Consider the following 111886-nt stretch of genomic DNA (forward strand, 5'->3'; position numbering starts at 1 on the left):
TACACTCTCGGGGGGGGGTTGGTCCCCCGCCCCACCCCCCCCTTTCGCGGCCCCCCACGGCGGGGTTACTGGGGACGCCAGGGTCCGGTGATCGCGAACATCGTCCCGGGGGTCTGCACGTTGGCGAACAGCACCTTCTTGTCGTGCGAGTACACCGGCGCGGTGAACTCGCTGCCGTCGACCTCGTTGCGGGCCAGCGGGTAGGCCTCCCCGTCGCCCGAGACCCCGATGAGGTGCTGCACGCCCTCGCCGTCCTCGGCGAGGATCAGCCCGCCCCACGGCGAGACGGTGATGTTGTCGGGCCCGTCGAACGCGCCGTCGGCGTCCGGATCTGGGTTCAGCCCGAACCGCACCTTCAGCGTCAGCGTCGCGGCCCTCGGGTCGTAGAACCACACCTGCCCGTCGTGCGGCACCGGGCTGTCCTCGGCGCGCGCGAAGCTGGTCACGACGTAGGCGCCCCCGTCGCCCCACCACATGCCCTCGAGCTTGCGCCCGCGGGTGACCTGGTCGTCGCCGAACTGCTCGCGGGTCGGCACCGTCGCGGCGTCGCGGTCGGGCACCGGCACCCACTCCACCCGGAAGGTGGTGCCGATCTCGGTGCCGCGGGAGAGGTCGTCGACGTGCGCGCCGTCCTCGGTGCGGCACCTCATCGCGGCGAGCTCGCCGTCGGTGGCGCCGAGGTCGCGCAGCACGCCCTTGCCGCCGCGGAACCCGTCGGGCGCCGCCCACCGGTAGAACAGGCCGTTCGGGCCGGCGGCGTCCTCGGTGAGGTAGAGGTCGAAGGTGTGGGGGTCGACGGCGGCGGCCTCGTGGTCGTAGCGGCCGAACGCCTTCACCGGGGTCGGGTCGGCGTTCGCCTTCCGGTCGAACGGGTCGACCTCGAAGACGTAGCCGTGGTCGCGGGTGGCACCGTCCTCACCGGCCCGGGTGCTGTCCTCCTCGCAGGTCAGCCAGGTCTTCCAGGGCGTGATACCGCCGGCGCAGTTGGTGGAGGTGCCGGCGATGCCCACGTACTCGTTGAGCCGGGCGCCGTCGTGGTCGGTCTCGACGACGGTGCAGCCGCCGCCCATGGCCGGGTCGTAGGTCAGGCCGGGCAGCGCCGGCACGGGCACCTCGCCCTGCGCCTCGGCCAGCGCGCCGATCTCGTGGTTGTTGACCAGCACGGTGCCGCGCCCGTGCGGGAAGGCCCCGGTGCCGTCGTGGGTGCCCGGGGTCGGCTCGCCGGACTCCAGGGTCGTCTTCCCGGCCTCGGTGACGATCCGGTACGTGAAGCCCTTCGGGAGGGCGAGGCGCCCGGCCGGGTCGGGGAGCAGCGGGCCGTACCCGGGGCCGGCCGGGGCGGCGGCGGCGTTCGGGGCGGTCAGCAGCACCTGCGGGGCGCCGAGCAGCACGACGCCCGCCACGGTGCCCTGCAGGAATCCGCGGCGCGAGAGTCCCTCGGAGGTGGAGCGGGTCACGTCATCTCTCCGTCCTGTGGTGGTGCGGTGACGCTGACCGACCAACGCGACCACGGAGTGAACGGATGCGGGCACCGCGCCGTCAGGGAGGCGACCACTCCCCGGTGCCCAGGAAGCGCTCGATCGTGGCGGTGTAGGGCGCCGGGTCGAGCCCCTTCTCCGCCAGCCACCCGTCGTCGTAGTAGCTGTGGCGGTAGCGGTCGCCGCTGTCGCAGATGAGCGTGACGACGCTGCCCCGCACGCCCTCCGCGCGCATCCGCGCCACCAGTTGCCAGACGCCCCACAGGTTGGTGCCGGTCGAGCCGCCCGCCCACCGGCCGGTGGTGGCGTGCAGGTGCCGGGCCGCGGCGACGCTGGCCGCGTCCGGCACGGCGAACATCAGGTCGACCACGCCCGGGACGAAGCTGGGCTCCATCCGGGGGCGGCCGATGCCCTCGATCCGGGAGGGCATCCCGGTGGCGTAGTCGGCGGCGCCGGTGGCCCAGCCGGGCAGGAACGCCGAGTTCTCCGGGTCGACGACGGCCAGCCGGGTGCGGTGGCGCCGGTAGCGCACGTAGCGGCCGATGGTGGCCGACGTGCCGCCGGTCCCGGCGCCGACCACGATCCACTCGGGCACCGGGTGCGGTTCCATCGCCAGCTGCTCGAAGATCGACTCAGCGATGTTGTTGTTGCCCCGCCAGTCGGTGGCGCGCTCGGCGTAGGTGAACTGGTCGAGGTAGTGCCCGCCGCACTCGGCGGCCAGCCGGGCGGCCTCGGCGTACATCTGCACCCCGTGCTCGACGAAGTGGCAGCGCCCGCCGTACCGGCGCACCAGGGCGATCTTCTCCGGGCTGGTGGAGCGGGGCATGACGGTGACGAACGGGACCCCGATCAGCCGGGCGAAGTAGGCCTCCGAGACCGCCGTCGACCCGGAGCTGGCCTCGACGACGGTGGTCCCCTCGGTGATCCACCCGCTGGCCAGGGCGTAGAGGAACAGCGAGCGGGCCAGCCGGTGCTTGAGGCTGCCGGTGGGGTGCACCGACTCGTCCTTGAGGTAGACGTGCACGCCCCAGTCCGCGGGGAGCGGGAAGGCGTGCAGGTGGGTGTCGGCGGAGCGGGTGGCGTCGGCCTCGACCCGCCGCATCGCCTCGATCACCCAGTCGCGCGTCTCCCCGCCATCCCCGCCGCCGTTCACGCCTTCACGCTAGCCGCGCGTCAGACCGGCGCGTCGAGGCGGGCGAGCAGCTCCGGGGCCAGCTCCAACCGCACGCCCTCCAGCGCGCTGTCGAGCTGGTCGAGCTTGCTGCCGCCGAGGATCGGGCGGACGCCGTGGGCGAGCAGCCAGGCCAGCACGACCCGGCCGCGCGGCACCCCCAGCTCGGCGGCCGCCTTGTCCAGCTCGGCCAGCCTGCGGGTGCTGGCGGGGTGGTCGTAGACCTCGGGGACCTCCTTGTCGGGGTTGTCGTAGGCCCCGCTCAGCAGCGGTGTGTAGGCCCAGACCTCGATGCCGTGCTCGGTGGCGTAGTCGCGCTGCTCGTCGCCCAGCACGCCGAACGGTTGCACGTTGCCGGGCGGCTGCGTCCCCGGCCGGGGCCGCAGGTAGGTGGCGCTGAGCTGGAAGGCGTCGATCGGGACCGTGCCGGTGTCCAGGGCGTGCCTGCGGGCCCGCTCGACGCGCCACGCGGGGTGGTTGGAGGCGCCGACGCGGCGCACCGACCCGTCGGCCACGAGCTCGGCCAGTGCGTCGACGGTGCGCTCGATCGGCACCGTGCGGTCCTCCTGGTGCAGCCACAGCAGGTCGACGCGGTCGACGCCGAGGCGGCGCAGGCTGCCGGCGAACGCCTCGCGCACGGCCCGCGGCGAGAGCCCCGCGCGCTGCGCGGGCCAGCTGCCCGGCCAGCGCGGCTCGGCGCCGAGCTTGGTGGCGATGCGCACCCGGTCGCGGACGCCCGGACGGGCGGCGAGCCAGCGGCCGAGCAGGGCCTCGCTATCGCCTCCGTGGCCGGACCCGCTGGCCCAGAAGGAGTAGCAGTCGGCGGTGTCGATCCACACCCCACCGGCCTCGACGAACCGGTCGAGCAGGGCGAAGGAGGTCTTCTCGTCGATCGTGGTCCCGAACATCATGGCGCCGAGCACCAGGGGCGAAGCGGTCATGCCACCAACTCTGCGATCTGGAGCGCGCTCCAGGTCAAGCGCGGCAGAATCCGTGCGGTGACGACCTACACGCCGGCCGAGGCCGCTCGGCTGTCCGGGTTCAGCATCGACACGCTGCGCTACTACGAGCGGGAGGGCATCCTCTCGCCGGTCGCCCGCACGGCAGGCGGACGGCGCCGCTACAGCGAGGAGGACATCGGCCGGCTGGGGTTCCTGCGCTGCCTGCGCGACACCGGCATGCCGATCGCGCAGCTGCGCCGATACGGCGAGCTGTCGCTCGACGGGTCGACCGTGCCGGAGCGGGTGGCGCTGCTGGAGGAGCACGAGGCCGTGGTCGCGGCGGCGATCGAGGAGCTGCACGCCCAGCGGGCCCGGCTGCGCGAGAAGCTCGCCTGGTACCGCGCCGAGATGGCCGCCGACGAGCGGCCGGCCGTGCCGTCCCGGTAGCCGGCCGGGCGTGCCGCTCCGTCCGATGAACGGCAGTCGGGCGAGGGCCACCCGGGTGGGTGAGCCGGCGGACGCGCCGCCGGGCGCCCCCGTGCGCACCTCTCGGCGACGGCGCCCGCCTGGAGTGGCAGTGCCGGAGACCAGGCCCTACCGTGTGCGTCGATGTCCGAGACCCGTGAGACCCCGCAGCCCGAGCCGTCGTCGATCCGGCGCGGGAGCGACGTCGACGACCAGATCACGCTCTCGACCACCACCCCGTCGCCGGGGAAGGTCGTGCTCGAGGTCGGCGGTGAAGTCGACATGCTCACGTCCCCGCAGCTGCGGGCCGCCGTGCTGGAGCAGTTCGAGACCGAGGGCGTCGGCACCGTCGTCCTGGTCCTGGACGGCGTCACGTTCCTGGGCACCAGCGGCCTCGCCGTGCTCATCGAGGTCCGCGAGGCCGCCCAGACGGCCGGCAGCGACCTCCGGCTCGTGTGCACGGCCCGGCGCGTGCTGCGCCCGCTGACGATCGCCGGTCTGGTGCCGCTGTTCAACGTGCACGACACGCTCGAGCAGGCGCTCGCCGCGGAGTGAGCATGTGACGTGCGTCACATATCGGCCCCGGATCGTCTTCGGTCCGGCGCCCGATGAGTGGCTGCGCCCACCCGCTCCACCGCTCTGACCAGTAACGACGCCCTCACCGCCGCAGTAGTCGACCGGCGGTGGGGGCGTCGTGCCGTCCGCCCACCCCGACCCGGAGCGCGGAGCGATGTGGATCCGGGCGACGTCCGAGTTTGACCCCCGTGACCCCCGGGAACCAGCACCTCGACCGCCCGCTCGGCCGGGCACGAAAGACTAGGGGTGACGATGAGCGACGTTTCGCGGCTTCCCGGGCCGATGGATCACGCGTGGCAGTGGCAACGTCTCGGCTCGTGCCGCGGCATGGACAGCGCGGTGTTCTTCCACCCCGACGGGGAGCGCAACCCGTCGCGCGCCCGGCGCACGGCGCAGGCCAAGGAGGTCTGCCGGCGGTGCCCGGTGATGGACATGTGCCGCGAGTTCGCCCTGCAGACCCGTGAGCCGTTCGGCGTCTGGGGCGGGCTGGCCGAGGCCGAGCGCCGGATCATCCTGGAGCAGCGCGGCATCCCGATGGCCAGCTGAGCCGACGACGCGACGACGTCCCACGCGGAGGCCGTCCGGGCCGTGGTGGATCACCACCGCCCGGACGGCCTCCGCGTGCGTCTGCCGGTCCGACCGGTCAGCGGGTGATCAGCTGGTGATCAGCTGGTGACGACGGCCCCGCACAGGTCGCGCGAGCCGAAGCGCAGCAGCGGCAGCCCGTAGACCCGCGCCACCCGCTGCGCCGCCCGGCCGGCCACCGCCGCACCGCCGCCGGCCGCGGGCGCCAGGCAGACCACACCGGGCTCCGGATCGAACCCGATCAGCTCGCTCAGCGCGGCCACCAGGTCGTCCTCCGCGTGGCCCGGCAGCGGGAGGTCCAGCGCGAGCCGGTGCACGCGCAGGCCCGGCACGTCCAGGTCGTCGATCACCACCGACGTGGGCAGCTCCAGCTCCTGCTCGGCGGCGGCGTGCTGGTCGAGCTCGACCGGCGGCAGGTCGTCGACGTGCACGGGCGGTGGCAGCGGGATGCGCACGGGCGTCAGCCGCGGCTCGTCCGTCGCCACCAGCAGGTCGGCGCTCGGGAACCCGCGCAGGATCCGGGTCAGGTCGGACCCGGGCCGCAGCAGCTCCTCGGCGCTGAGCGCCACGGCCACGATCCGGCGCTCGTCGGTGGCGGCGACCGGTGGCGCCGATGGCGGGACCGGCACCGTGGCCGGTACCGGCACGGGCATCCGGACCCGGCCGCTCGCCGGATCGCCGGGCGGATCCCGGCCATCCGGGATGTCGGCCGTGAACTCGGTCGGTACTGCGGACATCGTCAACGTCCCCCACAACGCGAAAGCCCGGCCCCCTGGCCGCTTTGGCTCCATGTAACAGTGAACCGGGTCGAGCCGATGCTGATCCTCATCCGGGCCCCCCGAACGCCGAGCGGGCGAAGACCATCCGTGAGCGGCGATCAGCCCAGGGTGGCCGCCGTTCGGTCGTACAGTCCGTCCATCGTGGAGTGCCGCTCACGGCATCAGCACTGGTCACGGAGGCGCAACGGCGTCCGGACGCTGCCGTACGACCGAACGGTTCCGGCCGGCCGGGCGTGGCCGGATGTTCATCACCCGTTCAGGTGGACGGCCGATCGGCGCCGGGCGTTCAGTGCCGGTCGTCGAGGCGCACGGCCAGCAGCGCCACGTCGTCGCGCAGCTCGGTGGGAGTGCACACCCGCAGCACCTGCTCCACGACGTCCTCGGCGTCGGCGCCCACGGGCATCCCGGCCACGGTGCGCTCCATCAGCTCGGTGCGCTCGTCGGCGTCCTCGCCCGCGGCGTCGGTCAGGCCGTCGGTGTAGAGGACGAGCGTCGAGCCCGGGGGCATCCGCACCGCCGCGTCCTCGCGCCCGTCCCCGGCGCGCCTGCCCAGCCGCGGCACGGCGCCGATCATCGGCGAGCGGTGCTCGTCGAGGCGCACGAGCTTGCCGTCGGGCTGCAGCAGCAGCGGCGTGGGGTGGCCGGCGTTCGCGTAGCGCAGCAACCGCACGCCGTCCTCGTCGGCGGGCTCGATGCGCGCGTACACGGCGGTGGCCATGGCCGCCATCTCCAGGCCCTGCACCAGCTGGTCGCAGCGGTCCAGGACCAGCCCGGGCGGGGCGCCGTCCCAGGCGTAGGAACGCAGCACGGCGCGCAGCTGGCCCATCGCCGCGGCGGCCCGCAGGTCGTGGCCCACGACGTCGCCGACCGCGATGCCGACCGCCCCGTCGGGCAGGTTGAGCGCGTCGTACCAGTCGCCGCCGACCTGGTTGCCGTCGACGCCGACGAGGTAGCGGGCGGCGAGCCGGATGCCCTCGATCCGCGGCACCGCGGGCAGCAGGCTGCGCTGCAACGTGGCCGCCGCGGCGTGCTCCACCTCGTAGAGGCGGGCGTTGTCCACGGTCAGCCCGGCCCGTCCGGCGAGGTCGGTGGCCAGGTGCAGGTCGGCGGAGGTGTAGCGGCGGCCGTAGGGCTGCTGGGTGGCCAGGGTCAGTGCGCCGAGCACCCGGCCGCGGGCCCGCATCGGCACCACCATCACCGACTTGAGCCGCAGCCGGTCGTAGACCGCGGCCGCGCCCGGGTCGTCCGGGTAGCGGTCGGCACCGCGCTCGGGCAGCTCCGGCATCAGCACCGGGTCGGCGCCGCCCAGCACCGCGCCGGTGTCCGACCCGCGCCCGACCCGGTAGTCGCGCAGCTCGCCCAGCTCGCGCAGCGCCTCCTCGTCGGCCCCCTCCCGACCGGCCACCGCCAGCCGCTGGGTGGCGCCCGCGCCGGGCCGGTCGAGCAGGTCGACGGCGCACAGGTCGGCCAGCTGGGGCACCAGCGCGCCGGCCAGGCGGGCGCAGGCGTCGGCGACGTCGAGGGCCCCGGTCATCTGGGTGGTGGCCTCGGCCAGCAGGCGCAGCTCGCTGCGCGCCTGCTCGGCCTCGGCCAGCGCGGCGCGCCGCTCCTGCTCGACCATCACCCGCTCGGTGACGTCGTTCTGCACGCCGACGAAGTTGACCAGCTCCCCGGCGCCGTCGAAGACCGGCGTGATCGCGACCTGGTTCCAGAAGGCGGTGCCGTCCTTGCGGTAGTTCAGCAGCACCTCGGTGATCGGCTCGCGGCGGCGCAGCGCGGCGGTGATCCGGGCGACCGTCCCCCGATCGGTGTTCGGGCCCTGCAGCAGCCGGCAGTTCCGCCCGTTGACGTCGTCCATGGAGTACCCGGTGAGCTTGGTGAACGACGGGTTCACCCAGACCAGCGGGTCGTCGGCCTGGCGGGGGTCGGTGATGGTGAACGACATGTCGGTCGCCACCACGGCCCGGTCGCGCAGCACCTCCAGGCGCCTGCGGTCGGCGTGCTCGGTGCCCGCGAGCTGCAGGAACACCAGCAGCGCTCGCCGCTCCAGCGCGGCCGCGGCCGCGGCGGCCGGGGTGTCGTCGGCCACCCCGGCCAGCCCGAACCCGGTGGCCCACAGCAACCTGCCCTCGCTGGCCTCGCGCTGCTCGGTGGTGGCCGTGGAGCCGCGGCGGGCGGCGTCGCGCACGGCCACCGGCTCGCCGGCCACCGGGACGCCGCGGGCCACCAGCGACAGCGGCGAGCGCGACTCGCTCATCCGCTGGCCGCCCAGGTCGGTCAGGCCCGCCGCGTCGCCCCAGTCGTCGATGTCGACCGGCAGCCGGACGCGGTCGCCGGTGAGCTCCATCGCCGCCGCGTTGGCGTAGACCACGCTGCGGGTGTCCAGGTCGATCACCAGCACCGCGGCCGGCGCCCCGTGCAGGACCCTCGGCAGGTCGGTCCCGACCGCGCGGGCCGCGCCGTCCAACGCCATCTCCGCCAGGCCGGGCCCGTCCTCGGGGACCGCAGCGACAGGTGCACCATCCGCCACCCGAGCAGCCTAGAGCCCACGCCCCACCGTCGCGCCCCCGTGACCCGCGGAACCGAACTCGTCGGTAAGCTCGCACGCCGACACGGTTCAGAAGCAGCCGTACCAGTCCGGGCCCACCGGATCACCCCGGCCGGACCGTGCCCAGGTGCGTTCCCGCGGCCGAGCCCGCCCTGACCGTGCCGGAGGCAAGATCGATGGCCGAGCCCGCCACCCAGGACCCCAACGCGCGCCCGCCGCGATCGGCCGAGGCACTGGGCCTCGACGTCGACCACCCGCGCCCGGACGCCGCCGTGCTGGCGGTGAGCGGCGAGCTGGACACGCTGACCGCCCCCGAGCTGGACGCGGCGCTGCGCGAGCTGGTGGCCGCGCCCCACGCCCTGCTCGTCGTCGACCTGTCCGGGGTGACGTTCCTGGCCTCCAGCGGGCTGGCGGTGCTGATCCAGGCCGCGCACCGCGCCGAGGACAGCGACCGCCCACTGCACCTCGTGGTCACCGCGAGGGCCGTGCGGCGCCCGCTCGAGATCACCGGTTCGGACCAGCTGTTCACCCTGCACGCCGACCTCGCGACCGCACTGGGTCATTGATCGAATCCGGTCCGCGCAGATGCAGACCCGCCCCGGCACGAACCGGGCGCCCCCACTAGGCTGACAAGCCCCAGCCGAAGGAGAACGCCAGCGTGTCCGACCTGGACTCCCCCTCCGTGCCCGACCTGGACGGGGCGTCCAGCGTCGAGGTCAGGACATCGGCCAGCCCCGCCCTGATCCCGACCATCCGCGCCGTCGCCTCCGACCTCGCGGCCAGGGCCGACTTCGACCTCGACGCCATCTCCGACCTGCGCATGGCCGTCGACGAGGCGTGCGCCACCCTGGTCGACATCGCCGCCGCCCGGTCCAGCCTGCTGTGCACCTTCCTGGTCCGCCCGGACCGGATCGAGGTGCACGCGGTCGTGGAGACCGGGAACGCCGATGTGAAGGTCTCGACCGACACCTTCGGGTGGCGGGTCCTGCAGACCCTCGCCGACGACGTCGCCGTCGACCACGCCGCCAGCGCGGACGACTCCGGCTCCACGGTCGGCATCAAGCTGACCAAGCACGCCGGCGACCTACCCCGGTGACCAGGGCGGATCCCGAGTACGGCCACCTCGTCCCGCTGCTGGAGCGCTACGCGGAGCTCCCGGCGGACGACCCGGCGCGCGAACCGCTGCGCGAGCAGCTGGTGCGCGGCTACCTCCCGGTGGCCCAGCACATCGCCCGGCGCTTCTCCAACCGCGGCGAACCGCTCGACGACCTCGTCCAGGTCGCGACGGTCGGACTGATCAACGCCATCGACCGGTTCTCCCCCGACCGCGGCCACGAGTTCTTCTCCTTCGCCGTGCCCACGATCAGCGGTGAGGTGCGCCGGCACTTCCGCGACCTGGGCTGGTCGATGCGGGTGCCGCGGCGGCTGAAGGACCTGCACGTCTCGATCAACAGCACGGTCTCGGAGCTGTCGCAGAACCTGGGCCGGGCGCCGCGCCCGACCGAGATCGCCGACAAGCTCGGCATCCCGGTGGCCGACGTGCTCGAGGGCCTGGAGGCCTCCGAGGCCTACCGCAGCTCCTCGCTGGACGAGATGCTGTCCTCCGAGCAGGGCAGCGCCACCGTCGGCGAGCTGGTCGGCGAGGCCGACGCCGAGCTCGACCGCGTCGACTTCCGCCAGGCCCTGCGCCCGGTGCTGGCCGAGCTGCCCGAGCGCGAGCGCACGATCGTGCTGCTGCGCTTCTTCGGCAACATGACCCAGACCCAGATCGCCGACGAGGTCGGCATCTCGCAGATGCACGTCTCCCGGCTGCTCGCCCAGACGCTCGACCGCATGCGCAACCGCCTGGACCCCGAGACCAGGGCAGGCTGAGCGCTCGCGGAGCGCTCCACGTTCAGGATTGTCCCGTGACGGAGTCGGGGTGCAGATGAGCACGCAACCGGAGCACGTGCTGGTGATCGGGGCCGGACTGGGCGGGCTGCGCACCGCCGAGCAGCTGCGGGCCGCCGGCTTCCAGGGGCGCATCAGCCTGGTGGGCGCGGAGGCGCACCCGCCGTACGACCGCCCCCCGCTGTCCAAGCAGGTGCTCAGCGGGGCGTGGGAGCCCGAGCGCGTCGTGCTCAGCACCGTCGACGCGCTGACCGAGCTGGGCGTGCGCACCCACCTGGGCCTGAGCGCCGTGGGCCTGGGCCCGGGGGTCGTCGAGCTGTCCGACGGCTCGGCCCTGCACGGCGACGCGGTGGTGATCGCCACCGGCCTCGCCGCCCGCACCCTGCCCGGCCAGCCCGACCGGGTGCACACCCTGCGCACCCTCGACGACGCACTGGCCCTGCGCGCCACCCTCGACCGCATCGGCTCGCTACTGGTGGTCGGGGCCGGGTTCATCGGCGCCGAGGTCGCCAGCACGGCGCGCGAGCGCGGCATCGACGTCACAGTCCTGGAGGCGCTGCCGGTCCCCTCCGTCCGCGCGCTGGGCCCCCGACTGGGCGCCCTGGCCGGTCGCCTGCTCACCGAGGGCGGCGTCGACCTGCGCACCGAGGTCAAGATCACCGGCATGGCCCCCGGCCCCGCCGAGCCCACCGGCGTGACCGTGCAGCTCGCCGACGGCACCGAGGTCGTCGCCGACGCGGCGGTCGTCGGCATCGGTGGCGAACCCCGCCTGGACTGGGTCGCCGGCTCCGGCGCGACCGTCGCCGGCGGCCTGACCTGCGGCCCCACCGGCCGCGTCATCGGCCTGGACGCCACCTGGGCCGTCGGCGACGTCGCCCTCTGGGCCGACCCGACCCACGGCGGCCACCACCGCCACGAGCACTGGACCAGCGCGGGCGATCAGGCCACCGTCGTGGCCCGCGACATCCTCGGCGCCGAGGCCCCACCCCCCGCCGTGCCGTACTTCTGGTCCGACCAGTTCGGCCTGAAGATCCAGCTCCTCGGCCGCCCCGACAGCGCCGACGAGGTCGTCCCGCTGCACGGCGACGGCCTCGACGGCGGCCCGATCCGCGGCACGGTGGCCGGCTACCTCGCGAACGACCGGCTGGTCGCCGTGGCCGGCTTCGGTGCCGCCCGCCGCATCGTCCGCTACCGCCAGCTCCTGGCCGCCGGCGCCACCCGAGCCCAGACCCTCGCCCACGCCGCCTCCCTCTGACCTCGCTGACCCCGGCGACGGGGCGGGATCCCGTTCCGGGGACGACGTTGCCACCATGTGCCACCGGGCGGACACGGAGGGCACAGGGAAAACGGGGGCGGCAACGGTGATGCGCGCCCAGCTCCGACACGTGATCGCCGCGGCGGCTCTCCCGTCGGTGACCGTCCAGGTCCTGCCGTCGGCGGCCGGAGCGCACGCCGGGATGGCGGGCGGGGTGGTGCTCCTGGGCTACGAGCACCTCGGCGAGCCGGACATCGCGCACGTCGAGCACGCGGTGGGCGCCCTGCGGACGCAGAAGGCATCCGACGTCGACCGGGCTGGATTGGTGTTCGGCCGCGTACGCTCCGCGGCCCTCGACCCGACCGAGTCCCTGACCCGGATCGAGGAGGCGGCGGCGCGGCTCCGACGAGCGGAGGCGACCGTGGATCTCACCCAGGCGCAGTGGCGCACGAGCAGCTACAGCGGCACCAACGGGGCCAGCTGCGTCGAGGTGGCGTTCCTCCCCGGCGAGGTCGCCGTCCGCGACACGAAGGACCGCACCCGTCCCCCGCAGTCCCACTCCCCCGCCGCCTGGCGCGCCTTCGTCGCCGCCGTCCGCGCGGGTCGGTTCGGGTCGTGAGCGGAAGCCGGGCTCCGGCCCGGCTTCCCACCCACGACCTCCGGGTCAGCGGAAGAGGCTGCGGATGACGAGCAGCCCGACCAGCGCGCCCACGCCGATGAGCGCGTAGCGGATCCTGGGGTCGTTCAGCTTCTCCTGGACGCTCTCCCGACCCTGCTCGACCAGGTGCTTGGGGTTGGCCCGGTCGCTGAGCGCGTCCAGGCTGTCGGCCAGTGCGGTCCTGGCGCTCTCGATCTCGCGCTGGATGGTGTCCGGGTCGCGCGCCACGACGCCTCCTGACAATCGATGTTGGGGTTCCACACGGTAGATGACGGGTCCGCCCGACGTCGGTCGGGCCGCCGCACCCGACCGGGTCTGCCAGGATCGGGGCCATGAGCTCCCGACTCGCCCCCGGCGACCCCGCGCCGGACTTCACGCTCCACGACGCGGACGACAAGCCGGTGTCGCTGTCGGACTACCGCGGCCGGCGCGTCATCGTCTACTTCTACCCTGCGGCCGGCACGCCCGGCTGCACCAAGCAGGCCTGCGACTTCCGCGACAGCCTCGCCGACCTCAACGACGCGGGTCTGGCCGTGCTGGGCGTCTCCCCGGACAAGCCGGCCAAGCTGGCGAAGTTCCGCGACGCCGAGGGGCTGACGTTCCCGCTGCTGTCCGACCCCGACCGCGAGGTGCTGACGGCGTGGGGCGCGTTCGGGGAGAAGAAGATGTACGGCAAGACCGTCACCGGGGTGATCCGGTCGACGTTCGTGGTGGGCCCGGAGGGCGCCATCGAGGAGGCGCAGTACAACGTGCGCGCCACCGGTCACGTGGCCAAGCTCCGCAAGGACCTGAAGGTCTGACCCGTATCCTGGCTGCACTCCGCACCGTCCGGTCCCGCACGGGGCCGGACGGTCGGCCGGCGTACTCCAACAGGCAGAGAGACGGCGCTTAGAACGCCGCCAGTGCGGGTTCGAATCCCGCCGCCGGCACCCACCCCCGTCGCACACCAGCGACAGCGCACATCCGGGCGAACCAATTCCGGTCCCGCCACGAAAGTGGTGATGTCGGTGTAGCTCGGATCCGCGCAGCTCGGACCAGCGCATCGGCGAACGCTCCACCGTTCGATTCCCGACAACTACTCCGTCCGGCGCATTCGCGTTCCGGGCTTGGTTCCGCACGCCCGCCACCGGAAACGATCTCCCGTTCCCCGGTCGGTCCGGGCTGCGCTTCGGAAGGAATCCGATGTCCCGCTCACGCCGATCCCGGCGTCGGGTGGCCGGTGCGCTCGCGACCGCGGGCACCATCGCGCTCACCACGGCGTTGGCCTCGATCTCCGCCGGCCCGGCCGGTGCCTCCAGCCACCGGGAGGCGCCGTTGATCGCCGCCGACCCCGCCGTGGACAACACCGACGTCTACGCCTTCGTCAGCCCGGACCGGTCCGGCACGGTGACCTTCGTGGCCAACTGGTTCGGCCTGCAGGAGCCCAACGGCGGCCCCACCTTCTACCCCTGGGCCACCGAGGCCAACTACGACATCCACATCGACAACGACGGCAACGCCAAGTCCGACGTCAGCTACCGGCTCACCTTCCGCACCGACGACCGTCGCGGCAACGACACGTTCCTCTACAACAACGGCCCGGTCGAGAGCCTGGACGACGAGAACCTGCTGTTCCGGCAGTACTACACGATCTCGGTGAGCAAGGGCGGCGGCTGGGAGAAGATCGGCGAGGGCCAGGTGGCGCCGTCGAACGTCGGCGCGGCCTCCATCCCGGACTACGCCCCGCTGCGCGACCAGGCCATCACCCCGCTGCGCGGTGGCGGCCAGACCTACGTCGGCGCGGCCGAGGACCCGTTCTTCGCCGACCTGCGGGTCTTCGACCTGCTCTACGGCGGCGACCTGTCCGGGACCGGGCAGGACACGCTGGCCGCGACCGACGTCAACACCTGGGCGCTGCAGCTGCCGCTGCCCGAGGTCACCGCGAACGGCGACCCGGACCGCAACCCGGTGATCGGCGTCTGGAGCGCCACCGAGCGCAGGACCCTGCAGCTCTCGCCGGGCAAGGCCACCGCGACCGGGCCCGACGTGCAGGTCTCCCGGCTGGGCAACCCGCTGGTCAACGAGGTCGTGCTGCCCGCCGGGCTGAAGGACGCGTTCAACGGCCTGCAGCCGGTGCAGGACGCGACCATCCCCGAGGTCGTCGACCGGGTGACCGACCCGGAGGTCGCGCGGCTGCTGGAGGGCATCTACGGGCTGCCCGCGCCGGCCACCCCGCGCAACGACCTCGTCGAGATCTACCTGACCGGCATCGCCGAGAACGCCCCGACGCTCGACGGCACCGCGCCGCCGATCCAGGCCGACCTCAACAGCCAGGTGCTCAACGCCGACGCCGACCCGGCGCGGTTCCAGCCGTCGGAGATGCTGCGGCTCAACACCTCGATCGAGCCGACCGAGGACCCCGACCGGTTGGGCGTGCTGGCCGGCGACCTGCAGGGCTTCCCGAACGGTCGGCGCCTGGGCGACGACGTCATCGACATCTCGCTGCAGGCCGTGGCCGGGGCCGCGCAGACCGGCACGCTGGTCGACGCGCTGGCCGATGGCGACGAGGTGGACGCCAACGACGTCGCGTTCCTCGACGAGTTCCCGTACGTCGCGTTGCCCGGCAACCGGACGGCGGCCGACAGCGCCTCCGCTGGCTCCGCCTGCGGGTCGGGCTCGGACTCCGGAGGTTCGGGCGCGACCCCGTCCTCGGACGACGGGACCGTGGACACCGCCGTCGTCCCCGCCGCGAACAGCACCGACTGGAACCCGATGGCCGTGGTGGCCGTGGGGAGCCTGGGCGGTGCGCTGCTGGCCGGTTCCGTGGCCGCGCTGGTGCTGCGGCGGCGCCCCGACCGCGCTCGACCCGCCGGCCCGCGGGGTCCGGGCGCTCCGCCGACGACCGGCTGAGCGACGTCCCCACCGACCGCCACCGCACCAGCCCGCAGGACAGGACCCCGCCATGGCCGCCGCCGCACCGCCCACCGAGACCCGCCCGGACCCGCTCGACGACGACGTCCGCGCCGCTGGCGACACCGTTCCCCGCCGCTCCCGCCTGCGGCTGGTCGTGCCGGCCGTCGCCGTCGCGGGGCTGCTGGCCACCGTGCTGGCCGCCGGGCTGCAGGCGACCGCGGGCTCGGATCCCGCCCGGGCACCGACCGCGGTCAGCGACCGGCTCTCGGACACCATCGCGCAGTCCCAGGCCCGGCTGCGGCGGGTGCCGGGCGACGCGGCCACCTGGGCCGGGCTCGGCGGGGCCTACGTCGAGCAGGCCCGGGTGACGGCCGACCCCGTCTACTACGCGCAGGCGCAGGGCGCGCTCGACCGCTCCCTGCAGCTGCAGCCCGACGGCAACGCGCCCGCGCTGATCGGGCTGGGCGCACTGGCCAACGCCCGGCACGACTTCGCCGCGGCCCGCGGCCACGCCGAGCAGGCCCTCGCGCTCAACCCGGCCGGCGCGGAGGCGCACGGCGTGCTCGCCGACGCGGCCACCCAGCTCGGCGACACCGCCACCGCGACGGCCGCCGTGCAGCGGATGCTGGACCTGCGCCCCGGGGTGGCCGCGTTCACCCGGGCGTCCTACGAGCTGGAGCTGCGCGGCGACGTCGAGGGCGCCCGGACGGCGCTGGAGCGGGCCCTGGGTGCCGCCACCAGCACCGACGAGACCGCGTTCTGCGAGTACCACCTCGGCGAGCTGGCCTGGAGCGGAGGGCGGGTCGACGAGGCGAGCCGGCACTACGAGCGCGGCCTGCTGGCCGACCCGGACCACGCGGCGCTGCGACAGGGCCGGGCCAAGGTGCTGGCCGCCACCGGACGGCTCGACGCCGCGATCGAGGCCTACCGGGTGCTGGCGCTGCGCGTGCCGCTGCCGCGGTACCTGCTGGAGTACGGCGAGCTGCTGGAGTCGGCCGGGCGTGCGGACGAGGCGCGGGCCCAGTACCGGCTGCTCGACGCGCAGCGGGAGCTGGCCGAGGCGGCCGGGTCCCGCGACGGCCTGGCCGCGGCCCAGCTCGCCGCCGACCACGGCGACCCGACCGAGGCGGTCGCGCTCGCCGAGGCCGAGTACGCCGCGGCGCCCAGCGCGTTCGCCGCCGACGCGCTCGGCTGGGCGCTGCACCGCGCCGGCCGCGACGCCGAAGCCCTGCCCCACACCGAGCGGGCCACCGCGCTGGGCCGCCGCGACGCGACCACCGACTTCCACCACGGCATGGTCCTGGCCGGGCTGGGGCGCACCGGCGAGGCGATCGCGGTGCTCGACGGCGCGCTGGCCACCAACCCGCACTTCTCCCCGCTGCACGCGCCGACCGCCCGCCGCACCCTCGACGCCCTGCGGGGGCAGCGGTGATCGCCCGCCGGCTCGCGCGCACCGGCGTGGTCGCCGCGCTGTGCGCGGGTACCGCCACCCTCCTCCCGGCCGGTGACGCCGAGGCGCACCCGCTGGGTGACCTGACGGTCAACCACCACGACGGGCTGGTGCTCTTCCCCGACCGGATCGAGCTGCTCGCGGTCGTCGACCACGCCGAGATCCCGGCCCTGCAGCTCATCCCCGAGATCGACCGCGACGGCAGCGGCACCGTCGACCCCGCCGAGGCCCGCACGCGCGCCGAGGCCGACTGCGCCGCGATCGCCACCGACGTCCGCGTCGCCGTGGAGGGGGCCCCGCTGACCTGGACCGTCACCGGGGCCGCGCTCGCGCTGCCACCCGGCGACGCCGGGCTGCCCACCATCCGCGTCGAGTGCGCGCTGACGACGCCCGCGGCGCTCGACCGGCCGGCGACCGTGGAGCTCACCGACTCCCACCTGGCCGACCGGATCGGCTGGCGGGAGATCACCGCGACCGGGTCCGGGGTGGCGCTCGTCGACCCGGCGGTGCCGGCGACCAGCGTCAGCGACCGGCTCCGCGCCTACCCCGCCGACCTGCTGAGCAGTCCCCTCGACCAGCGCTCGGTCGCGCTGAGCACGCGGCCCGGCGCCGGCGCCGCCGTCACGGCCGGCGGCGCCCGCGGGTCCTCGCTCGAGGGGACGCTGAACGAGCTGGAGGCGTTCTTCACCGACCTCGTCGGCCGCCCCGAGCCCGCCGGCTGGGTGGGGCCGCTGGCCGTGCTGCTGGCCCTGGTGCTGGGGGCCTCGCACGCCCTGCTGCCCGGGCACGGCAAGACGGTCATGGCCGCCTACCTGGCCGGGCGGCGCGGCACCCGGCGCGACGCGCTGGTCGTCGGGGCCACGGTGACGTTCACCCACACGGCCGGGGTGCTCGTGCTCGGGCTGGTGCTCAGCGCCTCGGCCGCCGTCGCCCCGGACGGCCTGCTGCGCGGGCTGGGGGTGGCCGGCGGGCTGCTGGTGGCCGCGGTCGGGGTCGGGCTGCTGCGCTCGGCCTGGCGCGCCCACCGGCGGTCCACGGGCGCCGTCCCGGAGTCGGAGCGGACGCTCGCGCTGGTCGGCGCGGCCACGCCCGCCGCGCCGACCCACGGCCACGGCCACGGGCACGGGCACGGGCACGGGGAGCGGTTCGGCCGCGGCGCGCTGGTCGGGCTCGGCGTGGCCGGCGGGCTGGTCCCCAGCCCGACCGCCCTGCTGGTGCTGCTCGGGGCGGTCGGCCTGGGCCGCACCTGGTTCGGCGTCGGCCTGGTGCTCGCCTACGGCGTCGGCATGGCGGCCACGCTGACCACGACCGGCCTGCTGCTGGTCGTGCTGCGCGACCGACTGGCGGGCTCCGCCCTCGCAGGGCGTCTGCGGGGGCGCTCGGCCCGCCTGTCGACCCTCACGCCGGTGCTGACCGCCGCCCTCGTGCTCGTCGTCGGGGTGGGGCTGGTGGCGCGGGGTGCCTGACCCTCAGGCGGCGCTGCGCAGGCCGTCGCCGGGATCGGTGGCCGCGGTGTCGACGATCTCGGCCGGCGGCTCCGGCTCGGCGGGCAGCGGCCGGCGGGCGACGAAGTAGGCCCCGGTCAGGCCGATCAGCCCGGACACCGCGGAGACCACGAACATCGCCGGGTGCGGGTCGCCGCTGACCGCGGCGTCGCCGAGGACGACGATCGAGATCGTGCCCGGCAGCACCCCGATCACCGTGGCCAGGAGGTAGGGGACGATGCCCGCGCCGGACAGCGCCGAGGCGTAGTTCATCACCGAGAACGGCATCGGCGGGATGAGCCGCAGCGAGATCATCGTCAGCAGCCCGCGGTGCTGGACCCGCCGGAGCACCCAGGCCACCGGGGGGCGGTGCGCGTGCCGCTCGACCAGGCGCGCGCCGATCGCCTTGGCCAGCACGAACGCCAGCCCGGCGGCGAGCGCGGTGCCCGCCAGCGCGGCCAGCACGCCGGTCACGGAGCCGAACAGGATCCCCGAGACGACGGTGAACACCGAGCGCGGGACGGGCCCGGCGCAGATCACGCCGTGCAGCAGGACGAACAGCAGCGGGGCCCAGAACCCGGCCGCCGCGACGGTCTGCCGGACGTTGGGGACGCCGTCGCGCAGGAGGTAGGCGGCCAGCGCCGCCACCGCCAGCAGCGCCAGGCCGGCGCCGACCCGTCGCCAGATCATTGGTCCGACGGTACCGGCGCCGACGGGGCGCCCCGGCCCCAGGGGGTGGCCCCATGGCGTGAACAGGCCGCTCCACCAGCGATTTCGGTCACGTTCACGACCTCGCCACATAGGCTGCCCGGATGAGCTCGCCGGCCCGGATCGCGGCGGAGCGCCCGGCCGTGCGCGTCAACCAGGTCGGCTTCCCTGGCGACGGCCCCAAGCGCGCGACTCGTGTCCGACGAGCCAGGGCCGGTGGAGTTCGCCGTCGTCGACGCGGGCGGCGCCACGGCGCTGCGCGGACGGTCGCGGCCGTGGCCGCGGCGGCCCGACCCGGCGTCCGGGCTGGTGGTGCACGTCCTGGAGTTCTCCGCGCTGACCCGCCCCGGCGAGTACCGGATCCGGGCGGGAGCGGCCGACAGCCACCCGTTCCGGGTCGATGAGCGCGTGCACGACGCCCTCGCCGCCGACGCGCTGGCGTTCTTCCGGTCGATGCGCTGCCGGCACGCGGGCGACGTCGCGGTCGCCGCCTGGACCGGCCCCGACCAGGAGCGGCTGTACCCGGGCTGGCGCATGCCGGGCGCGGTCGACGTCTCCGGGGGCTGGTACGACGCGGGCGACTACGGCAAGTACGTCGTCAGCGGGGCCATCGCGGCGTGGCAGCTGCTGGCCGTCGCCGACCCGGCGCCGCCCGCCCCGGTGCTGGCCGAGTGCCGCTGGCAGCTCGACTGGCTGCTGCGGATGCAGGTCCCCGCGGGCGACCCGCTCGCCGGCACCGCGTTCCACCGCGTGCACGGCACCACCTGGTCGCCGCGGCCCGGACGACCTGAGGACGACCCGACCGAACGCGTGCTGCACCGCCCGTCGACCACCGCCACCCTGCACCTGGCCGCGGTCGCGGCCCGCGGGGCGCGGGCCTTCGCCTGGCGGACCCGGACTACGCGGCCCGGCTGCTGGCCGCGGCCCGCACCGCGCACGCCGCCGCGCACCGCCACCCCCACCTGCTCGCCCCGGACGACGGCGGCGCGTTCGGCGGCGGCCCCTACCCCGACGACGACCCCACAGACGACTTCTACTGGGCCGCGGCCGAGCTGTACCTGGCCACCGGGGAGGCCGGGTTCGAGGCGGAGGTCGGCGCGTCGCCGTGGCACACCGCCGACGCCTTCGACCCCACCGGGTTCGACTACGACCGGGTCGCCGCCCCGGCCCGACTCGACCTGGCGCTCGCCCCGAGCGGGCTGCCCGATCGCGACCGCGTGCGCGGCACGGTCGTCGCGGCGGCCGAGCGGCTCGTCCGGATCCAGGCCGGGCAGCCGTGGGAGCAGCCCTACGACCCGCCGGAGGGCTACGACTGGGGCTCCACCGGGCGCATCCTGAACAACCTCGTCGTGCTGGCCACCGCGCACCGGCTGACCGGCGAACGTCGCTTCCGCGACGCGGTGCTGTCCGGGCTGGACTACGTCCTGGGCAGCAACGGCCTCGGTCAGAGCTACGTCGTCGGCCACGGCACCGACCACCCCCGCCGCACGCACGCCCGGATGTTCGGCCACGCGCTCGACCCGGCGCTCCCGCCCGCCCCGTCCGGATCGGTGGCGGGCGGGGCGAACTCCCGCCGCTACGACGGCTTCCCAGCCGACCCCGAGCTGGCCGGTCTCCCGCCGCAGCTCCGCTACCTCGACGAGCCCACCTCGGAGACCACCAACGACATCTTGCGTGCGGTGGAACGCGCCGCTCGTGGCCGTCGCGACCCACCTCGATCCCGACTGGTGCGAGCGGGCCGCCCAACTAGCGTGACCCCCATGACCGACCCCGCCCGCCCCCTCGACCTCGACCCCGACGGCCTGGCCGTCCGCCGCGAGGTGCTCGGCCCCGCGCACGTCGACGCGGCGCTCGGCCGCGCCGACGACGTCACCGCCGAGTTCCAGGAGATGATCACCCGGTACGCCTGGGGCGGCATCTGGACCCGCCCCGGCCTCGACCGGCGCATGCGCAGCGCGGTGACCCTCACCGCGCTGATCGCCCACGGCCACTTCGCCGAGCTGGAGCTGCACCTGCGCGGAGCCCTGCGCAACGGCCTGACCAGGGCCGAGATCGTCGAGGTTCTGCTGCAGTCGGCGATCTACTGCGGGGTGCCCGCGGCCAACTCGGCGTTCCGGGTCGCCCAGCGGGTACTGGCCGAGGAACCCGCGGGGTGAGCGTGAGCTCCCCCGAGGTTCAGGAAAGCCACGATGCCGCCCCCTGCGGGCGGCATCGTGGCTTTCCTGAACCGGACGGGCCGGGGGACGTGGCCGGGACGTGGCCTAGGCTCCGACTCCTGTGACCCTGCTTGCCGTCCTCGGGCCCGACCTCGTCCCCACCGTCGTCCCCGCCGACACCCCGATCCTGCGCGCCGACGACCTGGGCGCCGTGCGCGGCGACGGCGTCTTCGAGACCGCCAACGTGCGCGGCGGGCGGCCGTGGCTGCTCGACGCGCACCTCGACCGGATGGCCCGCTCGGCCGCCGCCCTCGACCTTGCCCTGCCGGCGCGCGAAGCGCTGGTCGCCCTGGCCGACACCGCCTGCCGCGCCTGGCCAGCCGCCGACGAGGGCGCGCTGCGCATCGTGTGCACCCGCGGCCCGGAGTCGGGCGGCCCCCCGACCGTCTACGCGACGCTGAACCCGATCACCGACCACCAGCGGGCCAAGCGGCGCTCGGGCGTCGCGGTGCGCACGCTCCCGCTCGGGATCCCGGTGGCCGTGCGCACCGCCGAACCCGCCCTGCTGGCCGGGGCCAAGACGCTGTCCTACGCGGTCAACATGGCCTGCCAGCGCTGGGCCACCGCCCACGGCGCCGACGACGTGCTGTGGGTCTCCGCCGACGGCTACGCCCTGGAGGCCCCCACCTCGTCGCTGGTCTGGCTGCGGGACGGCGTGCTCTGCACGGTGCCGCCCGCCGAGACCGGCATCCTCGCCGGCACCACGGCGGCGCACCTGCTGTCCCGGGCCGGCGAGCTCGGCTGGACCGCCCGGGAGCAGCTCGTGCGCCCCGCCGAGCTGGCCGACGCCCAGGGCGTCTGGCTGACGTCGTCGGCGCGCGGGCCGGTCGAGGTGCGCTCCCTCGACGACACCCCCCTCGGCCCGTCCCCCGAGACCACCCGCATCACCAAGCTCCTCGGCTTCCCCACCTGACCCTCCCCCTCCCCCCGCTCCCCCGCTCCCTCCCGTCCCCCAAAGTTCGTGGCGCGCTGGGAACGGGCACAGGTCAGAGGGTGGGGGCCAGGCAGCGCTGGGTCAGAGGGCGCGGAGGTGGGGCAGGAGGGCGCGCAGGGCGCGGCCGCGGTGGGAGTCGGCGTCCTTCTCCTGGGCCGACAGCTCCGCGGAGGTCCGCTCCTCGCCGTCCGGGACGAAGATCGGGTCGTACCCGAAGCCGTTGGTGCCGCGCGGCTCGCGGATGATCCGCCCGCGCCACTCCCCGTGCACCACCACGTCGGGCCGGCCGGGGACGACGAGCGCCGCCGCGCAGACGAACGCCGCGCCGCGCCGCTCGTCGGGGACGTCGCCGAGCTGGCCCAGCACGAGGCGCAGGTTGGCCTCGTCGTCGCCGTGCCCGCCCGACCAGCGCGCCGAGAGCACGCCGGGCATGCCGTTGAGCGCGTCGATCGCCAGCCCGGAGTCGTCGGCGACGGCGGCCAGGCCGGTGGCGGCGACCGCGTCGCGCGCCTTGGCCAGTGCGTTCTCCGCGAACGTCGCCCCGGTCTCGGGGGCCTCCGGGTACTCCGGGACGTCGCGCAGGCCCAGGACCTGCAGGTTGGCCAGCTCGGCCGCGGCGACGATGCGGTCCAGCTCGGCGATCTTGCCCGCGTTGCGCGAGGCCAGCAGCAGCTTCACGGCAGCTCCCCGGGGTAGGGCTCGGCGAGGGCGGCGACCTGCAGCTCGGCCAGCCGCCGGATGCCGCCGAGCGCGGAGTCGAGCATGGCGTCGAGGGTGCGGCGGGTGAAGGTGGCGCCCTCGCCGGTGCCCTGCACCTCGATGAGGGTGCCGCTCTCGGTGGCGACGACGTTGGTGTCGACCTCGGCGCGCGAGTCCTCCTCGTAGGGCAGGTCGAGCCGGACCCGGCCGTCGACCACGCCGACGCTGACCGCGGCGACCTGGCACGACAGCGGCTTGGGGTCGGCCAGCCTGCCGTGCGCGCCGAGGTAGGTGACGGCGTCGGCGAGCGCGACGTAGGCGCCGGTGATGGCGGCGGTGCGGGTGCCGCCGTCGGCCTGCAGGACGTCGCAGTCCAGGGCGATGGTGTTCTCGCCGAGCGCGGCCAGGTCGATGCAGGCGCGCAGCGAGCGGCCGATCAGCCGGCTGATCTCGTGGGTGCGCCCGCCGACGCGGCCCTTGACCGACTCGCGGTCGTTGCGGGTGTTGGTGGCCGAGGGCAGCATCGCGTACTCGGCGGTCAGCCAGCCCAGCCCGGTGCCCTTGCGCCAGCGCGGCACGCCCTCGGCGGCGCTGGCCGCGCAGAGGACCTTGGTGTCGCCGAACTCGACGAGCACGGAGCCCGCCGGGTGCTTCTGGAAGCCTCGGGTGATCCGCACCGGGCGCAGCTCGTCGTCTTTCCTGCCGTCTTTCCTGCCGTCTGCCCTGGGTGCCTGGTCGGTGCTCACCGGGCGAGTCTAGGCACGCCCTCCAGCGGGTTCCGATCGGATGATCCGCGGCGACGACGGCTGGGTACTCGGCGGTCATGACCGTGCAACCCGGGGACGAGCTCCCCGACACCGCCATGGCCACCGGCAACGACTACGAGCCGGGCATCCCGCCCGGACCGCTGGACCCCGAGGAGCGGGCCGTCCTCGACGAGCTCCGGCACGCCGACGGACCCGACGTCGTCGCCGTCGCCGACGAGGACCTCCCGGAGTACGCCGACGCCGTGTCCGACGAGACCATCGCGAGCCCTCCGCACGACGACCGGTCGGCGCGTTGAGAGACGGCGCGACGAGCCCTCAGACGGGGTAGGCGCGGTCCGCCTCGACCAGCTCGACCGGGCCGTCGAACGCGGCCCGCGCCTCGGCCAGGATCGCCTCCCGGTCGAACCACGACGCCACGTGCGTGATCAGCAGCCGGCCGACGCCGGCCTTCGTCGCGTGCTCGCCGGCCTGCCGGCCCGACAGGTGCACCCCGGGCGGGGGCTCGTCCCAGGGGCCGGTGTGCGGCCAGGTCGCCTCGGCCAGCAGCACGTCGGCGTCGCGGGCCAGCTCGACGAGCGCGTCGCACGGGCCGGTGTCACCGCTGTAGACGAGGCTGCGCCCGGCGTGCTCCAGGCGCAGCGCGTAGGCCTCGCAGAGGTGGTCGACGGCGCGGGCCTCGATCCGGACGTCGCCCGCGGTCGCGCTCGCGCCGTCGGAGAGCGGGGCGAAGGCGAACACGTCGGTCAGGTCGGTCTCGGCGCGCTCCTGCGCCGAGGGCGCGTAGGCCATGGCGAACCGCTCCGGCGCCTCGGCCGGGGCGTGCACGGGCAGCGCCCGCGCGGCGGGGTCGTAGGGCTTGCGCGGGTGGTAGCGCCGGTGCACGGCCAGCGCGGTGAAGTCGGCGCAGTGGTCGGGGTGCAGGTGCGAGAACGCCACGGCGTCGAGGTCGAACGGGTCGAGGTGGCGCTGCATGGGGCCGAAGGTGCCGTTGCCCATGTCGAGCGCGACGGCCGTGCCCCCGGCCAGCAGGAGGTAGCCGGAGGCCGGTGAGGTCGGCCCCGGGCCGCTGCCCGAACAACCCAGGACGATCAGCTCCATGCCGGCACGCTAACGCCCGCGCGTCCTCCGCAACCACCACAAGCCGATCATCGGCAGGATCAGGGGGATAAACCCGTAGCCCCGGCCGTAGACCGACCACACCGTGTCGTCCGGCCCGAACTCCCCGGGCACGAACGCGGTGATCGTGCCGACGACCAGCACGCCGACCATCTCGAAGCCGACCGCGGCCCAGGCCAGCCTGCGCGCGCCCGGGCCCTGCCCGGCCAGGGCGAACGTGGCCAGGATGTAGACCAGCCCGGCCAGCGCCGAGAGCAGGTAGGCGACCGGGGCCTCGGAGAAGCGCCCCGCGATCTGCACACCGGCGCGGGCCGTCGCGGACAGCGCGAAGATCCCGTAGACGGCGATCAGCACCCGGCCCGGGCCGGTGGCCGTGGCCCTCGGGGGCGCGTGCTCGGCCGCGCCGCGGCCCTCCTCGGGCTCAGGCACCGGTCACCGCCCACATCCCCTGCAGCCGCAGCACCGCCACCGCCACGCCGACGGCCCCGGCGGCGACGATCGCCCCGCCCCACCGGTTGGGGTCGGCGTTGGCCCACTGCAGCGCGATCGGCAGCACGCACACCGAGACCAGCAGGTAGATCAGGAAGGTGGTGGGCTCCGGCACCTGGACACCGCCGAAGACCCGCACCGCGGCGATCGCGGCCTGCACGACGAGCAGCCCGACCGCCACGTACACGGCGTAGGCCAGCGGCTTGCCCGGCGGGCGGCCGCGGGCGGTCTCGACCAGCCCGAAGACGGCGAGCGCGCCGGAAGCCACCAGCGTCACGATCACCAGCGCGTCGAACACCCCACGACGCTACCGAAACCCCCTCAGCCGGCGCGGACCGCGGCACCCAGCGGGGACACGCGGCGGATCTCCGGGCCGAGGAAGCGCCGGCCGAGCCGGGCGAACGGCTCGGGGTCGCCGGTGGCCAGGAACTCGTGCGGCCCCGGCGCCGGGCCCTCCGGGTCGCGCAGGAGGTCCGCGGCCATCAGCACGCGGACCAGGTCCTTCGCGGTCTCGTCGGCGCTGGAGACCAGCGTGACCTCGGGCCCGAGCACGATCTGCAGGACGCCGGTGAGCAGCGGGTAGTGCGTGCAGCCCAGGACCACGGTGTCGACGCCGGCGCGCTGCAGCGGCTCCAGGTAGCTCTGCGCGAGCCCGAGCACCTGGCGCCCGCTGGTCATCCCCCGCTCGACGAAGTCGACGAACCGGGGGCAGGCGACCGCGGTGATCTCGGCGTCGCGGGCGGCGGCGAAGGAGTCCTGGTAGGCGCCGGAGGTGATGGTGGCCACCGTGCCGATCACACCGATCCGCCCGTTGCGGGTGGCCGCCACGGCCCGGCGCACCGCAGGGCGCACGACCTCGACCACCGGCACCGGGTAGCGCTCGCGGATGTCGGGCAGGCACGACGCCGATGCGCTGTTGCAGGCCACGACCAGCGCCTTGACCCCGCGCTCCATCAGCTCGTCGCCGATGGCCAGGGTGTGGCGGCGGATCTCGGCGATGGGCAGCGGCCCGTACGGGCTGTGCGCCGTGTCGCCGACGTAGACGACCCGCTCCGCGGGGAGCTGGTCGATGACCGCACGGGCCACCGTGAGGCCGCCGACCCCGGAGTCGAACATGCCGATCGGGGAGTCCAGGCTCACGCCCGCCACTCTAAGCGCGCCGTCCGCCGGTGACGCCGGGGGGAACCGCGGCTCAGCGCAGGGTCACCGCGTCGCCGACCCGGACCGTGCCGCCCGCCAGCACCTCGGCGTAGAGCCCCGCGCACGGCAGCACCCCGAACCCGGGCACGTCGACCCGGTTCTGGGCCATCGGGACGCGCACGGCGTGCGGCGACCGGGGCAGGTCGCCGTGCTCCAGGGTCGGGACCGAGCAGCGCGGGGTGGGCAGGGTGCCGCGCAGCCGGACGTCGCCGACGGTGATCTCGCGCCCCACCCAGTCGTTCTCCGCGAACGGCCGCCCGCCCGGCGCGTCGACCACCAGGTTCGGCCGGTACCGCAGCGCCTCGGCGCCGATGTGGTCGAGGGTGGCGGTGGTGATGAGGTGCACGGGCGCGTAGTCGACGAAGTTGCCGCCCGGGGTGCCCTGGGCGATCTCCAGCGTCGCGAACGCCACCTCGGCCTCGACGCCGTGCTCGAGCACGTCGGCCGGGTCGGGCCGCTCCACCTCGGCGCCGTCCGGGCGGGCGGAGACCAGCCGCACCTCCCGGCCCAGCACGGCGGACAGGGTGGCGTCGGTGTCGGGGCCGTCGACGGCGAGGGCGCGCCCGTCGGGCAGCGTGATCCGCACGCCGGTGCCGTTGCGGGCGGCCGAGAACCGCAGCAGCGCCCGCCACAGCCGGGGGTGCTTCGCCGTGGCGACCCGGCCGGTCTCCCGGTCGATCAGCGCGAGGGCGCGGTCGCCGTCGAGCCCGGCGGCGCCGAGCTCCGCCTCGTCCAGGTCCTCGCCCAGCATCGACTTGACCGGGTAGCGGCGCAGCGCCACCGCCGTCCCGACCCCGTCGGGACCACGCTCACCCACTCAGGACGCGCCGGGCAGCGACCGCGGCGCGCGCCGGGCCGGTCGGGCGACCACGCGGGCGGCCAGGATGCCGGCCAGCGCGCCGAACAGGTGCGCCTGCCAGGAGATGTCGGCCTGGCCCGGCAGCACGCCCCACAGCAGCCCGCCCCAGAGGAACAGCAGCACCGCGGCCAGCGCGATCTGCCTGCCGCTGCGGGCGAAGAACCCCCGCGCGAGCAGGAACGCCAGCCACCCGAAGATCACCCCGGAGGCACCGATGTGGCTGTTGATCGAGCTGCCGCCGGTCAACCACACGCCGGCCCCGCCGATGATCCAGATCATCGCGGTGACCAGCAGCCACTGCCGGATCCCCCCGGCCATGGCCAGGAACCCGAAGACCAGGAACGGCAGGGTGTTGGTGAACAGGTGCCCCCACCCGCCGTGCAGCAGCGGCGACCAGAGGATGCCGTCGAGCCCGTCGAGCGACCAGGGGCGGATGCCGTCGTCGTCGAGGTCGAGCGGGGTGAACTGGTCGATCGCCTCGCTGAGGTAGAGCACCGCGGTGAACAGCAGCATGGTGGCCGCGGCGGCGACCGGCTGCGGCGGGATCACGCGGGCCACGGGCCGGTCGGACAGCGGTGCAACCATGTAAACCACCGTACGCACCAGCCCAGACTCCGTCGAGAACGAACTTGTCGTCGGATTGGACCGGTCCAAACGACAACAGGTTCGTTCTCGACGGGTTCGGGGCGGGGCGTGGGGGCGGGCGTCAGGCCCAGAGGTGGCCCTCGATGCCCTCGGCCGCCTCGTCCAGCTCGCCGGAGTAGGCCCCGGTCGAGAGGTACTTCCAGCCGCCGTCGCAGACGACGAGCACGATCTCGGCGCTCTCCCCCGCCCCGGCCGCCTTCTCCGCCACCGCCAGCGCGGCGTGCAGGATGCCGCCGGTGGAGATCCCGGCGAAGATCCCCTCCTGGTCGACGAGCTGGCGGGTGCGGCGCAGCGCGTCGCGCGAGCCCACCGAGTAGCGCGCGGTGAGCACCTCGGGGTCGTACAGCTCCGGGACGAAGCCCTCGTCGAGGTTGCGCAGGCCGTAGACCAGCTCGCCGTAGCGCGGCTCGGCCGCCACGACCTGCACGTCGGGCTTGTGCTCGCGCAGGAAGCGCCCGGTGCCGACGAGCGTGCCGGTGGTGCCCAGCCCGGCCACGAAGTGGGTGATCCCGGGCAGGTCGCGCAGGATCTCCGGGCCGGTGGTGCGGTAGTGCGCGTCGGCGTTGGCCGGGTTGCCGTACTGGTAGAGCATGACCCAGTCGGCGTTCTCCGCGGCCAGCTTCTTGGCCATGGCCACGGCCTGGTTCGACCCGCCCGCCGCGGGCGAGGAGATGATCTCCGCGCCGTACATCCGCAGCAGCTGGCGCCGCTCCACCGAGGTGTTCTCCGGCATCACGCAGATCAGCCGGTAGCCCTTGAGCTTGCAGGCCATGGCCAGCGAGATGCCGGTGTTGCCCGACGTCGGCTCCAGCACCGTGCAGCCGGGCGTCAGCAGCCCGTCGGCCTCCGCCTTCTCGATCATGGCGAGGGCCGGGCGGTCCTTGATGGAGCCCGTGGGGTTGCGGTCCTCCAGCTTCGCCCACAGCCGCACGTTCTCGGCGGGCGACAGCGACGGCAGGCCGACCAGCGGGGTGTCGCCGACCGCCTGCAGCAGCGAGTCGTACCGGGCCATGGGGCCTCTTCTGGCTCAGCCGCCCGCGACGGCGGGCAGGATGGTGACGTTCGAGTTCTCCCCGACCGGGGCCTGCAGGCCGCCGGCGAAGCGGATGTCCTCGTCGTCGACGTAGATGTTGACGAACCGGTGCAGCGAGCCGTTGGTCAGCAGCCGACCGGCGATGCCGCTGTGCCGCGACTCCAGGTCGTCGATGACCTCGCCGACGGTGCCGCCCTTGGCCTCGACGGTCTTCTCACCGCCGGTGTGGGTGCGCAGGATGGTGGGGATGGACACGGTCACGGCCATGCGGGTGCTCCAGTGAGGTCGATCGGGCGGGGCGCGGGGACGTCAGTCGCGCTCGGGGACGTCGTCCGCACCGGTGTGGGCGAACATGTAACTCTCGACGACGTCCACGTCTTCCTCGGTGACCACGCCGTCCACGATGCGGAACGACCGGAACTCGTGCGAGTCGGCCTCGCGGGTCGACACGAGCACGTAGTGCGCCTCGGGCTCGGAGGCGTAGGAGATGTCGGTGCGCGACGGGTAGGCCTCGGTGGCGGTGTGCGAGTGGTAGATGACCACCGGCACCTCGTCGCGGGAGTCCATGTCGCGGTAGAGGCGCAGCAGGTCGCCGGAGTCGAACTCGTAGAACGTCGGCGAGCGCGCGGAGTTGACCATCGGGATGAACCGCTCGGGGCGGTCGGAGCCCTCCGGACCGGCGATGACCCCGCACGCCTCGTCGGGGTGGTCCCGACGGGCATGGGCGACGATCTCGTCGACGAGATCAGCTCGGATCACCAGCACCCATCCAGCCTACGGGCCGGACACCGCTCCCCGCACGCCTGCGCCGGGGCTCACACCCGGTGCGGGCACGCTCGACGGCCGCACCATCGCCGTCGCGTCCGGGTCGGTGAAGCCGTAGCGCCGGTACAGCCCGTGCGCGTCGGCGGTGAACAGCACCCAGCGGATCCGCGGGTCCTGCTCCACGACCGCGGCCACCAGCGCCTTGCCCAGCCCGGCGCCGCGCGCGGAGTCGAGCACGAACACGTCGGCCAGGTAGCCGAAGGACAGCCCGTCGCCGGTGCCGCGGGCGAACCCGACCATCTCCCCCGACCCCCGGTGGTAGGCCCCGAGCAGCAGGAACGCCTCGTCGAGCTGGGCCTCGACCATGCGGCGGTCGCGCCAGCGGCCCCAGTAGGCCTCGGTCGACAGGTACCGCCAGACGACCTCGCGGTCGACGCGGGTCGGGTCGTCGTCGATCTCGTACTCGCCGACGGTGGTGCGCCGGGAGCCGGGACCGGCACGACGCAGCGCGTCGAGCGCGGCCATGGCGTCGGCGGCGCGGTCGTGCGGCACGAACAGGTGGTCGTGGTGGAACCCGGCGACCGGGTTGACGCTGATGCCGCGCCGGGCCAGCGCCGCGCTCACCCGGGCCAGCATGCCGACCGCGGCCAGCGACGAGTGCACCCGCAGGGTGATCCAGGCGCAGCGGTACTCGGCGGCCAGGCCCAACCGCTGGGCGTCGGCCTCGGCGAGCACCACCGTGGTGCCCTCGTCCTCGGCCATCGTGGCCACCGGCGCGACGTCCAGGACGGTGCCCGCCGGGACCGAGGCGAAGACGTAGGCGCCGTCGCGCAGGTGCGGGTCCAGACCGCGCAGCAGGCTCGGCAGGTCGGTGCCGCGCTGCGTCGAGGGTCCGCTCACCGCACCTGCATGCGGGCCTGCACCAGCGCGTCCTGGACGAAGGTCAGCCAGTGGTAGACGCCCAGGTGGGCGGTGCGCGGGTCGTCGGGCGGGAGCTCGTCGGGCATCTCCTCGCTGACGTCCAGCGCGGTGCCCAGGGCGAGCCGCACGTCGTTCAGCGAGGCCAGCCAGGCGTCGGCCTGCTCGGGGCTGAGCTCGATGCGGCCCCCGGACTCGGGCAGCGTCTGCTCGACGACCTGGGCGGCCTCGTCCTTGGCGTCGATCAGCGCGGGCTCGTGCAGCGAGCGCATGCCGGCCGAGAGGTCCTCGTCGTCGGTGCTGAAGTCGGGCAGCAGCCGGGCCAGGACGTGGTCGTCGGGCTTGCTGGACGGGCCCGTGCGCATGCCGGTGAGCACCGCGAGCTCGTCGGCCGGGTTCTCCTCGCTGCGCCCGGCCAGCATGCGGCGGATCTCGCCGACCAGCCCGCGCAGGACGGCCGCCTCCTGCGCCTCCAGGGTGGTCACCAGTCGGACCCGCGACCCGCGGCCCGCGCGCTTCCAGCCGTTCACGTCTTCCCGCCCACTCAAACCTTCTGCATGGTGGCCCACAGACCCGCGGCGTGCAGTTTCGCCACATCGCCCTCGATCTTGTCCTTGTCGCCTGCGGACACCGCGGCCCGCCCCTTGTGGTGCACGTCGAGCATCAGCTGCGTGGCCTTGGGCTCCGGATAGCCGAACACCTTCTGCAGCACGTAGGTGACGTAGGACATGAGGTTGACGGGATCGTTCCAAACGATCGCCTGCCACGGCACGTCGGCGGAGCCGGCCTCATCCACGTCCGGCTCCACCACGGTGGTGGGTGTCGACTGCGGCACGGTCATGCCCTCCATGGTGACACCCGGTGCGTCGTCCCTGCACGGTGCATGCCACCTCAGGTCGTGTCTCCCGGATCAGGGACACGACCTAGGCTTCGGCGTCATGACCGGAAGTCCGTCCTCGGCAGGGGTCAGCACCGCCCTGTTCACCGACCGCTACGAGCTGACGATGCTCGCCGCGGCCCTCGCGGACGGTACCGCGACCCGGCACTGCGTCTTCGAGGTGTTCGCCCGCCGCCTGCCCGACGGGCGCCGCTACGGCGTCGTCGCGGGCACCGCGCGGCTGCTGGAGTCGATCGAGCGGTTCCGGTTCGGCTCCGAGGAGCTGGCCGCGCTGGCCGACGTCGTCGACCCGAGCACGCTGGAGTGGCTGGGCGACTACCGCTTCTCCGGCGACGTCGACGGCTACCCCGAGGGGGAGCTGTACTTCCCCGGCTCGCCGATCCTCACCGTCACCGGCACGTTCGTCGATGCGGTCGTGCTGGAGACCCTGTCCCTGTCGATCCTCAACCACGACAGCGCGATCGCCTCCGCCGCGGCCCGGATGGTGACCGCGGCCGATGGCCGCCCGCTGATCGAGATGGGCTCGCGGCGCACCCACGAGGCGGCCGCCGTGGCCTCGGCGCGGGCGGCGTACCTGGCCGGGTTCTCGGCCACGTCGAACCTGGAGGCCGAGCGCCGCCACGGCATCCCCACCGCGGGCACCGCGGCGCACGCCTTCACCCTGCTGCACGACGACGAGCTGAGCGCCTTCCGCAGCCAGGTCTCGGCACTGGGCCCGCAGACCACGCTGCTCGTCGACACCTACGACATCCGGCGCGGCATCGAGCTGGCCGTGCAGGCCGCCGGGCCCGGGCTGGGCGCCGTGCGGATCGACTCCGGCGACCTCGGGGTGCTGGCCCGCCAGGCCCGCGAGCAGCTCGACGGCCTGGGCGCCACCGCGACCCGGATCGTGCTGTCGGGCGACCTCGACGAGTACGCCATCGCCTCGCTGCGCGCCGAGCCCGTCGACTCCTACGGCGTCGGCACGTCCGTCGTCACCGGCTCCGGGGCGCCGACCGCGGGGATGGTCTACAAGCTGGTCGAGGTGGACGGGCGGCCGGTGGCCAAGCGCAGCGCGTCGAAGGAGTCCCGCGGCGGGCGCAAGTCCGCGGTGCGCCGCTTCAAGCCGACGGGCACCGCGATCGAGGAGGTCGTGCACCCCGCCGGCGCCCCGATCGAGGTGGGACCGCACGACCGCGTGATGCCGGTGCCGCTGGTCCGCGACGGCAAGACCGTGCCCGGCGTGGAGACCCTGGAGCAGTCGCGGGAGCGGCTGCGCGCCGCGCTGGTGTCCGTGCCGTGGGAGGGGCTCAAGCTCTCCCGCGGCGAACCCGCCCTGCCCACGGTGTTCGAAGGGATGTCATGAGCGAGCTCGCGAGCGAACCATCGGCACGACGTCGCGCGCTGATCGTCGTCGACGTGCAGAACGACTTCTGCGAGGGCGGTTCGCTGGCGGTCGCCGGGGGCGCCGCCGTCGCCGCGGCCGTCTCCGAGCGGCTGCGCGCCGCGGGCGGCGCGTGGGACCACGTGGTCGCCACCCGCGACCACCACATCGACCCGGGCGCCCACTTCTCCGACACCCCCGACTTCGTCGACTCCTGGCCGCCGCACTGCCGGGTCGGGACGCCGGGGGCGTCGTTCCACCCGGAGCTGGACGTGGCCCGCATCGAAGCGGTGTTCAGCAAGGGCGAGTACGACGCGGCCTACTCCGGCTTCGAGGGCGCCGAGCCGGGCGGGACGGCGCTGGTCGACTGGCTGCGCGAGCGCGGCGTCGACACCGTCGACGTCGTCGGCATCGCCACCGACCACTGCGTCCGGGCCACCGCGCTCGACGCCGCCGCGGCCGGCTTCACCACGAACGTCCTGCTCGACCTGTGCGCGGGGGTGGCGCCGGAGACCACCGAGCGCGCACTGGCCGAGCTGCGCGGCGCGGGGGTCACCGTCGGGTCGTGAGCCCTAGAGGGCCGGGGCGAACTCGAACTCTCCCTCGCGGACCCCGAGGGCGAACGACGCCCACTCGGCGTCGGTGTAGTGCAGGGTCAGCCCGGCCATGCTGACGTGCCAGAACGTGACGACCTGGGCCCCGGCGTGCAGGGTGCGGCGCACGCCCTGGGTGATCCGCAGCCCGCCCACCGCGCCGGTGCGCCGGGACGCCGCGGCGGCCAGCAGCTCCCGCCACGCCGCGTGGTCGAGCTGCAGGATCGGTCCGAGGCCGCCGTCCTTGCTGTCGCGCACGAGCACCCCGCGCGGCCCCGGGGCCACCTCCACGCAGGCGCCGCCCGCGCTGTGGCTGGAGGTCCGCCACGCGGGACGGTCGGCGGGCACGGCGGCAGCGGGCATGCGGCACTCCTCGGGACGATCCGAACGGGACCACCGGCGACGCGGGGAGCGGCCGGGGTGTGCGGATGGTAGACGCGCGGGCACCCCGAGTCGTTGTCCCCGCACCGCACCCGATCGGTGCGTCCGGCCCCGGACCGGGTCAGAGCCCCCGCATCCGGAACGGCTCGAAGCCGCGCGCCAGCTCGACAGGGTCGCCGTCCTCGCCGGGGGCGTGGTGGGCGCCGAGCGCCTCGGCCAGTCCGATGCAGCGGGGGCCGTCGAACAGCCCGCACGCGTAGCGCACCGACGTCTCGTCCAGCTCCAGCACGCCGACCCGCAGCTGGTGGATCCCCGGGTAGTGCACCTGGGCGAGGTAGTCGACGCGCAGCGAGCTGGGCGACAGGCCGTCGAGCGGGCCGCCGGTCGGGTAGCCCAGCACGTCCAGGTGCAGCTCGGCGAGCCCGTCGAGGTACCAGCCGGCGAGCGCCACGTTGTTGACGTGGCGGTTGGTGTCGAGGTCGCCGAAGCGGGTGCGGACGTCGAGGCGGAACGGGTAGTTCTCGCGGACCAGCAGGGCCGGGGCGCGCTCGGGGCGCACCGGCTCCGGCCCGGTCATCCGCAGCGCCGCCAGCGCGGCGCGCACCTCGTCGGGCAGCGGGGCGGACGCGCCGCGCACGACGTGCACGGACGTCGACTCCCCGGTGGCCACGCACTCGTCGCCGGCGAACACGCCGTAGGCGTAGCTGAACGACGAGGTGCCGATCCGGGTCACGCCCACGGCGATCCGGTAGCGCCCGGTCACCCGCAGCGGCGCCAGCACGTCCACCCGCACCGAGGCCAGCAGCAGCCGGACCTCGCTGCGCATGCGGGTCACCAGGTCGGCGCCGAAGGCGTCGCGCTCGACGGCCACCCGGGCGTCCTCGAACCAGCGCACGAGCGCGTCGCGGCCGATGCGGCGGCTGGGGTCGAGGTCGCTGTAGCGGGCCTCGTGCTCGATCTGCACGGGGTACGCGGCGGCCGGAGCGGAACGGAGCTGCGTCGATGTCACCGCGTCATGATGGCGACCCCCGAACGGGTGTCGACAAGGGCCCCCGGTGCGGATCACACCCCCGAACCTGCTACTCCTGGAACGGAAAGCGCAGGTCACACGCCCGTCACCCGTTGTCCATCCGGGTGACACCGCGACGCCGCGCGCGGCGATGGCGGCGTTCCGGCCCGGGCCCATCTGGCCGACGGGTAACCTCGCCCGGTGCCCACGACGACCCAGCTCCCCGGCGTCGCCGAGCTCCTGGAAGCGGCGGTCACGGCGGTCGGCGGGAAGCGGCGCGAGGGCCAGGACGCGATGGCCCAGGCCGTCCGCTCCGCCATCGCCACCGGCGAGCACGTCGCCGTGCAGGCCGGCACCGGGACCGGCAAGTCGCTCGCCTACTTGGTGCCCGCCATCCACCACGCGGTGGCCAAGGGCAAGACGGTCGTGATCTCCACCGCGACCATCGCCCTGCAGCGCCAGCTGGTCGACCGCGACCTGCCCCGCCTGGCCAAGGCGCTCAAGCCGCTGCTCGGGCGCGCCCCGACGTTCGCCATCCTCAAGGGCAGGCGCAACTACCTCTGCCTGAACAAGCTGCACGGCCCCGACGACGTCGACCCCTCCGACGAGCTGTTCGACCCGTTCGCGATCTCGGCGATGGGCCGGGCGATCAAGCGCCTGCACGAGTGGGCCGACACCACCGAGACCGGCGACCGCGACGAGCTCGTCCCCGGCGTGTCGGACTCCACCTGGCGGCAGGTGAGCGTCACCGCGCGGGAGTGCCTGGGCGCGGCGCGGTGCCCGGTCGGCGAGGAGTGCTTCGCCGAGAAGGCCCGCGGCGAGGCCGGCAAGTCCGACATCGTCGTCACCAACCACGCACTGCTGGCCATCGACGCCATGGACGGGCGCCCGGTGCTGCCCGAGCACGACGTCGTGGTGGTCGACGAGGCCCACGAGCTGGTCGACCGGGTCACCGGGGTGGCCACCGCGGAACTGACGGCGGGCATCGTGGTCACGGCCGGTCGCCGGGTCGGCAAGGTCGTCGACCAGGCGGTGGCCGACCGCTTGATCGAGGCGGGTGAGGGCCTGGGCATGGTGCTCGACGACCTGCAGCCCGGGCGCTGGGAGTCGCTGCCGCAGGCGGCGGTGGGTGCGCTCTCGGCCGTGCGCGACGCCGCTGCCTCCTGCAAGACGTCGCTGGGTGGCGAGCGGCGCGAGGACGTGGAGGCCGCGGGCGGGCGCAAGCAGGCCCAGGCCGCGCTGGAGGAGGTCGCCGACACGGCCGTGCGGCTGCTGGGCGCCTTCGACGAGCCCGACCCGGCCAAGCGCCGCGACGTCGTCTGGCTGGCCGAGCAGGGCCCGGACGGCTCCCGGCACAAGGTCCTGCGGGCGGCGCCGCTGTGGGTGGGCGGGCTGCTGCGCGAGCGGCTGTTCGGGCGTTCGACCATCGTGCTGACCTCGGCGACACTGGCGCTGGGCGGCAACTTCGACGCGCTGGCCCGGCAGTGGGGGCTGCCGCCGTCGTCGGCGGTGGCCGCGGCGGGCGACGACCCGGTGCCCGACCCGTCCGCGCCCAAGTGGTCGGGCCTGGACGTCGGCTCGCCGTTCGCGCACGCCCGCAGCGGCATCCTCTACGTGGCCAAGCGGCTGCCCCCGCCCGGGCGCGACGGCCTGCCGCCGTCGTACCTGGACGAGATCGCCGGGCTGGTGGAGGCGGCGGGCGGGCGCACCCTGGGGCTGTTCTCCTCGATGCGGGCGGCCAAGCAGGCCACCGAGGCGCTGCGCGGGCGGCTGGAGACCCCGCTGCTGTGCCAGGGCGAGGACTCGACGATGCAGCTGGTCAAGAAGTTCGCCGAGGACGAGGCGACCTCGCTGTTCGGCACCCTGTCGCTGTGGCAGGGCGTCGACGTGCCCGGGCCGTCGCTGTCCTGCGTGATCATCGACCGGATCCCGTTCCCCCGCCCGGACGACCCGCTGGTCGCGGCCCGGCAGCGGGCCACCGACGCCCGCGGCGGCAACGGCTTCCTGTCCGTCTCGGCCACGCACGCCGCGCTGCTGCTGGCCCAGGGCGCCGGGCGGCTGCTGCGCGGGATGGACGACCGCGGCGTCGTCGCGATCCTCGACCCGCGCCTGGCCACCGCCCGCTACGGCGGGTTCCTGCGGGCGAGCCTCCCCCCGTTCTGGCCCACCGACGACCGCGACAAGGTCCACGCCGCCCTCCGCCGCCTCCGCGGCGCCCCCTGACCGCCCCACCCCCGCCCTCCGGGCCCGTCGAGAACGAAGCTGTTGTCGTTTGGACCGGTCCAAAACGACGACAAGCTCGTTCTCGACGGGGTTAGGGGGTGGGGAGGGCGGCTTGGAAGGGGGCCGGGAATCGGGTGGTGAAGCGGACCCCGCCGAGCAGGGCCTCCAGGGCGTGCGCCCGGGCCTCGATCGCGGCTGTCGCTTCCGAACCCACGTCGTCGAGCATCCGCAGGGCGATGGTGCCGTCCTTGCGCTGCGTCCACCCGCCGACGATCCGCCCGTCCACCCAGACGGCGGGGCCGCCGTTGCCGTTGCGGTCGAACAGCACCGGGACGTGGTCGGGGTCGAGGTGGAAGGCGCGGCTCTTCCAACCCATCGTCGACGGGTCGAGGCCGGGCAGCAGGACCGCCGCCGGCTCCGCCGACCCGACCGGATCCACGTCGTCGGGCAGCACGTAGCCGGTGCCCCCGTCGAGCTCCACCTCGACCGCGCCGACGTCGGCCAGCGCCCGCTCGGTGATCGCGACTGTCCAGCGCGCCCACCACTTCAGGTCGGTCGCCAGGCCGGGGCCGAACGCCCGCAGCCAGCGGCGGGCCAGGTCGGCTGCGTGCTCGCGCACCCCGGTGCCCGCGGCGTCGAAGCCATCGGGGAACCAGGCGCTCGTCGCCGCGTAGCGGTACTGGCCGTTGATCCACGTACCGGTGGGCCGGGCCCGCAGCACCCGGCCCTGGAAGCCCATCATCAGCAGCACGCGGGTGTGCGCGGCCTGGGTGGTCGCGAAGGTGCCGGTGCCCACCGGCACCTTCACCGCCAGCTCGGGGAACTCCGCGCCCACCTCGCGGGCGGTCAGCGGTCCGGTCGCCGGGAGCAGCTGCTCGATCCGCGCGGCCGCGTCGGCGTACCAGGCTCCGGCGTTCGCCACGCCGCCCGCCTCCAGCATCGCGAGCAGCTGGCGCAGCTGCACCGCCGCGATCGTCGTGGTGGCGGCGTGGTGGGCGGCGCGGGCGGCGTCGTGGCCCAGGACCCACAGCGTGCGGCGCATGGCGTGGTGGCGCAGCAGGCTCCTGTCGTCGTAGAGGGCGGTGTCCAGCGCCGCGAGGTCCGGGTGGACCATCCGCGCGGTCGCGGACAGGTAGACGCTGACCGGGTCGCTCGAATGCAGGGCGACGAGCCCGTCGGTGATCGCGACGACGTCGTCGGTGCGCGCGGCGGCCGCGTGCCGGTGCCGGACGACCAGCCGGGCGCGGCGCTCGGCGACGTCGATGCGGCGGCGGCTCATCGGGTGGGGTCCCCGCTCACCCGGCGGCGGGCGTGGCGGTGACGACGCAGGTCGTCGAGCCCGGCGCCACCTCGGTGAACCCGGCGTCCCGGACGGCGACGGCCGCCCCGGAGCGGGCGAGCGCGCACAGCGCGTCCCAGCGCTCGCCCCCGGCGTCGCGCACCGCGAACGGCGGCACCTCGGTGAGGTCGCGGGCGGCGGCGTAGAGCATGGCCGCGTGCCCGACCTGGGCGGCCGCCTTGCCCACCGACATCCCCAGCCCCGCGTTCACCCAGATCACCGGGCGATCCGCGGCGACGGGGCCGGGCTCGTCGGGCTCCAGGTCGGTGCCGCCGATCTGCAGCCGCGACACCGTGCGGGGCACCTCCTCGACCGGCCCCGGGACCAGCGCCCTGACCTGGGCGGGGTTGTCGTCGGGCCCGACCGTCCAGGTGATGCCGGGCAGCTCCTGCACCGCGGCCCAGTGCGCCGTGCGGGCCCGCCGGGCGATCTTGCGGATGCGGTTCTCCACCCACATCCGCACCGGCTCGGCCCACTCCCCGCCCGGCTGCGCGCGCGGATCGAGGCAGACGGCCAGCGCGGCGGCGGCCGCGGCCTCCAGCACGGGGGTGCGGGCGGCGGGCGGCCGCTCCAGGCGCAGCACCATCGTCATCGCCCGCACGACGCCGTCGGGCTCGGGTGGGATGGTCGTCGGGCCGGCCAGGTAGCGGGCGGCGACGGGGGCCAGTGCGGTGCTCACGCGATGGGTACCCGGCGACCGACGCCCTCGGCCTCGTCGGCCCGCTCCACCTCGTCGCGGGTGATCCCGAGGACGAAGAGCACGACGTCGAGGTACGGGTGCGACAGGGCGGCGTCGGCCACCTCGCGCAGCGCGGGTTTGGCGTTGAAGGCGATGCCCAGCCCGGCGGTGGTGAGCATGTCGATGTCGTTGGCCCCGTCGCCGACGGCCACGCACTGCTCCAGCGGCACCCCGGACCGGGCGGCGAACCGGCGCAGCGCCTCGGCCTTGCCGGGGCGGTCGACGACCTCGCCGACGACGCGGCCGGTGAGCCTGCCGTCGACGACCTCCAGCTCGTTGGCCGCGCAGAAGTCCATGTGCAGCTCGCGGGCCAGCGGGGTGATCACCCGGGTGAACCCGCCGGAGACGATGCCGCAGCGGAAGCCGAGGCGCTTGAGGGTGCGGATGGTGGTGCGCGCGCCCGGGGTGAGCTCCAACTCGGCGGCGACGTCGTCGAGCACCGACTCGGGCAGGCCGGCCAGCGCGGCGACCCGCCGGTGCAGCGACTCGGTGAAGTCGAGCTCGCCGCTCATGGCCGCCTCGGTGACCGCGCGGACCTCGGCCTCCGCACCGGCCCGGGCGGCCAGCATCTCGATGACCTCGCCCTGCACGAGCGTGGAGTCGACGTCGAAGACGATCAGCCGCTTGCTGCGCCTGCCCAGCCCGTGGCGCTCGACGGCCACGTCGACGCCCGCGGCGCGGGCGACCTCGACCAGCCGGGCGCGCAGGGTGCCCGGCGGGTAGTGGTCCGAGCCGCGGCCAGGGACCGGGGAGACCAGCAGCTCCAGGGCGGTGACCGGGTAGTCGGCCACCCGCCGGATCGCGTCGATGTTGGCGCCCACGTCGGCCAGCGCCTGCGCGACCGACCCGAACGCCCTCGCCGTGATGGGGCGGCCGGTGAGCACGACGACGTGGGTGGACAGCTGCCGGGCCGTCGTGTCGTCGTCCTCGGCGATCGTGGCCTGCACGCTCATCGCGATGCTGGCCATCGCCTGCTCGACGGCCTCCTGCAGGCCCTCGGGGTCGTGGTGGGCCACCACGAGCGCCCCGAGGGTCAGCTGACCGCGGATGACGACCTGCTCGACGTCGAGGAGGTCGACGCCGTGGCGGGTGAGCGCGGCGAACAGCACCGAGCTCACCCCGGGCCGGTCGGGCCCGGTGACGGTGATGAGGACGCTGGTGGCGCCGGTCGCGCTCGCGGTCACCGCGACTTCGGGTCGCCGTCGGGCTGGGTCTCCCCGCCGATCGCCTGCGAGGCCTTCTCACCCGGGTCGGCGTGGCGGCTCAGGTGCGCCTCGTTGCGGAACCGCTCCACCAGGTGCGGGTAGTGCAGCTCGAACGCCGGGCGCTCGGAACGGATCCGGGGCAGCTCGGTGAAGTTGTGCCGCGGCGGCGGGCACGTGGTGGCCCATTCCAGGGAGTTGCCGAAGCCCCACGGGTCATCCGCGGTGGCGACGCGGCCGTAGCGGTAGCTGCGGAACACGTTCCAGATGAACGGCAGTGTGGACGCGCCCAGGACGAACGCCCCGATCGAGGAGATCGCGTGCAGCGTGGTGAAGTCGTCGGTGGGCAGGTAGTCGGCGTAGCGGCGCGGCATGCCCTCGTTGCCCAGCCAGTGCTGCACCAGGAACGTCAGGTGGAACCCGATGAAGGTGAGCCAGAAGTGCGCCTTGCCCCAGGTCTCGTCCAGGAAGCGGCCGGTCATCTTCGGGAACCAGAAGTAGATGCCGGCGTAGGTGGCGAACACGATCGTGCCGAACAGCACGTAGTGGAAGTGCGCCACCACGAAGTAGGTGTCCGAGACGTGGAAGTCCAGCGGCGGCGAGGCCAGCAGCACGCCGGTCAGCCCGCCGAACAGGAAGGTGGCCAGGAAGCCGACGCTGAACAGCATCGGCGTCTCCATGGTGATCTTGCCCTTCCACATGGTCCCGATCCAGTTCACGAACTTGATGCCGGTGGGCACCGCGATCAGGAACGTGGTGAACGAGAAGAAGGCCAGCAGCACCGCGCCGGTGGCGTACATGTGGTGGGCCCAGACGGCCACCGACAGCGCGGCGATCGCGATCGTCGCGTAGATCAGCGTCTTGTAGCCGAACAGCGGCTTGCGGCTGAACACCGGGAAGATCTCCGACACGATGCCGAAGAACGGCAGCGCGACGATGTAGACCTCGGGGTGGCCGAAGAACCAGAACAGGTGCTGCCACAGGATGACCCCGCCGTTGGCCGGGTCGAACACGTGCGCACCCAGGTGGCGGTCGGCCAGCAGGCCCAGCAGCGCGGCGGTCAGCACCGGGAACGCGATCAGGATGAGGATCGCGGTGACGAAGATGTTCCAGGTGAAGATCGGCATCCGGAACATCGTCATGCCGGGGGCGCGCATGCAGACGATCGTGGTGATGAAGTTGACGCCACCGAGGATCGTGCCCAGACCACCCACGGTCAGCCCGACGATCCACAGGTCGGCGCCCGCGCCGGGCGAGCGGATCGCGTCGGACAGCGGGGTGTAGGCGAACCAGCCGAAGTCGGCCGCGCCGCCGGGGGTGAGGAACCCGGCCATCACGGTGAGCCCGCCGAACAAGAACAGCCAGTAGGAGAAGGCGTTCAGCCGCGGGAACGCCACGTCCGGCGCCCCGATCTGCAGCGGCACGATGTAGTTCGCGAACCCGAACAGGATCGGCGTCGCGTAGAGCAGCAGCATGATCGTGCCGTGCATGGTGAACAGCTGGTTGTACTGCTCGTTCGACAGGAACTGCAGCCCCGGCACGGCCAGCTCGCCGCGGATCAGCAGCGCCATGGCCCCACCGGCCATGAAGAAGCCGAACGAGGTGACCAGGTACAGGATCGCGATGTCCTTCGGATCCGTGGTCCGCAGCATCTTCAGGAAGGTGGATCCCTTGACCGTGCGGCGCGCCGGGTACGGGCGCGTCGCGATCGGCTTGGGGGCGACGGCAGTCACAGAGCCTCCTGCACTGGCCTTGCGGGGTGGAGTGGAGCTGCGTGGATCGTAGCTCTACTGGCCGTCGAAGGCGCGTTCCGGGGGCGTCACGCCCGCCCGATGGGCGGGCACCGAGGGTGCGCCCGGGGCGGGGATGCGACTCAGGACGGCCAGCGCCACCGGGTGGCGCGCGCGGCGAAGGCGTCCTCCCGCTCCACGATGCCGAACGCCCGCTCCGGCGCGACCTCCACGACCAGGTTGGCCAGGACGAACCCGGCGGTCAGCTCCGGGGAGACCGGCCGGTACTTCGCCAGGTAGCGGTCGGCCCACGAGCGCCGGCGGGCGTCGTCCTCGACGACCACGGCGCGCCCCTCCATCGACAGGCACTCGACGGTGTCGTCGGTGGCCACCACGACCTGCGGGTTGGCCGCCAGGTTGGCCGCCTTGCGCGAGCGCGGGCCGCAGGAGAACGCGAAGCGCTGCTCGCCGTCGTCCCAGGCCCCCCAGACCGGCAGCGCGTGCGGCCGGCCCGCGGCCGAGGCCGTGACCACCCAGTAGTTGCGCCCGGCGCGCAGCCTCTCCGCGGCCCACGACCAGGGCAGCGGCTCCCACGCGGCCGTCTCGACACCGTAATCGGGCATGTGCGGGCGCTCGGCCACGGGCTCACGGGCGGGGTCGGTCATGGGGTGACCGTAGGAGCCGGCACCGACGTCCCGCGACCCTCCGCCATCCGGGTGGCCCCGAGCCATCGCGTGAACTGTCACCACTCGGTCACCGTGTGATGTACACGCAGATCGTCGTGGGGGGATGATGATCGACCCATCCGGCATACCCGTGATCGACGGGGACATGGACGCGCTGGCCCGGCACGCCGGAGAGCTGACCGCGGTGAGCGGCGACATCGCCGACACCGGCGCACGGGTGCACACCACCTGGCAGCGGCTCGCTCCGGTCTACGACGCGCCCGAGGTCGCCCAGCTGCTGGTCAGCACGGCTCCCGTCCAGCAGGCGACGGCCTCGATGGGCGAGGACATGGCCGCGGTCGGCCGGGCGCTCACCGGCTACGCCTCCGAAGTGCGCGCGATCCAGGCCCGGCTCGACGCGCTGCGCGCCGACGCCACGGCGCTCGTCGCGGGCGTCACCGACGAGCCCACCGCCGAGCAGGCCGAGCGGAGCAACACGATGCTGTCGCGGGTCAACGCGGCCGTGGCCGACTTCGACGACGCCCAGCGCCGGTGCGCCAACGCGATCGGCGCGCTGTACGGCGGCACCACCTACCGGGCCGACAACGGCGACGGCCGGCTCGACCCCGGCGAGTACGGCAGCACCGCGGCCGGCCTGGACGCCGCCGCCCGGGGCGGCGGTGCGCTGCCGTGGGGTGCGCAGGAGGCGCCGCCGGAGGAGGACCGCGGCCTGTTCTCCGCGATCGGGCACACCGTGCTGGACGTGGTCGGGCTGGTTCCGGTCGTCGGCGAGGTCGCCGACGGGGCGAACGCGCTGTGGTACCTGGCCGAGGGCGACGAGCTCAACGCCGCGCTGTCGGCGGCCGCGATGGTGCCGGTCGCCGGCTGGGTGGCGACCGGCGGCAAGTTCGCGGTCAAGGGCTACAAGGCCGTGCACACCCTGGACGGGGCCCGCACGTTCGTCCGCGGCCGACCCCCGATGGTGCCGCGCGGCGCGACGGAGCTGCCCTTCACGCCGAACGCGAAGTTCCCGGTGGGGCAGCGGTTCGAGTGGGTCGACCAGGCGAGCGGCAAGAAGGTCCGCTACCACGCGCACGGCGCCGACCCGGCGATCGCCGCGACGCAGAACGCCGGGGCCGGACCGGTCTACCGGGTGCGGGTCGGCAACCACTTCCTCGACGCCCAAGGCGCCAAGCACACCCAGAACTCGGTCACCCCGAGCTCGGCGGCCTACAACCCGCAGTCCGCGAACGACACGCACATCCCCTACCCGAAGGACCTGCCCTCGCCGGGGGACCGCAACGTCCGGGTGGTCGCACCGAATCCCGCCGCGCTCTTCGGCCCCGACGACGGCGGCTCCGGGTGAGCGGCCCGGCGGCCGGGACCCCCGTCGGAGCGCGCCGCTGCCTCGACGTCCTGCGGGGCGTGTGCGATCCGTCCCCGGAGGAGCGGCGGACCTGGTCGGACGTGGTGAGCCTGTGGTCGGGCTGGGGTGAGCTGGATCGGCCCGAGGACGTCACCCTGAGCTGGGTGCTCGCGTGGGCGGCCGTCGTCGAGACGCACCGGTTCGAGGTGCGGGAGGGGCTGCTGCTGTCCCTGTCCGACCTCGCTGCGGGCGCCCGTGCACCGGCCGGGGTCCTCGACCTGGTGACGTCCGCGATCGCGCCCGACGACCTGCACGTCGCCGAGGTGGAGATGTACGAGGCCCTGGTCGCGGCGCGGGCGCGGCCGGCGGCGCAGATCCCGCCCGCCGAGCGGCCGAACCTCGCCGGGTCCGGTGCGGGCGAGCGGATCGGACCCCTGCCGTGCCTCGACCTGGTGCGCCGCATCTCCAGCCGCGTCCCCGAGGAGCGGCGCTCGGGCGCGGCGCTCGTCGGGGACCGGGCCGGGGCCGGTGAGCTGGACGACGACGAGGCCCCGACGCTGGCGGCCGTGCTGGCGTGGGCGGTCGAGGTCGAGACCACCGCGGCCCGCCCGGCGCTGCTGTCGGCCCTGCGGGCCCTCAGCCGCCGCGACCGGGTCCCGCCGTGGGCCCTGGAGCGGGTGCTCGCCCACCTGGGTGGCACTGCCCTGGACCGGCCCGAGGAGGAACTCCGCAGCGAGCTCTCGGACGCGCTGGCCGCGCACCGGCGGCGGGCCGGGACCTGATCCCCGCGCCGGGATGGTGGCGTGGACGGGGAGGTGCCCGATGACCCGGATCGTCGAGGGCGACACGATCGGCGCGGCGGACTGCCTGGCCCTGGTGCGCGGGCTCACCAGCCGCGACCGGGACGAGCGGCTGGGCGCCGCCGTCGTCGCCGACGACTGGTTCAGCGCGGGCGGGTTCGACTACACCGAGGACGTCGCGGTCGCGTGGGTGCTGGCCTGGGCCGCGGTCCGGGAAGCACCGGGCCGGGTACCGGTTCGCGTGCTCGACCGCGTCGTGGCCCACCTGGCCGGTGCCCGGCTCGACCCGGTCGAGGAGGGCCTCCTCGCCGACCTGCGCCGGTCCGGCGGTTGATCAGCGCATCGGCGTGAACAGCTCGTCGAACAGCTCCGGCGCCGAGGCCGGGTTGACCGGCGGGTCGACGATGTAGAACTCGGTGCCCAACCCCATCGCGAACACCGGGTCGGGCATGGCCAGCAGGAAGTGGTCGGGGGCGATCTGGCTGGCGTGCGCGCGCATCGCCGCGCGCTTGCGGTCGACGAAGTCGACCGCCTCGACGCGGTGGGTGATCTCCGACTCCGGCTTGCCCATCTCCGGGAGGTCCTCGGGCGGGGTGAACTCCCGGCCCTCCTCCTGCGCCATCCCGCGCATGCCGCGGGTGAGCCAGTCGCGGTTGGTGGTGTTCTGGGCGACCACCGGCACCGCCGACAGCTCTCCCGCGCGCTTGCCGACCCGGTGCACCTGGATGTGGTCGGGGTGGCCGTAGCCGCCGTTGTCGTCGTAGATCGTCAGGACGTCGGGCTCCTCCTCGTCGAGGACGACCGACAGCATCCGCGCCGCGTGGTCGACGTCGGCCCGCCAGAAGCAGTGCGGGGCGTCGTTGGCGGCCTCGCCCATCATCCCGGAGTCGGTGTAGCCGAGGAACTCCACGCGCTCGGCCCCGATCACCGCGGCGGCCGCGTGGCACTCCGCGGCGCGGCGGACCGACAGGTTCTCCCCCGGCGCCAGCACCCCCGGGACGGGTTCGCCGAGCTCGCCGCGGGTCGCGAAGACGAGCACGACCCGGTGCCCGGTCGCCGCGGCCCGGGCCAGCGTGCCGGCCACCGTGATCGATTCGTCGTCGGGGTGCGCGTGGAAGGAGACGATGGTGCCCACGGCCGGAGGTTATCCGCCGACCCGGGGGCGACCGACGGGAGCACCGGTCCGCCTGGTCGACTGGGCGCCATGGCGAACGACGAACTGGTGGGTCGGGTCCGGGCACTGCGGTCGCAGGGGCGCTCGCCCAAGGAGATCGCCCGGGCGACCGGGGCCCGCCCGTCCGAGGTCACCCGCATCGTGCGCGAGCTGGGCCGCGACGCGTACGCCGCCGAGGCGGGCACGCTGGTGGGCACCTGGGTCAGCCGCGGCTGGAGCGCCGGGCTGGCCGTCCCGCCCGACCGCCCCGACTGGTCCGACGACGACGCGGACGCCGGGCTGGAGGGGCTGGTCAGCGTGCTGGTCGCCCGCCGCGACCGGCCGCGGCGGCTCTCCGTGTGCGGCTACCTCGTCGACACCTACTGCCTCGGCGTCAAGAACGCGCTCGGCCCGACGGTGCTGGGCGACCGCGAGCTGCCCGACTTCCGCCGCCGGTTCTTCCAGTCGATGCAGTGGGTGGAGGCACCCGACGAGCTGGCGCGCCACCTCGTCTTCGGCGCCGTCGACCACGCCCGCTCGCTGGGCTTCGAGCCGCACCCGGACTTCGCGCCCGCGGCCGCGCACCTCGGCGACCGGCCCGGCAGCAGCGCCCTCACCTTCGGCCGGGACGGGGTGCCGACCTTCATCGCCGGACCCGGCGACGACCCGGCACGGGTGATCCGCACGCTCACCCGCGCGGTCGGCGCGGACGGCTTCCAGGCGGTGACGCACGCCTGATCCCCGCACCACTCCCGTCGGGGGGCTCAGCCCAGGACGCGGGTCAGCGCCGGGCCGATGTCGGCCGGCCTGCGCACCACCGCGCTCGTGCCGCCCAGGCGCGCCACCAGTCCCGCCGCGGCCGCCTCGGCCTCCACGCCGCCCACCGGGACCAGCACGTGCAGCCGGTCGATGCCGGCCAGCGCGGTGGCCGGCTCGTCACCGCTGGTGTGCAGGCAGTCCGAGAGCAGCAGCACCAGCTTCTCCTCGGCCACCGCCCCCGAGAGCTGGACCGAGGCGGCCCGCAGGGCGGCGGCCAGGTCGGTGGTGCCGTGCCCGCGCAGCCCGACCAGCTCGGACACCAGCTCCTGCGGGGGGCGGCGCACGCCGCGCGCCTGCAGCACCCGCACGTCCTGGCCGAAGGCCAGCACCGAGGACTCCAGCTTGCCCCCGGCGACGTCGTCGGCCAGCACGACCCCGGCGGCGGCCACCGAGGCCAGGGCGACCGCCAGGCCCTGCATCGAGCCGGACATGTCCACCAGGAGGCAGACCGCCCGCCGGTGCGCGGTCCAGGTGCGGGTGACCACGTCGTCGACCCCGGGCCTGCGCCGGGCCGCCGGGTCCCAGGCGTCGAGGGTGCGGTCGAGGTCGAGGTCGCCGTCGAGCCTGCGGGAGGCGCCCAGCTTCCGCGTGCCGCGCGAGCGGCTCGGCCCGATCCGGGCCATCCGCAGGTAGACCCGCCCGGCCAGGCGCCGCGCGGCCGCGCGCAGCTGCTCGTCGGTGGCCACGGCCAGGTCGGCGAGCAGCGCGGCGGCGGCGTCCGGGTCCTGCTGGGCCAGCGCCTCGAACGCCTGCTCGTCGAGCTCGCCCAGCTCCGGGGACACCTCCTCGAAGCCCTCGTGGCGGGCGCTGAGCTGCTGGCGGCTGGTCGTCCGCCCGGACCGTTCCCGACCGGGCCGCGAGCGGGGCGAGAAGCCTGCCGGGGGTTCCGGCAGGCCGTCAGCTTTTCCCTGGCCGTCCGCGGAGGTGTCGTCGTCGGTTTCGGGGCCGGGTTCGCCGTCGTCGGGCCAGAACCGGTCGAGCAGCTCGTCGATCACCGACTCCGGGGTGCGGTCGATCCCGTCGGCGATCCGGATGCGCCCCGAGAGCGCGGCGTGCGCGGCGTCGCGGCCGGTCTCCTTGCGCAGCATGCCCTCGCCGCGCAGATCGGACAGGCCGACCAGCATCGTGGCCAGGTCGATCGAGCCGCGCACCGACGAGCCCATCCGCACGTCGCGGTGCTCGCGGGTGGCCCGGGTCAGCGCCACGGCCAGCTCGACCGCGCGCCCGTCGAGGCCGGTGGCCGAGCCGGTGATCGTCCGCTCGGCCGGCTCGTCCTGGTAGCCCAGCACGACCCGGCACATCCGGTCGGCGATGGCCTGGCTGACCCGGGCGGTGCCGACCGCGTCGAACGGGTTCATCGCCGCGATCAGCCGGAAGTCCTTGTCGGCGTGCACGTGGCCCAGCCGCGGCACCACGATCTCGCCCTCGGTGAGCACCGTGATCAGGACGTTGAGGGTCTCCTCCGGGATGCGGTTGAGCTCCTCGAGGTAGAGCAGGCCGCCCTCGCGCATCGCGGTGAGCAGCGGACCGTCGACGAACGCGCCGGCGTGGTAGCCCTCGCTCAGCACCTGCGCCGGGTCGAACTGGCCGACCAGCCGGGCCGGGGTCAGCTCGGCGTTGCCCTCCACGAACACCATCGTCCGGCCGCTCTCGCCGGCGATCGAGCGCAGCAGCGTGGACTTGCCGGTGCCCGGCGGCCCCTCCAGCACCACGTGCCGCCCGGTCGCCAGCGCGACGGTGAGCACCTCCCGCTCCCGCCGCAGACCGACCACAGCTACTGCCACCGAACCTCCTCGTTCCGTCCCTGCGTGCCCCTGCCTTCACCGGCCCAGGTTCAGGAAAGCCACGATGCCGCCCCCTGCGGGCGGCATCGTGGCTTTCCTGAACTACGGGACGCGGGTGTCGGTCAGGAGTCGTACTTGATGACGCCGCGGATGTTCTTGCCGTCGTGCATGTCCTGGTAGCCCTGGCCGATCTCGTCGAGCGAGTAGGTCTTGGTGACCAGCTCGTCGAGCTTGAGCACGCCCTCGCGGTAGAGCTGCAGCTGGCGCAGGATGTCCCAGTTCGGGTTGGAGTGGCCGAACAGCGCGCCCTGCAGCCGCTTCTGCATCAGCGTGAGGTCCGACAGGGCGATCGGGACGCCGACCTCGGTGATGTCGCCCAGGCCCGTGACGACCACGGTGCCCGCCTTGCGGATCGAGGCCATGGCCTGGCCGACGTGCTCGCCCTTCACCACGCCGACGGTCACGATCGCCGAGTCGGCGCCCTGGCCGTTGGTGAACTGCTTGGCCAGCTCGGTGGCCTCCTCCATGGACTCCACGGCGTGCGTGGCGCCCAGCTCCTGGGCCTTCTCGCGCTTGAACGCGACCGGGTCCACGGCGATGATGTTGGACGCGCCGGCGTGGGCCGCGCCCTGCACGGCGTTGATGCCGATGCCGCCGATGCCCATCACGATCGTGGTGTGGCCGGGCCTGACCTCCGCGGAGTTCACCGCGGAGCCCCACCCGGTGCCCACGCCGCAGCCGACGAGGCACGCCTTGTCCAGCGGGATGTCATCGGGGACCTTGACCGCCGAGTCGGCGGAGGCCGTGGTCACCTGCAGGAAGGTGGAGATGCCGCACATCTGGCCGACCGGCGCGCCGCCGTCGGCCAGGTGGATGCGGAAGTCCTCCGGATCGCCCCACCGGGAGCCGGTGAGCAGCGTGGCGCCCAGGTCGCACAGGTTCTGCTGGCCCGACGCGCACCAGCGGCAGTGCCCGCAGGAGGGCAGGAAGGAGAAGACGACGTGGTCGCCCTCCTTGAGGCCCTTGGTGTTGTAGCCGGCCTTGGTGACGATGCCGGCGCCCTCGTGGCCACCGGCGAACGGGTACTTGCCGACCGGGATGTCGCCCGTCGCGACGTGGTCGTCCGAGTGGCACATGCCCGAGGCCACCATCTGGACCTGGATCTCGCCCTCGCGCGGGTCGTCGACCTCGAGATCGACCACCTCGAACTTGCCGGGCGCCTGGCGGATCACTGCCCCACGGGTCTGCATTATCGGATCTCCTTCGATCGCCGTCATCGCCGTTCATAGCAGCGCGTGCATGCGTTGGGAAGGTCTACGAATCCTTGCCCGCGGGAGGTCACGCAGTAGAGTGCGCCGCGCATCCCCACCGTAGGAGGGCCGCAGTGACGGAGCCGTTCAACGCCGCTTCTTACCTCACCGAACGACGGGTCTCCGAGGGTGACGGTAGGCGCATCGCGCTGCGGCACCCGCGCGGCTCGCACACGTACGAACAGCTCACCGCCGAGGTTCAGCGGGTCGCCGGCGGGTTGCGCGCGCTCGGCGTGCGCCCCGAGGAGCGGGTCATGCTCTGCATGACCGACGACGTCGAGCTGGCCACCGGCATCCTGGCCGCGATGTACGTCGGCGCCGTCGCGGTGCCGACGTCGACCATGCTCACCGGCGGTGAACTGGCCAAGCTGGTCGTCGACTCGCGGGCCCGCGTGCTGCTGGGCAGCCGGGAGTTCGCCGCGTCGGTCACCGCGGCCGCCGCCGACGCCCCCGACCTCGGCCACCTGGTGCTCACCGGCGACACCGCGCCGGACGTGCCCGGCGTGCGCACCCTGACCTGGGACCAGCTGCGCGACGCGGCGCCCGTCGAACGGGCGTACGACACCTGGGACGAGTCGCCCGCGCTGTGGCTGTACACGTCGGGTACCACCGGCACGCCCAAGGGCGCGATGCACCGCCACACCGACATCCGGTTCGTCGCCGAGACCTACGGCGCCCGGGTGCTCGGCCTGCGCCCCGACGACGTCTGCCTGTCGGCGGCCAAGCTGTTCTTCGCCTACGGCATCGGCAACTCGCTGTTCTTCCCGCTCGCGGCGGGGGCCAGCGCGGTGCTGGAGCCGTCGCGGCCCAACCCGAAGCTCTACACCGACCGGATCGCCGAGCACGGGGTGACGCTGTTCTTCGGCGGGCCCAGCTTCTGGGGGCCGCTGATGGCCGCCGACTTCCCGCGCGAGGCCTTCGCGACCGTCCGCAACGGGATCTCCGCGGGCGAGGCGCTGCCCGCCCGGATGTACCACGGCGTCCTGGAGCAGTACGGCTTCGAGATCCTCGACGGCATCGGCTCCACCGAGGCCCTGCACATCTTCATCTCCAACGTGGCCGGCAAGGTCGTGCCCGGCAGCTCCGGGTTCCCGGTGCCCGGCTACCGCGTCGAGCTGCGCCGACCCGACGGCTCGGTCATCGACGGCCCGGGCGAGCCGGGGATGCTGTTCGTCGCCGGCGAGTCGATCTGCACCGGCTACTGGTGCCGCACCGCGGTCAACCGGGCGGTCTTCCAGGGCGAGTGGATGCGCACCGGCGACCAGTACGTGCTCGGCGAGGACGGCAGCTACACCTGCCTGGGCCGCGCCGACGACGTGCTGAAGGTGGGCGGGATCTGGGTGAGCCCGGCCGAGGTGGAGACCCGGCTGCTGGAGCACCCGGACGTGGCCGAGGCCGTGGTCGTGGGCGTGCCCGACGACGACGGGCTGGACAAGCCGGTCGCCTACATCGTCCCGCGCCCTGGCCGGCACGTCGACGAGGCCGATGTGATCGCGTTCTGCCGGGCCGGGATGGCGGCGTTCAAGCGCCCCCGGCGGGTGATCGAGATCGACGAGCTGCCCAAGACCGGCACCGGCAAGATCCAGCGCTTCCGGCTGCGGGCCCTGGCCGCCCAGGTGGCCCCGCCCCCGTCGCTGCCCACCGACGTCGCCGAGGCCCAGGGCTGACCCTCGGCCCCTCCGCCCCCGCCCGCCCCGCCCCCGCCCCGTCGAGAACGAACCTGTTGTCGTTTGGACCGGTCCAAACCGACGACAAGTTCGTTCTCGACGGGTGGGGGCGGGGCGCTACGTCGACGAGGTGCGCTCGGGGCCACGCAGCACGACCAGCAGGCAGCCGGCGCCGAGCAGCACGCCGTGCGCGATGCGCAGCCCGGGGCCGGCGAAGAACTGCGGCAGGAACAGCACCATCCCGAGCGCGAACGGCACCCCGGTCCACCCGGGCCGCAGCGCCAGCGCGGTCAGGACCCCCGCGACCGCCAGCAGCACCAGGCCGACCCCGAACACGGCGACCTGCGTCGGTCCCATCCGCACGGCCTCGGCCAGCGCCGGGAGGCCGGGCTGGGCGCTCAGCGCGTTGAGGGCGAAGGTCTCGGCGCCGTAGTAGGTGAGGGTGAGGGCGGCTCCGGTCCACCACAGGACGAGCGCGGCGCGCGCGGTCGCGGTCGCGAGCCGGTCGCGCAGGGCCAGCAGGCCGAGGCCGACCAGCAGGAACCCGGCGGCGGCCGACAGGTGCGAGACGAGCCAGGCCGGCGAGGCGAACGCCTCCGGCATGCCCTCGGGGCTCTGGTCGGCCCACGGGCGCAGCACCGGGTAGGCGACGAAGAGCAGGCCGGCGAGCGCGAACGGCACGGCGCCGGTGGCGGCGCGGGTGGTCGGGGCGGTGGGGGTGGTGAGTGTGGGCACGGCGGATCCCTCCTGAACGAGAGCACTGCTCTCTGCTGCGCCCCATGCTGCCGAGACACCCGCTCACTGTCAAGAGCACTGCTCTCATCAGAGGTCGACTCAATCATTCGACAGCAATAGCGCGAAGCGACAGCGACCTGTAGACTTTCAGCCGTCCGACCCGCCGCGCGCTGGAGGAGCCCGATGACGAGCACCGCCGATCCGGACCGCGACACCGTCCCCACCGTGTCGTTCGACGCCGAGCCCGGTTCGTACCGGCACTGGCGGCTCGACCTGGACGGCGCGGCCGAGACCGGCGTGGCGTACCTCCGGCTCGACATCGACGAGGACGGCGGCCTCGTCCCGGGCTACCAGCTGAAGATGAACAGCTACGACCTCGGCGTCGACATCGAGCTCTACGACGCCACCCAGCGCCTGCGCTTCACCCACCCCGAGGTCCGCGCGGTCGTGCTGACCAGCGCGAAGGACCGCAACTTCTGCGCGGGGGCCAACATCCGGATGCTGGCGGGCTCGCCGCACCCGTGGAAGGTGAACTTCTGCCGGTTCACCAACGAGACCCGCAACGGCATCGAGGACGCCACCGAGCACTCGGGCCAGACCTGGATCGCGGCGGTGAACGGCACCGCGGCCGGTGGCGGCTACGAGATGGCGCTGGCCTGCGAGCGCATCATGCTGATCGACGACAACTCCTCGGCGGTCGCGCTGCCCGAGGTGCCGCTGCTGGGCGTGCTGCCCGGCACCGGCGGGCTCACCCGGGTCACCGACAAGCGCCGGGTCCGCAAGGACCGCGCCGACGTGTTCGCCACCAGGTCCGAGGGCCTGCGGGGCAAGCAGGCCGTGGAGTGGCGGCTGGTCGACGAGGTCGTCCCCAAGCGCCAGTGGGACGAGAAGGTGGCCGAGCGGGCCGCCGAGGCGGCCGCCACGTCGAGCCGACCGGCCGGCGCCACCGGCATCGAGCTGCCGCCGCTGCAGCGCACCGAGACCGCCGACGGCATCAGCTACCGGCACGTGCGGGCCGAGTTCGACCGGGCCGCCGGCCTCGTCGAGATCACCGTCCTGGGGCCGGAGGGCGACGTCCCGGACACCGTCGAGCGCGTCCACGAGCTCGGCGCGGACTTCTGGCCGCTGGCCATGACCCGCGAGCTCGACGACCTGGTCCTGCGGCTGCGGGCCAACGAGCTGGAGCTGGGCACCTGGGTCATCCGGACGAAGGGCGACGTCGAGGACGCGCTGGCCTTCGAGCGGGTGATCGCCGAGCACAGCCGCGACGACTGGCTGGTCAACGAGATCCGGCACTACTTCAAGCGCGTCCTCAAGCGCTTCGACGTCACCCCGCGCAGCCTCATCGCGCTCATCGAGCCCGGCTCGTGCTTCGCCGGGGCGCTGCTGGAGCTGGCGCTGGCCTGCGACCGGCAGTACATGCTCGACGGGTTCCTCGAGGAGGACAGCCAGGAGGGCGAGCCGGCCCAGATCGTGCTCACCGACTCGAACTTCGGCGTCTTCCCGATGGGCAACGGCCTGTCCCGGCTGGCCTCGCGGTTCTACGGCGACGACAGCCACGTCGCGAAGCTGCGCCAGGAGACCGGGCGCCGCATCGAGGCCGTCGAGGCGATGGAGATGGGCCTGGTCACCGAGGCCCTGGACGACATCGACTGGGACGACGAGATCCGGATCATGCTGGAGGAGCGGGCGTCGCTGTCCCCCGACGCGCTCACCGGCATGGAGGCCAACCACCGGTTCGTCGGCCCGGAGACGATGGAGACGCGGATCTTCGCCCGGCTCACCGCCTGGCAGAACTGGATCTTCGTCAGACCGAACGCATCAGGACCCGAGGGCGCCCTGCGCCGCTACGGAACGGGACGACGGGCCGAATTCGACCGCAGGCGGGTGTGAGACATGAGCATCGATTACTCCGAGAAGATCCCGAACAACGTCGACCTCGCCGGCGACCGCAAGCTGCAGCGGGCGCTGGAGTCCTGGCAGCCCAACTTCCTCAACTGGTGGAAGACGATGGGCCCGGCCGTGCCCACCGAGGACGTCTACCTGCGCACCGCCGTCGCGGTGGGCCGCGAGGGCTGGGCGCACTTCGGGCACGTCGCCATGGACGAGTACCGCTGGGGCGTCTTCCTGGCCGAGCGCAACCACGACCGCCGCATCGCCTTCGGCGAGCAGAAGGGCGAGCCGGTCTGGCAGCAGGTGCCCGGTGAGTACCGCGCCGACCTGCAGCGCCTGATCGTCATCCAGGGCGACACCGAACCGGCCTCGGTCGAGCAGCAGCGCCGCCTCGGGGAGACCGCCCCCTCGCTCTACGACCTGCGCAACCTGTTCCAGGTCAACGTGGAGGAGGGCCGCCACCTCTGGGCGATGGTCTACCTGCTGCACGCCTACTTCGGGCGCAACGGCCGCGACGAGGCCGAGGCGCTGCTGCAGCGCAACTCCGGCGACCTCGACAGCCCGCGCATCCTCGGCGCGTTCAACGAGGAGACCCCGGACTGGCTGTCGTTCTTCATGTTCACCTACTTCACCGACCGCGACGGGAAGTACCAGCTCGGCACGCTGAAGGAGTCGGCCTTCGACCCGCTCTCGCGCACCTGCGAGTTCATGTTGAAGGAGGAGGCCCACCACATGTTCGTGGGCACCACCGGCATCGACCGGGTGGTGGCGCGGTCGGCCGAGCTGATGCGCGAGCACGACACCGAGGAGATCGCCCCGCACGGCGGGATCCCGCTCGACGTCGTCCAGAAGTACATCAACTTCCACTACTCGGTCTCGCTCGACCTGTTCGGCTCGGAGAAGTCCACGAACGCGGCCAACTACTTCACCGCCGGGCTCAAGGGCCGCTGGCAGGAGGAGCGCCGCAAGGACGACCACGTGCTCACCGAGGACGCCGCCCACATCGACGTGGTGCGCGACAACGAGGTGACCACCGAGGAGGTCTCCGCGCTGATCGCCCTCAACCACGATCTGCGCCGCGAGTACATCGCCGACTGCCAGACCGGGCTCAAGCGCTGGAACCGGGTCCTGGAGAAGGCCGGCGTCGACCGCACGCTCTACCTGCCCCACGTCGGGTTCAACCGCGAGGTCGGGCTGTTCCGGGAGCACCGGATCACCCCGAAGGGCGATGTCGTCGGGCAGGACGCCTGGGAGGCCAAGAAGGACCAGTGGCTGCCCACCGAGGCCGACAAGACCCACGTGCGCTCGCTGATGCGCCCGGTGTACGAGCCGGGCAAGATCGCGGGCTGGATCGCGCCGCCGTCGAACGGGATCAACGACAAGCCGATCGACTACGAGTACGTCCACCTGGCCTAGTGGCCCCGGTCGACCACTAGTCAGGATTGACGGACTTCCCGGGCGGCGTAGCGGCGCGCCGTCCGGGAGCGACAGAAGGACGTGTCTGACGACCAGCTCCCCGCCCAGGACCGCCTCGCCCTCTTCGCCCTCATGGCCGCCGCGAGAGAGGTCACGAACGCGGAGTTGAAGCAGTTCGCCGGGGTCGAGCTGACCGGCGCGCCGCGCCGGCGCCTGAACGAGCTGAAGCTGGTGGACACCCGCAAGGACGGCCGCTCCTTCCGGCACGTGCTCACCGACCGCGGCTGGCGACGCTGCCAGGACGAGCTGGCCGCGCCGCGCCCGCCGCGCGCGGGCAGCTACGGTGGGGTGCTGTTCGCGCTGCTGGACGGGCTGCGCCGCTACACGGAGCGGTCCGGTCCGCGGCTGGGCGAGATCTTCCAGCCCGACGTCGAGGCGATGATCCGCGGGGCCTACCGGGCGCTGGCCGACGCCGACGCCGCCCCGGTGCGGCTCAGCGCCCTCCGGGCGCGGCTGACCGACGTCGAGGACAAGGCCGTCGACGCCGAGCTGACCCGGATGGCCGACCTGCCCGGTGTGCACCTGCGCGAGGAGGCCAACCAGCAGCTGCTCACCGACGACGACCGCCGGGCGGCCCTGCGCCTGGGCGGCCTCGACCGGCACAACCTGCAGATCGAGGCGCAGCGGATCGAGGCACCGTGACCGAGGAGGAGCTGCAGGCCCTCACCGCCGTCCAGTTCAACTCCGCCGTCACGCCGGAGGACGTGTGGAGCCCGCTGGGCCACCACGTGCCCGACCTGCACGCGAACGTCGCGGCGACGGTCACCGCCCGGCTGCGCGAGGCCCAGCGCGGGCGCAAGCCCATCGGCGTGGTCCTGGAGGGCGACCGGGGCGTCGGCAAGACCCACATGCTGCGCTGGGCGCGCCAGGAGGTGCAGCGCGACGGCGGGCACTTCTTCCTGGTCAAGTTCCTGGAGGGCGCCGAGTTCTGGCACGGCGTGCTGCACAGCGTCGTCTCCGGCTTCTACGCGGGCCAGGGCGACCAGCTCGGACCGACGCTGCAGGCGATCTGCGGGCGGATCGGGCTCGATCCCGTGCAGCGGGCCCGGATCGGCGGGATGATCCCGGTCGACCGCGAGACGGTCGACGCGTTCGTCGACCAGCTGGCCGAGATCGACCGGCAGGTGTCCTTCGAGTGCGCGGACACCGCCAGGGCGCTGGCCCTGTACCCCGCCCGCGGCGAGCCCGGGGAGGCCGGGCGCAGTTACTTCCACCTCGACGGCGCGCTGGCCGACGAGCAGCGGGCCGCGTGGGGGTTCCGGCGCGGGGCCCGGCCCCCGCAGGAGATCCTGTCCGACCTGGCCCGCCTGCTGGCGCTGACCGGGCCCACCGTCCTCGCGGTCGACCAGCTCGACGCGCTGATGGCCCAGTCGCAGCCCGACGGGCAGGACGCCCCGCTCGGGCTGCTCAACCAGGTGGCCAACGGGCTGATGGAGCTGCGGGAGCTGATGCCGCGCACGCTCACCCTCGTCGCCTGCATCCCGGACACCTGGCGCCGGATCAGGACCCGGGCGATCGCCCCGGCGACCGACCGCTTCACCGCCGTGCAGATGAAGGGCGCGATGCCCGGCGCCGAGGTGGCCGAGCTGCTCGTGGCCGAGCACCTGACCGGCCTCTACGGCGACGCCGGCTACACCCCGCCCTACCCGACGTGGCCGGTCCGCGCCGAGGCCTTCAGCGGCCCCGACGTCCGCCACTACACGCCGCGACGCCTGCTGGTCGAGGTGGGCGAGCACATCCGGGCCTGCCTGGAGTCGGGCGAGCTGGACGAGCTGCGGACGTTCGGCGGGTCCGTGGTCCCGCCACCGCCACCTCCGCCCGACGACACCGCGCTCGCCGGGCTCGACCGCCGGTTCGCCGAGTACCGCGCCGCGGCCGACGTGCACGCGCCGCTGGCTCCCGAGACCGAGGACAAGCTGATGCCCCGGCTGCTCGGGGCCGGGCTGCGGGCGTTCGCCTACGAGTTCGGCGAGCCGGGCCGGTCGGTGCTGGCCCTCGACCCGCAACCGGGCGCCAAGCCCGCGCTGCACGCCCGGCTGCGGCTCACCCTCGACGACCGCACCGAGGACGAGGTGCACTGGGGGTTCCGGGCCATCGCCGCCGAGCACCCCACCGCCGTGCTCAGCCGGCTGCGCTCGGCGCGCACCGAGGCGGGCCTGCGCGCCGGAGGCGAGAAGCGCAACCTCGTGCTGCTGCGCAACAAGCAGCTCTCCGGCGGCCCGAAGACCACCGAGGCCGTCAACGCGTTCGTGGCCGACGGCGGCTCCATCGCCCCGGTGACCGACGACGACATCCGCACCTTCGCCGCGCTGGAGCGGATGCTCGACCGCTACGACCCGGCGCTGCTGCAGTGGCTGGCCACCCGGCGCCCGGCGTCGCGGACCGCGCTGTTCGCCCGGGTGCTGCCGGCCGCGACGATCCAGGCGCTGCTGCCCGGCCGAGTGGTCGACCCGGCACCTGAGCCCGACCCCGAGCCCCCTGCCGCCGACGACGGGGGCGCCCTCGTCGTCGACGACGGGGTCGGCGACGACCCGCAACCCCGACCCCCGCGCACCCACGACCGCCCCCACGGCCGCCCACGCGGGGGCCGCCCCCGGCGCCGACGACGGGGTCGTCGACGACCCGCATCCCGGACCCGCGCTCACCGACGACCGCCCGCACGTCCCGACCGGTCGCAGCGAGCACTCCGGCCGGCCGGTCTCGGTGCCGCTGGAGACCCTGCGCAAGCACACCGTCGTCTTCGCCGGCTCCGGCTCGGGCAAGACCGTGCTGCTGCGCCGCCTGATCGAGGAGTGTGCGCTGCACGGCGTCTCCTCGATCGTCCTCGACCCGAACAACGACCTGGCCCGGCTGGGCGACGCCTGGCCGCAGCCGCCGTCGGGCTGGGGGCCCGGCGACGCCGACCGGGCCAAGGACTACCTGGCAGGCACCGAGGTCGTGGTGTGGACCCCGCGCAAGGAGCGGGGCCGACCGCTGGTGCTGCGCCCGCTGCCGGCGTTCGCCGACGTCCTCGACGACGACGAGGAGCTCGAGCTGGCGGTCGAGGCCGCGGTGGCCGGGCTGCTGCCGCGGGTGAAGCTGACCGCGGCCAAGGCCGCGATCGGGACCGCGGTGCTCAAGCAGGCCCTGGGGTACTTCGCCCAGGGCGGCGGGACCGAGCTGGACGACTTCGTGGCGATGCTGGCGGCCCTGCCCGAGGGCGTCCGGGGGCTGGAGAACATCCCGACCGCGCGGAAGCTGGCCGCCCAGATGTCGGAGAACCTGGCCGCGGCCATGCTCGTCGACCCGCTGTTCGGCGGGGCCGGGGCGCCGCTGGACCCCGGCGTGCTGCTCACCCCGTCCGACGGCCACCGGGCGCGCGTGTCGGTGATCAGCTTCACCGGGCTGCCCGCGGACGCGCAGCGCCAGACCTTCGTCAACCAGCTGCAGATGGCCCTGTTCGCCTGGATCAAGAAGAACCCGGCAGGCGACCGGCCGCTGGGCGGGCTGCTGGTGATGGACGAGGCGCAGGACTTCGCGCCCTCCGGGGCGGCGACGGCGTGCACCGAGAGCACGCTGCAGCTCTCCGCGCAGGCCCGCAAGTACGGGCTCGGGCTGATGTTCGCCACCCAGGCGCCGAAGGGGCTGCACAACCGCATCCCCGGCAACGCCACCACCCAGTTCTTCGGGCTGCTCAACTCCGGCGTGCAGATCGGCGCGGCCACCGAGCTGGCCCGGCGCAAGGGCGGGCGGGTCGACGACATCGCCCGGCTCGGGTCGGGCACGTTCTACGCGGCGAGCGAGGGCGTCGGGTTCGAGAAGGTGCGGATGCCGATGTGCCTGAGCCACCACCCGTCCAGCGCGCTCACCCAGGAGGAGGTGCTGCGCAGGGCGCGCGGCGAGGAGGGCTGAACCCGCACCGCGGGCGGTACCGTGGGGGACTCCGAACCCTCGTCGATGGTCCCGGCGCACCGCGAAGCGCCGCACGGATGATGCCGCTCCCGAAGGGACGACCCTCCCCCGGCCGATGACCGGCCACCCCCACGTCCGCAGCCGGACCGAGCTGCGCCGCCAGCGCCGCCAGCGCACCCACACCTGCTGGGACCACCTGTTCATCGCGCCGCTGTGGCCGATGCACGAGGCCAACCTGGGCACGCTGCTGCGCACCTGCGACGCGGTCGGGGCCTGCCTCGTCGTCCCGCGCGGGCGGCGCTGGGACGAGCCGCTGGCCCGCGGCGACACGCTGCGCATGCGGTCGTGCGTGCACCGGGCGGCCGACCCGCTCAGCTGGCTGGCCCACCAGCGGGGCCTGGGCACCCGCGTCCTCGCCGTCGAGCTGGCCGAGGGGGCCGTGCGGTTGGGCGACCTGCCCGCGGCGCGCGAGCGGACGGTCGTGCTGCTCGGGCACGAGCGCGACGGCGTGCCCGACGAGGCGATGGCCATGGCCGACCTGGCGGTGGAGATCCCGATGGTCGGCACCGGGCTCAGCCTCAACGTGGCCGTCGCCGGGTCGCTGGTCGCCTACCGGCTGGCCGGGATGCTGTGACCACCGCACCCGTGACCGTATCTGCGGCCACTGCCCGCGCCTCTGCTCCGTGTCGGGGTCGAGCGAGCAGGAGGGTGCCACCCGATGATCCCCAACCCGTACCCCGCGGGCCCGCGGCTGCGCGGCGACGCCCGCGAGTCCACCGCGCACGAGCGGTCGCAGGCGCGGGCCGCGGCGCTGCACGCCCGGCGCCTGCACCCCGGCCCGGTCGGCGAGGTGCTGCAGCGCGAGCTGACCGCCTACGCCGACTTCGGCTACCGGTTCGACACCGACCGCCTCGTGCCGCGGCTGGTGGCCGAGATCCTGGCGACCCCGCCGCCGGTGTCGCTGGAGGCCTGCTGAGACCGGTCGGCCTCAGGCAGGCGGCGGCGCCGTGCTCTCCCGGACGACGAGCTCGGTGGGCAGCTCCAGGCGGCGCACCACCGGCTCCTCCCCCGCCCGGTGCCGGGCCACGGCGGCGGCCAGCTCGGCGGCGGCCAGCCTGCCCTTCTCCGCGGCGTCCTGGTGCACCGTGGTCAGCGCCGGGCGCATCCGCCGGGCCAGCGGGGTGTCGTCGAAGCCGACCACCGACAGGTCGGCGGGCACCCGCAGCCCCGCGTCCTCGGCCACCCGCACCACCGCGGCGGCGAGCGCGTCGGAGAAGCACAGGACGGCCGTCGGCCGGTCGGGGCCGTCGAGGAGGTCGCGCAGGGCCTCGGCGCCCGCCTCCGGGCTGTCGTACTCCGAACGCCGCACGACCGGCTCGATCCCGGCCGGTTCGAGCACGTCCAGCCAGCCGCGCATCCGCTGCCGGGCGACCATGTAGTCGCTGGGGGCCTCCCTCGGGTCGGGCGCATCGCGCCCGACGGTGACCAGGGCGACCCGCCGGTGGCCGAGGTCCACGACGTGGCGGGCGGCGGCCGCGGCCGCCGCCCGGTCGTCGACGTTGATCGAGGTGTGGTCGCGTTCGGGCTGCTGGTCCACGAACACCAGCGGCAGCCTGCGCTTGCGCAGCCAGTCGACGCCGTCGACGCCGGGGCGGCAGGAGTAGGCGATGGCGCCGTCCATGGCGACGTCCCTGGCCGGGATGACGCCGCCCGCCCGGCCGCTGGGCAGCAGCGTGAGCGCCAGGCCCGCGCGGGCCAGCTCCCCGGTGATCGCGGCCAGGAAGGCGATCGTGTACTCGTCGTAGAAGGCGTGCTGCGGGGACTCGGTGAGCAGGATGCCCACCGTGCCGGTGGCCCCGCGGGCCAGCGTCCTGGCGGCCGGGTCGGGGCCCACGTAGCCCAGCTCCGCGGCGACGGCGAGGATGCGCTCGCGCAGCGCCGCGGAGAGCTGGTCGGGTCGGGAGAACGCGTTCGACACGGTCATCGCGCTGACCCCGACCCGGTCGGCCACGGTCTTCAGCGTCACCCTCGGCACGGTGCCGAGGGTAGGAGTCAGCGGACCGGGCTGCACTCGGGCCGGGGCTCCACGGCGTGGGCCACGCGCTGCAGCGCGGCGGCGGTGATCGAGCGGGCGCGCCGGACGGGGCGGAACGCCCGCGGTGGGCGGTCCGGCTCCGCGGGCGCGGTCGGGTCGAACTGGCGACGGACGGCGTCGGCGGCGAGGTGGGCGGCGATCGGCAGTTCGTACACGGTGGGTCTCCTTCTTTAGCGCTCCAGTTCTTTAGCGCTACAGTACGACAGCCCTCTATAGCGGTCAAGAGGCTTCTGGCGGAGGATGCTCGCCACACACCGGAACGGGGGACGGCGATGGAACGCGCGAAGGTCACGCTGAGCGGACCGCAGGAGACGATGCTGGCCACGCTCTGCGGGAAGGCCCGCGACGCGCGCGCCACCCGCCCGATCCTGGGCGACCGGTGGGCCGCCCAGGTGCTCGACCAGGTCGACTACGACCTGGCCAAGACCGGGATGAACCCCACCAGCGCCGCGGGGGTCGCGCTGCGCTCGCGCTGGTTCGACCGCTGGACCGCCGAGTTCCTCGCCGCCCACCCGCGGGCCACGGTGCTGCACCTGGCCTGCGGCCTCGACGCGCGGTCGCTGCGGGTCGCGCACGGGCCGTCGGTCCGCTGGGTCGACGTCGACCTGCCCGACGTCGTCGCGCTGCGCGAACGGCTGCTGCCCCGCCCCGACGGCGACTACGCCCTGGTGGCCGCGTCCGTCCTCGACGAGGACTGGCTGGCCGAGGTGCCGGCCGACCGCCCGACGGTCGCCGTGGCCGAGGGCCTGACCATGTACCTGCGCGAGCCCGACGTCCGGCGGCTGGTGGAGCGGATCACCGGCCGGTTCCCCGGCGGCCAGCTGCTCTTCGACGTCTACGGCACCATCGGCATCCGCCTGCAGCGCCGCGTCACGGCCGTGCGGACGTCCGGCTCGCGGCTGCACTGGGGCCTCGACGACCCGCGCGCCCCGCTGGCCTGGCACCCCGGGCTGCGGCTGCTCGACGACGTGCGCTCGGTCGCCATGCCCGGTGTCGAGGAGTTCCCCCGGCTCGGGCGGCTGCAGATGGGTCTGCTGGCGCGCATCCCGAAGCTGCGCGACGTCGGCCGGGTCCTGCGCTACGCGTTCTGAGCGGCGCGCGCCGCCAGCTCGACGGTGTCGCCGTGGTTGACGACCCGCAACCGGCCCCCGAGCCCGCGCCCGCGCATCTCGGTGACGAACGCCGACAGCGGGCTGTGGAACACGCCGTAGTCGTCGAAGTGCACCGGGATGACGGAGCCGGGTCCGATCAGCTCCACCAGGTCGCCGCCCTGGCGGCCGTCCATGGTGACCAGCAGGCCCAGCACCCGCGTCCCGCCCAGGTGGGTGATCATCACGTCGACGTCGGGGAAGCGGTCGCGGATCCCGCGCAGCTCCGGGACGTTCAGCGTGTCGCCGGTGACGTAGGCGCGCAGCACCCGCCGGCCGTCGCGCTCGAGGTCGAGGACGCTGCCCATCACCGGCGGCAGCAGCCTGTGCACCCCGATGGGGCCGTGGCGCCCGGGCACCGAGGTCACCCGCAGCACCTCGGAGCCGCGGCGCAGCTCGTGCTGCTGCCAGGTGTGCAGGCCGACCGGGTGGAAGCCCCACCGGTCGAGCCGGCGCGCGGCGTGCGTGGTGGTCAGCACGGGTGGCTCGCGGGGCAGATCGCGCTTGGCCAGCCGGTCGAAGTGGTCGCCGTGCAGGTGCGAGAGCAGCACCGCGTCCAGGTCCGGCAGCTCCGCGATGGTCATCGCGGGCTCGGTGCGGCGCTTGGAGTTCAGCCCGTAGCCCAGGTGCACCCGCTGCCCCCTGCGCACGAAGTTGGGGTCGGTGAGCAGCGTGAACCCGCCCAGCCGCAGCACGGTCGTGGCGGTGCCGATGAAGGTCAGCGAAGCATCCATGCCCACCGGACTACCCCGCCGGCAGGGGCGCCACCATCCGGCCGCTGGGCCGTCCGGATGACGCGGGGTGGGCGGGGCGGCGGAGTGGCGCCATGGCCGACGAGCCGCGCGAGGTCGACCGGTTCGGCGGCGCCGGGCGGAAACCCTGACCGTTCGTCCATCCAGGTGATGCAGCGTCGGAGTCCACGCGGCCCGAGCGATGGAGGGACGTGGAACGGAAGGTCCGGGCGGACACCGGCGCGGCGCTCATGGCGCTCTACGACGACGCGCTGCCCCAGGTCTACGGCTACCTGCTGGCCCGCTGCGGGCGGCGGGCGCTGGCCGAGGACCTGACCGCCGAGACGTTCCTCGCCGCGGTGGCCGCGTGCCGGCGCACTCCCCCGCCCGTCCCCAGCACGGGATGGCTGGTCGGGATCGCCCGGCACAAGCTCGTCGACCACTGGCGGGCCGCCGAGCGGGAGCGGCGCGGGCTGCGCGCGATCGAGTCCGAACCGGACCCGCCCGACGACCCGTGGGACGAACGGCTCGACGCGCTGCTCGCCCGCCAGGTCCTCGACGACCAGAGCGGCACCCACCGGGCCGCGCTGACCCTGCGCTACCTCGACGGGCTGCCGGTCCCCGAGGTCGCCAGGGCGCTGGGTCGCACCGTGGGCGCGACCGAGGCGCTGCTCGTGCGGGCCAGGGCCGCGTTCCGCCGCAGCTACACCGCACTGGGAGAAGGAGGGGGCCGATGACCGGACCGACCGATCCGCTGCACGCCCTCCGCGCCCCGGTCGCACCGGTGGACCCCGACCCGGGGTTCGCCGCCGCCCTGCGCGCCCGGATCGAGCGGGCGCTCCTCGCACCGGAAGGAACCGCCATGACCGCGAGCACGACCGAACGACCGACCACCCCCGCGGGGGTCCGGCCGCACGCCCTGACCCCCTACCTCGCCGTCACCGACGCCGCGCGGACCATCGAGTTCTACGTCGCGGCCTTCGGTGCCGTGCGGCTCGACGAGCCGATCGTCATGCCCGACGGCCGCATCGGGCACGCCGAGCTCGCCGTCGGCGACTCGGTGCTGATGCTGGCCGACGAGTTCCCCGAGATCGGCCTGGCCGCCCCCACGACCCGCGGCGGGGCGAGCCAGTCGCTGCGGCTGGAGGTGGCCGACCCGGACGCCGTCGTGGCCGCCGCCGTCGCCGCGGGCGCCATCCTGGACCGGCCCGTCACCGACGCGCCCCACGGGCGCGGCGGCGTCGTGCTCGACCCGGCCGGGCACCGCTGGATGATCTCCCGGTCGGCGCCGACCGGGCCGCGGGCCGGCGACCTGGGCTACGCCTCGCTGTGGACCCCCGACGTCGAGGCCGCCGAGCGCTTCTACACCGCAGTGCTCGGTTGGACCGCGACCGGCGTGCGCGGGGGGCGCGGGCGCCGGATCGAGGGCCTCGCGACTCACCTCGGGATGTGGGGCGGCCGGCCGCGGCCCACGCTGATGCCGTGCTGGGCGGTGCCCGACGCCGACGACGCCGCCGCGCTGGTGCGGGCCGCCGGCGGCACGACCGACGAGCCCGTCGACGAGCCCTACGGCCGGGTCGTCGAGTGCGCCGACGACCAGGGCCAGCCGTTCGCCCTGTTCACCCCGCCCGGCGGCCCCGGCGCGGGTCCGCCCGCGCCGCGCGGGCCGGGCGACCTGACCTACTACGAGCTGCGCAGCCCCGACCCGACCCGCAGCCGGGCGTTCTACTCGACGGTGCTGGGCTGGCGGTTCCACCCGGGCACCGACGCCGGGTACTGGCACCCGCTCGTCGACGGCGGGTGGCCCGCGCCGTCCTGCGGGTTGGTGCGGGGCGAGACGACGGTCGTCGTGCCGTGGTTCCGGGTGACCGACGCCGCCGCGGCGGCGGCCGCGGTGCGCGCGGCCGGTGGCACCGCCACCGCGCCCGCACCGGGCCGGGAGGGCCTGGTCGCCGAGTGCGTCGACGACCAGGGCGCCCCGTTCTGCCTGGTCCAGCTGTGAGCCGCTAGCGGACGGCGCTGCTCAGGCGCTCGGCCACGCCGGCGCCGGTGCTCGCCCCGGACGCGTCGGCGCCCTCGGCGCCCGCGGTCGGGTCGGGCTGGGGCAGCGGCTCGCACTGGACGTCGGAGCCGTCGCCCGACACCCGCTCGGGCAACTCGCCGGTCGCCAGGTAGGCGGCGACCTTGTCGTCGGTGCAGGCCACCCCGGACAGCGACGACGAGTGCGTGGCGCCGCCGACGCCCTCGATCAGCGCCGAGTTCGGGAACAGCTCGCGGGCGTGCAGCGCACCGTTGAACGGCGTGGCGCCGTCGAAGGTCTCGCTGATCAGCAGCACGCTCTCGACGTCGGAGCCGTCGACCTCGACGGGCTCGCCCGCCTCGGCCGGCCAGAACGCGCAGGGGGCGTTGAACCAGGCGTTGGCCCAGGTCTCGAACGGCGCTTCGGCGTCGACGCGGGTGTTGTCCTCGCGCCAGACGTCCCAGTCGGTCGGCCACTGCGCGTCGGTGCACTGCACCGCCAGGTAGACGGCGTAGCCGTTGTCGTCGGTCGTCGACGTCGAGCCGTCGTAGGCGTCCTTGAGCGCCGCGGCGTCCTTGTCGTTGACCCACGCGGCGAACGCGTCGGCGACACCCGGCCAGGCCAGCACGTTGTAGCCGGCGCCGAGGAACAGGTCGTTCCACTCCGACGGGCCGATCGGCCCGGCCGGCGTGACGCGCAGCTCGTCCTGGGTGCTGTAGTACAGCGCCTCGACCTCCTCGCCCGTCGTGCCCAGGCCGTAGACCGAGTCGAACTCCGCGACCCAGTCGAAGAACTCGCCGATGTTGCGCTCGAAGGCGACGTCCTGGTTGAGGTTGGCCTCGTACCAGACGTCGCGGACGTCGACGACGCCGTCGAGGACCATCCGCCGGACCTTGTCCGGGAACAGGGTGCCGTAGACCTGGCCGAGGTAGGTGCCGTAGGAGAAGCCGTAGAAGTTGATCTGCTCGGCGCCCAGCGCCTTGCGGATGCTGTCCATGTCGGTGACGGCGTCGACCGTGGTCATGTGGTCGAGCAGCTCGCCGCCGTTGGCCGCGCAGGCCTGCGCGTACGACTCGGCCCGGGCCAGCCACTCGGCCTCCTGGCCGCCCTCGGGCTGGTAGTCGGGCCGGTTGTAGCCGGCGTAGTCGGGGATGCAGCTCAGCGCGGGCACGCTGGAGCCGACGCCGCGCGGGTCGAAGCCGATCCAGTCGTAGGCGTCCCCGGCGCCGTCGGGCACCGCGGAGCCCAGCCGGGCCAGCCCCAGCCCGGAACCGCCCGGACCGCCGGGGTTGACCAGCATGACGCCCTGGTACTCGTCGGCGGGGACAGTGGCCTTGATCCGCGAGACGGCCAGCTTGATCGTGGTGCCGGTCGGGTCGTCGTAGTCGAGGGGGACCTCGACGAAGCCGCACTCGGCGCCGGCCGCGGCCAGTCCCGCGCTCGTGCACGACGCCCACACGACGGGGGCGGGCTGGAAGTCGGGCGGCGTCGGCTCGTCGGCGATGGCGGTGGCCGGGGCGACGAAGGCGCCGGCGAGCACCAGCGCGGCCGTCGACAACACCGTCGGGATTCTGCGCACTGCTCTCCCTCGTTAGGGACCTCCGGCCGCGGGTGGGCCGGGAGGGGCAAGCTACCGGTGGATCGGGATCGATCGGCAAGAGCGTGCCACCCCACCCCGGACGAGGGAACACGGGAGAGGTAAGCGGTCACCCCCCGTAGCCGCACGGACCGTCGCGGTGATCTTCTCGAGGTGGGTGTCCACCACTTGACCAGCGGGTTCGGCCACCAGGAGCATTCCGCCCATGACGACTTCCGGGCCCGCCGCGACCGACCGCCCACCGCTGCCGCCGGGTGTGCGCGAGGGCACCGTCGTGCTCGACCGCATCCAGCTGCACTACCTGGAGACCGGGCCCGAGGACGGCGATCCCGTCGTGCTCGTGCACGGCAACCTCTCGACCTCCCGGTTCTGGGAGCACCTCATGCCCGCCCTGGCCGAGCGGCACCGGGTGATCGCCCCGGACATGCGCGGGTTCGGCGACTCGCAGGCCGTCCCGCTCGACGCCACCGGCGGCCTGCGCGACTGGGCCGAGGACATCCGCACCGTGCTGGAGTGGCTCGACGTCACCCGCCCTCCGCACCTGGTCGGGTGGTCGACCGGTGGCGCGGCCATCGCCCACTACGCGATGGCGCACCCGGTGGCGTCGCTGGCGTTCGTCGACCCGGTCTCGCCCTACGGCTACGGCGGCACCCACCCCGACGGGCGCCCCTGCTTCGACGACTTCGCCGGATCCGGCGGCGGCGGGATCAACCCCGCGGTCGTCGAGGCGATCGAGGCCGGCGACACCTCGGCGGACAACCCGTTCGCGCCACGCAGCATGTTCCGCACCTTCTACGTGGCCCCGTCCTACACCGAGCGCCCCGAGCGCGAGGACCTGCTGGTCGCCGAGATCCTCAAGACCTCGACCGGCCCGGACAACTACCCCGGCGACTCCGCGGCCTCGCCGAACTGGCCCGGCTTCGCCCCCGGCGAGCGTGGCATCCTCAACGCCCTGTCGCCGAAGTACTGCAACTGGACCGGCATCCTCGACCTCGACCCCAAGCCGCCGGTGCTGTGGACGCACGGCGCCGCCGACCTGGTCATCGCCGACGGCTCCCCGCTGGAGGCCGGCGTGCTCGGCGCGGCGGGCCAGATCCCCGGCTGGCCCGGCGCGGCCGTCTACCCGCAGCAGCCGATGGTCAGCCAGATCCGCGAGGTGCTGGGCCGCTACCGGGCCGCGGGCGGGTCGGTGCGCTCGGAGATGTTCCCCGAGTCGGGCCACGCCCCGTTCCTGGACGCGGCCGACAAGTGGCTCGAGGTCTACCAGGACTTCCTGTCCCGGTCGTAAGCGCTCACCACGGGCCGGGGCCCGCGCGGTCGAAGAACCCGCTGGTGGGGTCGCTGACCTACTCGGCCGCGGCGGCCACCGACGCGCCGTCGGTCACGTCCCGGCCCAGCCGGGGATCGGCGGTACCAGGCTGAGCGGCCGCGGGCGGAGCATCCTGGAGGACGTGGATCGCACCGAGCTCGGCGCTTCGCTGCGCAGCTGGCGGGAGCGCCTGCGCCCGTCCGACGTCGGGCTGCCGGCGGGCGCCCGCAGGCGCACGCCCGGCCTGCGCCGCGAGGAGGTCGCGACGCTGGCCGGCATGTCCGTCGACTACCTCACCCGCCTGGAGCAGGGCCGCGGGCCGCGGCCGTCGGAGGCGGTGCTGAACGCGCTGGCCCGCGCCCTGCGGGTGAGCGACGTCGAACGCGACCTCCTCTTCCACCTGGCCGGCGGGCCGCCCCCGCCGCCGGGTCGCATCCGCAGCGCGGTGCGCCCCGCCGTGCTGCGGCTGATGGACCGCTTCACCGACCTGCCCGCCCTGCTGCTCGACGCCAAGACCGACGTGCTGGCCTGGAACCCGATGGCCGCGGCCCTGCTGGGCGACCTGCCGGCGATCCCCCCGGAGCGCCGCAACATCGCCCGGCAGGCCTTCGGCGGCGCGCACGAGCGGGCGGGCACCTACCAGGTCGAGCGGGAGCGCCTCGACCGCGCCCTGGTCTCCGACCTGCGCCGCTCCGCCGCCCGCTACCCCGCCGACCCGGGTCTGCGCCGCCTCGTCGACGACCTGCGCGCATCCAGCCCCACCTTCGCCCGCCTGTGGGCGATGCGCGAGCTCGACGAGCGCCACGGCGACGTCAAGCAGATCCACCACCCCGAGCTGGGGGTGCTGGAGCTGGAGTGCACGACCCTGTCCGTCAGCGGCGACGACCAGTACCTGCTGGTCTACTCCGCCCCACCCGGCACCCCCGCGGCCGACGCGCTGGCGCTGCTGCGGGTGCTCGGGCTGCAGCGGATGGGCAGCGACCCCACCCCGTCGAGCTCCACCCTGGCCTGACCGACCCACACCCTCACCGCGCACCCACCCTCACCGCGCACACCCAGTCGCCACCGCGCACATGTCCTGACGCGTGCGCGGTGGCCAGACGGTGCGCGCGGTGCCCAGAGGCCCCCGCCGGAGGCGCACTTCACCCTCTCTTCGACGCGCTCTTCTCCTGGAGCGGACGCGCGGACGCCCTCTTTGGGCGGGAACGTTCGCGGGGCGACGCGCCCAGGGCCTCGTCAGCTACGCGCGCCCGAAGGATCGACGGCCTCGTCTCCGGCGGCGGACTCGTCGAGCTCCACCCCGGCGGTTCCCACGGGCTCCGGCACCAGCGTCAGCTGGCCCTCCTCCGCCTCGACCGGGGCGCGCACGTGCGCGACGACCAACCGCTGTCGCGGGCGTGTCCGTGCACGAAGGCCATACCACCAGTGCACCACACGGCACCGACGTTCTCCCGGCGTGTCGCCCCCACGGCGCGCCGTGACGACCGACCACCCAGTGCGACATGCCGCTCGGAGGATTGCTCTTTGCGGGCTCCCCTGAAAAGGTGTCCGCTGCACGCTGCGTACCTGTCGCCCGGTGTCGGCTCCCCCCGTCCCGGCCGCTCCCACCGGTCGGACCTCCCGGCGGCACCAGGTGCGCGGGCAGCGCGTGATGATCGAGGAGCGTCCGCCCGATGAGAGCTGAGCACGACGACGTCCCCTTCGCCGTGGTCCGCCGCGGGTACGACCGGACCGAGGTCGAGAACGGGCTGCGGCGGCTGCGGGCCGAGCTGAACTCGACGATGCTCGCCCGCGACGTCGCCCGCGACGACCTGCGCATGGCGGCCTCGCAGCTGGAGCAGGCCCGCGGGGAGGCGCACGAGGCCCGGGCGGCGGCGAGCGAGGCCCGCGCCGAGATCGAGCGCCTCACCGCGGCCGTGGCCGAGCTGTCGACCATCCCGTCCACGGTCGACGGGATGAGCCGGCGGCTGCAGCAGATGGTGCAGATCGCCCAGAACGACGCCGACGAGATGCGCAGGCGGGCCACCGCGGGTGCCACCCAGGTGCTGAGCATGGCGCAGGCCGAGGCCGACGAGCTGCTGGAGCGCTCGCACCAGGAGCGCAGCGCGTTCGAGACCGAGCTGCGGGCGGCCCGCGAGACGCTGCGCGACGAGCTGGAGGAGGGCCGGGCCCGGCTGGAGGGCCTGCGCGCCGACCGCGAGCGCCACATCGAGCAGCTGGCGACCGAGCTGGCCGAGCAGCGGGCGTCGGCCGAGGCCGAGCTGGACGACGTGCTCACCCAGCGGCGCGAGGCCGTGCTCGACGAGCTCAGCGCCAAGGAGACGCTGGCCCGCACCGAGGCCATCCGGATCCGCGACGCCGCCTCCCGGGAGGCCCGCGACCTGCTGGCGCAGGCGAACGCGCAGGCCGAGCTGATCCGCAGCGAGGCCACCGCGAGCGTCGCCGAGGCGCACCGCGAGCTGGAGGAGCTGCGGATGCTGCAGCACCAGGTCTCCGAGCAGCTGACCTCCGTGCGCGCCCTGCTGGACTGGACGCTGCCGCGGATGGCCGGGCCCGGTCCGAGCACCCCCGAGCTGCGGCTCGTCGAGTCCAAGCCGTCCACGCCGGTGGAGCCCACGCCCCTCACCTCGCCCGCCCGCGCGGGCACCTGGTCGACCGGCGCGTTCCCGATCCGGGACGCCGAGCGGCCCGGCGACGGCGACGAGCCCGTCGAACCGTCCTGGCCCGCCACCAGCCGCACGGAGGTCGTCACGAGCCGGCCCGGCCCGAGCGGGCTCGGCTCGCGCCCCGGCGACCTGGCCCGGCCGTTCCACCTCCCCGACGACGGCTCCGAAGAGACCCACCGCCTGGTCGTCCCCCGTCCGGCGGGACCCGCGGGACCGTCCGAGCCGTTCGGGCCGGCGCGATCGGACGCGGCGGAGCTGTTCACGCACCGCCCGCCCGCCCCGGCCGAGGACGCGTCCGGCGCGCCCGAGTCGCTGTCGAGCGGCCCGCGCCCCTCCGACCGCCCGGACACCCCCGCGGACGCCGAGGACGCCGACCCCGACCGCGCCGCGGACACCGCCGACCCGCCGGTCCCGGACCCGCGCCCGCGCCCCGACGACCGGCCGAGTCCGTCGGCCCGCAGCAGCACGGTCACCGCCGGCTCCCGGTCCGACCGCTGATCTTCCCCGTCCCACCGCTCCGCCCCTGACCAGAGGATTTTCCCGTGGCCGCCCCGTCAGCCGTCCCGTCCCCCACTTCCGAGCCGTCCTTCGACACCGTCCTGCGCGGCTACGAGCGCCGCCAGGTCGACGACTTCCTGGCCCAGTGGCGCGCCGAGGTCACCGCTCTGCGCGAGGAGCTGGCCGAGGCGCAGCGCCAGCGCCAGCTGGCCACCGAGCACGCCGAGGCCACCGAGAAGGAGCTGCGGGAGCTGCGGGCGCGCTCACCGCACGGCGAGCCCTCCGCCAAGGAGGACGGCTTCGGCTACCGGGCCGAGAAGCTGCTGCGCCTGGCCGAGCAGGAGGCCGCCGAGGCCCGCAGCCACGCCACCAAGGAGTCGGCCTCGATCATCGAGCGGGCCCGCACCGAGGCCGAGAAGCACCGGCACGAGGTGGAGCAGAGCCTGATCGCGCGGGCCTCGCAGCTGGAGCAGCAGGCCGCCCAGCGCAACACCGAGCTGCAGGAGCGCGAGCAGCAGATCGCCGACCAGCTGGCCGCGGCCCGCGAGCAGGCCGAGCAGCTGCACGCCACCGCCGCCCGCGCCGCCGACCGGCTCCGCGAGGAGTCCGAGGCGAACGCGGCCGAGATCCGGCTGCGCGCCGAGACCACCGCGAAGCGCGCCCAGGACCAGGCCGCCCAGGAGATCGCCCGGCTCAACGGCCTGCAGACCGACATCCGCTCCGAGCTGGGCAGGCTCGCCGACCTGCTGACCAGTGAGCTCGGCAAGGGCGCCGACCCCCGCCGACCCGCCCCCAACGGCGCGGCGCCCCAGCAGCAGCGCCGCCCGGCGCCCGGTGTCCAGTCGGGGCCGCAGTCCGGGCCGCAGTCGGGGCAGCAGTCGGGGCAGCAGTCGGGGCAGCAGTCGGGGCAGCAGTCGGGGCAGCAGTCGGGGCCGCAGCCGGCCGCCCAGGCCGGCTCCGACCGACCCGCGCCCGCCCGCCCGCAGCCCGCGGCCCGCTGACCCCTCTCACGACCGCAGCCGCACAGCCCTCGTGGCTGTGCGGCTGCGGTCGTTCCGGGGAGCTCGCTCAGATCTGGAGGTGCTCCCGGTCCGGCTCCACCACCGGGACCTCCTCGCCCCGCGCGGCGATCCGGCGGTTGCGCACGATGCTCGACACCAGCGCGCCGAGGATGAACACCACGCCGAGCAGGCCGGTGACGACCTCGTTGACGTGGTACCCGATGCCCACCAGCAGGATCACCGACAGCGCGCCGATCGCCCAGTGCGCGCCGTGCTCCAGGTAGACGTAGTCGGCGAGGGTGCCCTTGCGGACCAGGAACACGGTCAGCGACCGGACGAACATGGCGCCGATCAGGCCGAGGCCGAGCGCGATGATGATCGGGTCGGTGGTGATGGCGAACGCGCCGATCACGCCGTCGAAGGAGAACGCGGCGTCGAGCACCTCGAGGTAGAGGAACAGGAAGAAGCCCGCCTTGCCGCTCGCCTTGGCCAGCTCGGAGGGGCCGGAGCGGGCGGGCTGGGCGTCCTGCTCCTCGAGCTTCTCGATCTGCTGGTCGCCCGCCTGCTCGAAGAAGTCGCCCAGGCCGTTGACCGCGAGGTAGGTGACCGCGCCCAGGGCCCCGGCCACCAGCACGACCGCGGGCTCCTCGGCGAGGCCCTGGGCGAGCAGCACGAGCACGACGAGCGCGATGACGATGGAGAGCCGGTTCAGCTGGCCGATCCGGGCCAGCGGCTTCTCCAGCCAGGTCAGCCAGGTGTGCTCGCGCTCCTCGAACACCCAGTCCAGGAACAGCATGAACAGGAACATGCCGCCGAACGCCGCGATCTGCGGGTAGGCCTCGTTGAGCAGGGCGGCGTAGCTGGTCGGATCGTCCTCCGGGCGGCGTTCGAGGGCCAGCGTGAGCGCCTCGACCGGGTTGAGGTCCGCCGTCACCGCCACGATGACCAGCGGGAACACCAGCCGCATGCCGAACACGGCGATGAAGATGCCGATCGTGAGGAAGATCTTCTGCCAGAACGCGTTCATGCGCTCCAGCACGGTCGCGTTGACGACCGCGTTGTCGAACGACAGCGACACCTCGAGCACGCCGAGGATGGCGCACAGGAGCAGCGCCTCCCAGCCGCCGTACAGGAATGCGATCACCAGCGACACCACGGTGACCGCGTACGACCAGCCGAAGATCCTTAAGTTCATGGGGTGCTCGTCCGTTCCGTCGCGCGTCTGATCGAGCACCCCGTCGCCCCTCGTGGTCCCGTGAACCCACCGGGGACGCGATGACGCCCGCTTAGCGTCCATCGTCTGACATGTCCGTTTGGTAGCGGTAAGCGGGGACTCCGCGAGCGGCCCGTGTGGCGCATCCCACGCAGGCGAAAGGAGGGGCCTCACGGGCACCGGACCGGCTGCGCCCGACGGGCCGGCGGCCGCCCGGGCGCAGCGCGGCGCTGCGGAGCCTCCGCACGGCGCAACGGCGCTGGTGGCCGACGGGAAGCCGGGAGAACCTCCTCGCAGGCGACGGGCGTCGGGAGGCCGGATGAGCGGTGTGTTCGGGCAGCGGGTGGTGCTGAGCCAGGGTCGGGGCCCCGACGTCGAGCTGCGGGTGACCGGTACGGCGCTCTACGCGACCTACGAGACGCTCGACGGCTACCCGGCCGTCTACGACCCGTACCGCGAGCTGTTCTGCTTCGCGCGGCTCTCGCCGGAGGGCGCCTTCCTGTCGACGCGGGTGTCGGTGCTGTCGCCGCCACCGCCCGGGCTGCGCCGCCACGTGCACGAGGCCGACCACGTGCGCGCCGCGAAGATCGCCGCACTGACCCGGCGCTGAGCAGCGGGATGCCGACGACGGGTCTTGACCACGAGCGGTGTAGCCGATCCCGGGCCCGGGGGAGCCACAGTGAGATCTGCGCTCTTCGCGCGCCCGCAGCCTGTCACGGAGCGTGGTCGTCGGGGCCGCCGGTCGACCGCCGGCGTCGCTTCCGCAGTCGTCGCGTCGGGCACCGGCGGGCACTCACCGCGAATCCACCGAACTCCACACCTGGCAGTGCGCCGACGGATACGATTTCCTCGGACTCGGCACTGACCCATCTGGAGTGGATGCGATCATGGACGCACGTTTTCGTCGGTGGCTCATCCGCGTCCTGATCGGACTGGGCGGCGTCGTCGGCGTCCTGTTGGTGTCGCCGCTCCTACTGGTGATCGTCGACGCGATACTGACCGTCGACTGGGGCCGCCTCACCGAGATCGGCCAGAGCTACACCGGCGTTTCGGCGATCTTGTCCGCCGTCGCCCTGGTGGGCGTCACGCTCTCGATCCGGCTGCAGGCCAAGCAAACGGCATTGATGCAGCAGCAGACCGTCCGCGAACTCCAGTTCGACATGCTCCGGATGGCAGCTGCGGACCCCGCGCTCGCCCCGGTCACGGGGGCCGCACTACCGGAGGGCGACGAGAGTCACGAAGCTTTCAAGCTGCACGTCTTCCAGTCCCAGTTCTTCAGGTACCTCGAATACGGATACCTGGTCGGAGAGTACTCCGACCAGAACCTCGAGAACCTCCTGGTGCGGGAGCTCTTCCCGGTTCCCAGCAATCGGGCGTGGTGGTCCCGAGTGCGGACGTATTGGATCCCGGCGAACAGCACCGGCAAGAAGCGGAGGTTCATCGACGTCGTGGAGCGGGCTTATGCGGCGACGGAGACGCGACCGTCAGCGGAGTGAGTGTTGCCTCGCGATTCGCCTCAGATACAGCGGTGTCCGCCATCGCCTCCGCGCCGTCCGGTTCGTCGGCGGTGCAGCGACTCAGTTCCCATCGGTATGCCCACCCTCACCCCGGGCGCACAGTCACTCTACGCTCCACCCCTTCACTCCATGGAACGATGTCGTGGTGCCGCTCACTGGTTGTAGCGTTCTCTCCATGAGTCCGGGGCAAGATCGGTGCACTGTTTTCGCCACCCCGAGCCGGCAGCGGCTCGATGGTTCCGCCCCCCGGCCCGTCGAGCCGCCGCCCACCACCGCCAGCACCACCATTCGATGAGCGCCTACCGCCTGCAGGCCAGGCGCGCGATCGGCGGCCCCGGCCGGCGCAAGGAGGAGACCCGCCTCGCCGAGGCGGACGACCTCGACACCGCGACCGGCACCGCCCGGGCCCTCGCCGCCGACGGCTTCACCGTCTGGATCTTCCGCCGTGCCGACCGTCCCCGGCTCAGCGCCGCGCCGCACCCGCTGCGCCTGGTGACGACGATCGACCCGCCGCAGACCGAGGCCGACGACCGGCGCGGCCGCCCCGAGCGCCGGCCGGTCCGCCCGGTCGTGCCGACGGCGCACCCGGTCGCCGGGCCCGTCGCCCTCGACGAGCAGCGCGCGCTGCGCCGGGCCAGGTAGCCGGCCTGCCCTCGGCTCAGGAGGTCGCGGGGTACGGGGCGTCGCGCAGCAGCCGGGCCAGGTGCGCTGCGTTGGCGGCCAGCGTGCGCGTCGTCGCCGCCACCGGCTCCGGGGTGCTGTCGAGGTCCTTGTAGTCCACGCCCGACATCGCTTCGCCGTTCCAGTAGACCGAGCCCTGCGCGGGCACGCTGAAGCCGACGTCGTTCAGGGCCTGGAACATGTCGGCGACGATCTTGTGGGCGCCGTCCTCGTTGCCGACCACGGCCACCGCGGCGACCTTGCCGAACAGGATCGGGCGGCCCTCGTCGTCGGTCTCGGAGAGCTCGGCGTCCAGGCGCTCCAGCACCCGCTGGGCCACGCTGCTGGCGTGCCCGACCCAGGTCGGCGTGGCCAGCAGCACGATGTCGGCGGCGAGCAGCCGGGCGCGCAGCGGGGGCCAGGCGTCGCCGTCGCCCATGTCCTTCTCGACACCGGGACGGACGTCGTGGTCGACGACGCGGATCGTGTCGCCGACGACGTCGTGCTCCTTGAGCGCGGCCAGCACCTGGTCGATCATCAGCTGGGTGCTCGACCCGGCGGGCGACGGGCTCAACGTGCAGTTCAAGGCGAGGGCGGACAGAGTCATGGACTCGGTTACCACCCCTGCGGCGGGGGAAACGCCCGCCCGCACCGATCAGCCGGGGTCGCTGCCGCCTGCCGCCTCCGTCGTCCCGGTCTCCTCCTCGGGGCGCTCCACGACCCGGCGGCCCAGCACCTCGGCGTAGACGGCCGCGGTGGCGGCGGCGATCCGCGACCAGGTGTAGCGGGAGAGCACGCGGTCGCGCCCGGCGATGCCGTAGGCGACCGGCATGGCCCGGTCGGCGAGCAGCCCGCGCAGGACGTCGGCGAGCTTGTCGGGCCGGCGGGGCGCCACCAGCAGCCCGGTCACCCGGTCGACGACGGTGTCCTTCATCCCGCCGACGGCGGTCGCCACGACCGCGCGACCGCAGGCCATCGCCTCCAGCGCGACCATGCCGAACGGCTGGTCGCGCGGCGCGCAGACCACGGCGTCGGCCGAGCGCAGCAGGGCGGGCACGGTGTCGCGGGCGACGGGGCCGAGGAAGCGCACGCGGTCGGCCGCGCCCACGGCCGCGGCCACCCCGAACAGCCGGCGCAGGTCCGGGTCGGCGCCCGGGCCCTCCCCCGCCGCGGACCCCCCGCCGACCAGCAGCTCGGCGTCGGGCACGCGGGCCAGCGCGGTGATCACGTCGTCGACGCCGCCGCGCGGCGCGAGCCGGCCCAGTACGACCAGCCGGGGCCGCTCACCGCGGACCAGGGTGGTGCCGTCCGGGCGGAACGCCTCGACGTCGACGCCGCTGGGGACGATCGAGATCCGCTTGCGCGGAGCGGCCATCCGGACCAGCTCGAACAGCTCGTCCTCGCAGGTGGCCACGACCCGGTCGGCCCGCCGGGAGATCACCTGCTCGGCGGACGGCCGGCCGGCCGGGCCGGTGCGGTGCTCGCCGTGGTAGCGGCGCTCGACGTGGCCCAGCCCGTGGAAGGTCTGCACGAGCGGGACGTCCAGGTCGCGCACCGCGGCCGTCGCGGCCAGCCCGGACATCCAGTGGTGGGCGTGCACCACGTCCGGTCGGTCGGCGCGCCAGAGCCGGACGAGCTCGTCGGCCAGCTTCGGCACGTGCGCCACCAGGCGGTCGGCGGGCAGGTGGGTCGCGGGCCCGGCCGTGACGTGGTGGACGTGCGCACTGCCGCCCGACGGGTCCGCGGCCAGCTCGACGACGTCGGGCAGGTCGGGCGAGTCGCGCCGGGTCAGCACCGTGACCCGGTGCCCGGCGGCGGCCAGGCCCACGGCCAGCCCGCGCACGTGCACGTTCTGCCCGCCCGCGCCGGGGTCTCCGGGAGCGGCCAGCGGGCTCGCGTGCTGCGACACCATCGCGACGTGCATGCTCAGTTCCTCCCGGCGGGGTGGTTCGTCACGGCGTCGACGGGTATGCCCCCGAAACGCAGGACGGCAGGGGCGGGTTGGATGCAGAGCGGAGGCCGGACCAGGAAGGGCTGAACACGACCCGGCACCGCGATGGCGATGCCGCACCCACCTGGCTGCGCGGTCCCGACGGGTCGGGCAGAAGACGCCATGACAGGGATATGGCCGGTCTCGACCGCTCTAAACGCGCGGACCGCAGATACTACTCTGCGTAGCACTGAACGGCCGGTCTCCGAGCCGGACGGGAGGAGATCGATGCCCGGGAACGGTGGGTGCGCCACGGGGGTCGCCGCGGCGGCCTTCGACGCGCTGCCCGAGCCCGTCTGGGAGCTGCGCGGCGACGACCTGCGCGTCGTGACGGCGAACCGGGCGGCCAGGACGATGGCCCCCGAGGGCGTCACCGTCTCCGGCAGCTGCTTCGACTCCCTCGGTGCCGGTCTCGACGACCCGGACCTGCTCACCGCGCTGCGGCACGTGCTGCGCACCGGCGAGCCCGCCCGCGACCTGCACTGGGTCCGCCCGGCGACCGCGCGGGCCGGACCGACCCGCTACCGGGTGGACGCCGACCAGGTCCGCGCCGTGGACGGCACCGTCCGCGGGGTGCTGGCCCGGGCCCGGGAGACCGGCTCGCCGCGCAGCCGGCTGCGGGTGCTCGACGGCGGGCACTCGGCGGGCGCGACAGCACCGGCCGCGCCCCGGCCACCGGCGCACATGCCCGACCGCGTGCCCGTCATGCGCGGGGTCCGGATGGCCGCCCACCACATCGAGGCCCCCGCCGCCGTGCGCAGCGGTGAGTGGTTCGACGTCATCGCGCTGCCGGGCGGCCGGGTCGCCCTCGCGGTCGGCACGGTGGGCCGCCAGGAGCCCGCCGTCGAGGCGACCGCCGCGGGCGCCCTGCGCGCCGTCCTGGCCGACTGCCTGCTGGGCGGTGGCGGCGTCGCCGACGCGATCGACCGGCTCGACGCCGCGGCGACGCGCACACCCGCGCTGCACGGCGCCACCGTCGCGCTGGCCCTGATGGACACCGACGACGGCGCGATCGAGCACGCCCGCTGCGGGCACCTGCCCGTCGTGCTGCGCGGGCCGGGCGCCACCGGCTCGCGGGAAGGGCTGCCCGACGACGGCGCCGGCGGGCCGCTCGGGGTCGGCGCGCCCCGCCCGACCGTCCGCCGCGACGTGCTGCAGCCGGGCGGGCTGCTGCTGCTGCACACCGGGCGCCCCCACGGCGACAGCACCCCGGTCACGGAGTGGCTGGGTTCGTTGGCGCGGGGCGCGGGCGAGCTGTGGCCGCCCGCCGTCCGCCGCGACGCGCGGGAGCTCGGCGATCCCGCCGACTCACCCGCCGCCGTCGACGTGTTCGCGGCCCGGCTGCTCGACCGGGTCGGCGGCGCGAACGCCGCCCCGGGGCTGACCCTGCTCGCGGTCACCCGCCCGGTCCGGGAGTCGGCCGACTTCCGCGTCGAGGTGCCGGCCGTGGCCACCGAGCTGGCTCCGCTGCGGGCGGCCCTCACCGGCTGGCTGGAGGAGCTGGGCACGACCGCGGAGACGGTGACCGCCGTGCCGCTGGTGGTCTCCGAGCTGGCCAGCAACACCATCGAGCACGCGTACCGGCCCGACCGGCCCGGCCGGGTGTCGGTGAGCGCGGCCGTCGACGGCCCGGCGGGTCTGCTGGTGACCGTGGCCGACGACGGCAACTGGGCGGGTGGGCGGTTGCGGCCCGGCTACGGCCTGGCCGTCGCCCGGGAGCTGAGCGACACCATGCGGGTCGACACCGACACCGACTCGGGCACCCGGGTGGAGGTGAGCTTCGCGATCAGCCGCCCGACGGTCGTGCACCCGTCGGGTCCGCGGGCCCGGCTGCGACCGGCCGTCTCCGGGGCGTTCGAGGTGGTCGAGCGACCCGACGAGCCGCCGGTCGTGCGCGTGCACGGCCCCTTGGACCTGTCCGTGGTCGACGAGCTCCGCTCGACGCTGCTGCACGCCTCCGGCGGCGGCGCCCGTGCCGTCGTGCTCGACGTCACCGCCACCACCGGGATCGCCGGGGCCGGCGTGCGGCTGCTCTACGAGCTGGGCCGCTTCGCCGACCCGCCGCTGCGGGTGCTGGCCCCGGCGGGGTCGGCGGCGCACGGCGTGCTCACCGTGGCCGGCCTGGGCCACCTGCTGGTCGAGCGGGGCTGATCCACTAGTCCTGCTTGTCGCGCTCGCGGGACTTCGCGGTCTCGCGGGCGTTCGCCTTGCGGATCTCCTCGACCAGCTCGGCCTTGGTGTGCTTGGCGGCGGACTCCACCCCGACCCGCTCCGCCACCTCCACCAGGTGCGCCTTGCTGGCCCGGGCGTTCACGCCCTCCGCGGTGTCCGCTGTCGAGCGCCGGTTCTGCGGGGCCTCCGTGGCCGCCTGGTCGTCGGAGGGGCCGTACTCGTCCTTGGGCTCCCAGTGGTCGCCGACCTTCTCGTGGGTGTGCTTCAGCGAGGAGAACGCGGCGCGGTGCGCGCGCTCGGGGTCGTCGGGGTAGCTCTGCTCGGCGGACTCCAGGGTCTTCTTGTAGGTCCGCACGGCCTTGTCGTCCGAGCGCGCGATCGTGGACGGCACGTCCTCGCGCATCCGCTCGGTCTCCTTCTTCGTGCCCGCCATCGGCCGGCCTCCCTCGTCTCGGCTGCTCGGGGCGTACCCGGCCGGTCCCGGGGCCACACCGCGGTGGGTTCCGGACCCACCGGGTGTTCGCCGCCAGGCGCATCCTCGTCGACCTGCAGGCGCACGGATGACGCCGGGCACGCCGGGTACGCCCCGGACATGACGACCACCGACGCGACCCGCACCGGACCGACCACCGCCTCGGCCGCCGACACCGCCCGCGTGCTGGGGCTGGTGCTGGCGCCGGTCGTCGCGCAGGGCGTGATCGCGCGCAGGCCGCGGGTCGTCGGGGCGGCCGCCCGGCTCGGCCTCGACGCGCGGGGCGTGCGGGAGCTGCAGCGGCTGCGCGAGCGCTACGGCACCGGGCCGGTCCGGTTGCCGATCCCGGGGCGCCCGATGGCGCTCGTGCTCGACCCGCCCGACGTGCGGCGGGTGCTGGAGGGCACGCCGGTGCCGTTCGCCGCGGACAGCTGGGAGAAGCGCGGCGCGCTGCGGCAGCTGCAACCGCACGGGGTGCTCATCTCGCCGCCGGGGCTGCGCGCCGAGCGCCGCCGGTTCAACGAGGCGGTGCTGGACACCGGCCACCCCATGCACCGCTACGCGGACGCCATCGCCCGGGTCGTGCGGGAGGAGACCGCTCCGCTCGCCGACCGGGACGTCCTGGACTGGGACGGGTTCATCACGGCCTGGTGGCGGATCGTGCGCCGGGTCGTCCTCGGCGACGGCGCCCGCGACGACCACGCCCTCACCGACGACCTGCGCCGGCTGCGGCAGGCGGGCAACTGGTCGTGGCTCGCGCCGCGCCGCAGGCGGCGCTACGCCCGCGTTCGCGACGGGCTGCGCCGCCACGTCGAGCGGGCCGATCCGGGCAGCCTGGCCGAGCTGGTCGCCGCCCTGCCCGCCGGGCCGGACGTCGACCGGCTCGACCAGGTGCCGCAGTGGCTGTTCGCCTACGACCCGGCGGGCATGGCGACCTTCCGGGCGCTGGCCCTGCTGGCCGCCCACCCCGCCGAGCTCGACCGGGCGCGCGCCGAGGTCACCGACCCGGCCGCCCCCCAGGACCTGCCCCGGCTGCGGGCCGCGGTGCTCGAGTCGGTGCGCCTGTGGCCCACCACCCCGCTCATCCTGCGCGACGCCGCGGAGGCCACGGACTGGGACGGCGCGACGCTGCCCGCCGGCACCGGGATGGTCGTGCCTGCCTGGTTCCTGCACCGCGACGACCGCACCCGCGCCGACGCCCACCGCTTCCACCCCGAGCAGTGGCTCGACGGCTCCGCCTTCGACGACCCCGCGCTGGTGCCGTTCAGCGCCGGGCCCGCGGTGTGCCCCGGCCGCGAGCTGGTGCTCTTCACCGCGGCCACGTTCCTGGCCGTCCTGCTGCGCGACCGCACGGCCCGTCCCCCGTTCCCCGCCGACCGGCCCCTCCCGGCCAACCTGAGCCCCTTCACCCTCCGCATCCCCCTGACCCGGTGACCGTCAGGTCGGGACGTCTGCGACGCGGGAGACCACGTGGTCGACCAGGCCGTAGTCGCGGGCCTCGGTGGCGGTGAACCAGCGGTCGCGGTCGAAGTCGGCGACGATCCGCTCCACCGGCTGGCCGGTGTGCCGCGCGGTCAGCTCGGCCATCTCCCGCTTGAGCCGCTTGAGCCGCTCGGACTGGATGACGATGTCGGACTCGCTGCCGCCGACCCCGGACGAGGGCTGGTGCATCAGGATCGAGGCCCGCGGCAGCGTGTAGCGCTTGCCGGGCGTGCCGGCCGAGAGCAGGAACTGCCCCATCGACGCGGCCATGCCCACGGCGTAGGTGGCCACGTCGCACTCGATGAACTCCATGGTGTCGAAGATCGCCATCCCGGCGGTGACCGAGCCGCCCGGCGAGTTGATGTGGAACGAGATGTCGGCCGTCGGGTCCTCGGCCGCCAGCAGCAGCAGCTGCGCGCAGATGCGGTTGGCGATCTCGTCGTCGACCTCCTTGCCGAGCACGACCACCCGCTGGGCGAGCAACCGGTCGTAGATCGAGTCGCCCCACGACATCGCGGGGGACGGGGCCGCGGCCCGGGGAGCGGTTCGGTCGTGGGTGACGCGGACGGACATCGCTGCTTCCTCTCCTACCGGGCGCCACCCCGGCGCCCGGCTGCAGTCTGTCCGCACGCACCGCCCTTGACCTGCCGCTTTCGTCCGCAGCGGAATGTTCGCCCGGGGTGAACCCGATCAGCGGGCCGCGGCGGCGTGGCCCGCGCCGTGGCCGTCCGCGCGGGCCACGACGCGACCGCCGGCGATCCGGACGGCGGCCTCCGTCGCGTCGCTGACCGCGCTCGTGCCGGTGGCCGCGGCCACCGCGCCGCGCGCGTCGAGCACGATCCGCAGCCGCGGCCACGCCCCCTCCGGGACCGCCGGGCGCAGGCAGCGGCGCAGGTCGGCGACCACCAGCCGGGCCAGCGGCAGCAGCTCGGCAGGCTCCCCGCTGACCAGCACGGCCGTCACGTCGGCGGTGGGCGCGGCGCGCACCGCCTCCTCCACCGCGCCGACGCGGTGCAGCCCCAGCACGGTGACGACGCCGTCGCCGGTGAGCCGGACCGGTTCGCCGCTCAGCGAGTCCAGCACGGCCGGCGGGTCCCACGGCTCGTCGACCGGGCGCGCTGCGGGCACGTACGGCAGGTGCGGCGGGTCCCAGCTGTCGCGCAGGTCGACGTCGGCCAGCCGCCCGCAGCCGGCCACGACGTCGAACGGCTCCACGAACCCGGGCGCCGCCGCCGCCAGCACGCTCGCGCCGTGCAGGGTGGTCAGCGCGGACTCGGCCACCCGGACCAGCCGGCCGTCCGGGGCCGGGCGCAGCCGCTCCAGCGCCACCCCGAGCACCACCGCCTGCAGCCTCGTCAGCTGGGCGAACGGGATCCGGACGGCGGCGTCGGTGAGCACCTCCGGCAGCAGGTCGGCCCCCAGCGGGGCGGGGCCGGAACCGCGCTCGGTCGCCAGCGGGAGGTCGGCCAGCCACGCGGTGGCGAACGCGGCCAGCGCCGAGCGCACCGTGCGGCCGGGCTCCAGGTCGGGCAGCTCGGCGGCGCGCTCGGCGTCCTCGGCGAGGACGGTCAGGTAGAGGGCCCGCTTGCCGGGGAAGTTCGAGTAGACCGCGCCCCGGGTCAGCTCGGCCCGCTCGGCGATCACGTCGATCTTGGCGTCGCGGAAGCCGCGCTCGGCGAACTCCGCCCGCGCCGCGGCGACCACCCGCGCCCGGTTGCGCTCCTGGGTCTGGGCCCTGCTGAGCCGGCTCATCGCACTCCCACCGTTGCCTGCCGTCGGCGCCCAAGATACCTTCACCATTCAGATGACATGAACATCTGATGTGACCATCTGGAGGCTCCGTGTCCCTGCCCGAGATCGACTTCACCGACCCCGCCACCCTCACCGACCCGCCCGGCGTGCACGGGCGGGCGCGCGAGCGCTCCACCGTGGCCCGGCTGCTGATCCCCGGCATGCCGATGCACGCCGTGCTGCGCCACGAGCACGCCCGGGCGGTGCTGGCCGACCCCCGCTTCGAGCTGAGCGGGATCCAGTACCAGCGCCCGCGCGTCGACGCCGAGCTCGAGCCCTACCTGCGCAGCCTCCAGGAGATGGACGGCGCCGAGCACGCGCGCCTGCGCGGCCTGGTCGCGCCGGCGTTCGGCCCGCGCGCCGCCGACCGGGCCCGCCCGCGCATCCGGCGCATCGTCGACGGCCTGCTCGACAGCGCGACCGGCCGCGTGACCGCCAGCGACCCGGTCGACCTGGTGACGGCACTGGCCCGGCCGCTGCCGATGGCGGTGATCTGCGAGCTGGTCGGCATTCCGGAGGCCGACCGCCCCCGCTGGCACTCCTACGGCGAGGTGTTCGCGACCGGGCAGGGCGGCCGCCTCGGCGAGATCATCCCGGAGTTCGTGGCGGACGCGAAGGCCGCCGTCGCGCACCGCCGGGCCGACCCCGGCGACGACCTGCTCTCCGACCTCGTGCGCGCCCGCACCGACGACGGCGACCGGCTGACCGACGTCGAGGTCGTCGGGCTGGTCTGGCAGGTCGTGCTGGGCGGGCAGACCCCCACGCACCTGGTGGCCAACGGCGTCGCCCAGCTGCTGCGCCACCCCGACCAGCTCGCCGCCCTGCGCGCGGACCCCGAGCTCATGCCGGGCGCGGTGGAGGAGCTGATGCGCTGGTGCGGCCCGCAGCTGCTGAGCTTCCCGCGCTACGCCCGCGAGGACGCCGAGATCGACGGCGTGCCGATCGCCGCGGGCGAGGCCGTGGTGGCCTCGATCGTCGCGGCCAACCGCGACCCCCGCGCGTTCGACGAGCCGGAGACCCTGGACGTCACCCGCCGCCCGGGCCGCGCCGCCCACCTGGGGTTCGCCCACGGCCCGCACTTCTGCCTGGGCGCCGGGCTGGCCCGGGCGCAGGCCGAGGTGGCGATCGCCGCGCTGCTGGAGCGCTCCCCCGGGCTGGCCCTGGCCGTGCCCGCCGAGGAGATCGGCTACGTGCCCGACCCGGCCACGTGGCGGCTGGCCGCCCTCCCGGTCCGGCTCTGAGCCCCCGCACCCGGCGGGCTCACGACGGCGTCCTGGCCGAGACGGCCAGCCCACCTGCCTCGTCGCGGACGACCACGTCGAGGAACCCGTGGGCGCGCAGCGCCGCCGCGACCGGCCCGGTGATCCGCTCGGCCGACTGCGGCCCGCCCGCCCCGTAGCAGACGTGCAGGGCCCCGCCCGGGCGCAGCGCCGCGGCCAGCATGCCCAGCTCGGTGGCGGCCGGACCGGTCCAGAACAGGTTGACGTCGATCGAGAAGGCCGCGTCCAGCTCCCCCGTCGGCAGGTCGAGCTCGTGCAGCGCCGCCTGCCGCACCTCGAGCCGCCCGGCCGCGACGTGCTCGGCGTTGCGCTGCGCCGTCCGCCGCACCGCCACCGCCGACCGGTCGACGGCGAGCAGGCGCCCATCGCCCAGCCGCTCGCACACCAGGGCCGCCGCCACCCCGGGCCCCGGCCCGATCTCCAGGATCCGCTGCCCGGGCGCCGGATCGAGCAGGTCCACCACCCACCGCACCCGATCCGGAACCCCCTGCCGGCTCGAACCCACTGAAGGCCTCCGTTCCGCGCCGTTCCGCGCGCCGGCCCGTCCGAGGACGGCGACCGGGCACGACCGGTGGCCACGCTAGCCGTCGACCCCGTCAGGAGGGCTTTCCGTGATCCGCCGGCAGGGCGATGTGCCGGTGGGCATCGCTCGGGTTCGGGCGCGGTGGGGCCGGAGCCACGTCGCAGAGGCGTCATGGTCCTCGCAGATGCGGTAGCCCCTGCGAGGACCACCCGGCCTCCGCGAAGACCGGCGCGGCCCGCTGCGCCGCGGGGTCAGGGGCGTCGCCAGTCGTCGGAGGTCAGGTGCGAGCCGGCCATCGGCCCCATCTGCAGCATGCCGCCGTCCACCGCCCATGACGCGCCGGTGACGTAGGACGCGGCGGGCGAGGCCAGGAACGCGATCACGTCGGCCACCTCGCGGGCGTCCCCGGGCCGGCCCAGCGGGACGCCGGGTCGGCGGGTGCCGTGCGGGTCGTCGTCGGTCTGGCCGGTCATCGGCGTGGCGATCTCGCCGGGCGCCACCGCGTTCACCGTGATGGCGTGCTCGGCCAGCTCGATCGCGGCGGTCCGGGTGAGCAGGCCCAGCCCGCCCTTGGCCGCGCAGTACGGCGCCGCGCCCACCCGCGGCTGGTGCTCGTGCACGCTGGTGATGTTCACGATCCGCCCGCCGCGCCCGGCCGCGACCATCCGGCGCGCCGCCCGTTGCAGGCACAGGAAGGCGCCGTCGAGGTCGGTGGCGATGACGGTGCGCCAGTCGTCGAAGGTCAGGTCGAGCAGCGGGGTGGCTGTGCCGGTGCCGGACCCGTTGACCAGCACGTCGAGCCCGCCCAGGGCGTCGGCGAGCTCGTCGATCACGTCGGCGGCGCCGGGCAGCTCGGTCAGGTCGAGGCGGCGCACCTCGGCCGCCCGGCCGTGCTTGCGCACCTCCTCGGCCGTCTCCTGGGCGCCGTTCTCGTCGGAGTGCCAGGTGATGCCGACGTCGCAGCCGGCCGCGGCGAGCGCCACGGCGGTGGCGCGGCCGATGCCCGAGTCGGAGCCGGTGACGATCGCGGTGGCGGGGAACCCGTGCGGAACGCTCATGCCGACCGGGTGCCCCGTCGGGGCGCGATCAGACATGGCCGTTCCGCACGGGCCCCGACCTCCGGGACCCGGGGGCGGTCCCGGAGGTCGGCTCAGAAGTTGCCGCGCCGGGCCTGCTCGCGCTCGATCGCCTCGAACAGGGCCTGGAAGTTGCCCTTGCCGAAGCCCAGCGAGCCGTGCCGCTCGATCAGCTCGAAGAACACCGTCGGCCGGTCGCCCAGCGGCTTGGTGAAGATCTGCAGCAGGTAGCCGTCCTCGTCGCGGTCGACCAGGATGCCGCGCGAGCGCAGCTCCTCGATCGGCACCCGGACCTCGCCGATGCGGGCCCGCAGCTCGGGGTCGGTGTAGTACGAGTCGGGGGTGGCCAGGAACTCCACGCCCTTGGCCCGCAGCTCGTCGACGGTGCGCAGGATGTCGTTGGTGGCCAGGGCCAGGTGCTGGGCGCCGGGGCCGCGGTAGAAGTCGAGGTACTCGTCGATCTGGGAGCGCTTCTTGCCCATCGCCGGCTCGTTGAGCGGGAACTTCACCCGGTGGTTGCCGCTGGCCACCACCTTGCTCATCAGCGCGGAGTACTCGGTGGCGATGTCGTCGCCGACGAACTCGGCCATGTTCGTGAAGCCCATGACCCGGTTGTAGAAGCCCACCCACTCGTCCATGCGACCCAGCTCGACGTTGCCGACGACGTGGTCGAGCGCCTGGAACAGCCGCTTCGGCGAGCCGGCCGGGCGCACGACCGTCGAGCTGCGGGCGACGAACCCCGGCAGGTAGGGGCCGGTGTAGCGGGAGCGGTCGACGAGGGTGTGGCGGGTCTCGCCGTAGGCGGCGATCGCGGCCAGCCGCACGGTGCCGTGCTCGTCGGTGACGTCGTGCGGCTCCTCGACGACCGTGGCCCCCTGGGCGCGGGCGTGGGTGATGCAGCGGTCGACGTCGGGCACCTCCAGCGCGATGTCGACGATGCCGTCGCCGTGGCGGCGGTGGTGGTCGTGCAGGGCGCTGTCGGGGTCGACGCCGCCGCGCAGCACGAAGCGGGTGGCCCCGGAGCGCAGCACGTAGGCGTGGTGGTCGCGGTTGCCCGTCTCCGGGCCGGAGTAGGCGACCAGCTCCATGCCCCAGACCAGCTGGTAGTACAGCGCGGCCTGGGTGGCGTTGCCGACCACCCACACGACGGCGTCCCAACCGGTCACCGGGAACGGGTCGCCCTCGGGGTCGTACTCGACCAGGCCGACCAGCTGGCGCAGCTGGTCGAGATCGAGATCGGCCAGGCGCTCCTGGCTGGTGAGGGTGTGCTCGACGGTCACGGTCCGGCCTCCTCGGTTGCTCGACGAACTCCGACCACCCCAGGACAGCGCAGGCCGTCGTCCTGCGCAACCGAGGTGGTCCGGACTGGTAGAAGTGTCCGGACTGCCGGTCACCGACCGGCCGGAGCTGCACAATCTGCATAGGACCGAGGAGCACCCGTGGACGCGCTCGACGTCGACCTGCTGCGCGCGCTGCGCGCCAACCCCCGGATCGCGGTCCTGGAGCTGGCCCGCACGCTGGGCGTCGCCCGCGGCACCGTGCAGGCCCGGCTCGACCGCCTGGAGCGCACCGGGATCATCACCGGCTACGGCCCCGACGTCGACCTGTCGGCGGCCGGCTTCCCGGTGCAGGCGTTCGTCAGCCTGGAGATCGCCCAGGGCGCCCTCGCCGACGTCGCCGAGGAGCTGGCCGCGCTGCCCGCGGTGGTCGAGGCCCACGCCACCACGGGCTCGTCGGACGTGCTGTGCCGGCTGGCCGCGGCCTCCCACGAGGACCTGCAGCAGACGCTGCTGGAGCTCAACCGCTCCGCCACCGTGGCCCGTTCGACCAGCGTCATCGTGCTCTCGACGGTGGTGGCGCCGCGTACGTTGCCGCTGCTGGAACGCGCGCCGCGCGCGGTTCCCCGTCGCTCTCCCGCCTACCGGGAGGACTGATCGCCCCGTCGAGACCGCACCAGCACGTCGTGCGCCTCCCGGAGCAGGCCGGGCGCCGCGGCGCGGTGCCGGGCCGACGTCGGGCCCCAGATCCGCGCCGCGAGCGCCCGGTCGTAGTGCATGAACGTCGCCAGCGACACCCGCCCGTCGGTCACCCGGACGACGAGGCGCGCGGTGAGGAACCAGGACTTCGCCGCCAGCCGCACGGAGTCGGCCCCGCGCTCGTCGATCCGCCAGCCGGCCACGTGCTCCGGGGAGCGCCGCCGGGCCAGCCGCAGGCCCAGCAGCACCCGGAAGAGGACCTGCCCCTGCCACCCGGCGACGTCGTCGAACATCGCCCGGGCCCACTGCTCGGGCGTCCAGTCCGCGGCGTCGCCCGTGGTGAGCGTGAAGACGTCGAGGTAGTCGGGATCGGTCATGGCCCCGAGGCCGCGGACGGCGTCGGGAACCGGCAGTTCCCGGTGGACGGTCGACATGGGCATCCCCCTTCAGGCGGTCGTGCACTCCTGCCCACTAACATACATACATGTCTGTATGTGGGTCGTCATGACCGCGGGTGGTCGTCGTACGCAGGCCGACCGGCGTGCGCGCAGCCGGGCGGCACTGCTGGAGGCGGCGGCCCGCGGGCTGTCGCGGCACGGGTACGCGAACCTGGCCCTGGAGGAGGTCGCGGGCGCGGCCGGGTACTCGCGCGGCGCGCTCTACCACCAGTTCCGCGGCAAGCAGGAGCTGGCGCTCGCCGTGGTCCGCTGGGTCGACGAGACGTGGCACTCCGAGGTCGGGCGCCTGGGCACCGAGGCGGCCCGACCCGTCGACGCCCTGCTCGCGATGGCGCGGGGGCACGCCGTCTTCTGCCGCCGCGAGGTGGCGCGGGTGATGATGACCCTGCGGGTCGAGTTCGCCGGGCAGGACCACCCCGTCGGGCGCGCCGTCACCGAGGTGCTCGACCGGCTCACCGCGGACTGCACCGCGCTGGTCGAGGCCGGGCGCGCGGACGGCACGATCCCGCCCGGGCCGCCGGCCGCGGCCGTCGCCCTCGCCTACCTCGGCACGCTCGAAGCCGTCGGGATCCAGCTCGCCGGCCTGGCCCCGCACGACGCCGAGCTCGCCGAGCGGGCGACCCGGGGGCTGCTCGGCCTGCCCGGGTCGTGACGGTCAGGGGTTGCGCACGCGGTCGAAGGTGAGCTCGATCTCCGGGCCGAGGTCGACGACCTCGAAGTCCTCCGGGGCGATGTCGGCGAAGGACCGGGCGTCCACGCCCAGCGACTCCCACTCCGCCGTGGAGAGCCGGTCGTCGGCGAAGGTCAGGGCGATCTCACCGCAGTCGGACAGCAGCATCCCGTAGGTCTTGAGCGCCCGCAGGAGGACCCGCTCCGACTCGGTGAACGGGGTCTCGTCGAACGACGCCGCCAACCGGAACCGCACGCCGTAGGGCGGAGCGTCGGGCTCCTCGCTGCTCGGTCCGCCCGCGTGCCCGGCGGGGTGGACGTAGACGCCTGCCTTCATGCGGTCGTTCGGCAGGACGAAGCGCAGCGCGCGTGCACGCTCGTGTCGCAGGTGTAGTCCGCGCCGCCCTCGGCGTTGCCGTCGTCGGGATGGGCACGTCGAGCGGCACCGGCTCGCGTCGGGCCGCCGTAGCAGTAGCCGCCGGCGGGAGCCGTGATCGTCCGGCGCGGGGTCGTCACCAGTGCGAGGACGGCGACGATCGAGCGGCGGCGCCGCGCGGGTTCCACGAGCGGAGCGTAGTGATCGTGCCCGCGCCGTCGGCGCAGCATCGGCGCCCGGTTGTCGTCAGGCGGTGGCGGCGGAGTGGGTGACGGCCAGGTGCCGGTAGGCCTCGGCGTTCACCAGGATCGAGGCCCGCTCCTGCTCGGTCAGCTCGCGCCGCACCTTCCCCGGCACCCCGGCCACGAGCGAACCCGGCGGGACCTCGGCGCCCTCCAGCACCACCGCCCCGGCCGCGATCAGCGAGCCGGCGCCGATGCGCGCGCCGTTGAGCACCACGGCGCCCATCCCGACCAGGACGTCGTCGCCGACGGTGCAGCCGTGCAGCACCGCTCGGTGCCCCACGCTCACCCCGGAGCCGATGGTCAGCGGGAAGCCGGGGTCGGCGTGCAGGACGCTGCCGTCCTGGACGTTGCTGCCGGGCCCGACGGTGATCGAGTCCATGTCGGCGCGCAGCACGCTGGTGTACCAGACGCTGGCCCGCTCGGCGATGCTCACCCGCCCGGCCAGCACGGCCGTCGGCGCGACCCACGCCTCCGCGTGCACCTGCGGCGCGGCGTCGCCGATCGTGATCGCCGTGTAGGGCGCGACGGCGGTCACCGCTGCGGCCCCCGGCCCGACCAGGTCCAGGCGTAGGCCGGGTCCTCCGAGGCGGTGCCGCCCTCGCCCAGCTCCAGCGGGCGGAACGTGTCGACCATGACGGCGAGCTCGTCGAAGGACTCGGCGCCGATCGAGCGCTCGACGGCCGCGGGCTGCGGGCCGTGGCTGTGCCCGCCCGGGTGCAGGCTGATCGAGCCCTGCCCGATCCCCGAGCCCTTGCGGGCCTCGTAGTCGCCGCCGCAGTAGAACATGACCTCGTCGGAGTCGACGTTGGCGTGGTAGTAGGGCACCGGGATCGACAGCGGGTGGTAGTCGACCTTGCGGGGCACGAAGTTGCAGATCACGAAGTTGTTGCCCTCGAAGACCTGGTGCACGGGCGGCGGCTGGTGCACCCGCCCGGTGATCGGCTCGAAGTCCGAGACGTTGAACGTGTACGGGTAGAGGCAGCCGTCCCAGCCGACCACGTCGAACGGGTGCGTCGGGGTGACGTAGCGGGTGCCGGTGACGCCCCGCGAGCCGCGGTGCTTGACCAGCACCTCGACGTCGGTGCCCTCGACGAGCATCGGCTCGGTCGGGCCGTGCAGGTCGCGCTCGCAGTAGGGCGAGTGCTCCAGCAGCTGGCCGTAGCGGGAGAGGTAGCGCTTGGGCGGGGCGATGTGGGAGTTCGCCTCGATCACGTACGCGCGCAGCGGCTCGGTGCCGGTCGGGACCCAGCGGTGGGTGGTCGACCGCGGCAGGAGCACGTAGTCGCCCTGGCGCGCGGTGAGCACCCCGAAGACCGTCTCCACGGTGGCCTCGCCGGACTCGACGTAGACGCACTCGTCGCCCAGGGCGTTGCGGTAGAGCGGGGAGGCCTCGCCCGCGGCGACGTAGGAGATGCGCACGTCTGCGTTGCCCAGCACGAGCCGGCGGCCGGTGACCACGTCGGCGCGCTTGTACTCCTCGCCGGGGAACAGGCTGTGCAGCTTGAGGTGGCGCGGCAGCAGCGGGCGGTTCTCGGTGGTGCGCTGGTCGGGCAGCTCCCACGGCGTGGCGTCGACCAGCGCGGAGGGCACGCCGCGGTGGTAGAGCAGCGACGAGTCCGAGGAGAAGCCCTCCTCGCCCATCAGCTCCTCGTAGAACAGCCCGCCCTCGGGCGTGCGGTGCTGGGTGTGGCGCTTCGGCGGGATGTTGCCCACGCTGCGGTAGTACGCCATGGCTCGCCTCCTCGGGAGCGACGAACTAGTCAATAGCTGAACTATTTCCCGCCAGCGTAGTCGCGACCCGCGCGGGAGGGAACCCTCAGCGGCGGTTGCGGGCCTCGAACTCGCGGTGCCCGGTGATCAGCTTGTCCAGCAGCATGACCAGGATGCGCTGCTCGGCCTCGGTCAGCACCGCGGTCCAGCCGGCCTCGCGCTCGTTGTGCTCGCGGAAGACGTCGACCATCTCGGCCTGCCCGGCCGCGGTCAGCGACAGCCGGACCGAGCGGCCGTCGCGCTCGTCGGGGGTGCGGGCCAGCAGCCCGTCCCCGACCAGGCCCTTGGCCAGGTTGGACACCGCGGCCCGGCTCATTCCGGTGAGCCGGGCGGCGCCGCTGGGCTCCAGCGGACCGGCCAACCACACCACGAACAGCAGCCGGAACGCCGACCACGACCGCCCCCGGGGGCGGTGCACCGCGGCCTCCAGGTCGTAGGTGACCAGGTCGGAGGCGCGGTTGAGGGTGAGCAGGACCTCGGTGGCCAACTGGTGGCCGAACCCGTACTCCTCGGCGAGCCGCCGGTTGGCCAGGGCCACGAACGACCAGAAGTCCAGGTCGGGCCGCTCGCTGCCGCTCACCTCCCCGATGCTAGCCCCAAGTGGTACAGGTGTGAATCATCCGCGGACGGAGCGCAGCAGCTCGGCGGTGCGGTCGCGGCGCACCCACGCCACCACCGCGTCCAGCACCAGCAGCACGGCCGGCAGCACCACGGCGGCGGGGTCCGGTCCGGCGAGGGTGAACAGCACCGCCCCCACCATCAGCGCGGCCAGCGCCGCCGCCGCGACCCCCGCCAGCCGCGCGACCACCAGCCCGACGGCCCCCAGCACCTCCAGCACACCGATCACGGCCATCCCGGTCGGCCCGAACCCGATGGCGGCGAACCCGGCCACCACCGTCGGGTCGCCGAGGAACTTCGGCACCGCGCTCATCAGGTACATCGCGGCCAGGCCGACCTGCAGCACCCAGGTCGCGATGTGCGCCCACCGCGGGGCGGACCGGGTGGTGGGGTGCGGGACTGCGGTCATGGCGGATCCTCCGGAGCTCGTCGCGCGCACCCCGAGCGGGCGCGCCCACCGGGACGTCGGAGCCGGCGCCGCCGACCGGACACGCCCCCGGCTCCCCCGCGCCCGCGGCACGGCCGGCCGGGACGTGCGGCCGGGTCTGAGAGGGTGGGGAGCAGGCGGGACCGGCAGGGTCCCGCACGCGGCGGAGGAGGTCCCGGTGACCGCGGAGGTCGGCCCGGCCGCGCTCGAGGCCACGAGCCGGTGATCCTCAAGCTGCAGCTCTACATGGCCACCAACATGCGCCGCGAGGCCGACCACGAGCCCCCCGAGTCGGGCCCCGCGCGCCACCGCCGCCTCTACGCCGCCGTCGCCGGCGGCGACCTGGCCGCGGTCCTGGCCGAGCTGACGGCAGCGGCCCTAGTGGTGGTCGCGCCCGCCCGCGCCGAAGGCCCCGATCAGCCCGGCCGCGAGCGCCGCCCGCTCCACCATCCCGGCGATGCTCACGTGCTCGTGCCGGGCGTGCGCGCCGGCGCCGATCGCGCCCAGGCCGTCGAGCACCGGCAGGCCCATGGCGGCGGCGAAGTTGCCGTCGCTGGCCCCGCCGACGGCGACCTCGGCGACGTCCACGCCGAGGCGTTCCCCCGCCCGGCGGGCCAGGGCGTAGACCGCGGCGATCGCGGGCGAGCGCTCCATCACCGGGCGGTTCCAGCCGCCCAGGACGGTGAGCCCGGCGCGCGGGTCGTGGGCGGTGAGCCCGGCGAGCACGGTGTCGATGCGGTGCTGGCCGGCCAGCGTGCGCACCCGGACGTCGATCTCGGCCTCGGCGTGGCCCGCGACCACGTTGGAGCGGGTGCCGCCGCGCAGCACCCCGACGTTGACCGTGGTGCCCTCGGCGAGGTCGGTGGCGTCGTGCAGGGTGCGCACGGCGCGGGCGATCTCGTCGATGGCGCTGGCCCCGGCCTCCGGTTCCAGGCCGGCGTGCGCCTCGACGCCCCGGGCGCGCACCTGGAACATGCCCACCCCCTTGCGGGCCGTCTTGACCGCGCCGTCGGCGGCGGCCTCGAAGACCAGCACGGCGTCGGTTCCCGCGCAGGCGGTCTCGATCAGCGGGCGGGAGAACGGGCTGCCGATCTCCTCGTCGCCGTTGAGCACCAGCCGCAGCGCGGGCGTCGGCAGGCCGGCGCTGCGCAGCGCGCGGATCCCCCACACCACCTGCACCAGCCCGGCCTTCATGTCGAACACGCCGGGGCCGGTGAGGCGGTCGCCGTCGACCAGGACGGGCCAGCCGAGCAGCGTGCCCGCGCTCCAGACGGTGTCGTAGTGCGCGAGCAGGGTCACCGCGCCCGGGCCCTCGCCCGGGTAGTCCAGCACCAGCACGTCGCCGTGCTCGGTCGAGGCGTGGTGCGCCCGCGCGGCCGGGGCGCCGAGCCGCGCGCCCAGCCAGCTCTCCAGGTGGGTGAGCCCCGCGGCCAGCAGCGCGAGGTCGTCGCTCGGGGTCTCCAGCGAGGCGTAGGAGACGAGGTCGGCGACGATCGCCTCGCGCCGCCCGTCCAGCCAGCCGCGCAGGCCGGGCAGGTCGATGCCGTCGAGGCTGGACGGCGCGGGCACGGCGCGGGCCACCCTGGTCCACGCCCCGCCCCCGTGGGTCCCGCTGGGCTGCTCGGTCATCGGCGCTCCTCGGTCGGGCCGTCGACGCGCACCCTGGCCTGCTTGAGGGTGCGCGCCTGCAGCGTCAGGTCGGCGGCCCGCACGCCGGGCAGCGCGCCGACCACGTCGGTCATGTAGTGGTAGAGGTCGCCGTAGCCGGGCAGCACCCCGTGCAGGCACAGGTCGAACCGCCCGGTGGTGGCGCTGACGTAGCGCGTGGAGGCGAGTGCCGCCAGCTGGGCGCCCGCGCGTTCCAGCGCGGCGGGCTCGACGGTGAACCACTGCAGGAACTCGACGTCCAGCCCCAGCAGCCGGGTGTCGAAGAGCGCCCGGAAGCGCAGGCAGCCGCGGCGCAGCAACGACTCCACCCGGCGCGCCACCGTCGAGTCGCTGACCCCGACGGCCGCGGCCAGCTGGGAGTAGGACGCGCGGCCGTCGGCCGCGAGCAGCTCGGCGATCGCGAACTCCTGCGCGGTCAGCCGCTCGGGCTCGTGCCACTCGCGGTGGTCGGGCGCGGCGGCGCCGGGGCGCAGCAGCGCGACGGCGGCGGCGTCGAGCAGGCCGGGGTCCCACTCCTCGGACGCGGAGAACTTGCGGACGACCACCATGGTCTCGGTCTCGACGATGTCGTCGGGCCGCGGCAGGCCCTCGACCAGCACCGCGGTCACCTCCCGGTGGTCGGGCACGACGAACTCCGCGCACACGTCGGCGCTGCCGGCGACGACGGTGACGAACCGGGTGGCGGGCAGCGCGGCCAGCGCGGTGGCCACGGCGGTGGCCGCGCCGGGCCGGCTGCGCAGCCGGACCTGCAGCGAGATGCCCAGCCCGCAGCGCAGGTGGTCGAGCAGCCCGGTCACCCGGACGCGGCCGGAGTCGAGCAGCTGCTGGCCGCGGCGGGCGACGGTGGACTCGGTCGCCCCGACGGCCGCGGCCACCTGCTTCCAGCTGGCGCGGCCGTTGAGCTGCAGGGCGGCCACGATCCGCTGATCGAGGTCGACCGTGACGGTGGTCGACACCGGATCAGCATGGGTTGACGATTTCCCTCACGCAAGGCCACCAGGTGCGGATTGTCCGCACCGCACCGGGCGCGGGTCGCCGACTCCGCGGTCGGCACCGAGCTGGACGCGAGCCGCGTCCTCGTGCGCCCCGACGGGTACGTGGCCTGGGTCGGCGCCCCGACACCCGCGGCCTGACCCGGGGCTCAGCGCTGGAACTTGCGCCACAACCAGCCGGTGGCCACGCGCCGGCCCGTCCGCACGTACTCGGCGGCGCCCCCGACCAGCATCGTGGCGTCCAGGCCGCGGCGGGCGGCGGCGGACCCGGCCAGCAGCAGCTCGTCGCCCACCTGTAGGACCAGGTCGTCGTCGGGGACCAGCAGGCACTCACCGTCGCGCAGGACCATCAGCACGAGGGCGGCCAGCCGCTGGTCGCGCTCGTCCGGGTCGCGCAGCACCGCACCCGTGCGGCCCTCCCCCGACCGCAGCCAGCCCTGCAGGGCCGGGGCCTCGGCGCGGTCCAGGCGGACCTTCCACAGCGGGGGCAGGCGGCGCTTGCCGGTCAGCTCGACCAGCCGATCGACCACGCCTGCCGCCCACTCGTCGTCGCGGTGCGGGACCTCCTGCACGAACCGCCACAGCAGCGGCGTGCTCAGCTGGGCGTACACCTCGTGGGCCACCAGCTCCGGGGGCACCAGCAGCGCGTCGGTCTCCATCGCGGCGAACAGCGGGCTGCTGGAGGGGCGGTTCTGCCGGGCGGCCACGAACACGTCCGGGTTCAGCCTGCGGACCGCGGCGATCATCGACAGGTTGCTGGCGTCGTTGTCCACCCCGGCGACGAAGCCCGCGGCGTCGGCGACGCCCGCGCGTTCCAGCACGTCCGGGTCGGCGCCGTCGCCGACCACACCCTCGGGCGCGTCGTCGCCCCCGTCGCGGGCCGCCTCGATCACGGTGACCTCGATGCCCTCGCGGTGCAGGTCGGCGACCAGCTCCCGGCCGAAGCGGCCGTACCCGCAGACCACCCAGCGCCCGTCGGCGGGCGGGTGCCCGCGGTTGGGCAGCGCGGCCCCCGGCCCGCTCTCCAGCCAGGTGATCAGCTGGTAGGACGCCGGGGCGCGGATGCCCAGCCCGAGGTGCTCGCCGAACCGGTCGAACGGGTCGACGACGGTGGGTTCGCCGAAGGCCCGCATGCGCTCGGCGATGGAGGTCGACGTGGTGCGGGCGATCACCTGCAGGTCGGGGCGCAGCAGCGCGGCGGTCATCGTGACGGTCAGGTTGGCCTCGTCGTCGTTGGTGATCGCGAGCACCGCGTGGCAGCCCGGGTTGGCCAGCCCGGCCACGCCGAGGTGGGCGGGGTCGCGGGCGTCGGCGACCAGGCCGGGCACGTCGGCGTGGTAGCTGCCCAGCTCCAGCGACTCGATCCGCTCCGGGTCGATGTCGATCACCACGACGCGCTTGCCGAGCTCGTCGAAGGCCTTGCTGAGCAGCTCCCCGGTGCGCCCGTGCCCGACGATCAGCAGGAACGGCTCGCGCAGGCGCTTGACCTTGCGCGTGAAGTGCTGCAGAGCCAGCGCCTGGCGGAACGCGCGGTCCTGCAGCAGCGCCAGCAGCGAGCCGATGGCGTAGGCCCAGCCGATGACCGTCAGGTAGATCGACACGGTGACCCACAGCCGCTGCGCCGGCGTGAACGGCACGGGCAGCTCGCCGAACCCGATGGTCGAGGCCGTGTAGCTCATGAAGTAGAAGGCGTCGAAGAAGGTCATCCGGATCGTCGCGCCGGTGACCGGGTCCTGCCCCGGCACCAGCGTCAGGCCGAACACGCTCACCGCGAAGATCAGGATCAGCACGATCAGCGGGACGCGCATCCGGCGCAGCACCAGGAAGATCGTCGCCTCGGCCTGGACCTCGGAGGCCCGCGGGATGCGCCGGCGCTGCCGCCTGCTCAGCCGCGAGGGGCGGCGCTCGTCCGGCGCCTCCTGCCCGAGCAGCCGCAGCCAGAAGTCGAGCAGCGGGTTCGCCACGCCGCGCTACCGGCGGTGGTAGGTCACGGTCTCGACCACCAGCAGCACGACCGAGACCGCGTTGGCCAGCAGGGCGCCACCCGACAGCGACACCACGCTCGCCGTGGCCGCGGCGCTCATCCCCTCGGTCGAGATGTGCGCGGCGTAGGTCCAGGCGATCGCGGCCGCGACCAGCTGCAGGTCGGCGACCAGGCTGGTGGCCAGGTGCACCGCACCGATCTGGGTGCGGTCGCCGAACTTCAGCACCGTGGCGATCAGGCTGACCACGAGCGCGGCGAACAGCTCGTAGGGGTTGTGCAGGTCGGGGTCGCCGATGTCGCCGATGAAGAAGCCGAAGTTGAGGGTGGCGGCCAGCAGCACGAAGAAGCCGAAGACCACCTTCTCCAGGTTCATCCGCGCTCCCCGACGACCGGCCGTAGTGGGAAGAGGATCGCACGGGCCAGGACGCCCTGCCCGCGGCGCGCCGATCACCGGGGTCGCCCTTCACTGGGCGTAGCGAACGGACGGAACGGGCACTCGGGCCCGTGAGCCAGCACACCGACGAGACAGCTCCCCCGCGCCGCGCCGGGTCCCCCCGCCCCTCCGCGCCGGCGCCCGCGCAGCACGGTGGGCTCGCGCAGTTCGCGAAGCGGGCCGGCCTCCTGGTCCTGTTCGGCCTCGGCCTGCTCGCCCTCCTGCTCGGCCTGGGCTCCCTGTTCACCGGTACCGCCTTCGGCACCGCCGTCGGCGACGCCGACCGGGGGATGCTGCAGTGGCTGGTCGAGCGGCGCACGCCCGCCGTCGACGCGACCTCCACCGTGCTCAGCGGCCTCGCCTCGACCACGACGGTGCTGGTCGCGGGCCTGGTGGTGGCCGTGGCCGCCGCCCTGCTGCTGCGGCACTGGTGGCCGTTCGCCCTGCTGGCGATCGCGCTGCTGGGCGAGCTGGCGCTGTTCCTCACCTCGGCCACGATCGTGGGCCGCCCCCGCCCCGACGTCGACCACCTCGACGCCGCCCTCCCCCCGACGTCCAGCTTCCCGTCCGGGCACACCGCGGCGGCCATCTGCCTCTACGGCGGGCTGGCCGTGATCGTGCTGCTGGTCGCCAGGGGGTGGTGGCGCTGGCTGGTGGTCGCGCTGGCGGTGCTGGTGGTGCTGGCCGTCGCGTTCGCCCGGGTCTACCGGGGCGCGCACAACCCGTCGGACGTGCTGGGCGGCGTGCTGCTGGCCGTGCCGTGGCTGGTCGCCACCACGCTCACCGTGGCGCCGACCGCGCACGACCACCGGACGGTCGCGCTGCGCCGCTCCGCCCCGCGGCACCGCTGAGCGATCGGCGGGAGCGGGTGCCGGTCATGACGAGGGCGCTGCCGTGGTGCCCGTGCCCAGCGCCGCCTGGACGATGCGCACGGCCTCCTGGGCGTCGATGCCGGTGCTGGAGATGACCGCGGCGTACTCGGCGGCGGCGCGGCGCGCCCGTTCGCGCCCCTCCTCGCCCGCCGCGGACACGAACGAGCCGGCCGCTCCGCGGGTCTCGATCAACCCCGCCTCCTCCAGCTCCCGGTAGGCCCGGCCGACGGTGTTGACGGCCAGGCCGAGGTCGGCGGCCAGCCGGCGGATGGTCGGCAGCCGGGCGCCCACGGCCAGCGTGCGGTCCTGGATCTGGCGGGCCAGCTGACCGCGGAGCTGCTCGAACGGCGGGACGGGTGAGGCGGGGTCGACGACGAGCACGCGGGTCACCGGGTGCTCGTGGCGTGCCGCGCCACCACGGCGCTCGGCGCGGTCCGGGCCATGATCAGGGCGAGCGCGACGACGCTCAGGGCGATGAAGACGAGCCATGCGGTGGTCCACCACCCGGGAGCGGTGGCGAACACCGACACGACCGGCAGCGACCACACCACCGTCGGCACGGTGACGTCGCGGGCGTCCTCGACCCGCATGAGGACGTCGACGGTCAGCGAGACCTCGTCGTCCGCCACGGCCGGGTGAGTCAGGACGTGGCGCAGCTGCAGGAGCATGACGACCGCGACCCCGCACAGCCCGACCAGCAGGAGGACCGCTGCGTACCTCCCGGTGGGGTCGGGCCCGGTCAGGGCGCCGACCGCCATCGCCGTCGCGCCCGCGAACGTGGCGAGCGCGAACGCGGCGCGCGGCACGCCGAGGACGGTGCGCCAGCCGAGCCGGACCGGGTGGGCCGCCCGTCGCGGCAACGTCGCGGCGGCCCGCCGGTCGACCCGCCGGATCCACCGGTCCAGCAGCGACTGGGCCAGCACCAGACCGACCACCACCACCGTCAGCACCAGCAGCGACCAGGGCCGGTCCGACCCGGGCCCGTCGACCTCGGGGTCGGCGGGCAGCTCGCTGACGTAGACGAGGGCGACCGCGCAGAGGAAAGCGGCCAGCAGGAGGGAGACGGCCACGCGGGCGCGCCGCCGGACCGCCAGGCGCGTCGCCAGCAGCGGTGTCGGAGCGACGTCGGCCAGCCCGTGGCCGGCCAACCACGCACCGGCCTGTACGAGGTCGGCGGGGCGCACCGGCGGCGTTCCGTTCGGCATGGCGCCTCCTTTGTCTCAATCCTTGTCTCAACATGGTGCGTCAAGGCTTGCGACAAGTCAATCGGCACCCGCGCCGGACGGCACCGGCCGCCGCACCGCTCGCAGCGCCCCCGGAACGCCTGGGCGCCGGGGTTCCGGTCGATCACCGCAGGCGCCCCGACCGGCCCATAGAGTGATCGTCATTCGCGATCTCCGCGATGGGGCCCCGGTGGATCCGATCCGCTCCCACCGGGCGCACGACACCAGTCAGGACGCGATCGCATGCGCTGGACCAGGTCGACCCCGGCCGCCGCCACCTCCCCCGCCTCCCCCACCCGCCTGGTCTGCGCCGCCTGCCCGCACGACTGGGGCGCCCACGACCCGGTCGCGACGCGCTTCTGCACCGCCACCATGGCCGGTCGGCTGGACCGGGACTGCGTGTGCGCGGAGGTCGTCTCGCTGTTCAGCGACCGGTAGGCGACGGGTGCCCGCCGGGCCCGCGGCGGGCGGCGCCGTTCACCGACCCCGCCGCCCGTGCTCGGACGGTTGCGGGCCCCGGCCGCGGCGAGCGGCCAACAACGCGTCCCCGTCGACCTCGCGGGACACGACCGCGCGCGCCACGTCGGCCAACCGCAGGTTGGCCTGCCGGGCGTAGCGGCGCAGCACGTCGAACGCCTCGTCCATCCCCATGTCGAGGAGCTGGGCCAGCACCCCCTTGGCCTGCTCGATGGCCACCCGGCTGTTCAGGGCCACCTGCAGCTGCTCGGTGAGCACCTCGCCGCGGCGGATGGCCCGCTCCTGCAGGATGCCGATGGTCGCCACGTCGGCCAGCGCCTGGCCCAGCGCCAGGTCGGCGCCCGGCAGCGGCCCGGGCGCGGCGCGGAACAGGTTCAACGCGCCGATGGCCTCCCCGCGCAGCCGCAGCGGCAGCGCGTGCACCGAGCGGAACGCCCCGACGTCCTCGACGGCCGCGCAGAACACCGGCCACCGGGTCGGCGTGTCGGCCAGGTCGGCCACGCTCACCGGAGCCGCGGTGCGGTAGCACTCCAGGCACGGGCCCTCGTCGGCCTGCAGCTGCAGCAGCTCCATCAGCTCGGCGTCCTCGCTGGTGGCCGCCACGACCCGCAGCTCGCGGCGCGAGTCGGCGAGCAGCAGCCCGGCCGCGTCGGCGTCCAGCAGCGTCGCGCAGTGGCCGACGAGCTGGTCGAGCAGCGCGATGACGTCGTAATCGGCGACGAGGGTGTCCGCGAGCGCCACGAAGGCCCGGCTCAGCTGCTGTTCGCGCTCCGATCCGCCCATGGCGGTGCCTCCTCCTTCATCGGCGGTGCCCCGCCGCGTCACGACATGTCCTCGGTGAAGACGAGCCGCCGGGCGACGACGTCGCGGGCGACGTCGACGAGCAGCCGTCGGTGGACGAACGCGTGGGCGCGCATCCGGGCCAGCGCGTCCTCCGCGCTCACGGCGAGCTGCACCAGGACCATCCCGGTGGCCTGGTGGACCTCGGCCCGGTGACCCAGCGCGTGGTCGATGAACCCGCCGAACCGGTTGCCCGGATCGGTGCGGTGGTCGAGCAGCATCAGCGCCGCGGTGTCCGCCGCGGCGAGCGCGTCGAGGTACTGGGCCTCGCTCAGCCCCCCGGGGACGAACCGGTACAGGTCCAGCACCCCGAGGTTGACCGCACCCCACTGCAGGGGCAGCGCGAACAGCGCCGCGACCGCGGTGCGCTCACCGACCGCGACGGCGAAGACGGGCCAGCGCACGGTCTCCGCGTGGTGTCGCAGGTCGGGGACGAGGACGGGGATCCCGGTCCGCGCGGCGTCCATGCAGACGCCCTCGTTCAAGGTGAACTGCAGGTCCTCCAGCACCTCGGCGACCGGGTCGGTGGCCCACAGCGTCTGCCGCGCATCGGTCGCCGTGAGCAGCGACAGCGCCGCCCCGTCGACGTCGAGCCCGGTCACGCAGGCCTGGCAGATCCGCGCCGCGAGGGCCTTGTCGTCCGCCCCGTCGCGGACGAAGCCGAGCAGCTCCCTGGTGACCGGCCCCAGCTCATTCACGAGCGGCCACCCGGACGCTGCGCACCCGGCCGGCCGGGTGCGGGACGGCGGGGGGCGGCGGGTCGGGCGTCGTCATGATCGGGCACAGCCGTCCCATCCACCTACCTCGGCGACGATCGACCGACGCCCGGTGACGCGATCCTACGCACGGCGCGACCCGGCGCCACAGGGCCCGCGGGACGGCCGGAGGCCCGGCGGGACCGGCGCTGATCGGCTACCCTTGCGACTACCCGCGATTCCCGCGATATGGCTCCGCTCGAGACCCCGGTGCGCCATTTGGTGCAACGAGGTGATCTCGATTGGTTCAGACGGCCCCTGAAACGACGTCCGAGAAGGTCGTGGGCGCGAGCACGGACTTCGCCGACCTCTCCCGGACGATCAAGCAGGCCGGGTTGCTCGACCGGCGGGTGGGCCACTACGCGGTGCGGGTGACCCTCACGCTCGCCGCGTTCGCGGCCGCCTGGGCGCTGTTCGGCGTCCTCGGCGACACCTGGTGGCAGGTCGGCACGGCGGCGCTGCTGGCCGTGGCCGGCACGCACGTGGCGTTCATCGGCCACGACGCCGGGCACAAGCAGATCTTCCGCGGCCGCCGGGCGAACGACGCCGTCGGCCTCCTGCACGGGGCCCTGGTCGGGATCGGCTACGGCTGGTGGGTCGGCAAGCACAGCCGCCACCACGCCAACCCCAACCACGAGGACGACGACCCCGACCTCGACCTGCCGATCCTGGCCTTCAGCGAGCGCCAGGGCCGGTCCCGCCGGGGCCTGGCCCGCTGGACGTCGAGCCACCAGGCGTTCCTGTTCCTGCCGCTGCTGCTGCTGGAGGGCTTCAACCTGCACTGGAGCAGCGTCCTGGCCGTGTGGCACGGGCAGACCAAGCGCCGGGGCCTGGAAGCGGCGCTGCTGGTCGCGCACACCGCCGCCTACCTCGGTGCGGTGTTCTTCGTGCTCTCACCGGGCCGGGCCGTCGTGTTCATCGCGGTCCACCAGGGGCTGTGGGGCCTGTACATGGGCCTGTCCTTCGCCCCGAACCACAAGGGGATGCCCACCACCACCGGTGACGACGGCTGGGACTTCCTGCGCAAGCAGGTGCTGACCTCCCGCAACGTCCGCGGCAGCCGGTGGGTGGACTTCGCGCTGGGCGGGCTCAACTACCAGATCGAGCACCACCTGTTCCCCAACATGCCCCGCCCCAGCCTGCGCCGCGCGCAGCCGGTGGTGCAGGCGTTCTGCGCCGATCGCGGCATCGCCTACGCCCAGACCGGGCTGCTGTCCTCCTACCGGGACGTCCTGCGGCACCTGCACGAGGTCGGCGCGCCGCTGCGCGCCGCGCGGGGCTGACCGGGCGCGCCCCTCATCCGATCTCCACCCGCCCGATCAGGAGCAGCATGATGCAAAGGACCCACACGACTCCGGCGACCGCCACCTCGCCCACCACGCCGAGCCGCCTCACCTGCGCCGTCTGCGCGCACGACTGGGGCGCGCACGACCCGATCGGGGTGCGGTTCTGCTCGGCAACGGCCGCCCGCGGGCTGGCCCGCGGGTGCGTCTGCGTCGACGACGTCGCGCTGTTCAGCGCCCAGCCCCGCTGATCGCCCCTCCCGCCCCCTCTCGACGCACCGTTCCTGATCGGACGGCTGCGCCCACCCGCCCGGCAGGCGGGGTGCGCAGCGGCGTCCCGAACTCCCCCAGACCAGGAGCGCGCATGCCCACGACCACGCACCACCCCGCCCGGATCGACGGGACCGCACCGCCCGTGCGCACCCACGGCGGGCCCGGCCCGGCGACGGTCGGGGTGCTCAGCACCTACCCGCCGACGCAGTGCGGTCTGGCCACGTTCAGCGCCGCGCTGGTGGCCGAGCTCAACCGGCGGCGCCGGACCGCGGGCGTCGTCCGGATCGTCGACGGGCCCGAGTCCTACCCCGGCCGTGAGGTCGCCGCGCACCTGGTGAACGGGTCGGGCGACAGCGCGGCGGGGGCCGTGCGCCGGCTCAACGGCTTCGACGTCGTGGTCGTCCAGCACGAGTACGGGATCTACGGCGGACCCGACGGCGCCGACGTGCTCGACATCGTGGCGGGCCTGACCGTGCCCACCGTCGTCGTGCTGCACACGGTGCTGCAGGACCCGACCGTGGGGCAGCGCCGGATCCTGCGCACGCTCGTCGACGCGGCCGACGTCCTGGTCACCATGACCGAGACCGCGCGCAGGCGGGTCGTGGACACCTACGGAGCCCGCGCCGACCGCGTCGTGGTGATCCCGCACGGCGCCATCGACCACGGCCCGGTCGACGCGGGCGCCGGGCGGGCGCAGCGCATGGCCGCCGGTCGCCCCCTCGTGCTCACCTGGGGCCTGCTCGGGCCGGGCAAGGGGATCGAGTGGGCCATCGACGCCCTGCCGGGCCTGCGCGACCTGCGCCCGCGCTACCTGGTCATCGGCAAGACCCACCCCAAGGTGCTGCACCGCGACGGCGAGAGCTACCGCGCCGGTCTCCTGCGGCGGGCCGAGGCACTGGGCGTGGCCGACCTGGTCGAGCTCGACGACAGGTACATCGGGGTCGGCGAGCTCGGGGCCCTCGTGCAGCGGGCCGAGGTCGTGGTCCTGCCCTACGACTCGCGCGAGCAGGTCACCTCCGGCGTGCTCATCGAGGCCGTCGCGGCGGGTCGACCGGTCGTCTCGACCGCGTTCCCGCACGCCGTCGAGCTCCTCGGGGACGGCACCGGGCTGGTGGTGCCGCAGCGGAGCCCGGCCGCGTTGGGCACGGCCCTGCGCCGGGTGCTCGGCGAGCCCGGGCTGGCCGACGAGCTGGCCCGCCGGGCCGCGGGCAAGGCCCCGGACCTGCTGTGGAACGCCGTCGCCGACCGCTACCAGCGGATCGCCGACTCGCTGGTCGACGCGGCGCTGCCGGCCGTGTCGTGATCGGGGCGGCCGGCTCCACCGACCGGGGCCGCAACGGCTTCCCGGCGCCGTCCTTCGCGCACCTGCGACGGCTGACCGACGCCGGTGGGCTCTTCGAGCACGCCCGCCACACGACGCCGCGCCGCGAGCACGGCTACTGCGTCGACGACGTGGCCCGGGGCCTGGTGGTCCTGCACCGCGAGCCCGCCGGCGCCCCCGACCTGCGCGAGCACTACCTCACGTTCGTGCTGGCCGCGCAGGGTGGCGACGGCCGGTTCCGCAACCGCCGGGCCGCCGACCTGCGCTGGCACGGCCCGTTGTCGGTCGACGACTGCTGGGGGCGGGCGCTGTGGGGGCTCGGCGCGGCCGCCGCCGACCCCCGCGCGCTCACCGCCTTCGACCGCGGCGCGCAGTGGCGCTCGCCGTCGCCGCGCGCCATGGCCTTCGCCGCGCTCGGCGCCGCGGAGGTGCTCGCGGTGCGCCCGGAGCACCGCGGCGCCCGGGACCTGCTCGGCGCGACCGCCGCCGCGATCGGACGGCCGAGCCCGCACCCGGTCTGGCCGTGGCCGGAGCCCCGCCTGGCCTACGCCAACGCCGTGCTGCCCGAGGCGCTGCTCGCCGCGGGCGTCGCGCTGGGGGCACCCGCGCTCGTCGCCGACGGGCTGGCGCTGCTGGGCTGGTTGCTCGACCTGCAGACCCGCGACGGGCACCTGTCGGTGGTCCCGGTGGGCGGACGGGGACCGGGCGAGCACGGGCCCGGCTTCGACCAGCAGCCGATCGAGGCGGCCGCGCTCGCCGACGCCTGCGCCAGGGCGCACGCCGTCACCGGCGAGGACCGCTGGCGGCGCGGGGTGGCCCTGGCGGTGGGCTGGTTCCTCGGCGACAACGACACCGGCGTGGCCCTGCACGCCCCGGGTGGCGGCTGCTGCGACGGCCTGCGCCCCGACGGCCGCAACGAGAACCAGGGCGCGGAGTCGACCCTGGCGCTGGTGTCGGCGCTGCAGCGGGCCCGCGCACTGCCGGTGGGCCCGAGCCTGCAGGCCACCGCGCCCTCGGTCTCCGGCACCGGATGACGCCCGACGCGAGGGCGGGGGGCGCGCTGGTGACCCGGCTGCCCACCACCCTGACGGCCGACCCCGGCCGGGTGCTGGCCCGCATGTTCGTCCCCGGCCACGACGTCGTGGCCAACACGCAGTCCCGCGCCACCGGCGTGCTGGCCCGCGTGCTCGCCCTCTCCGAGGACGACGTCCGGCGGACGCTGCGCGCCGTGCTCGTCCGCTACACCGACCGGCACCGCGACCTGGACGGCGTCCTCGCCGGCCACTACGCGCGGATCGCCCACCGGGTGCCGGACGGCCACGGGCTCAGCGAGCAGCGGCGGACCCTGATCGGGGCGTGGTTCACCCACGAGTACTCGATCGAGGCCGCGGCGCTGTTCAACCCCTCTGCCGTGCCGCACCCGGACCAGTCCGGGCTCGGCCCGGGCCGGCTGCGGTTCGTGCTGAGCCTGCGCGCGGTCGGCGAGGGCCACCTGTCGTCGGTGGAGTTCCGGACCGGCGTGCTGGGTCCCGACGCGGCGGGGGGCCTCGAGCTGACCGTCGACGACCCGGGCCCGTTCGTCGAGACCGGCAGGCCCGGTCCCACCGGGCACGACCGGGACCTGTTCGCGGCGCTGCTCGCCGAGGCGGGCGCCGACGAGGAGAGCGCCTCGTTCCTGCTCGCCGGTCTGCCCGCGCGGTTCGACGAGGACGAGCTGGACCGCGCCATCGGGGCGCTGGTCCTGCAGCGGGCCACCCGCCACGGCGGGGTGCGCACCGGGGAGCTGGCGCGGCGCCTCGTGCGGTGCAGCTACGAGGTCGGCTTCGCGCCGGGCTCGACGATCGCCGAGCGGGTGCTGTGGCCGCACGGTCCCTCGGAGTCGGCCGGGATGGAGGACGCCCGCTTCGTCCGGGTCGACACCGACGACGGCCCCGCCTACCGGGCGACGTACACGGCCTTCGACGGCACCGACATCGCGCCCCAGGCGATCGACACCACCGACTTCCGCCGGTTCCGGATCTCCCAGCTCGCCGGGCCGGCCGCGCGGAACAAGGGGATGGCGTTCTTCCCGCGCACGGTCGGCGGGCGCCACCTCGCGCTGTCGCGGTGGGACCGGGAGAACAACTCGCTGGCCAGTTCGGCCGACGGGCGGTGGTGGGGCGACTCGCGCACGCTGCACGTGCCGAGCAGGCCGTGGGAGCTCACCCAGACCGGCAACTGCGGCTCCCCGGTGGAGACCGACGCCGGCTGGGTCGTGCTGACCCACGGCGTCGGGCCGATGCGCGAGTACTCCATGGGTGCGCTGCTGCTCGACCTGGACGACCCGAGCCGGGTGATCGGCGGGCTGCGGGAGCCGTTGATCGGTCCGGCCGAGGACGAGCGCGACGGGTACGTGCCCAACGTCGTCTACTCGTGCGGGGCCCTGCGCCACGGCGACCACCTGCTGGTGCCCTACGGCGCCAGCGACGCGTCGGTGCGGTTCGCCGCGGTCGACCTCCCCCTCCTGCTGGACCGGCTGGTCGCCGACGGGCCACCGGCGGCGACGCGGGAGAACAGCTCGGCGTAGTCGGCCACCATGCGCTCGGCGGTGAAGCGCGCCTCGACGTCGTCGCGGCAGTGCCGCCGGTCCAGCGAGCCGATCCGCCCGACCGCCTCGACGGCGCCCGCGACGTCGTCGACCAGGAAGCCGGTCCGACCGTGCCGGACGATCTCGGGCATCGACCCCAGCGGGCGCGCGATCACCGGGGTGCCGGCGGCCAGGGCCTCGACCACGGACAGCCCGAACGGCTCGGCGAACGAGATGAGGTGCAGCAGCGCGAGCGCGCCGCCCAGCAGTGCGTCCCGCTCGGCCGGTCCGACGGGCCCGGCGTAGCGGACGCCGCGGCGGCCCAGGTGCGGCCGCACGAGGTCGGCGAAGTAGGCCTCGTCCTGCACGATCCCCGCGATGACCAGCGGCCGCCCGGTCCGGTGGGCGACCTCGATCGCGAGGTGGGTGCCCTTGTCCGGGTGGATGCGGCCGAGGAAGAGCAGGTGCTCCCCCGGGTCGGCGCGGTAGGTGAACCCGCCCGGCTCGATGCCGTGGTGGATCGTCGCCTCGTAGCCCAGGTCGGGGTGCCGGTCGGCGTCGCTGATCGCCACGTACCGGGCGATGTCGTCGTAGGCCCGGTAGACGGGCAGGATCGCGTCCGACGAGAAGCCGTGGACGGTGGTCACCACCGGTGTCGCCACCAGCCGGCTGTAGGTCAGCGGCAGGAAGTCGAACTGGTTGGACAGGACGTCGAACTCCGCGGCCCGCTCGAAGGCCGCGGCGATGTGCAGGCCCCCGTGCACCTTCGCGTCGATCCCCGGGTCCTCCTCGTACCCGGTGGGGGCGCCGGGGTGCAGGCGCGCGGTGGTCACCGAGTCGGCCGTGGCGAACAGCGTGACGTCGTGGCCCAGGGCGACGAGCCCTTCGGCCAGCGTGGACGCCACCTGCTCCCACGGCCCGTAGCCGCGGGGCGGTGTCCGGTGGGCGATCGAGGCGATCACCCCTATCCGGAGCCGCCGACCCGCGGCGGTGGTGGGCGTCGGGGGTGTCGCCCCGGTGCTCAGCGCAGCTTCTCCGGGATGTGGTCGAGCGCGTCCAGGGCGTGGCCGGCCAGGGTGAGCGCGGCGTCCTCGGTGAGCTCGGAGTGGCGCAGCAGGGCGTCGGCGACGAGCCGGCGCCGCTGGTCGTGGATCGAGACGTACGCGGCGGTGGGTGCGGTGGGTGCGGTCATGCTCTGTCCTCTGCGTGGGCGGGCCGCGGTCGCGCCCGGACGGCGCGACCGTGGAGGTCGGGGTGCGGCGGCGCGACGGTCCCCGGGTCAGCGGATCGGGGCCGCCGGTGCGGCGAGCAGCGTCGCCACGTCGTCGGCGTTCTCCCGGTGCCCGGCCGCGGTCAGGGCGCGGTGGGCGAGGTCGGGGTCGGTCTCCGCCGGGACGACGAGCAGGGTGACCCGGTGCAGGCGGCCGATCACGTCCAGGGTGCGGGCCGGGCGCTGCAGGTAGCCGGACAGGTGGACCGTCCCCCCGTCGACGACGATCCGGCGGGGGGTCGGGTCCCAGTCCGAGATCCGGTAGCCCACCCGCTCCACCCGGCCCAGCCGGACGCCGAGCACGGCCAGCAGCGCGGGGACCTCCGCGACCAGGTCGCGCGAGCGCGGCCACCAGCCGCCGTCGAAGAACCCGGTGGGGTCGGGGGTGCGCGGCTTGAGCTTGAGCCGCGGCCGGTCGCTGTCGGTGGGGGATGGCGGTGCGGCGAGATCGGTGGTCGACGAATCCGGCGTCATGCCGGTGCTCCGGTCCCCGAGCGGTGTGCGCCCGGCTGCTGCTTTCGCCGAGGGCGACACGGGCTCTGACGCCCGTGTGCAGGGATGCTCGCGACAGGACCGACGGTACACCCGGGCGGGCCGCACCGGGGTCCCGGAACGCGATCGGGTGGTCACTTACCGACCTGTCAGCAGACGTCGGCGGAACCATGACAGAGTGAGCGCATGAGTGACGGTCCGGAGGTCTCGTCCGACACCGCCGACCGGCCGATCCCGCGGCTCAGCGCCAGGGCGCTCAAGCGGCGCGGGGAGATCCTGCGCGCCGCGCACGAGGTGTTCACCAGCAAGGGGTTCCGCAACGGCTCGCTTGGCGACATCGCCGACCGGGTCGGCATCACCCACCAGGGGATCCTGCACTACTTCGGCAGCAAGGAGCAGCTGCTCGTCGAGGTGCTGCGCGACCGCGACACCAGCGGGCGGGTGGAGTTCGAGAGCGCCGAGCGCCCGCAGGGGGTCGACTTCCTGCAGCACGTCCTGCGGACGGTGGAGAAGAACGTCTCGCGCACCGGCATCGTCCAGGCCTACACGGTGCTCTCGGCGGAGTCGGTCACCGAGGAGCACCCGGCGCAGGGCTGGTTCCGCGACCGCTTCGCGGTGCTGCGCGCCGAGCTCGCCGAGGCCCTGCGGGTGGCCTGCGGCCCGGAGGACCCGGTCCCCGACGAGCAGCTCGACCGGGGCGCCTCCGCGCTCATCGCGGTGATGGACGGGCTGCAGGTGCAGTGGCTGCTCGACCCGGACGCGGTCGACATGCCCGCCGTGGTGCGGATGACGCTCGACGCGCTGCTGCGCTCGTGGGGGCGCCCGCCGCTGGCCCCCTGACGGGGGTCCCCGCCCGGTCGTGGCGGCGATACGGTGGCGCGGCCACCCACCGTCACCGACACGTCGCCCGGGAGGTCGTCGCCGTGGTCGCCGGTCCCGCGGTCGCCGTGCGGTTGCTCGGGCCGCCCGAGCTCGTCGTGGACGGCACCCCGGTGGTCCTGCCGCTCGGCCACCGCGCCGCGGTGCTCGCGCTGCTCGCCCTGCACCACCCCACCGGCGTCGGCCACCCGGTGATCGCCGACGGGCTGTGGGGGCCCAGCCCGCCCACGCACGCCGCGAACGCCGTGCAGGGGCACGTGTCGCGGCTGCGCAAGGCCGGGCTGGCCGTCGAGCGCACCGGGCCGCAGTACCGGCTGACCGGCGACGTGCACGTCGACGCGGCGGAGCTCGACGACCTGGTAGCCGCGGGCGACGCGCACCTGCGGGCCGGGCGCCCGGCCGAGGCGGCCGAGCGGCTGCGCGCCGCGCTGGCCCTGTTCCGCGGGCCCGTGCTGGCCGGGCTGGAGGACCTGCCGTTCGCCGCGGTGGAGATCGCCCGGCTGGAGGGCGCGCGGGCCGCGGCCGGGCGCGCCCGCATCGAGGCCGACCTGCGGCTGGGCCGCTACGCCGCGGTGCTGCCGGAGCTGGAAGCGCTGCTGGACGAGCGACCCGACGACGAGGGCCTGCTCGCCATGCTGATGCGCGCGCTGCACGGGGCGGGGCGCCACGGCGACGCGCTGGCCGCCTACGACCGCGGCCGGCGCCGGCTCGTCGCCGAGCACGGCATCGCCCCCTCGCCCGCGCTGCGCGCCCTGCACCAGGCGATGCTGGACCAGACCCACCGCGAGTCACCCGCCCCGCAGCAGGCGCCCGCGGTGCCGCGGCCCCGGCAGACGCCGCACGGCCCGGCCGTCTTCGTCGGCCGCGCGGCCGAGGTCGCCGAGCTGGTGGAGCTGCTCGCGCCCGGCCGGCCGGGCGGGAGCGCGCCGATCGCGGCCGTGGACGGTCCCGGCGGCGTCGGCAAGACCGCGCTGGCCATCCAGGTGGCCGACCTGCTCGCCCCGTCGTTCCCCGACGGCGTCCTGTTCGCCGCGCTCGGCGGCGGCGACCCCGACCGCGCGCCCGGCACCGAGGCCGTGCTCGGTCGCTTCCTGACCGCGCTGGGCGTGGCCACCGCCGACGTGCCCGCCGACGCGGAGTCGGCGGCCGCGCGCTACCGCACCGAGCTGGCCGGGCGCCGCGTCCTGGTGGTCCTCGACGACGCCCCCGACGCCGAGCGCG

At 74.7% G+C, this 111886-nt stretch carries 117 protein-coding genes, 1 tRNA gene and 1 pseudogene (1 of these 119 cut by a window edge); 56 read left to right on the top strand and 63 right to left on the bottom strand.

Annotated features, from left to right (window positions below; translation table 11 throughout):
• Window positions 1-65: 65 nt before the first annotated feature.
• From KDL28_RS02515 to KDL28_RS02525, 3 genes are all read right to left on the bottom strand, one after another.
• Window positions 66-1457 (bottom strand): alkaline phosphatase PhoX, encoded by a 1392-nt coding sequence (locus KDL28_RS02515; protein ID WP_252435535.1) that lies wholly within the window; start codon window positions 1455-1457, stop codon window positions 66-68.
• Between the two features lie 82 nt (window positions 1458-1539).
• Window positions 1540-2631: an L-cysteine desulfhydrase Cds1 gene (gene cds1 / locus KDL28_RS02520; RefSeq protein ID WP_504967667.1), complete on the bottom strand. Its 1092-nt coding sequence runs from the start codon at window positions 2629-2631 to the stop codon at window positions 1540-1542.
• A gap of 20 nt (window positions 2632-2651) precedes the next feature.
• The gene (locus KDL28_RS02525; RefSeq protein ID WP_252435536.1) at window positions 2652-3590 is read right to left on the bottom strand and encodes an aldo/keto reductase; all 939 of its coding nucleotides are present in this window, start codon (window positions 3588-3590) and stop codon (window positions 2652-2654) included.
• Window positions 3591-3647: 57 nt separating this feature from the next.
• On the opposite strand from KDL28_RS02525, the gene KDL28_RS02530 reads away from it, so the two are divergent.
• The 3 genes from KDL28_RS02530 (at window position 3648) to KDL28_RS02540 (ending at window position 5177) form a co-directional block, all read left to right on the top strand.
• Complete coding sequence (locus KDL28_RS02530) at window positions 3648-4037, top strand: MerR family transcriptional regulator (protein WP_252435537.1); 390 nt, start codon at window positions 3648-3650, stop codon at window positions 4035-4037.
• 162 nt (window positions 4038-4199) lie between these two features.
• Entirely contained in the window at window positions 4200-4610 is a 411-nt protein-coding gene (locus KDL28_RS02535) for an STAS domain-containing protein (protein ID WP_252435538.1), read from the top strand.
• A gap of 273 nt (window positions 4611-4883) precedes the next feature.
• Window positions 4884-5177, top strand: coding sequence for a WhiB family transcriptional regulator (locus tag KDL28_RS02540; RefSeq protein WP_252435539.1), 294 nt, complete (start codon window positions 4884-4886; stop codon window positions 5175-5177).
• A 119-nt stretch (window positions 5178-5296) separates the two neighbouring features.
• Here the strand turns inward: KDL28_RS02540 and KDL28_RS02545 are convergent, their stop codons facing one another.
• Both KDL28_RS02545 and KDL28_RS02550 read right to left on the bottom strand, forming a co-directional pair.
• Complete coding sequence (locus KDL28_RS02545) at window positions 5297-5953, bottom strand: hypothetical protein (RefSeq protein WP_252435540.1); 657 nt, start codon at window positions 5951-5953, stop codon at window positions 5297-5299.
• A 328-nt stretch (window positions 5954-6281) separates the two neighbouring features.
• Window positions 6282-8525, bottom strand: a complete 2244-nt coding sequence (locus KDL28_RS02550) for a SpoIIE family protein phosphatase (protein ID WP_252435541.1) — start codon at window positions 8523-8525, stop codon at window positions 6282-6284.
• 194 nt (window positions 8526-8719) lie between these two features.
• On the opposite strand from KDL28_RS02550, the gene KDL28_RS02555 reads away from it, so the two are divergent.
• The 5 genes from KDL28_RS02555 to KDL28_RS41260 all read left to right on the top strand — a co-directional run bounded on the left by KDL28_RS02555 (window position 8720) and on the right by KDL28_RS41260 (window position 12307).
• Entirely contained in the window at window positions 8720-9109 is a 390-nt protein-coding gene (locus KDL28_RS02555) for an STAS domain-containing protein (protein WP_252435542.1), read from the top strand.
• 92 nt (window positions 9110-9201) lie between these two features.
• Window positions 9202-9639, top strand: coding sequence for an ATP-binding protein (locus KDL28_RS02560; RefSeq protein ID WP_252435543.1), 438 nt, complete (start codon window positions 9202-9204; stop codon window positions 9637-9639).
• Window positions 9636-10415, top strand: a complete 780-nt coding sequence (locus KDL28_RS02565; protein WP_252435544.1) for a SigB/SigF/SigG family RNA polymerase sigma factor — start codon at window positions 9636-9638, stop codon at window positions 10413-10415. The genes KDL28_RS02560 and KDL28_RS02565 overlap by 4 nt, the downstream gene beginning before the upstream one ends.
• 55 nt (window positions 10416-10470) lie before the next feature.
• Window positions 10471-11688, top strand: coding sequence for an NAD(P)/FAD-dependent oxidoreductase (locus tag KDL28_RS02570; RefSeq protein WP_252435545.1), 1218 nt, complete (start codon window positions 10471-10473; stop codon window positions 11686-11688).
• Window positions 11689-11743: 55 nt separating this feature from the next.
• A complete protein-coding gene (locus KDL28_RS41260) occupies window positions 11744-12307 on the top strand; it encodes a DUF397 domain-containing protein (protein WP_308215914.1) in 564 nt (187 codons plus the stop codon).
• A 45-nt stretch (window positions 12308-12352) separates the two neighbouring features.
• Here KDL28_RS41260 and KDL28_RS02585 read toward each other — a convergent pair whose 3' ends face one another.
• Window positions 12353-12574 (bottom strand): DUF3618 domain-containing protein, encoded by a 222-nt coding sequence (locus tag KDL28_RS02585; protein ID WP_252435546.1) that lies wholly within the window; start codon window positions 12572-12574, stop codon window positions 12353-12355.
• Window positions 12575-12678: 104 nt separating this feature from the next.
• Between KDL28_RS02585 and bcp the strand changes: the two genes are divergently transcribed.
• The 5 genes from bcp to KDL28_RS02610 all read left to right on the top strand — a co-directional run bounded on the left by bcp (window position 12679) and on the right by KDL28_RS02610 (window position 18154).
• A complete protein-coding gene (bcp, locus tag KDL28_RS02590; RefSeq protein ID WP_252435547.1) occupies window positions 12679-13146 on the top strand; it encodes a thioredoxin-dependent thiol peroxidase in 468 nt (155 codons plus the stop codon).
• 55 nt (window positions 13147-13201) lie between these two features.
• Window positions 13202-13275 (top strand) — tRNA-Leu (locus KDL28_RS02595).
• Window positions 13276-13558: 283 nt separating this feature from the next.
• Window positions 13559-15235, top strand: coding sequence for a DUF4331 domain-containing protein (locus KDL28_RS02600; RefSeq protein WP_252435548.1), 1677 nt, complete (start codon window positions 13559-13561; stop codon window positions 15233-15235).
• 52 nt (window positions 15236-15287) lie between these two features.
• Window positions 15288-16670, top strand: a complete 1383-nt coding sequence (locus KDL28_RS02605; RefSeq protein ID WP_252435549.1) for a tetratricopeptide repeat protein — start codon at window positions 15288-15290, stop codon at window positions 16668-16670.
• Complete coding sequence (locus KDL28_RS02610) at window positions 16667-18154, top strand: High-affinity nickel-transporter (protein ID WP_252435550.1); 1488 nt, start codon at window positions 16667-16669, stop codon at window positions 18152-18154. The genes KDL28_RS02605 and KDL28_RS02610 overlap by 4 nt, the downstream gene beginning before the upstream one ends.
• 3 nt (window positions 18155-18157) lie before the next feature.
• Here KDL28_RS02610 and KDL28_RS02615 read toward each other — a convergent pair whose 3' ends face one another.
• The gene (locus KDL28_RS02615) at window positions 18158-18862 is read right to left on the bottom strand and encodes a TVP38/TMEM64 family protein (protein ID WP_252435551.1); all 705 of its coding nucleotides are present in this window, start codon (window positions 18860-18862) and stop codon (window positions 18158-18160) included.
• A 213-nt stretch (window positions 18863-19075) separates the two neighbouring features.
• Here KDL28_RS02615 and KDL28_RS02620 point away from each other — a divergent pair.
• The 3 genes and pseudogenes from KDL28_RS02620 to KDL28_RS02635 form a co-directional block, all read left to right on the top strand.
• Window positions 19076-19753, top strand: a pseudogene (locus KDL28_RS02620) (glycoside hydrolase family 9 protein); the annotation flags it as partial.
• Window positions 19754-19794: 41 nt separating this feature from the next.
• Entirely contained in the window at window positions 19795-21036 is a 1242-nt protein-coding gene (locus tag KDL28_RS42380; RefSeq protein ID WP_443698367.1) for a glycoside hydrolase family 9 protein, read from the top strand.
• A 121-nt stretch (window positions 21037-21157) separates the two neighbouring features.
• On the top strand, window positions 21158-22009 hold the full coding sequence (locus KDL28_RS02635; protein ID WP_252435552.1) for an aminotransferase class IV: 852 nt from the start codon (window positions 21158-21160) through the stop codon (window positions 22007-22009).
• Between the two features lie 102 nt (window positions 22010-22111).
• On the opposite strand, the gene rdgB is transcribed toward KDL28_RS02635, so the two are convergent.
• Both rdgB and rph read right to left on the bottom strand, forming a co-directional pair.
• On the bottom strand, window positions 22112-22708 hold the full coding sequence (rdgB, locus tag KDL28_RS02640) for an RdgB/HAM1 family non-canonical purine NTP pyrophosphatase (RefSeq protein ID WP_252435553.1): 597 nt from the start codon (window positions 22706-22708) through the stop codon (window positions 22112-22114).
• Complete coding sequence (gene rph / locus KDL28_RS02645) at window positions 22705-23475, bottom strand: ribonuclease PH (RefSeq protein WP_252435554.1); 771 nt, start codon at window positions 23473-23475, stop codon at window positions 22705-22707. The genes rdgB and rph overlap by 4 nt, the downstream gene beginning before the upstream one ends.
• A gap of 77 nt (window positions 23476-23552) precedes the next feature.
• Between rph and KDL28_RS02650 the strand changes: the two genes are divergently transcribed.
• Window positions 23553-23792 (top strand): hypothetical protein, encoded by a 240-nt coding sequence (locus tag KDL28_RS02650; protein ID WP_252435555.1) that lies wholly within the window; start codon window positions 23553-23555, stop codon window positions 23790-23792.
• A 19-nt stretch (window positions 23793-23811) separates the two neighbouring features.
• Here the strand turns inward: KDL28_RS02650 and KDL28_RS02655 are convergent, their stop codons facing one another.
• The 12 genes from KDL28_RS02655 to clpS form a co-directional block, all read right to left on the bottom strand.
• On the bottom strand, window positions 23812-24594 hold the full coding sequence (locus tag KDL28_RS02655) for an MBL fold metallo-hydrolase (protein ID WP_252435556.1): 783 nt from the start codon (window positions 24592-24594) through the stop codon (window positions 23812-23814).
• 9 nt (window positions 24595-24603) lie between these two features.
• Complete coding sequence (locus tag KDL28_RS02660; RefSeq protein WP_252435557.1) at window positions 24604-25041, bottom strand: hypothetical protein; 438 nt, start codon at window positions 25039-25041, stop codon at window positions 24604-24606.
• Window positions 25034-25399: a hypothetical protein gene (locus KDL28_RS02665; protein ID WP_252435558.1), complete on the bottom strand. Its 366-nt coding sequence runs from the start codon at window positions 25397-25399 to the stop codon at window positions 25034-25036. Before KDL28_RS02665 ends, KDL28_RS02660 begins: the two co-directional genes overlap by 8 nt.
• Before the next feature lie 23 nt (window positions 25400-25422).
• Complete coding sequence (gene murI / locus KDL28_RS02670) at window positions 25423-26217, bottom strand: glutamate racemase (RefSeq protein ID WP_252435865.1); 795 nt, start codon at window positions 26215-26217, stop codon at window positions 25423-25425.
• A gap of 76 nt (window positions 26218-26293) precedes the next feature.
• Entirely contained in the window at window positions 26294-27118 is an 825-nt protein-coding gene (locus KDL28_RS02675; RefSeq protein ID WP_252435559.1) for an MOSC domain-containing protein, read from the bottom strand.
• Window positions 27119-27745 carry a rhomboid family intramembrane serine protease gene (locus KDL28_RS02680; RefSeq protein WP_252435560.1) on the bottom strand — a complete coding sequence of 209 codons (627 nt, stop codon included), beginning with the start codon at window positions 27743-27745 and terminating at the stop codon, window positions 27119-27121.
• A 121-nt stretch (window positions 27746-27866) separates the two neighbouring features.
• Window positions 27867-28817, bottom strand: coding sequence for a PLP-dependent cysteine synthase family protein (locus KDL28_RS02685; RefSeq protein ID WP_252435561.1), 951 nt, complete (start codon window positions 28815-28817; stop codon window positions 27867-27869).
• Window positions 28818-28832: 15 nt separating this feature from the next.
• Window positions 28833-29105 carry a MoaD/ThiS family protein gene (locus KDL28_RS02690; RefSeq protein ID WP_252435562.1) on the bottom strand — a complete coding sequence of 91 codons (273 nt, stop codon included), beginning with the start codon at window positions 29103-29105 and terminating at the stop codon, window positions 28833-28835.
• A 42-nt stretch (window positions 29106-29147) separates the two neighbouring features.
• On the bottom strand, window positions 29148-29603 hold the full coding sequence (locus KDL28_RS02695) for a M67 family metallopeptidase (RefSeq protein ID WP_252435563.1): 456 nt from the start codon (window positions 29601-29603) through the stop codon (window positions 29148-29150).
• Window positions 29604-29612: 9 nt separating this feature from the next.
• On the bottom strand, window positions 29613-30503 hold the full coding sequence (locus tag KDL28_RS41265) for a GNAT family N-acetyltransferase (protein ID WP_308215915.1): 891 nt from the start codon (window positions 30501-30503) through the stop codon (window positions 29613-29615).
• Window positions 30500-31051, bottom strand: coding sequence for a DUF2017 domain-containing protein (locus KDL28_RS02710; protein ID WP_372496866.1), 552 nt, complete (start codon window positions 31049-31051; stop codon window positions 30500-30502). Before KDL28_RS02710 ends, KDL28_RS41265 begins: the two co-directional genes overlap by 4 nt.
• 14 nt (window positions 31052-31065) lie before the next feature.
• Window positions 31066-31362 (bottom strand): ATP-dependent Clp protease adapter ClpS, encoded by a 297-nt coding sequence (clpS, locus tag KDL28_RS02715; protein ID WP_252435565.1) that lies wholly within the window; start codon window positions 31360-31362, stop codon window positions 31066-31068.
• A gap of 97 nt (window positions 31363-31459) precedes the next feature.
• On the opposite strand from clpS, the gene KDL28_RS02720 reads away from it, so the two are divergent.
• Both KDL28_RS02720 and KDL28_RS02725 read left to right on the top strand, forming a co-directional pair.
• Window positions 31460-32764 (top strand): nicotinate phosphoribosyltransferase, encoded by a 1305-nt coding sequence (locus KDL28_RS02720; RefSeq protein WP_252435566.1) that lies wholly within the window; start codon window positions 31460-31462, stop codon window positions 32762-32764.
• On the top strand, window positions 32761-33351 hold the full coding sequence (locus tag KDL28_RS02725) for an isochorismatase family protein (RefSeq protein WP_252435567.1): 591 nt from the start codon (window positions 32761-32763) through the stop codon (window positions 33349-33351). Before KDL28_RS02720 ends, KDL28_RS02725 begins: the two co-directional genes overlap by 4 nt.
• Window positions 33352-33354: 3 nt before the next feature.
• Here KDL28_RS02725 and KDL28_RS02730 read toward each other — a convergent pair whose 3' ends face one another.
• Together KDL28_RS02730 and KDL28_RS41270 are read right to left on the bottom strand one after the other, a co-directional pair.
• Window positions 33355-33738: a DUF397 domain-containing protein gene (locus KDL28_RS02730; RefSeq protein ID WP_252435568.1), complete on the bottom strand. Its 384-nt coding sequence runs from the start codon at window positions 33736-33738 to the stop codon at window positions 33355-33357.
• A 139-nt stretch (window positions 33739-33877) separates the two neighbouring features.
• Window positions 33878-34765 carry a thioesterase family protein gene (locus KDL28_RS41270; RefSeq protein ID WP_252435569.1) on the bottom strand — a complete coding sequence of 296 codons (888 nt, stop codon included), beginning with the start codon at window positions 34763-34765 and terminating at the stop codon, window positions 33878-33880.
• Between the two features lie 201 nt (window positions 34766-34966).
• Here KDL28_RS41270 and KDL28_RS02740 point away from each other — a divergent pair, with 201 nt between their 5' ends.
• Window positions 34967-36988, top strand: coding sequence for an ATP-dependent DNA helicase (locus KDL28_RS02740; RefSeq protein ID WP_252435570.1), 2022 nt, complete (start codon window positions 34967-34969; stop codon window positions 36986-36988).
• 91 nt (window positions 36989-37079) lie between these two features.
• Here the strand turns inward: KDL28_RS02740 and KDL28_RS02745 are convergent, their stop codons facing one another.
• The 5 genes from KDL28_RS02745 to KDL28_RS02765 form a co-directional block, all read right to left on the bottom strand.
• Window positions 37080-38267 carry a winged helix DNA-binding domain-containing protein gene (locus KDL28_RS02745; RefSeq protein ID WP_252435571.1) on the bottom strand — a complete coding sequence of 396 codons (1188 nt, stop codon included), beginning with the start codon at window positions 38265-38267 and terminating at the stop codon, window positions 37080-37082.
• Between the two features lie 16 nt (window positions 38268-38283).
• Complete coding sequence (locus tag KDL28_RS02750; RefSeq protein WP_252435572.1) at window positions 38284-39006, bottom strand: aminoacyl-tRNA hydrolase; 723 nt, start codon at window positions 39004-39006, stop codon at window positions 38284-38286.
• On the bottom strand, window positions 39003-40250 hold the full coding sequence (serB, locus tag KDL28_RS02755; RefSeq protein ID WP_252435573.1) for a phosphoserine phosphatase SerB: 1248 nt from the start codon (window positions 40248-40250) through the stop codon (window positions 39003-39005). Before serB ends, KDL28_RS02750 begins: the two co-directional genes overlap by 4 nt.
• Complete coding sequence (gene ctaD / locus KDL28_RS02760; RefSeq protein WP_252435574.1) at window positions 40247-42001, bottom strand: aa3-type cytochrome oxidase subunit I; 1755 nt, start codon at window positions 41999-42001, stop codon at window positions 40247-40249. Before ctaD ends, serB begins: the two co-directional genes overlap by 4 nt.
• Before the next feature lie 140 nt (window positions 42002-42141).
• Entirely contained in the window at window positions 42142-42663 is a 522-nt protein-coding gene (locus tag KDL28_RS02765; protein WP_252435575.1) for a pyridoxamine 5'-phosphate oxidase family protein, read from the bottom strand.
• 151 nt (window positions 42664-42814) lie between these two features.
• Between KDL28_RS02765 and KDL28_RS41275 the strand changes: the two genes are divergently transcribed.
• Genes KDL28_RS41275 through KDL28_RS02780 form a run of 3 tightly spaced genes read left to right on the top strand, consistent with a single transcriptional unit; the run spans window position 42815 to window position 45163 of the window.
• The gene (locus KDL28_RS41275; RefSeq protein WP_252435576.1) at window positions 42815-44029 is read left to right on the top strand and encodes a polymorphic toxin type 30 domain-containing protein; all 1215 of its coding nucleotides are present in this window, start codon (window positions 42815-42817) and stop codon (window positions 44027-44029) included.
• A 59-nt stretch (window positions 44030-44088) separates the two neighbouring features.
• Window positions 44089-44811 (top strand): hypothetical protein, encoded by a 723-nt coding sequence (locus KDL28_RS02775; RefSeq protein ID WP_252435577.1) that lies wholly within the window; start codon window positions 44089-44091, stop codon window positions 44809-44811.
• Window positions 44812-44851: 40 nt separating this feature from the next.
• On the top strand, window positions 44852-45163 hold the full coding sequence (locus KDL28_RS02780; RefSeq protein WP_252435578.1) for a hypothetical protein: 312 nt from the start codon (window positions 44852-44854) through the stop codon (window positions 45161-45163).
• Here KDL28_RS02780 and KDL28_RS02785 read toward each other — a convergent pair whose 3' ends face one another.
• The gene (locus KDL28_RS02785) at window positions 45164-45964 is read right to left on the bottom strand and encodes a PIG-L family deacetylase (RefSeq protein ID WP_252435579.1); all 801 of its coding nucleotides are present in this window, start codon (window positions 45962-45964) and stop codon (window positions 45164-45166) included. It lies immediately after the preceding gene.
• A 69-nt stretch (window positions 45965-46033) separates the two neighbouring features.
• On the opposite strand from KDL28_RS02785, the gene KDL28_RS02790 reads away from it, so the two are divergent.
• Complete coding sequence (locus KDL28_RS02790) at window positions 46034-46720, top strand: helix-turn-helix domain-containing protein (protein ID WP_252435580.1); 687 nt, start codon at window positions 46034-46036, stop codon at window positions 46718-46720.
• A 26-nt stretch (window positions 46721-46746) separates the two neighbouring features.
• On the opposite strand, the gene KDL28_RS02795 is transcribed toward KDL28_RS02790, so the two are convergent.
• Both KDL28_RS02795 and KDL28_RS02800 read right to left on the bottom strand, forming a co-directional pair.
• On the bottom strand, window positions 46747-48585 hold the full coding sequence (locus KDL28_RS02795) for an AAA family ATPase (RefSeq protein ID WP_252435581.1): 1839 nt from the start codon (window positions 48583-48585) through the stop codon (window positions 46747-46749).
• A 122-nt stretch (window positions 48586-48707) separates the two neighbouring features.
• Window positions 48708-49835, bottom strand: a complete 1128-nt coding sequence (locus KDL28_RS02800) for an NDMA-dependent alcohol dehydrogenase (RefSeq protein ID WP_252435582.1) — start codon at window positions 49833-49835, stop codon at window positions 48708-48710.
• Between the two features lie 134 nt (window positions 49836-49969).
• On the opposite strand from KDL28_RS02800, the gene KDL28_RS02805 reads away from it, so the two are divergent.
• Window positions 49970-51562: a benzoate-CoA ligase family protein gene (locus tag KDL28_RS02805; protein WP_252435583.1), complete on the top strand. Its 1593-nt coding sequence runs from the start codon at window positions 49970-49972 to the stop codon at window positions 51560-51562.
• A 117-nt stretch (window positions 51563-51679) separates the two neighbouring features.
• Here the strand turns inward: KDL28_RS02805 and KDL28_RS02810 are convergent, their stop codons facing one another.
• On the bottom strand, window positions 51680-52297 hold the full coding sequence (locus tag KDL28_RS02810) for a hypothetical protein (protein WP_252435584.1): 618 nt from the start codon (window positions 52295-52297) through the stop codon (window positions 51680-51682).
• Between the two features lie 183 nt (window positions 52298-52480).
• Between KDL28_RS02810 and boxC the strand changes: the two genes are divergently transcribed.
• The 6 genes from boxC to KDL28_RS02840 all read left to right on the top strand — a co-directional run bounded on the left by boxC (window position 52481) and on the right by KDL28_RS02840 (window position 60533).
• Window positions 52481-54190, top strand: a complete 1710-nt coding sequence (gene boxC / locus KDL28_RS02815; RefSeq protein WP_252435585.1) for a 2,3-epoxybenzoyl-CoA dihydrolase — start codon at window positions 52481-52483, stop codon at window positions 54188-54190.
• A gap of 3 nt (window positions 54191-54193) precedes the next feature.
• Window positions 54194-55606 (top strand): benzoyl-CoA 2,3-epoxidase subunit BoxB, encoded by a 1413-nt coding sequence (gene boxB, locus KDL28_RS02820; RefSeq protein ID WP_252435586.1) that lies wholly within the window; start codon window positions 54194-54196, stop codon window positions 55604-55606.
• A gap of 81 nt (window positions 55607-55687) precedes the next feature.
• The gene (locus KDL28_RS02825) at window positions 55688-56308 is read left to right on the top strand and encodes a hypothetical protein (RefSeq protein WP_252435587.1); all 621 of its coding nucleotides are present in this window, start codon (window positions 55688-55690) and stop codon (window positions 56306-56308) included.
• Window positions 56309-58369: 2061 nt separating this feature from the next.
• Complete coding sequence (locus KDL28_RS02830; protein ID WP_252435588.1) at window positions 58370-59557, top strand: ATP-binding protein; 1188 nt, start codon at window positions 58370-58372, stop codon at window positions 59555-59557.
• Window positions 59558-59672: 115 nt separating this feature from the next.
• The gene (locus tag KDL28_RS02835; RefSeq protein ID WP_252435589.1) at window positions 59673-60191 is read left to right on the top strand and encodes a TrmH family RNA methyltransferase; all 519 of its coding nucleotides are present in this window, start codon (window positions 59673-59675) and stop codon (window positions 60189-60191) included.
• Window positions 60192-60275: 84 nt separating this feature from the next.
• Window positions 60276-60533 (top strand): hypothetical protein, encoded by a 258-nt coding sequence (locus KDL28_RS02840; protein ID WP_252435590.1) that lies wholly within the window; start codon window positions 60276-60278, stop codon window positions 60531-60533.
• A gap of 12 nt (window positions 60534-60545) precedes the next feature.
• On the opposite strand, the gene KDL28_RS02845 is transcribed toward KDL28_RS02840, so the two are convergent.
• Complete coding sequence (locus tag KDL28_RS02845) at window positions 60546-61583, bottom strand: LacI family DNA-binding transcriptional regulator (RefSeq protein ID WP_252435591.1); 1038 nt, start codon at window positions 61581-61583, stop codon at window positions 60546-60548.
• A gap of 26 nt (window positions 61584-61609) precedes the next feature.
• Entirely contained in the window at window positions 61610-61807 is a 198-nt protein-coding gene (locus KDL28_RS02850; protein WP_252435592.1) for a hypothetical protein, read from the bottom strand.
• A gap of 117 nt (window positions 61808-61924) precedes the next feature.
• Here KDL28_RS02850 and KDL28_RS02855 point away from each other — a divergent pair, with 117 nt between their 5' ends.
• Window positions 61925-62743, top strand: coding sequence for a class I SAM-dependent methyltransferase (locus KDL28_RS02855; protein ID WP_252435593.1), 819 nt, complete (start codon window positions 61925-61927; stop codon window positions 62741-62743).
• On the opposite strand, the gene KDL28_RS02860 is transcribed toward KDL28_RS02855, so the two are convergent.
• Entirely contained in the window at window positions 62731-63534 is an 804-nt protein-coding gene (locus KDL28_RS02860; protein WP_252435594.1) for an MBL fold metallo-hydrolase, read from the bottom strand. The genes KDL28_RS02855 and KDL28_RS02860 overlap by 13 nt on opposite strands.
• A 248-nt stretch (window positions 63535-63782) precedes the next feature.
• On the opposite strand from KDL28_RS02860, the gene KDL28_RS02865 reads away from it, so the two are divergent.
• Together KDL28_RS02865 and KDL28_RS02870 are read left to right on the top strand one after the other, a co-directional pair.
• Window positions 63783-64268, top strand: coding sequence for an RNA polymerase sigma factor (locus tag KDL28_RS02865; protein ID WP_252435867.1), 486 nt, complete (start codon window positions 63783-63785; stop codon window positions 64266-64268).
• On the top strand, window positions 64265-65533 hold the full coding sequence (locus tag KDL28_RS02870; RefSeq protein WP_252435595.1) for a VOC family protein: 1269 nt from the start codon (window positions 64265-64267) through the stop codon (window positions 65531-65533). Before KDL28_RS02865 ends, KDL28_RS02870 begins: the two co-directional genes overlap by 4 nt.
• 4 nt (window positions 65534-65537) lie before the next feature.
• Here KDL28_RS02870 and KDL28_RS02875 read toward each other — a convergent pair whose 3' ends face one another.
• Window positions 65538-67130 carry an alpha/beta fold hydrolase gene (locus KDL28_RS02875; RefSeq protein ID WP_372496872.1) on the bottom strand — a complete coding sequence of 531 codons (1593 nt, stop codon included), beginning with the start codon at window positions 67128-67130 and terminating at the stop codon, window positions 65538-65540.
• 223 nt (window positions 67131-67353) lie between these two features.
• On the opposite strand from KDL28_RS02875, the gene KDL28_RS02880 reads away from it, so the two are divergent.
• The 4 genes from KDL28_RS02880 to KDL28_RS02895 all read left to right on the top strand — a co-directional run bounded on the left by KDL28_RS02880 (window position 67354) and on the right by KDL28_RS02895 (window position 72622).
• Complete coding sequence (locus tag KDL28_RS02880) at window positions 67354-68436, top strand: alpha/beta fold hydrolase (protein WP_252435596.1); 1083 nt, start codon at window positions 67354-67356, stop codon at window positions 68434-68436.
• Window positions 68437-68599: 163 nt separating this feature from the next.
• Window positions 68600-69469: a helix-turn-helix transcriptional regulator gene (locus tag KDL28_RS02885; protein ID WP_252435597.1), complete on the top strand. Its 870-nt coding sequence runs from the start codon at window positions 68600-68602 to the stop codon at window positions 69467-69469.
• A gap of 661 nt (window positions 69470-70130) precedes the next feature.
• On the top strand, window positions 70131-71621 hold the full coding sequence (locus tag KDL28_RS02890) for a hypothetical protein (protein WP_252435598.1): 1491 nt from the start codon (window positions 70131-70133) through the stop codon (window positions 71619-71621).
• A gap of 44 nt (window positions 71622-71665) precedes the next feature.
• Window positions 71666-72622, top strand: a complete 957-nt coding sequence (locus tag KDL28_RS02895) for a coiled-coil domain-containing protein (RefSeq protein ID WP_252435599.1) — start codon at window positions 71666-71668, stop codon at window positions 72620-72622.
• Between the two features lie 67 nt (window positions 72623-72689).
• Here KDL28_RS02895 and KDL28_RS02900 read toward each other — a convergent pair whose 3' ends face one another.
• On the bottom strand, window positions 72690-73856 hold the full coding sequence (locus KDL28_RS02900; RefSeq protein ID WP_252435600.1) for a DUF475 domain-containing protein: 1167 nt from the start codon (window positions 73854-73856) through the stop codon (window positions 72690-72692).
• Between the two features lie 298 nt (window positions 73857-74154).
• Between KDL28_RS02900 and KDL28_RS02905 the strand changes: the two genes are divergently transcribed.
• From KDL28_RS02905 to KDL28_RS02915, 3 genes are all read left to right on the top strand, one after another.
• A complete protein-coding gene (locus KDL28_RS02905) occupies window positions 74155-74445 on the top strand; it encodes a hypothetical protein (RefSeq protein WP_252435601.1) in 291 nt (96 codons plus the stop codon).
• 112 nt (window positions 74446-74557) lie between these two features.
• Window positions 74558-75331, top strand: coding sequence for a DUF6082 family protein (locus KDL28_RS02910; RefSeq protein WP_252435602.1), 774 nt, complete (start codon window positions 74558-74560; stop codon window positions 75329-75331).
• A 312-nt stretch (window positions 75332-75643) separates the two neighbouring features.
• Window positions 75644-75994, top strand: a complete 351-nt coding sequence (locus tag KDL28_RS02915) for a hypothetical protein (protein WP_252435603.1) — start codon at window positions 75644-75646, stop codon at window positions 75992-75994.
• Between the two features lie 16 nt (window positions 75995-76010).
• Here the strand turns inward: KDL28_RS02915 and KDL28_RS02920 are convergent, their stop codons facing one another.
• Together KDL28_RS02920 and KDL28_RS02925 are read right to left on the bottom strand one after the other, a co-directional pair.
• Window positions 76011-76619, bottom strand: coding sequence for a flavodoxin family protein (locus KDL28_RS02920; RefSeq protein ID WP_252435604.1), 609 nt, complete (start codon window positions 76617-76619; stop codon window positions 76011-76013).
• 48 nt (window positions 76620-76667) lie between these two features.
• Window positions 76668-77936: a glycosyltransferase gene (locus KDL28_RS02925; protein ID WP_252435605.1), complete on the bottom strand. Its 1269-nt coding sequence runs from the start codon at window positions 77934-77936 to the stop codon at window positions 76668-76670.
• A 294-nt stretch (window positions 77937-78230) separates the two neighbouring features.
• Here KDL28_RS02925 and KDL28_RS02930 point away from each other — a divergent pair, with 294 nt between their 5' ends.
• On the top strand, window positions 78231-80153 hold the full coding sequence (locus tag KDL28_RS02930) for an ATP-binding protein (protein ID WP_252435606.1): 1923 nt from the start codon (window positions 78231-78233) through the stop codon (window positions 80151-80153).
• Between the two features lie 4 nt (window positions 80154-80157).
• Here the strand turns inward: KDL28_RS02930 and KDL28_RS02935 are convergent, their stop codons facing one another.
• Complete coding sequence (locus tag KDL28_RS02935) at window positions 80158-80607, bottom strand: ChaB family protein (protein WP_252435607.1); 450 nt, start codon at window positions 80605-80607, stop codon at window positions 80158-80160.
• A 159-nt stretch (window positions 80608-80766) separates the two neighbouring features.
• On the opposite strand from KDL28_RS02935, the gene KDL28_RS02940 reads away from it, so the two are divergent.
• Complete coding sequence (locus tag KDL28_RS02940) at window positions 80767-82080, top strand: cytochrome P450 (RefSeq protein ID WP_252435608.1); 1314 nt, start codon at window positions 80767-80769, stop codon at window positions 82078-82080.
• Window positions 82081-82083: 3 nt separating this feature from the next.
• Here the strand turns inward: KDL28_RS02940 and KDL28_RS02945 are convergent, their stop codons facing one another.
• Window positions 82084-82641 (bottom strand): ATP-dependent Clp protease proteolytic subunit, encoded by a 558-nt coding sequence (locus tag KDL28_RS02945; RefSeq protein WP_252435869.1) that lies wholly within the window; start codon window positions 82639-82641, stop codon window positions 82084-82086.
• A gap of 177 nt (window positions 82642-82818) precedes the next feature.
• Window positions 82819-83880 carry a TetR/AcrR family transcriptional regulator gene (locus tag KDL28_RS02950; RefSeq protein ID WP_252435609.1) on the bottom strand — a complete coding sequence of 354 codons (1062 nt, stop codon included), beginning with the start codon at window positions 83878-83880 and terminating at the stop codon, window positions 82819-82821.
• 89 nt (window positions 83881-83969) lie between these two features.
• On the opposite strand from KDL28_RS02950, the gene KDL28_RS02955 reads away from it, so the two are divergent.
• A complete protein-coding gene (locus KDL28_RS02955) occupies window positions 83970-85160 on the top strand; it encodes a cytochrome P450 family protein (RefSeq protein WP_252435610.1) in 1191 nt (396 codons plus the stop codon).
• Between the two features lie 19 nt (window positions 85161-85179).
• Here KDL28_RS02955 and KDL28_RS02960 read toward each other — a convergent pair whose 3' ends face one another.
• From KDL28_RS02960 to hppD, 3 genes are all read right to left on the bottom strand, one after another.
• The gene (locus tag KDL28_RS02960; protein WP_252435611.1) at window positions 85180-85662 is read right to left on the bottom strand and encodes a class I SAM-dependent methyltransferase; all 483 of its coding nucleotides are present in this window, start codon (window positions 85660-85662) and stop codon (window positions 85180-85182) included.
• 311 nt (window positions 85663-85973) lie between these two features.
• Window positions 85974-86780, bottom strand: a complete 807-nt coding sequence (locus KDL28_RS02965; RefSeq protein ID WP_252435612.1) for an SDR family oxidoreductase — start codon at window positions 86778-86780, stop codon at window positions 85974-85976.
• 92 nt (window positions 86781-86872) lie between these two features.
• Complete coding sequence (hppD, locus tag KDL28_RS02970) at window positions 86873-88078, bottom strand: 4-hydroxyphenylpyruvate dioxygenase (protein ID WP_252435613.1); 1206 nt, start codon at window positions 88076-88078, stop codon at window positions 86873-86875.
• Window positions 88079-88237: 159 nt separating this feature from the next.
• Here hppD and KDL28_RS02975 point away from each other — a divergent pair, with 159 nt between their 5' ends.
• Window positions 88238-88732 carry an Lrp/AsnC family transcriptional regulator gene (locus KDL28_RS02975; RefSeq protein ID WP_252435614.1) on the top strand — a complete coding sequence of 165 codons (495 nt, stop codon included), beginning with the start codon at window positions 88238-88240 and terminating at the stop codon, window positions 88730-88732.
• On the opposite strand, the gene KDL28_RS02980 is transcribed toward KDL28_RS02975, so the two are convergent.
• Window positions 88717-89208: a hypothetical protein gene (locus tag KDL28_RS02980; RefSeq protein WP_252435615.1), complete on the bottom strand. Its 492-nt coding sequence runs from the start codon at window positions 89206-89208 to the stop codon at window positions 88717-88719. The two genes, KDL28_RS02975 and KDL28_RS02980, sit on opposite strands and share 16 nt — an antisense overlap.
• Window positions 89209-89278: 70 nt before the next feature.
• Between KDL28_RS02980 and KDL28_RS02985 the strand changes: the two genes are divergently transcribed.
• Window positions 89279-89884, top strand: coding sequence for a TetR/AcrR family transcriptional regulator (locus tag KDL28_RS02985; RefSeq protein ID WP_252435616.1), 606 nt, complete (start codon window positions 89279-89281; stop codon window positions 89882-89884).
• Between the two features lie 3 nt (window positions 89885-89887).
• On the opposite strand, the gene KDL28_RS02990 is transcribed toward KDL28_RS02985, so the two are convergent.
• The 8 genes from KDL28_RS02990 to KDL28_RS41280 all read right to left on the bottom strand — a co-directional run bounded on the left by KDL28_RS02990 (window position 89888) and on the right by KDL28_RS41280 (window position 95961).
• On the bottom strand, window positions 89888-90238 hold the full coding sequence (locus KDL28_RS02990; RefSeq protein WP_252435617.1) for a hypothetical protein: 351 nt from the start codon (window positions 90236-90238) through the stop codon (window positions 89888-89890).
• Window positions 90235-90465, bottom strand: coding sequence for a hypothetical protein (locus KDL28_RS02995; RefSeq protein ID WP_252435618.1), 231 nt, complete (start codon window positions 90463-90465; stop codon window positions 90235-90237). Before KDL28_RS02995 ends, KDL28_RS02990 begins: the two co-directional genes overlap by 4 nt.
• Before the next feature lie 58 nt (window positions 90466-90523).
• On the bottom strand, window positions 90524-91057 hold the full coding sequence (locus tag KDL28_RS03000) for a gamma carbonic anhydrase family protein (RefSeq protein ID WP_252435619.1): 534 nt from the start codon (window positions 91055-91057) through the stop codon (window positions 90524-90526).
• The gene (locus KDL28_RS03005) at window positions 91054-92253 is read right to left on the bottom strand and encodes a homogentisate 1,2-dioxygenase (protein WP_252435620.1); all 1200 of its coding nucleotides are present in this window, start codon (window positions 92251-92253) and stop codon (window positions 91054-91056) included. The genes KDL28_RS03000 and KDL28_RS03005 overlap by 4 nt, the downstream gene beginning before the upstream one ends.
• An 85-nt stretch (window positions 92254-92338) precedes the next feature.
• Window positions 92339-92872, bottom strand: a complete 534-nt coding sequence (locus KDL28_RS03010; RefSeq protein ID WP_252435621.1) for a MarR family winged helix-turn-helix transcriptional regulator — start codon at window positions 92870-92872, stop codon at window positions 92339-92341.
• A 36-nt stretch (window positions 92873-92908) separates the two neighbouring features.
• Entirely contained in the window at window positions 92909-93319 is a 411-nt protein-coding gene (locus KDL28_RS03015) for a DoxX family protein (protein ID WP_252435622.1), read from the bottom strand.
• Between the two features lie 396 nt (window positions 93320-93715).
• On the bottom strand, window positions 93716-94966 hold the full coding sequence (locus KDL28_RS03020; protein WP_252435623.1) for a M20 family metallopeptidase: 1251 nt from the start codon (window positions 94964-94966) through the stop codon (window positions 93716-93718).
• Window positions 94963-95961 carry an Lrp/AsnC family transcriptional regulator gene (locus KDL28_RS41280; RefSeq protein ID WP_252435624.1) on the bottom strand — a complete coding sequence of 333 codons (999 nt, stop codon included), beginning with the start codon at window positions 95959-95961 and terminating at the stop codon, window positions 94963-94965. The genes KDL28_RS03020 and KDL28_RS41280 overlap by 4 nt, the downstream gene beginning before the upstream one ends.
• Window positions 95962-96012: 51 nt before the next feature.
• On the opposite strand from KDL28_RS41280, the gene KDL28_RS40180 reads away from it, so the two are divergent.
• A complete protein-coding gene (locus tag KDL28_RS40180; protein ID WP_256500692.1) occupies window positions 96013-96138 on the top strand; it encodes an aromatic-ring hydroxylase C-terminal domain-containing protein in 126 nt (41 codons plus the stop codon).
• Between the two features lie 8 nt (window positions 96139-96146).
• Here the strand turns inward: KDL28_RS40180 and KDL28_RS03030 are convergent, their stop codons facing one another.
• Together KDL28_RS03030 and KDL28_RS03035 are read right to left on the bottom strand one after the other, a co-directional pair.
• Entirely contained in the window at window positions 96147-97961 is a 1815-nt protein-coding gene (locus KDL28_RS03030) for a potassium channel family protein (RefSeq protein ID WP_252435625.1), read from the bottom strand.
• 6 nt (window positions 97962-97967) lie between these two features.
• The gene (locus KDL28_RS03035) at window positions 97968-98354 is read right to left on the bottom strand and encodes a DUF6394 family protein (protein WP_252435626.1); all 387 of its coding nucleotides are present in this window, start codon (window positions 98352-98354) and stop codon (window positions 97968-97970) included.
• A 131-nt stretch (window positions 98355-98485) separates the two neighbouring features.
• On the opposite strand from KDL28_RS03035, the gene KDL28_RS03040 reads away from it, so the two are divergent.
• Window positions 98486-99265 carry a phosphatase PAP2 family protein gene (locus KDL28_RS03040; RefSeq protein ID WP_252435627.1) on the top strand — a complete coding sequence of 260 codons (780 nt, stop codon included), beginning with the start codon at window positions 98486-98488 and terminating at the stop codon, window positions 99263-99265.
• Between the two features lie 24 nt (window positions 99266-99289).
• Here KDL28_RS03040 and KDL28_RS03045 read toward each other — a convergent pair whose 3' ends face one another.
• Window positions 99290-99667, bottom strand: coding sequence for a GntR family transcriptional regulator (locus KDL28_RS03045; RefSeq protein WP_252435870.1), 378 nt, complete (start codon window positions 99665-99667; stop codon window positions 99290-99292).
• 5 nt (window positions 99668-99672) lie between these two features.
• Window positions 99673-100491: a hypothetical protein gene (locus tag KDL28_RS03050; RefSeq protein ID WP_252435628.1), complete on the bottom strand. Its 819-nt coding sequence runs from the start codon at window positions 100489-100491 to the stop codon at window positions 99673-99675.
• A 261-nt stretch (window positions 100492-100752) separates the two neighbouring features.
• Here KDL28_RS03050 and KDL28_RS03055 point away from each other — a divergent pair, with 261 nt between their 5' ends.
• Complete coding sequence (locus KDL28_RS03055) at window positions 100753-100947, top strand: RGCVC family protein (RefSeq protein WP_252435629.1); 195 nt, start codon at window positions 100753-100755, stop codon at window positions 100945-100947.
• A 39-nt stretch (window positions 100948-100986) separates the two neighbouring features.
• On the opposite strand, the gene KDL28_RS03060 is transcribed toward KDL28_RS03055, so the two are convergent.
• Together KDL28_RS03060 and KDL28_RS03065 are read right to left on the bottom strand one after the other, a co-directional pair.
• Window positions 100987-101769, bottom strand: coding sequence for a GAF and ANTAR domain-containing protein (locus KDL28_RS03060; RefSeq protein WP_252435630.1), 783 nt, complete (start codon window positions 101767-101769; stop codon window positions 100987-100989).
• Between the two features lie 38 nt (window positions 101770-101807).
• Entirely contained in the window at window positions 101808-102524 is a 717-nt protein-coding gene (locus KDL28_RS03065) for a GAF and ANTAR domain-containing protein (RefSeq protein ID WP_252435631.1), read from the bottom strand.
• A gap of 338 nt (window positions 102525-102862) precedes the next feature.
• On the opposite strand from KDL28_RS03065, the gene KDL28_RS03070 reads away from it, so the two are divergent.
• From KDL28_RS03070 to KDL28_RS03090, 5 genes are all read left to right on the top strand, one after another.
• The gene (locus KDL28_RS03070) at window positions 102863-103864 is read left to right on the top strand and encodes a fatty acid desaturase family protein (protein ID WP_252435632.1); all 1002 of its coding nucleotides are present in this window, start codon (window positions 102863-102865) and stop codon (window positions 103862-103864) included.
• A 50-nt stretch (window positions 103865-103914) separates the two neighbouring features.
• Window positions 103915-104115, top strand: coding sequence for an RGCVC family protein (locus KDL28_RS03075; RefSeq protein WP_252435633.1), 201 nt, complete (start codon window positions 103915-103917; stop codon window positions 104113-104115).
• A gap of 113 nt (window positions 104116-104228) precedes the next feature.
• Window positions 104229-105440: a glycosyltransferase gene (locus tag KDL28_RS03080; protein ID WP_252435634.1), complete on the top strand. Its 1212-nt coding sequence runs from the start codon at window positions 104229-104231 to the stop codon at window positions 105438-105440.
• Entirely contained in the window at window positions 105437-106492 is a 1056-nt protein-coding gene (locus tag KDL28_RS03085; RefSeq protein WP_252435635.1) for a hypothetical protein, read from the top strand. Before KDL28_RS03080 ends, KDL28_RS03085 begins: the two co-directional genes overlap by 4 nt.
• On the top strand, window positions 106489-108024 hold the full coding sequence (locus KDL28_RS03090; protein WP_252435636.1) for a glycoside hydrolase family 130 protein: 1536 nt from the start codon (window positions 106489-106491) through the stop codon (window positions 108022-108024). Before KDL28_RS03085 ends, KDL28_RS03090 begins: the two co-directional genes overlap by 4 nt.
• Here the strand turns inward: KDL28_RS03090 and KDL28_RS03095 are convergent.
• The 3 genes from KDL28_RS03095 to KDL28_RS03105 form a co-directional block, all read right to left on the bottom strand.
• Entirely contained in the window at window positions 107910-108986 is a 1077-nt protein-coding gene (locus KDL28_RS03095) for a glycosyltransferase family 4 protein (protein WP_252435637.1), read from the bottom strand. The genes KDL28_RS03090 and KDL28_RS03095 overlap by 115 nt on opposite strands.
• A gap of 59 nt (window positions 108987-109045) precedes the next feature.
• A complete protein-coding gene (locus KDL28_RS03100; RefSeq protein ID WP_252435638.1) occupies window positions 109046-109216 on the bottom strand; it encodes a DUF6307 family protein in 171 nt (56 codons plus the stop codon).
• A gap of 87 nt (window positions 109217-109303) precedes the next feature.
• Window positions 109304-109768 (bottom strand): DUF5994 family protein, encoded by a 465-nt coding sequence (locus KDL28_RS03105; protein ID WP_252435639.1) that lies wholly within the window; start codon window positions 109766-109768, stop codon window positions 109304-109306.
• A gap of 204 nt (window positions 109769-109972) precedes the next feature.
• Between KDL28_RS03105 and KDL28_RS03110 the strand changes: the two genes are divergently transcribed.
• Window positions 109973-110626, top strand: coding sequence for a TetR/AcrR family transcriptional regulator (locus KDL28_RS03110; RefSeq protein ID WP_252435640.1), 654 nt, complete (start codon window positions 109973-109975; stop codon window positions 110624-110626).
• A gap of 83 nt (window positions 110627-110709) precedes the next feature.
• Window positions 110710-111886, top strand: partial view of an ATP-binding protein gene (locus KDL28_RS03115; protein ID WP_252435641.1) — the 5' portion only. 1604 nt of this gene lie beyond the right edge of the window; only the first 1177 of its 2781 coding nucleotides appear in the window; it begins with the start codon at window positions 110710-110712; its stop codon lies beyond the right edge, outside the window.

This window comes from Pseudonocardia humida, assembly GCF_023898865.1.
Classification (GTDB): Bacteria; Actinomycetota; Actinomycetes; order Mycobacteriales; family Pseudonocardiaceae; genus Pseudonocardia; species Pseudonocardia humida.

Bases quoted from the DNA above. Each gene is read 5' to 3' on its own strand.
- KDL28_RS02525 (WP_252435536.1), bottom strand. From the start codon at position 3,590: ATGACCGCTTCGCCCCTGGTGCTCGGCGCCATGATGTTCGGGACCACG.
- KDL28_RS02535 (WP_252435538.1), top strand. From the start codon at position 4,200: ATGTCCGAGACCCGTGAGACCCCGCAGCCCGAGCCGTCGTCGATCCGG.
- KDL28_RS02540 (WP_252435539.1), top strand. From the start codon at position 4,884: ATGAGCGACGTTTCGCGGCTTCCCGGGCCGATGGATCACGCGTGGCAG.
- KDL28_RS02545 (WP_252435540.1), bottom strand. From the start codon at position 5,953: ATGTCCGCAGTACCGACCGAGTTCACGGCCGACATCCCGGATGGCCGG.
- KDL28_RS02555 (WP_252435542.1), top strand. From the start codon at position 8,720: ATGGCCGAGCCCGCCACCCAGGACCCCAACGCGCGCCCGCCGCGATCG.
- KDL28_RS02570 (WP_252435545.1), top strand. From the start codon at position 10,471: ATGAGCACGCAACCGGAGCACGTGCTGGTGATCGGGGCCGGACTGGGC.
- KDL28_RS41260 (WP_308215914.1), top strand. From the start codon at position 11,744: ATGTGCCACCGGGCGGACACGGAGGGCACAGGGAAAACGGGGGCGGCA.
- bcp (WP_252435547.1), top strand. From the start codon at position 12,679: ATGAGCTCCCGACTCGCCCCCGGCGACCCCGCGCCGGACTTCACGCTC.
- KDL28_RS02605 (WP_252435549.1), top strand. From the start codon at position 15,288: ATGGCCGCCGCCGCACCGCCCACCGAGACCCGCCCGGACCCGCTCGAC.
- KDL28_RS02615 (WP_252435551.1), bottom strand. From the start codon at position 18,862: ATGATCTGGCGACGGGTCGGCGCCGGCCTGGCGCTGCTGGCGGTGGCG.
- KDL28_RS02650 (WP_252435555.1), top strand. From the start codon at position 23,553: ATGACCGTGCAACCCGGGGACGAGCTCCCCGACACCGCCATGGCCACC.
- KDL28_RS02655 (WP_252435556.1), bottom strand. From the start codon at position 24,594: ATGGAGCTGATCGTCCTGGGTTGTTCGGGCAGCGGCCCGGGGCCGACC.
- murI (WP_252435865.1), bottom strand. From the start codon at position 26,217: ATGTTCGACTCCGGGGTCGGCGGCCTCACGGTGGCCCGTGCGGTCATC.
- KDL28_RS02680 (WP_252435560.1), bottom strand. From the start codon at position 27,745: ATGGTTGCACCGCTGTCCGACCGGCCCGTGGCCCGCGTGATCCCGCCG.
- KDL28_RS02685 (WP_252435561.1), bottom strand. From the start codon at position 28,817: ATGGCCCGGTACGACTCGCTGCTGCAGGCGGTCGGCGACACCCCGCTG.
- KDL28_RS02690 (WP_252435562.1), bottom strand. From the start codon at position 29,105: ATGGCCGTGACCGTGTCCATCCCCACCATCCTGCGCACCCACACCGGC.
- clpS (WP_252435565.1), bottom strand. From the start codon at position 31,362: ATGACCGTGCCGCAGTCGACACCCACCACCGTGGTGGAGCCGGACGTG.
- KDL28_RS02720 (WP_252435566.1), top strand. From the start codon at position 31,460: ATGACCGGAAGTCCGTCCTCGGCAGGGGTCAGCACCGCCCTGTTCACC.
- KDL28_RS02725 (WP_252435567.1), top strand. From the start codon at position 32,761: ATGAGCGAGCTCGCGAGCGAACCATCGGCACGACGTCGCGCGCTGATC.
- KDL28_RS02730 (WP_252435568.1), bottom strand. From the start codon at position 33,738: ATGCCCGCTGCCGCCGTGCCCGCCGACCGTCCCGCGTGGCGGACCTCC.
- KDL28_RS02745 (WP_252435571.1), bottom strand. From the start codon at position 38,267: ATGAGCCGCCGCCGCATCGACGTCGCCGAGCGCCGCGCCCGGCTGGTC.
- KDL28_RS02765 (WP_252435575.1), bottom strand. From the start codon at position 42,663: ATGACCGACCCCGCCCGTGAGCCCGTGGCCGAGCGCCCGCACATGCCC.
- KDL28_RS02780 (WP_252435578.1), top strand. From the start codon at position 44,852: ATGACCCGGATCGTCGAGGGCGACACGATCGGCGCGGCGGACTGCCTG.
- KDL28_RS02790 (WP_252435580.1), top strand. From the start codon at position 46,034: ATGGCGAACGACGAACTGGTGGGTCGGGTCCGGGCACTGCGGTCGCAG.
- KDL28_RS02800 (WP_252435582.1), bottom strand. From the start codon at position 49,835: ATGCAGACCCGTGGGGCAGTGATCCGCCAGGCGCCCGGCAAGTTCGAG.
- boxC (WP_252435585.1), top strand. From the start codon at position 52,481: ATGACGAGCACCGCCGATCCGGACCGCGACACCGTCCCCACCGTGTCG.
- boxB (WP_252435586.1), top strand. From the start codon at position 54,194: ATGAGCATCGATTACTCCGAGAAGATCCCGAACAACGTCGACCTCGCC.
- KDL28_RS02835 (WP_252435589.1), top strand. From the start codon at position 59,673: ATGACCGGCCACCCCCACGTCCGCAGCCGGACCGAGCTGCGCCGCCAG.
- KDL28_RS02840 (WP_252435590.1), top strand. From the start codon at position 60,276: ATGATCCCCAACCCGTACCCCGCGGGCCCGCGGCTGCGCGGCGACGCC.
- KDL28_RS02855 (WP_252435593.1), top strand. From the start codon at position 61,925: ATGGAACGCGCGAAGGTCACGCTGAGCGGACCGCAGGAGACGATGCTG.
- KDL28_RS02860 (WP_252435594.1), bottom strand. From the start codon at position 63,534: ATGGATGCTTCGCTGACCTTCATCGGCACCGCCACGACCGTGCTGCGG.
- KDL28_RS02865 (WP_252435867.1), top strand. From the start codon at position 63,783: ATGGCGCTCTACGACGACGCGCTGCCCCAGGTCTACGGCTACCTGCTG.
- KDL28_RS02870 (WP_252435595.1), top strand. From the start codon at position 64,265: ATGACCGGACCGACCGATCCGCTGCACGCCCTCCGCGCCCCGGTCGCA.
- KDL28_RS02880 (WP_252435596.1), top strand. From the start codon at position 67,354: ATGACGACTTCCGGGCCCGCCGCGACCGACCGCCCACCGCTGCCGCCG.
- KDL28_RS02890 (WP_252435598.1), top strand. From the start codon at position 70,131: ATGAGAGCTGAGCACGACGACGTCCCCTTCGCCGTGGTCCGCCGCGGG.
- KDL28_RS02905 (WP_252435601.1), top strand. From the start codon at position 74,155: ATGAGCGGTGTGTTCGGGCAGCGGGTGGTGCTGAGCCAGGGTCGGGGC.
- KDL28_RS02915 (WP_252435603.1), top strand. From the start codon at position 75,644: ATGAGCGCCTACCGCCTGCAGGCCAGGCGCGCGATCGGCGGCCCCGGC.
- KDL28_RS02920 (WP_252435604.1), bottom strand. From the start codon at position 76,619: ATGACTCTGTCCGCCCTCGCCTTGAACTGCACGTTGAGCCCGTCGCCC.
- KDL28_RS02925 (WP_252435605.1), bottom strand. From the start codon at position 77,936: ATGCACGTCGCGATGGTGTCGCAGCACGCGAGCCCGCTGGCCGCTCCC.
- KDL28_RS02930 (WP_252435606.1), top strand. From the start codon at position 78,231: ATGCCCGGGAACGGTGGGTGCGCCACGGGGGTCGCCGCGGCGGCCTTC.
- KDL28_RS02935 (WP_252435607.1), bottom strand. From the start codon at position 80,607: ATGGCGGGCACGAAGAAGGAGACCGAGCGGATGCGCGAGGACGTGCCG.
- KDL28_RS02940 (WP_252435608.1), top strand. From the start codon at position 80,767: ATGACGACCACCGACGCGACCCGCACCGGACCGACCACCGCCTCGGCC.
- KDL28_RS02945 (WP_252435869.1), bottom strand. From the start codon at position 82,641: ATGTCGTGGGGCGACTCGATCTACGACCGGTTGCTCGCCCAGCGGGTG.
- KDL28_RS02950 (WP_252435609.1), bottom strand. From the start codon at position 83,880: ATGAGCCGGCTCAGCAGGGCCCAGACCCAGGAGCGCAACCGGGCGCGG.
- KDL28_RS02965 (WP_252435612.1), bottom strand. From the start codon at position 86,780: ATGAGCGTTCCGCACGGGTTCCCCGCCACCGCGATCGTCACCGGCTCC.
- KDL28_RS02980 (WP_252435615.1), bottom strand. From the start codon at position 89,208: ATGTCGACCGTCCACCGGGAACTGCCGGTTCCCGACGCCGTCCGCGGC.
- KDL28_RS02985 (WP_252435616.1), top strand. From the start codon at position 89,279: ATGACCGCGGGTGGTCGTCGTACGCAGGCCGACCGGCGTGCGCGCAGC.
- KDL28_RS02990 (WP_252435617.1), bottom strand. From the start codon at position 90,238: ATGAAGGCAGGCGTCTACGTCCACCCCGCCGGGCACGCGGGCGGACCG.
- KDL28_RS03005 (WP_252435620.1), bottom strand. From the start codon at position 92,253: ATGGCGTACTACCGCAGCGTGGGCAACATCCCGCCGAAGCGCCACACC.
- KDL28_RS03015 (WP_252435622.1), bottom strand. From the start codon at position 93,319: ATGACCGCAGTCCCGCACCCCACCACCCGGTCCGCCCCGCGGTGGGCG.
- KDL28_RS03020 (WP_252435623.1), bottom strand. From the start codon at position 94,966: ATGACCGAGCAGCCCAGCGGGACCCACGGGGGCGGGGCGTGGACCAGG.
- KDL28_RS03035 (WP_252435626.1), bottom strand. From the start codon at position 98,354: ATGAACCTGGAGAAGGTGGTCTTCGGCTTCTTCGTGCTGCTGGCCGCC.
- KDL28_RS03050 (WP_252435628.1), bottom strand. From the start codon at position 100,491: ATGCCGAACGGAACGCCGCCGGTGCGCCCCGCCGACCTCGTACAGGCC.
- KDL28_RS03055 (WP_252435629.1), top strand. From the start codon at position 100,753: ATGCGCTGGACCAGGTCGACCCCGGCCGCCGCCACCTCCCCCGCCTCC.
- KDL28_RS03060 (WP_252435630.1), bottom strand. From the start codon at position 101,769: ATGGGCGGATCGGAGCGCGAACAGCAGCTGAGCCGGGCCTTCGTGGCG.
- KDL28_RS03075 (WP_252435633.1), top strand. From the start codon at position 103,915: ATGCAAAGGACCCACACGACTCCGGCGACCGCCACCTCGCCCACCACG.
- KDL28_RS03080 (WP_252435634.1), top strand. From the start codon at position 104,229: ATGCCCACGACCACGCACCACCCCGCCCGGATCGACGGGACCGCACCG.
- KDL28_RS03090 (WP_252435636.1), top strand. From the start codon at position 106,489: ATGACGCCCGACGCGAGGGCGGGGGGCGCGCTGGTGACCCGGCTGCCC.
- KDL28_RS03100 (WP_252435638.1), bottom strand. From the start codon at position 109,216: ATGACCGCACCCACCGCACCCACCGCCGCGTACGTCTCGATCCACGAC.
- KDL28_RS03105 (WP_252435639.1), bottom strand. From the start codon at position 109,768: ATGACGCCGGATTCGTCGACCACCGATCTCGCCGCACCGCCATCCCCC.
- KDL28_RS03110 (WP_252435640.1), top strand. From the start codon at position 109,973: ATGAGTGACGGTCCGGAGGTCTCGTCCGACACCGCCGACCGGCCGATC.